Below are 114,845 nucleotides of genomic sequence, written 5' to 3' on the forward strand. Positions count from 1 at the left end.
CGCCCAGTTCGAGGCCGAGGATGCGGTCCAGCGGTTCGCCACGCGCTGACAGCATCAGCACCGGCAGGTCGGCGTGGTCGTTGCGCAGTTGCTTGAGCAGTTCCAGACCGCTGCCGTCGGGCAGCATCACGTCCAGCACTACCGCCGCCGGGGCGGTTTCGGCCAACGCCTTGCGGGCGCTCTGGCCGTCGTGGCAGGCGCGCACCTGGAAGCCTTCCTGGCTCAACCAGCTACTCAGGAGTTCGCACAACTCCTGGTCATCATCAATCAATAACAGCTCGCTCATGACTCACTCAATTTAGCCATTGCCGACGTTTTCGGCTTGCACCGCTGGCAAAGATACCGCAGAGCAGCGCCAATAGCGCTACTCCGGCGCCAGTGACGAACCACTGCTGTTGATCGGTCAGCAAACGCGGCAGCGGGCTGGCCTGGGCTTCCTTGAGTTGCAGCTTCAGACGCTGGTTCTCCTGGCGCAGCCGGGCGAGCTGGGCACTTTCGCGAGTGTTGTCGGCATTTTGCAGTTGTTTGTTCAGTTCTTCGCGCTGCTGTTCGCTGGCCTTGAGCCGCTGTTGCAGCTCGGTGATCTGACTGCCGGCGCTCAATGACAATGGTGTGGAGCTGCCGCCTTCGGTGGTTTCTTCACCATGGGCGGGGGCCATGATCGACAACATGAGCAACATCAGACACAACGGACCCTTGCGCATCGCGACACCTGTTTCCAAATGGATATTGGGCAGGTTGTCGGCAGGCAAACGAGAATAATGAGCGATTGTGGCGAGGGGATTTATCCCCGTTCGGCTGCGCAGCAGTCGTGAGTTATTGAACGCGGTGTGTCAGACATTCCGCGTTGGATGGGTTTGGGGCGGCTTCGCCACCCAGCGGGGATAAATCCCCTCGCCACATAAATCCCCTCGGCATTTCAACACCGGATTACGGCAGGACTTGCTTGAACGGCTTGACGATCACGTTGGCGTAGACGCCGGCGGCAATGTACGGATCGGCATCGGCCCAGGCCTGTGCGGCGCTCAGGGAGTCGAACTCGGCGACGATCAGGCTGCCGGTGAAACCCGCTGCGCCCGGATCATTGCTGTCGACGGCCGGGTGCGGGCCGGCCAGCACGATGCGGCCTTCGCCCTTGAGCGCTTGCAGGCGTTCCAGATGCGCCGGGCGCGCGGACAGGCGAGCTTCCAGCGAGTTGGCAACGTCGGTGGCAATGATGGCGTAGAGCATGTCAGTCCTCGGTTTTTGGCGTTGTGGTATCGGTGTCATGCAGATGGCGCGACAGGTAAACGCCCTGTGCGACCAGGAACAGCACGGTCATGCCCAGGCTGCCGAACACCTTGAAGTCGACCCAGATGCTCTGGAAAGTGAAGGCGACGAACAGGTTGGCCGCGCCGCAAAACAGGAAGAAGCCGATCCAGGCGATGTTCAGGCGGGTCCAGACCGGGTCTGGCAGGGTCAGCGCGTGGCCCATGATGCGTTTGATCAGCAGGCGGTCACCGATGAAGTGGCTACCGATGAACGCCGCAGCGAACAGCCAGTTGACCACCGGCGCTTTCCATTTCAGGAAGGTTTCGCTGTGGAAGGCCAGCGTCAGGCTGCCGAATACCAGGCAGGCGATCAGCGTCAGCCACTGGCTCTTTTCCAGCTTGCGCTGCTTGATGAACAGCGCGCCGTACACCACCAGGGAGCTGATGATCAGCATCGCCGTGGCGCTGTAGATACCGCCTACGGTCACTTGCTGGCCGGCAATGTCGACGACCCGTGGATCAAGTTTGTAAACGATGAAGAACAGCAGAAGCGGGATGAAATCGATGAATTGTTTCACAGTGAGAGCCAGAAGCTGGATGTGGCGGCATAATAACAAACATATGGGCGCGCGATAGCGCCAGCTGATTTGAGGTTACAACTCCCCGTGAATGTTGATTTGCACTGCCACAGCACGGCCTCCGACGGCGCCCTGGCGCCTGCGGTTCTGGTTGCGCGAGCGTTCGAAAACGGCGTGCGAGTCCTGGCGTTGACCGACCACGACACTCTTGAGGGGCTCGCCGAGGCGCGTACTGCCGCCACCGAGTTGGGCATGCAACTGGTCAACGGCGTCGAATTGTCCTGCACCTGGGGCGGGGCGACCATTCACGTATTGGGCTACGGTTTCGACGTCAACGCCGCGCCGTTGGTTGAAGCGATCGCCAAATTGCACGATGGCCGCTGGCTGCGGTCGGAAGAAATAAGCCGCAAGCTCGCACTCAAGGGGATGCCCGGTGCCCTCGACGGCGCCCGGCAGATCCAGCAGGAACTGGGCGACAGCGGCAACGCGCCGGCCCGGCCGCATTTCGCCGACTGGATGGTGCGTGAAGGTTATGTAAAGGATCGCGCCGAGGCATTTCGCAAATGGCTCGGCGCCGGCAAGCTCGGCGACGTCAAGCTGCACTGGCCGACCCTGGAAGACACCGTCGCCACCCTGCGCGCCGCCGGTGCCTGGGTCAGCCTGGCGCATCCATGGCACTACGATTTCACCCGTAGCAAGCGCCGAAAGCTGATTGCCGACTATATTCAAGCAGGCGGGCATGCTATCGAGGTGGTCAATGGCCATCAGCCCGCAGAACAGGTGGGCAGCCTGGCGATCCTTGCCCGTGAGTTCGGTCTGCTGGTCAGCGCCGGCAGTGACTTCCATGGCCCTGGCGGCTGGTCCGAGATCGGCCAGTACCGGGCGGTTCCCGAGGACCTTCCACCCCTGTGGTGTCGGTTCAAACATGACACAGATATTGCCGCCGTCTGAACAGGTAGAGAATGTGAGTCAATTTTTCCAGATACATCCGGAAAACCCGCAAGCGCGCCTGATCAAACAGGCGGTCGAGATCATCCGCAAGGGCGGGGTGGTGATTTATCCCACGGACTCGTCCTACGCCATCGGTTGCCAGATCGGCGACAAGACCGCCATCGAGCGTGTGCGACGTCTGCGTCAGCTCGATGAAAAGCACAACTTCGCGCTGATCTGCAGCGACCTGTCGCAGCTGGGCAACTACGCCAAGATCGACACCGGCACTTTCCGCATTCTCAAGGCGCACCTGCCGGGGCCTTACACCTTCATTCTCAACGCCACCCGCGAAGTGCCGCGCCTGTTGCTGCATCCGAAGAAGCGCACCATCGGCCTGCGCGTGCCAAGCCATCCGATCGCGCTGGCGCTGCTGGACGAACTCGGCGAGCCGCTGATGAGCGTGACGCTGATCATGCCCGGCGATGAAGACCCACTCAGCGATCCCTACGAAATGCGCCAGTTGCTTGAGCATCAGGTCGATCTGATCATCGACGGCGGTTTTGGCGGCATCAAGGCCTCAACGGTGATTGACCTGACCGGCGACGACCCGGAAGTGGTCCGCGTTGGTTGCGGCGATCCGACGCCGTTCATGGTCGAGGCCTGAATGTCCGCAGTGGAAACCGTGATCGATCCCCAGGCCGGCGCCCAGCAGGAACTGCCGTTCGCGATGGTCTATGGCCAGGCGGTCATGGAAATGCCGCTGGACCTGTACATCCCGCCGGATGCGCTGGAAGTCTTCCTTGAAGCCTTCGAAGGCCCGCTCGACCTGCTGCTGTACCTGATCCGCAAACAGAACATCAACATCCTCGACATCCCGGTGGCGGAAATCACCCGCCAGTACATGGGCTATGTCGAGTTGATGCAATCGGTACGTCTGGAACTGGCCGCCGAATATCTGGTGATGGCGGCGATGCTCGCCGAGATCAAATCGCGCATGCTTCTGCCGCGCGCCGAAACCGTCGAAGATGAAGAAGACGATCCACGCGCCGAACTGATCCGCCGCTTGCAGGAATACGAGCGCTTCAAGGCCGCTGCCGAAGGTATTGACGGTCTGAGTCGGGTCGGTCGCGATGTGATCGTGCCCAAGCTCGACGCCCCGGAAGCGCGGGCGCGCAAGCTGTTGCCCGACGTCGCGCTGGAAGAGATTCTGATGTGCATGGCCGAGGTGCTGCGCCGTGGCGACATGTTCGAAAGCCACCAGGTCAGCCGTGAAGCGCTGTCCACCCGCGAGCGCATGAGCGATGTGCTGGAACGACTCAAGGGCGGCGGTTTTGTGCCGTTTGTCGAGTTGTTCACCGCTGAAGAAGGTCGCCTGGGTGTGGTGGTGACTTTTATGGCGATCCTTGAACTGGTCAAGGAATCCTTGGTCGAGCTGGTGCAGAATGAGCCGTTCGCCGCGATCCACGTGCGAGCCCGAGCCGAATAACGAGTCCCTGTATGAACCTGACTGAACCCCGCGAGCTGGCGTCCCTGCTTGAAGCCTTTCTGTTGGCCTCGGGAAAGCCGCAATCCCTTGAGCGCCTGTATGAACTGTTTGAAGAAGGCGAGCGGCCGGAGCCGGCGGTCTTCAAGAAAGCCCTGACCCTGCTCGGCAAATCCTGCGAGGGCCGTGCCTTCGAGCTCAAGGAAGTCTCGTCGGGCTATCGCTTGCAGATCCGCGAGAAGTTCTCGCCGTGGGTCGGCCGACTCTGGGAAGAGCGCCAGCAGCGCTATTCCCGCGCCTTGCTGGAAACCATCGCGTTGATCGCCTATCGCCAGCCGATCACTCGTGGCGAAATCGAAGATGTGCGTGGCGTGGCGGTCAATAGCAACATCGTCAAGACCTTGCTCGAGCGTGAGTGGATTCGCGTCGTCGGTTACCGCGACGTGCCGGGCAAACCGGCGATGTTCGCCACGACCAAGGCGTTTCTCGATCACTTCAACCTGAAAAACCTCGAAGACCTGCCGCCGCTGGCCGAACTGCGCGAGATGGAAGCCGAACCGGTGCTCGACTTTGACGACGCGCCGGTGCCGCAGAGTCTGCAGGAACTGGCCGACGCCAGCGCCGAGCCGGAGGAGGAGAAGGAAGAAACCAGTTTCCATTCCCTGTTGCTGGAGCTGGACAGCATGGAAGAGGGGATCAAGACCGACTTCGACGACTTGCTGCGCGATGCGGCGGATGGAGAAGCGCCGGTGCCCGAGCCTGAGATCATCGCGCCGGTTGTTGAAGTTGAAGTTGAACTTGAAGCGGCGCCTGACGCCGAACCGGAAGAAGACATTCTCGGTGTCGCCGAAGCCCGCGAGAAACTCCTGGCCGCTGTCGCCGCCCTCGAACAGCCGGAACCGGAACTCAGCGAAGAAGAAGCCGAAGCCCGCGCACTGGCTGAGGCGATTGAAGCCGAACGGCGCGAGTTCCACGATTGATCCGGATCCTTGTGGGAACGGGCTTGCCCGCGATTGCGGTGGGTCAGATCCAATGATGTTGACTGACACTCCGCTATCGCGGGCAAGCCCGCTCCCACAGGGTTTGATGTGTTTCTGGAGAGGATGATGAGCTCAACCAAAGACCCCTGCATCAGCCTCTGCAAATTCTCCGAAGACATCTGCCTCGGTTGCGGTCGCAGCAAGCGCGAGATCAAGGCCTGGAAGAAGCTCGACAAGGACGACAAACGCACGGTGCTGGCCGAAGCCGCGCTGCGTCTGATCAAACTCGGTGGTGCCGGTCGGCGGAAAAAGAAATAACCGGCAATCGATCAGCTAGTCTCTGATGCGCGATGGCGCACATCCGCGTATGATTCGCGACCCTTCGCCGATCCCTTCGGCTTGGACCCAGTTTTCAATACTTCAGGCGCCGCCTGAACAGACCACACCGGGAGGTGCCCAGATGAGTGACATCAATCAGAAAGACGACCAGGAAATCGGCCCAGCAGGCGAAAAGCTGCAGAAAGTCCTCGCCCGTATCGGCGTCGGCTCGCGCCGTGACGTGGAATCCTGGATCAGCCAGGGCCGGATCAAGGTCAATGGCAAAGACGCCACCCTCGGCCTGCGCGTCGACATGCACGACGCCATTACCATCGATGGCAAGGTGATCAAACGCGAAGAGGCTGCCGAATCGGTGCGCCGCGTGATCATGTACAACAAGCCCGACGGCGAAATCTGCACCCGTGACGACCCGGAAGGCCGTCCGACCGTGTTCGACAAGCTGCCGCGTCCGAAAGAGGGCCGCTGGATCAACATCGGCCGTCTCGACATCAACACCACCGGTCTGCTGATGTTCACCACTGACGGTGAGCTGGCCAACCGTCTGATGCACCCGTCCTACGAGATGGACCGCGAGTACGCCGTGCGTGTACGCGGTGAAGTCGATGACGAGATGATCGAACGCCTCAAGGCCGGCGTGGTGCTGGAAGACGGCCCAGCGCGTTTCACCGACATTCAACAGGCGCCGGGCGGTGAAGGCTTCAACCACTGGTACCACTGCGTGGTCATGGAAGGGCGTAACCGTGAAGTGCGTCGTCTGTGGGAATCGCAGGGTCTGGTGGTCAGCCGTCTGAAGCGCGTGCGTTTCGGTCCGGTGTTCCTCAACTCCGACCTGCCGATGGGCCGCTGGCGCGAAATGAGCCAGTACGAAGTCGACGTGCTCAGCGCCGAAGTCGGCCTGACCCCGGTGGCAATGCCGCAGCTGAACGCCAAGAGCAAGGACAAGCTCGAACGCATGCAGCGCAAATCGTCGCGGCCAATGGCCAAGACCGAGCGCGTGCGTACTCTGCGTCCAGCCGCTGGCGCACCCACCGCACCGCGCCCGAGCCGTGAGCCGCAGATTGAAGGTGAGCGTCCAGGTCGCAAGCCGGTTGCCCGTGACGGCGAGCGCACACCGCGTCCGGCCAATGGTCGTACCGAGCGTGGCGAACGCGGCGCTCCTGCCGGTCGCGGTACGCCAGTGGCGGATCGTCCTGCCGACACCAGCAACAAGCGCCCGGCCAAACCGGCGCCGAAGCGTCCGGGGATCAAACTGGTCGACGGCGACAAGCCCTCCGGCAAGCGTCGCGGCGCACCGGCCGGTTCCGGTCAGCGCCCGGGTTTCGGTCGCAAAAAGCCGGAATAAGGCAGCTGTGAGTTACTAGCTGCAAGCTACAAGCTACAAGCTACAAGCTACAAGCTACAAGCTACAAGCTACAAGCTACAAGCTACAAGCTGAAGCAAAAACGCCAACCTCAGGGTTGGCGTTTTTTTTGTCTGGACGAAAGTCTGTGCTGACACCGATCGTTCCCACGCTCTGCGTGGGAATGCCTCAACGGACGCTCCGCGTTCGGCTTTGGAAGGGACGCGGAGCGTCCCGGGCTGCATTCCCACGCGGAGCGTGGGAACGATCATCTGCGGCTTACATAAATCCCCTGTGGGAGCGAGCCTGCTCGCGAAGGCGTCAGTCGCCTAAAACACAAACCGCCCATCAAACACCGGCTTGTCATCCAGTGCCAACACCCCGCCAGAAAAGATCAGATCCAGGTGATGACTGCCCTTGGCGCCACCGCCTAATCCAAGATGCAGCCCACAGTGTCGCTCCTCAAACCCGGCATTGCGCGCATACAGGTCCTTCACGCCTTCGTTGGTGCCAATCCCCAACTCCTCAATCCGTCGGTTTGAAGGGTTGGCATCCAGGTATTTGTTGAAATCATGCTCCAGCCCCGGCACGTCGGTGGCGATGCGGCTGATGGTCGAGTTCTCGATCCACAGCTCCAGCGGCGATTCCAGCACGCCGTACTTGCGCGCGAAGGGGATGGTGCTGAGGAAGGTACCCTTGAACTTCACGTGGCCATTGATGGCTTCGCTGTGGGTGGCGATTTCGCCCGGGGCGAGGTCGAAGTTGCCGACGCCGTTGATGTCGGTCCACTTTTTGATGCTGCTCATCGGTGTTTCGAACCATGAGCCGTGATCGTCCTTGAAACTCAGCGTGGTCGCCTGGGACATGCGCTGGATCAGGTGACTGTTGAGCCCGGCGATGCGTTGCGGGGTGATGCTGAAGGTGTCGTAGAAATAGTCGCCGTAATCCTTGAACAGCAGCGACTTCCTCCAGTTTTCCGCCATGACCGCTTGCAGCGCACGAACGAACTCCGGGCCGTCGGGGCGTGGGTTGGGCAGGGTGGAAGAGTCGTAGAAGAAAATGTACAGATCGCTGTCGGCAATTGCCTCGGACAGCGCTGCGGTACTTTCCAGGTCCAGACGCCGAGCGCTGAACTGAAAGCGCGGATGCTCGCCGGCCTGTTCGGCAATGGCGCCGGTCAGGGCTTCGTAGTCGGCGGTATGGCCGAGCATGACCTTCGCCGAGTGGAGGCCGGCGAGGGCTGGGTGATGTTCGAGGTAGTAAAGGAAATGCGAGATGGCGCGGGGCTTGTCCATGAATCCTCCCTGACTGACCGGGGAATGAAGCGGCAGGCACGACCGGCCGGACCGTGCCTGCCCGGGATGTCTTACAGAGGCCACATCGCCGTGCCGAACGGAACCACCGCGTCGGCTTGCATCATTTCCACAGCGGCCTCATGAGTTGGCGCTTCAAACCATTCGTCCAGTTGCAGTTCGGTATCCAAGTCTTTTTCCAGTGCTTGCATGGTCGATCTCCTAGAGAATTTCACGGTTTATGACTGACCGGTCGAGGTGGCCGGTGAGACGTGAAAAACCTAGTTGAGCGTTTTTGGGAATGCAAAAATTTATCCATTTAATTTTTAAATAGACTTTTTGTTCTGTTTTTCGCGATGAATTTTCTTATTTGAAAACAAAAAACTAGGTCGGCGAAATTGATAGCAAGCTAGCGACCGTCAATATGCAGACGTCCTACAGAAATTTCTGATTCGGAAAATATTCGTTACGCGTTGTAAAGAAAACCTGACGATATTGGCCCGCCAACGCGGTGATTTCCCGTCTCGCCCTCCGTTGTAAGGAAAAGCTTCCGTAAGCCGACGGAGCGTGCGCCACGCAGGGCTCTGGCGCGCTTGTTTCCAGCCTTCAGGCAGGGTGTGATGCGCCCCATGCCTGTCGTGCAGGCGAATAACAAGAAGGAGGCGCAATGTACGCCGCGACTGATTTCCACTTCTCCCCGTGGGACGGTTTTCTCCTCGTCCCCGTCGATGGCCTGCAAAGGCCTGACTCACATTTTGCAGCCGCTCGAGACTGTCGAGGCGGACACATGCAATCCCGGCAATCGACACGCTGATCAGGCGGGTCTGGCAGCAGGGGGTTAGCGGTGTACAATGCGCCGCGTTTTAACTGTGACCCTCTGCGTAATCGCAAAAATCTCGAGGCTATCCGCCTTGTTCACTCCGCCGCGCCACAAGCGTGCCGGGTTCGATTTCGTCACAGATAAAAACAAACAGGTGACGCATGACCGTTGTAAATGAGCTGAACTCCTGGTGCCTGCGCTGGGGTTTGATCGGGGCTGCCTGAAATCGCAACCTTGCAGCAACGTCTACTGAACATCATCAAACCTTGCGTGAGACCTTTTTCATGAGTGGACAACCCTCGCAATCAGGCGAGCTTAAACGCGGCCTGAAAAATCGCCATATTCAACTGATCGCCCTCGGTGGCGCGATCGGTACCGGATTGTTCCTCGGTTCTGCCGGGGTACTGAAATCCGCCGGCCCGTCGATGATCCTCGGCTACGCCATCTGCGGCTTCATCGCCTTCATGATCATGCGCCAGCTCGGCGAAATGATCGTCGAAGAGCCGGTGGCCGGCTCCTTCAGCCATTTCGCGCACAAATACTGGGGCGGTTTCGCCGGGTTCCTCTCGGGCTGGAACTGCTGGATTCTGTACATTCTGGTGGGCATGTCAGAGCTGACAGCGGTCGGCAAGTACATCCATTACTGGGCGCCGGACATCCCGACCTGGGTCTCCGCTGCTGCATTCTTCGTGCTGATCAACGCGATCAACCTGGCCAACGTCAAAGTCTTCGGTGAAGCCGAATTCTGGTTTGCGATCATCAAGGTTGTGGCCATCGTTGGCATGATCGCCTTGGGCAGCTACCTGCTGGTCAGCGGCCACGGCGGCCCGCAGGCGTCGGTGAGCAACCTGTGGTCCCACGGTGGTTTCTTCCCCAATGGGGTGAGCGGTCTGGTGATGGCCATGGCGATCATCATGTTCTCCTTCGGCGGTCTGGAAATGCTCGGTTTCACCGCCGCTGAAGCCGACAAACCGAAAACCGTGATTCCGAAAGCGATCAATCAGGTGATCTACCGCATCCTGATTTTCTACATTGGCGCACTGGTGATCCTGCTGTCGCTGACCCCGTGGGACAGCCTGCTGGAAACCCTCAATGCGTCGGGCGATTCCTACAGCGGCAGTCCGTTCGTGCAGGTGTTCTCGATGCTCGGCAGCAATACCGCCGCGCACATCCTCAACTTCGTCGTGCTGACCGCTGCGCTGTCGGTATACAACAGCGGCACCTACTGCAACAGCCGCATGCTGCTGGGCATGGCCGAGCAGGGCGATGCGCCGAAAGGTCTGGCGAAGATCGACAAGCGCGGCGTGCCGGTGCGTTCGATTCTGGCGTCGGCGGCAGTGACGCTGGTTGCCGTGCTGCTCAACTACCTGATCCCGCAGCACGCGCTGGAACTGCTGATGTCGCTGGTGGTTGCGACGCTGGTGATCAACTGGGCGATGATCAGCTACTCGCACTTCAAGTTCCGCCAGCACATGAACCAGACCAAACAGACGCCGCTGTTCAAGGCGCTGTGGTATCCATACGGCAACTTCGTCTGCCTGGCATTCGTGGTGTTCATCCTCGGCGTGATGCTACTGATCCCGGGGATTCAGATCTCGGTGTACGCGATTCCGGTGTGGGTGGTGTTCATGTGGGTCTGCTACCTGATCAAGAACAAGCGCAGTGCCCAGCAGGCGCTGCCAGTGATCGCCAAGTAACCGCTCAAGCAAAAACAGCAAACCCGGCCAAGTGCCGGGTTTGTTGTTTTGAAATGGGAAAATCTGGCATCACACCGAACCCTGTGGGAGCGAGCCTGCTCGCGAAAGCGGTCCATCAGAAACATCTGCATCGACTGACACACCGCCTTCGCGAGCAGGCTCGCTCCGACAGAGGTTGAGTGAATCAGGTTATCCTGCACGCTCTGATTACGGACGCTTTTCCATGCTGGTGATTTCCAACAACGTGCATCTGCCGGATGCCGAGATCGAATTGACCGCCATCCGCGCGCAAGGCGCCGGAGGGCAGAACGTCAACAAGGTCTCCAGCGCCATGCATTTGCGCTTCGACATTCCCAACTCGTCATTGCCGGAGTTCTACAAGGATCGCCTGCTGGCACTGCGCGACAGTCGTATCACCAGCGATGGCGTGCTGATCATCAAGGCGCAGCAATACCGAACCCAGGAAGCCAACCGCGCCGATGCGCTGGAGCGGCTGGTCGAGCTGATTCTCAGCGCCACCAAAGTGGAAAAGAAACGCCGCCCGACCAAGCCGACCCTTGGTTCGAAGAAGCGCCGGCTGGAGTCGAAAACCAAGCGCGGCAGCATCAAGGCCGGGCGCGGCAAGGTGGACTTCTAAACCTCGCGATACTTCGCCGTGTGCTTGTACAGATAGACACTCAAGCCAAGTCCGCTCAACGCCGCGAAGGCTGCGAACAGAAAGATCGAAGCAAAACCGAATCCTGCTGCGATCGCCCCGGCCAGCGGCCCGGTGATCCCCAGCGACAAATCAATGAACAGCGAATAGGCACCGACCGCCGCGCCACGGCTCGAGGCCGGCACCAGATTCACTGCTTCCACGCCCAGCGCCGGGAACACCAGCGAGAAGCCGAAACCGCTCAGCGCCGCACCGGCCAGTGCCCAATGCGCATCCGGAGCAATCCACAACAGCAACAGTCCCAACGTTTCCACCGACAGACAGGCAATCGCCACGCGGAAGCCGCCGAGGCGGTTGATCAGATTGCCGAACAGCAGCCGCGCGCCGATGAAGCTGGCGCCGAACAGGCTCAGGCACAGCACCGCGTTGTCCCAGTGCTGGGTCGCGTAATACAGGGTAATGAAGGTGGCGATGGTGCCAAAACCGATCGAGCCCAGCGCCAGTCCGCAGCCGTGAGGGAAGACTTTGCCCAGCACATGCATGAACGGCAGACGTTCGCCGGCGACGATCGGCGCAGCGGTTTTTGGCCATGCCAGCGCCAGACCGAGCAAAGCGAGGAGGATGATGCTCACGCCCATGCTCCACAGCCCCAACCTGCTTACCAGCCAGACACCGAACGGCGCGCCGATCGCCAGGGCCCCGTAACTGGCGATGCCGTTCCAGGAAATCACTTTCGCCGTATTCGCCGCGCCAACCCGACCAATGCCCCAGCCAATCGAACCGGAACCGACCAGGCTTTCCGCACTGCCCAACACCAGACGGCCGATCAACAGACTGATCAGGCTCAGCAGCGGCAGGTTCGGCGTCCACGCGGAAATCAGCATGAACACACCGCTCAAGCCGCAACCAGCGAGGCCGATCATCACTGCGCGTTTGCTGCCCTGGTTGTCGATGATCTTGCCGGCATACGGGCGGCTGAGCAGGGTGGCGAGGTATTGCACGCTGATCACCAGCCCGGCGATCACCGCACCGAAACCCAGGTCACTGTGGACGTAGCCCGGCAACACGGCGAGCGGGATGCCGATGTTCAGGTAACCGATGAAGGTGAAAAGGACGATGGAGACCACTTGCAGCGTGACCGCCAGCGGACGCTGGGGCTCGTATATAGACGACATGGGTAACGATCCACGGGAGCAGCAGATTAGATAGGCTGCTCATGATACCGGCGTGAACCGCAGAGGGGCGGGGAAAAGTAAAACTATTTGCCGGGCGGCGCTTTCAGGATTTCGCCGGGGCGACCAGTTGCGTGGTGACGAGGGCGGCGAGGGCGTTTTCTTCGCTGCCGAAACGCTCGAGCAGGGTGGCCTGTTTCTCGGGTGAGAGGCGATTCCAGATCTCGATCATCTTCTCGGTGGCGCCGATCAGCACGGCAGCTTGGCTTTGGGAGAATTCGTCGGTCATGGCGGGCTCGGGTTTCAGGCAGTGTGGAAAGCGCATGTTAGCGCTTTCCACACGGTCTGTACGGCGGGTCTTACTCTTCGCTGTCGGCTTTGCGGCTGTCAGCGGCTTCTTGCGGCTCGGGCTTTTCAGCACCGGCGTGTTGCGGGGTCGTCTGCTCAGGTACGTGCAGGCTTGGGAAGGGGAGATTGGGAATCTCGTGCATGGGTGCGCTCCTCGCTAAGTCTGTTGATAGATCAGGTGCTCCGCGCTTTACAAAGCCTGCGCAGGATACAGCAGGAAAAATGACAATCAGACTTTTAATTCAAATTAATGCGACAGATGGCCGCAGGGCGCGAGATCAACCGAAAACTAAATGTGGGAACGGGCCCTGTGGTGAGGGGATTTATCCCCGCTGGGCTGCGAAGCTGCCCCAGACCCTGCATTCGCGGAATGTCTGACACTCCGCGAGCAACGGTGTACGACTGCTGCGCAGCCGGGCGGGGATAAATCCCCTCGCCACAAGGGCCCGCTCCGACCGGGTTGTGTACTGCAAAAACTATTTGCAGGCGTCAGCGATGGCGTCTGCGAGCAATGCGAGGCGGGTGGCGTCGATCCCGGCAACGTTCGCCCGGCCCGAGCTGACCATGTACACGCTGTGCCGCTCGCGCAGGTGCTTTACCTGTTCCGGCGACAGGCCGGTGTAGGAGAACATCCCGCGTTGCACGCCAATGTGCGCGAAACGCTCGCGCAAACCGTGCGGCTCCAGCGCCTCGACCAGACCGCTGCGCAACTGCGCGATACGCAGACGCATGGCTTCCACTTCATCGGCCCAGCGCGCTTTCAGCTCTGGATCGGCGAGGATGGTCGCGACCACCGCCGCGCCATGATCCGGTGGCGTCGACCACAGATTGCGGGCGATGTTGGCCAGTTGGCTGCGGATGTCGATGAGCTTGTCGGCGCTGTTCGCACAGACGATCAGCGCACCGGTGCGGTCGCGGTACAGGCCGAAGTTCTTCGAGCAGGAACTGGTGACCAGCAGCTCTGGCAGTTGCGCCGCGAACAACCGGGTCGACCACGCGTCCTGTTCCAGTCCATCACCAAAACCCTGATAAGCAAAGTCGATCAGCGGCAGCAGATCGCGGCTGCGCACCACTTCAAGCACACGCTTCCAGTCGTCATGGCTCAGGTCGAAACCGGTCGGGTTGTGGCAGCACGCATGCAGCAGCACCACGTCGCCCTTCGGCACTTCCCTGAGCACGGCGAGCATCGCTTCGACGTCGAGGCGGTTGTCACTGCCGACGTACGGGTAGTGGCTGACCTTGACCTTGGCGGCGGCGAAAATGGTTTCGTGGATCGGCCAGGTCGGGTTGCTCAACCACACGCCTTTGCCCGGCAGGCATTGCGCGATGAAGTCGGCGGCCAGCCGCAAGGCACCGGTACCGCCTGGGGTCTGGGTGGCGCCGGCGCGTTGTTCGGTGATCAGTTGCGAGTCGGCACCGAGTACCAGCTCATTGATGACCTTGCCGAACAGCGGATTGCCGTGGCCACCGATGTAGGTCTTGGTGTCCTGGCTTTCGACCAGTCGCGCCTCGGCGATTTTTACCGCTTCCGGGATCGGCGTCAGGCCCTGGGCATCCTTGTAGACGCCAACGCCAAGGTCGAACTTGCGCGGATTGGCATCCTGCGCATAGGCCTCCATCAAACCGAGAATCGGGTCGCCGGGGACCCGGCCGATGGCGTCGAAGTGCATTACTTGCGTCCTTCTGCGGTCTTCGCCACTTCGTCAGTGCGCGCAGCCATGATGAAGTCGTTGCGGTGCAGGCCTTTGATCGAGTGGCTCCACCAGGTCACGGTGACTTTGCCCCACTCGGTCAGCAGGCCTGGGTGGTGGCCTTCGGCCTCGGAGATCTCGCCCACGGCGTTGGTGAAGGCCAGCGCATGCTTGAAGTTCTTGAACAGGAAAACTTTCTCCAACTGCATGATGCCGTCGCGTACTTCGATGTTCCAGTCAGGGATCTGCTTGATCAGGATCGGCAGTTCTTCGTCGCTGACTTGTGGCGCATCGGCGCGGCAGGCTTCGCAGTGGGCTTGGTTCAAAGTCGACATGGTGGATTCCTGAAAACGAGTGTGTTTTTTATTAAAGCGCGTGTGCCGCCAATGCCGTCACGCTAAAGCAAAGTGGCGGCCACGGACAGACGCAATTGTCAGCAAAAGTCGCGGTTCAGGCGGCTTTGGGTTTCGGCGGAAATTTCGGCGCGTGCAAGCCCAGCTGCATGCCCTGACGAACCATGGCCATGATGTCTTCATGGGCCACGTCGAACAGGCGCTTGAGATTGGGCAGGACGAAGTACAGCGGCTGCAGGATGTCGATGCGATACGGCGTGCGCATGGCTTCTAGCGGATCGAAAATCTGATGCTCGGGCTCGTCCGACAGGCAATAAACGGTTTCTTTCGGCGAGGACAGAATCCCGCCACCGTAGATGCGCTTGCCCTGCGGGGTGTCGACCAGACCGAATTCGATGGTCATCCAGTACAGCCGCGCCAGATACACGCGCTCTTCCTTGGTCGCTTGCAGGCCGAGCTTGCCGTAGGTGTGGGTGAATTCAGCGAAGTACGGGTTGGTCAGCAACGGGCAATGACCAAAGATCTCGTGAAAGATGTCCGGCTCTTGCAGGTAGTCGAGTTCTTCGCGGGTACGTATGAAGGTGGCGACGGGGAATTGCTTGCTGGCAAGCAACTCGAAAAAGGTCTGGAAAGGAATCAGCGCTGGCACCCGGGCAACTTGCCAGCCAGTGGTCTCGCCGAGGACTTTATTGATCTCGGCCAGTTGCGGGATGCGGTCGTGGGGCAGACCGAGTTTTTCGATACCGTCCAGGTATTCCTGGCACGCGCGACCTTCGATCACCTTCAATTGGCGAGTGATCAGCGTGTTCCACACCGCATGTTCTTCGGCGGGGTAGTCGATAAAACCTTGCGCATCGGGCTCGCGAGCCACGTAGTGCGTCTGCTTCATGCTGCTCTCCTGCTAGGAAATTCGTTTTTGTTATGTCCAGCGATGGCTAAAGGAATACCCCAGAGCGCGAAGCTGCGCAGCATGTTGAACGGTGAATGCGTAGGAAAATTCTGCTTGTTTCGTAAAGTTATCGTTACGCTTTGTCGGGTAATGCGCATTTACAGTGATTGGCGGGTTTGAAAAGGGCAGGGGCTGTCACATAATCTTGACAACTATCTGCGTGCCTCGACGAAAAACAGTTCGGCGCGCAACGCGTTTCCCTGTGGGAGCGAGCTTGCTCGCGAAAGCGGTGGGCTTGACACATCAATGCAGGATGTGCCGCCGCCTTCGCGAGCAAGCTCGCTCCCACACGGGCATTGGTCAATTTCCCAATCTTGTCGGGCCTTTTTCTATGCGCATCAAAGTCCACTGCCAGAACCGCATCGGCATCCTGCGCGACATTCTCAATCTGCTGGTGGCGTACGGGATCAACGTTGCCCGCGGTGAAGTTGGCGGTGAGCATGGCAATGCGATCTACCTGCACTGCCCGAATCTGATCAACATCCAGTTCCAGGCATTGCGCCCCAAGTTCGAGGCGATCGGCGGGGTGTTCGGGGTCAAGCGCGTCGGGCTGATGCCCAGTGAACGCCGGCACATGGAATTGAACGCACTGCTCGGCGCACTGGAGTTTCCGGTGCTGTCGATCGACATGGGCGGCTCGATCGTTGCGGCCAACCGCGCGGCGGCGCAGTTGCTCGGGGTGCGCGTCGATGAGGTGCCGGGGATTCCGCTGTCGCGCTACGCCGAGGATTTCGACCTGCCCGAACTGGTGCGCGCCAACAAATCGCGGATCAACGGCATGCGCGTCAAGGTCAAGGGCGACATCTTTCTCGCCGACATCGCGCCGCTGCAATCGGAGCACGATGACAGCGAGGCCATGGCCGGCGCCGTACTGACGCTGCACCGCGCCGACCGCGTCGGCGAGCGTATCTACAATGTGCGCAAGCAAGAGCTGCGCGGTTTCGACAGCATCTTCCAGAGCTCGAAAGTCATGGCCGCTGTGGTCCGCGAAGCGCGACGCATGGCGCCGCTGGATGCACCGCTATTAATAGAAGGCGAAACCGGCACCGGCAAGGAATTGCTGGCGCGCGCCTGCCACCTCGCCAGCCCGCGTGGACAGTCGCCGTTGATGGCACTCAACTGCGCCGGGTTGCCGGAGTCGATGGCCGAGACCGAACTGTTCGGCTACGGCCCCGGCGCTTTCGAAGGTGCTCGCGCTGAGGGCAAGCTTGGCCTGCTGGAGTTGACCGCTGGCGGCACGCTGTTTCTCGATGGCGTCGGCGAGATGAGCCCGCGCTTGCAGGTAAAATTGCTGCGCTTTCTTCAGGACGGTTGCTTCCGTCGCGTCGGCAGTGATGAAGAGGTGTATCTGGACGTGCGGGTGATCTGCGCGACCCAGGTGGACTTGTCCGAATTGTGCGCGCGAGGCGAGTTTCGCCAGGATCTCTATCACCGCTTGAACGTGCTGTCGCTGCACATCCCGCCGCTGCGCGAATGCCTCGACGGTCTGACGCCGCTGGTTGAACACTTTCTCGATCAGGCCAGTCGGCAGATCGGCTGCCCGCTGCCGAAACTGGCCCCGGCGGCGATGGATCGCCTCAGCCATTACCACTGGCCGGGCAACGTGCGGCAGCTGGAGAACGTACTGTTCCAGGCGGTTTCCCTGTGCGACGGCGGCACGGTCAAGGCCGAACATATTCGCCTGCCGGATTACGGCGTGCGTCAGCCGCTTGGCGATTTTTCCCTCGACGGAAGTCTGGACGAGATCGTCGGGCGCTTCGAGAAAGCGGTGCTGGAACGCTTGTATTCCGAGCATCCGAGCAGTCGGCAGTTGGGCAAGCGGCTGGGTGTTTCGCACACGACGATTGCCAACAAGTTGCGTGAGTATGAGGTTGGCAAAACCTCCGAAAGCTAAATAGAGCCTTTGTGGCGAGGGGATTTATCCCCGATGGGCGGCGAAGCCGCCCCGCTTTTCCTTCCCAGCGACCTCATTTGCAGGCTTGGCGACTGCTGCGCAGCCGAACGGGGATAAATCCCCTCGCCACAGGATCGCCATCCCCCCGCTGAACTGAGGATTGCCACCAACCGGCATGACACCGCCGGTTTTTCGTCTTCCACCCATTTCAAATTCCCCCTCCGATCCCCTCAAGTCCCCTGTTTACCGGGCCTTCGCCCGCCAATAAAAAGTTGGTCTGCAAATTGCTTATGGCTGAGCAGTACAGCGGTGGGCGGCAAACGTCCGGCATGCAGAGGAAACACAGTGGACAAGTACCTTTATGTGGCAATGACCGGCGCCAGCCAGAACGCACTGGCGCAGCGGGCGCATGCCAACAACCTGGCGAACATCTCCACCAACGGCTTCCAGCGCGACCTCGAGCAGGCGCGTTCGATGCCGGTGTTCGGTGACAGCTTTCCGGCGCGCGCGTTTGCCATGAGCGAACGTCCCGCCACCGACTTCACGCCGGGCTCACTGGTGCAGACCGGCCGTGAACTCGACGTCGCGGTATCCGGCAACGGTTTCATCGCCGTGCAAAACCCCGGCGGCGGCGAAAGCTACGTGCGTACCGGCAGTCTCAACATCGACGCCCTCGGCGTATTGCGCGCCGGCAACGGCATGCCGGTGATCGGTAATGGCGGCCCGATCGCCGTGCCGCCCGAGCAGCAGGTCGAAGTCGGCGAAGACGGCACCATCAGCATTCGCGCAATGGGCGAAGGCCCCCGCGTCATGGCCGAAGTCGACCGGATCAAACTGGTCAACCCGGACATCAAGAACATGAACAAAGGTCTCGACGGTTCGATTTACACCAAGGACGGTCAGCCGGCGCAAGCCGACGCCAACGTCAAACTGGTCTCGGGTTTCCTCGAGTCGAGCAACGTCAATGCCGTGGAAGAAATGACTTCGGTGCTGGCCCTGGCCAAGCAGTTCGAGTTGCACGTCAAGATGATGAACACCGCCAAAGACGACGACCAGGCCATGGCTCGGGTCTTGCAGATCAGCTAATTATCAGAACGTCGCGCCGTAAAACAGGCGCACGAGGAGAATCGAATGCTTCCGGCTCTATGGGTTGCCAAAACCGGTCTGTCCGCCCAGGACACCAACCTGACCACCATTTCCAACAACCTGGCGAACGTCTCGACCACGGGTTTCAAACGTGACCGTGCCGAGTTCCAGGACCTGCTCTATCAGATCAAGCGTCAGCCAGGCGCCCAGTCGACCCAGGACAGCGAACTGCCGTCGGGTCTGCAAGTGGGTACCGGTGTGCGCATTGTCGGCACCCAGAAAAACTTCACCGCCGGCAGCCTGCAAACCACCGAGCAGCCGCTGGACATGGCCATCGACGGTCGCGGTTTCTTCCAGATCCTGCAGCCGGACGGCACCACGTCCTACACCCGTGACGGTACTTTCCACCTCGACTCCAATGGCCAGATCGTCAACGCCAGCGGTTTCGCACTGGAGCCGGCGATCATCATCCCGAACGATGCGCAGACCTTCACCGTCGGCCGTGACGGCACCGTGTCGATCACCATCGCCGGCAACCCGGCCTCGCAAGTGATCGGCAACCTGCAGACCGCCGACTTCATCAACCCGGCCGGCCTGCAAGCCGTGGGCAACAACCTGTTCCTGGAAACCGCGGCTTCCGGCGCGCCACAGATCGGCACCCCGGGCCTGAACGGTTTCGGTACCACGCTGCAGAACACTCTGGAAACCTCGAACGTCAGCACCGTTGAAGAGATGGTCAACATGATCACCACTCAACGCGCCTACGAGATGAACTCCAAGGTGATCTCCACCGCCGACCAGATGCTCTCGTTCGTAACGCAGAATCTGTAATCCAGTCTTTGGGGCGGCCTGAGGTCGCCAGCAACACCGTGAGGTAGGGTCATGAAGCGCTTTGTATCTGTTCTGGCATTGAGTGGGGTCGTCTCGCTCGCGGGCTGCGTCGCCCCGACGCCCAAGCCCAATGACCCTTACTACGCCCCGGTGTTGCCGCGCACACCGTTGCCGGCGGCGGCCAACAATGGCTCGATCTATCAGGCCGGCTTCGAGCAGAACCTGTACAGCGACCGCAAGGCGTTCCGGGTCGGTGACATCATCACCATCACCCTGAACGAGCGCACGCAGGCAAGCAAGAACGCTAACTCGCAGATGGACAAGAACAGCGATAACTCGATCGGCCTGACTTCGTTGTTCGGCTCCAGCCTGACCACCAACAACCCGATTGGTGGTGGTGACCTGAGCCTCAACGCCGGCTACAGCGCCGACCGTTCGACCAAGGGTGACGCCAAGTCCGGGCAGAGCAACAGCCTGACCGGTTCGATCACCGTGACCGTCGCCGACGTGCTGCCCAACGGCATCATCGCCGTGCGTGGCGAGAAGTGGCTGACGCTCAACACCGGTGACGAACTGGTGCGCATCGCCGGCATGGTCCGCGCCGACGACATCGCGACCGACAACACCGTGTCGTCGACCCGTGTCGCCGATGCGCGCATCACCTACTCGGGTACCGGCGCGTTTGCCGATACGAGTCAGCCAGGCTGGTTCGACCGTTTCTTCCTCAGCCCGCTGTTCCCTTTCTAGGTGGCTACGTTGAATCTGAAAAGCCTTATGGTGGCCGCGTTGTTGATGTCTGCGGCGTTCACCGCACACGCCGAGCGGCTGAAAGACATCGCCAGCATTTCCGGCGTGCGCTCCAACCAGTTGATCGGTTACGGCCTGGTGGTCGGGCTTAACGGCACCGGTGACCAGACGACGCAGACCCCGTTCACCCTGCAGACCTTCAACAACATGCTCTCGCAGTTCGGCATCAAGGTGCCGCCGGGATCGGGCAACGTGCAGTTGAAGAACGTCGCGGCGGTGTCGGTGAGCGCCGATCTGCCAGCGTTTGCCAAACCGGGTCAGCAGGTCGACATCACCGTGTCCTCGATCGGTAACTCCAAGAGCCTGCGTGGCGGCACCTTGCTGCTGACGCCGCTCAAGGGTATCGACGGCAACGTCTATGCGATCGCTCAGGGCAATCTCGTGGTCGGCGGTTTCGACGCTGAAGGCCGCGATGGTTCGAAGATCACCGTCAACGTTCCGTCGGCCGGTCGTATACCGGGCGGTGCGTCGGTGGAACGTGCGGTGCCGAGCGGTTTCAACCAGGGCAACAGCCTGACGCTGAACCTCAACCGCTCCGACTTCACCACCGCCAAGCGCATCGTCGACAAGGTCAACGACATGCTCGGCCCTGGCGTCGCCCAAGCCATCGACGGCGGATCGGTGCGGGTCACTGCGCCACTGGATCCGAGCCAGCGCGTCGACTACCTGTCGATCCTGGAAAACCTTGAAATCGATCCGGGTCAGGCGGTGGCAAAAGTCATCATCAACTCGCGTACCGGCACCATCGTCATCGGCCAGAACGTGAAAGTGTCGCCAGCCGCCGTGACCCACGGCAGCCTGACGGTGACCATCACCGAAGACCCGATCGTCAGCCAGCCGGGCCCGCTGTCCAACGGCCAGACCGCCGTCGTACCGCGCTCGCGAGTGAATGCCGAACAGGAAGCCAAACCGATGTTCAAGTTCGGCCCGGGCACCACCCTCGACGAGATCGTCCGTGCGGTGAACCAGGTCGGCGCAGCACCGGGTGACCTGATGGCAATTCTCGAAGCTCTGAAGCAGGCCGGCGCATTGCAAGCCGACCTGATCGTGATCTGAGGCCGGCCACCATGGATATGCGCAAAAGCGGTCTGGTCAGCAGCAGCGATTCGGGTTCCTACTCCGACCTCAATCGTCTGAACCAGCTCAAGGTCGGCGACAAGAACAGCGACGAAAACATGCGCAAGGTGGCGCAGGAATTCGAGTCGCTGTTCCTCGGCGAAATGCTCAAGTCGATGCGCTCGGCCACCGAAGCGCTCGGCCAGGACAACCCGCTGAACACGCCGGCGGCCAAGCAGTATCAGGAAATGTACGACCAGCAACTGGCGGTTTCCATGTCGCGGGAGGGCGGTGGTATCGGCCTGGCCGACGTGCTGATCCGGCAGATGTCGAAGAACAAACCGATGGCGCCGGGCGAGGCTGCCGCCGCGTCCGCCGCCAAGCAGCAGGAAGCGCTGGCCAAGGCCGCCGCCGTGCCGACGCCGATTGCCGCCGGCACCGTCGCCACCGGTCCGCTGTCCCGCGTCAACGGCGAGCGTCCATTGTGGGCATCGCGTTCGGTGCATGCGCCGAACACCGATATTTCCCATCGCAACGACATGGCGCTGATCAACCAGCGGCGTCTGGCATTGCCGCCGAAACTGGCCGATCGCTTGCTCGCTGGTCTGGTGCCGTCGGCGCCGAGCGTGGCCACTGCCAGCACTGCGGCCGCAGCGACCAACGCCTTGCCGCAACGTGCTGCGACTACCGCCGTCACAGGCTCCGGCGCGTTGTACAACGGCGACTGGCTGGCCCGTGCCGAAGAGCAGAAAGCTGCCGGCGGGCAGATGCAGGTCTACGGCCGCGCCATGGCGCAGATTCCGCTGGCACCGGCGAAGAAGGCCTTCAGTTCCGCCGACGAGTTCGTCAACACCATGCTGCCGATGGCCAAGGAAGCTGCCGACCGCATCGGCGTCGATCCACGCTATCTGGTGGCGCAAGCGGCACTGGAAACCGGTTGGGGCAAATCGGTCATGCGCGCTCAGGATGGCAGCAGCAGCCACAACCTGTTCGGCATCAAGGCCAGCAGCAACTGGAAGGGCGATTCGGCGCGCGCGATCACCAGCGAGTTCCGCAATGGTGCGATGGTCAAGGAGACGGCCGAGTTCCGTTCCTACGCCTCGTACAAGGACAGCTTCCACGATCTGGTGACGTTGCTGCAGAGCAACAATCGCTATCAAGAAGTGCTGAAGTCGGCCGATAACCCAGAACAGTTTGTACGCGAGTTGCAGAAGGCCGGTTACGCCACCGACCCGAACTACGCGACGAAGATTTCGCAAATTGCCAAGCAGATGAACAGTTTTGAAAACTACGCTGCGGCGGGTGTCTCCACCACGCCTTTATAAGGCACCAGGTAATAAGGTCTGAACCATGAGTTTGCTCAATATCGGGATGTCGGGACTGTCGGCCAGCCAGTCCTCTCTGGCTACGACAGGCAACAACATTGCCAACGTCGACACCGCCGGTTATTCACGTCAGCAAACCGTGCAGGGCACCAAGTCCTCGCAGCAGTACGGCAGCGTTTTCATCGGCACGGGCACGACCCTGGCCGACGTGCGCCGGGTGTACAACTCGTACCTGGAATCGCAGCTGCACACCGCGACTTCGCTGGACAGCGAATCGGCCGCGTTCCTCAAACAGGCGACGCCGCTGGACGCCATGCTGTCGGACACCAACACCGGCCTGACCGGTGTGCTGCAGAAATTCTTCACATCGATGCAGGGCGTATCGACGTCGGCCACCGATGACACTTCGCGTCAGTCGGTGCTGACCGGCGCGCAGGCGCTGACCAGCCGTTTCAATACCCTGGCCAAGCAGCTCAACGATCAGAACACCACGATCAACGGCAGCCTCGGCGACATGACCGCCCAGGTGAACAAACTCGCCACGGCGATCGCCAATCTCAACCAGAAGATCGGCGAAATCTCCACCAGTGGCGGGGCGCCGAACGACTTGCTCGACAGCCGTAACGAAGCCGTGCGTCAGCTCTCCGAACTGACCGGTGCCCAGGTCGTCGAGCGCGGCACCAGCTTCGACATCTATGTCGGCAGCGGTCAGCCGCTGGTCATCGGCAACACCACCAACAGCCTGAGCATGGTTGCGAGCAAGACCGACCCGTCGCGCATGTCGATCCAGATGGATCGCGGTTCGAGCACCATCGACATCACTTCGGTGATCAGCGGCGGCGAAATCGGCGGTCTGCTGACCTATCGCAAGGAAGTCCTCGACCCATCGCTCAACGAGCTCGGTCGCGTCGCTCTGGTGATTGCCGATCAGATCAACAGCCAGCAAGCCCAGGGCATCGACAAGAACGGCGACTTCGGCGCGGCGATTTTCAACAACATCAACAGTGCCGCTCTGATCAGTCAGCGCAGCATTGCGAAGGACGGCAACAGCGCCGGTTCGGGCAACCTCGATGTGACCATCAAGGACACCGGCAAGCTGACCACCAGCGATTATCAGGTGACCTTCACCAGCGCCACCGATTACACCGTCAAACGTTCCGACGGCACCGATCTGGGCGCATTCAGCACCACGACCAATCCGCCGCCAGTGATCGACGGCTTCACCCTGGCCTTGAACGGCGGCGCGCTGAGCGCGGGTGACTCATTTAAAGTCACGCCGACCCGCAACGCGGCGGCGAGCATTCAGACGGTCCTGACCGATCCGAAGAAAATCGCTGCGGCCGGTCCGCTGACCGGCGTCGCCAGCGCCAATGGTCTGGGCACTTACACTCAGCCGACGCTCAGCGACAAGATCGACATCTACAACCCGACCGCCCAGGCTGACATGCAGGCGGCGCTGAAGAATTCAACGCCGGTCAAACTGGTCTTCGGCGCAGCCAGCGGTGGCAGCCAGTCGTACAACCTGGTCGACGCCAAGGGCGCGACCATTGGCACCGGTACCATCGTGCCCGGCCAGTCGAACACGCTGAACCTGAAAGTCGGCATCGTCGATGCCAGCGGCAACCCGGTGATGGACACTACGGTCACGCCGAACGTGCAGAAGACCTTCACCGTGCAGACCACCGTGGGCGGCACGCCGAAATCCGGCGAGACCTTCACCATGAACCTGACCGGCGCGGCGTCTTCGGACAACCGCAACGCCCAGGCACTGGTCGCATTGCAAACCAAACAGACCGTGGACACCGGTTCGGCGAGCAAGGGCATCAGCCTGACCGACGCCTACAACACCCTGGTGACCAACGTCGGTACCAAGACCGCCCAAGGCAAGTCCGACAGCGCCGCGACCACGGCGATTCTGGAGAACGCCAAGGGTGCCCGCGATTCGCTTTCCGGGGTCAACCTGGACGAAGAAACCGGCAACCTGGTCAAGTACCAGCAGTACTACACAGCGTCTTCGCAGATCATCAAAGCTGCGCAGGAAACTTTCGCCACGCTGATCAACAGCCTTTAAGGAGTCGTAATTCATGCGCATTTCCACCGCCCAGTATTACGGAACGCAAGCTTCGGATTATCAGCGTAACTTCAACAAGGCTGTCGCCACCGCCAGCGAGGCGAGCAGCCTGCAACGCATCAACACCGCCGCCGATGATCCGATCGGTGCCGGGCGCTTGCTGCAATTGGGCCAGCAGGCAGCGATGCTCGATCAGTACAAGACCAACGTCAACACCACCAAAAGTGCGTTGAACGTGCAGGAGTCCACGCTGGATTCGATCACCACGGCGTTGGCACGGGCCAAGGAGCTTGCGCTGGCCGCGAACAACGGCACGATCACCGACAAGGACCGCCAGGCTTACGCCTCGGAGATGGGCGAGATCCAGCAACAAGTGCTGGGCCTGATGAACGCCAAGGATGCCAACGGCAACTACCTGTTCTCCGGTTCGAAAACCGATACCGCGCCGTACTCGAAGAATTCTGACGGCACGTTCAGCTACAACGGCGACCAGACCACCATCGATCTGGGCATCGGCGACGGCATGACCGTGGGCACCAACACCACCGGTTGGGACGCGTTCCAGCAGACCATCAACACCGGCCGCACCAACACCAAGATGACTGCGCCAGCCGTCGATGACGGCCGTGTCGTGCTGTCCAACGGCACCGTCGGCACTGCCGCCACTTACGACGCCAAGTTCACTGCCGGGCAGCCGTATACCATCGATTTCGTCAGCAGCACCCAGCTGAAAATCACCGATGCGCTGGGCAACGATGTGACCGCCGAGGCCAGCCAGAATGGCCTGATCAGCAATAGCAGCGGCGCCAACCAGACTGTCAGCTTCCGTGGCGTCGACCTCAAGCTGAACGTCAACCTGAAGGCCGGCGATACCAATCCGGACGCCGTTATCGCAGGGCACAGTTTTCAGCTGTCGGCCTCGCCGGACTCGTTCACCACCACGCGTAATCCGGGTAACCCGTCGACCAGCGTGATCACCGGTTCGACCATCACCGATCAGGCAGCCTACACCGCAGCGTTCCCGCAGGGCGGCGCGGTGCTCAAGTTCACCAGCGCCACCGATTTCGATCTGTATGCCGCGCCAGTGACCGCCGACAGCAAGCCGGTTTCTTCGGGCACGGTAGCCGGCGGTAACGCCACCGCTGCCGGTGTGACCTTCGCGCTGGGCAACACGCCGGCTGCAGGCGACCAGTTCTCGATCCAGCCGAACAATCACCAGACCCAGAACGTGCTCGACACCCTGGGCCAGATGATCACCGCGCTGAATACGCCGGTTGACGGCGATCCGGTTGCCAAGCAGAAATTGCAGGGCGCGATGGAGGCGGGCCTCGGTAACATCGATGCCGCTTCCAACCAGATCGGCACGGCGGTGACCACCATCGGTGCGCGTGGTCAGGCGCTGGACATGCAGACCATCACCAACGACAGCCTGACCACGGCAAACAGCACCACCCAGGGTTCGATTCGTGATTCCGATCCGGCTGAAGTCATGACCCGCCTGACCCTGCAACAGACCATGCTGCAAGCCGCGCAACTGGCGTTCAGCAAGATCAGTCAGTTGGGTCTGTTCAACAAGATCTGATGATTGGCGGGTGCGTGAGCGCCCGCCAACGTTGTGCCTCTGTTAATGATTTTTTGCGGTATCAAGGGCTCGTTTTTGCGAGCGGGCTCGTACCGCCTGTGAGCCCGTCGTGAATTCACTTCCTCTCGTCAGCATTGCCATCCCTGCGTTCAATCCGCGCTTTTTCGAGCGCACGCTGAACAGTGCCGTCAGCCAGACTTACAGCAATCTCGACATCGTCGTGTGCGATGACAGTCGTGGTGACGAGATCAAGGACATCGTCAGCCTGGTGATGGAGCAAACCGGCGCCCAGGTGCGCTACGTTCGCAATCCACAGACGCTGGGGCTGGTGGGCAACCTCAAAGCCTGCCTCGAACAGGCGCGCGGCGAATTCATCAAATTCCTGTGTGACGATGACCTGCTCTATTCGGCCTGCATCGAACAGCAAGCCCATGAGTTACAGCGCGAAGAAGTCAGTCTGGTGATCGCTCAGCGGCTGCTGTGGGACGCCAACGACATCATTCTGCCGGCCCGTTTGGAAAACAGCTCGCTATCACCCGTGAGCGCCTTGCTCAAAGGCGACGATGTGCTGAGCATTTTCGAAAAATTCCCGGTCAACGTCCTCGGCGGCTTCAGCAGTGCGTTGTTCCGGCGTGCCGATGTCGCCGAACTGTTGCCCGCTCTGACTGAAGCAGGTGCATGCTTCGTCGCGACCCTGGATTTTGCCTTGTACGTGTGTCTGTTGCGGCGCGGCAACATGGTGACGTCGAACAATGTCCTGAGCGCCGAGCGACTTTACCCCGAGCGCCTGAGCGCGCAGCAACCGATGAAGGATGCTGCCGAGGTTGAGCGCGAGTGGCTTTCGCAAATGCTCAAAGTGCGCAGCGGCGAGTCGGCGCCCGCAAAGGGCTGGGTTCGCTACGTGCGACTGACGAGCGCCGACGAGTCGCCTCGCGTTTGGGAAGAACTGCCGCTGAGCCGTACCCTTGGCACCAAGCAAAGCCGCCAGGAGCTGGGTGTGGGTGTCGACAGCTTCAGTTTCGGCGAGCTCTATGCGCAGTGGCTGGCGTGTCGGGTGCTGACCGAGACGCAGCGCCAATGGTTGCCGGAAACGCTTGCTGGCTGGCCGCAGCAGCCGAGGATCGTGCCGATCGTCATCGATGCACAGGGTAGCCGCGACGGTCTCGAGCGCACCCTGCAAGCGCTCGCTGCACAGGACTACCCACCGGAGCTGGTACTGGTACTGTCCGTAGCCTGTACCGAAGCAGTGTTGCAGGATCGGGTGTTCCACATGCCGTTGCAGGATGACGGTCTGGAGCAGATCAATACGCTGTTGCCGCAACTCGAAGGCGCCGACTGGTTCTATCTGCTGCAACCGGGAGATCGCCCGGTGGCACCGGCATTGCTGGTGATGGCCGATCGCATCGCGCATTCGCGGTCGCTGACGTGTCTGTACAGTGATGAAGGCAGCGTGCGCGACGGCGAATCGGCGGAACCGGCGTTCAAACCGGACTTCAACCTCGACCTCATGCGCAGTTATCCATACGTCGGCCGAGCGCTGGCATTCCAGCGCGAACGCTTCCTCGCCCTAGGTGGATTTGCGCCAACGTTCGCCGAACTGGCGCCACACGACATGCTCTGGCGGATGGTCGAAAGCGATGGCCTGCAGGTTGTCGGTCATATCGCCGAGGTGTTGCTGGAGTCGAAATTCGACCTGTCGCAATGGCTCACCGAGCCTGGCGTGGTGGAGCAAAGTCCGCGAATTCTCGAGGCGCATCTGCAGCGCCTCGGCATTGCTCATGAAATCCGCCAGAACGGGCTGCTCAATCGTGTCGACTACCGTCACGCGCAACGCCCTCTGGTGTCGGTGATCATCGTCACTCAGGACCAGACTGCCGCCTTGCAGCGTTGTGTCGAAACGCTGCTGGAGAAAACCGCCTACACCGAGTACGAATTGCTCCTGGTCGACAACGGCAGCGAAAGCGCCGAAGCGCTGGCGTGGCTGGACGGCATGGCGCAGTTGGGCAGCGACCGGATTCGCGTGCTGCGGTATGCGCAAAAGGGCGATGCCGTCGCTGTGCACAACTTCGCCGCGCGCCAGGCGCGCGGTGAGTACGTGCTGATGCTTAACGCCTTTGCGGTAATCACCCAGGCCGACTGGCTCGATGAGCTGCTCAATCATGCACAGCGCCCTGAAGTCGGGGTGGTGGGCGCCAAGCTGTTCAACCCGGACGGTGGCGTGCTGCACGCCGGTCTCATCCTGGGGCTGAATGGGCCGGCGGGACTGCCGTTCTACGGCCAGCCGATGCAGTCGGACGGGTATATGCACCGACTGCAAGCTGTGCATGATCTGAGCGCGGTCGGTGGCGACTGCATGATGATTCGCAAATCGGTATTCGAAGCGGCCGGCGGTCTTGATGAGCAGGATTTCAAGCAAACGCTCAGTGTCGTGGATCTGTGCCTGCGCATTGGCCGCGACGGTTATCTGGTGGTGATGAACCCGCACGCCGTGCTGGCGGTGGGTACGCAGCCAGTTATCGCGGCGACGGAGCAAGAGCAAGCGCAGCACGCCGAGGAGAAGGACACCTTCTATCAACGCTGGCTGCCACTGGTTGCGCGCGACCCGGCCTATAACGTCAACCTGACGTTGCAGGGCGTTGGCGCCAGCAACTTCAGCCTTGAACCGGGCCTGCGTACTGGCTGGAGCGCGTTCTCCAAGGCGCAACTGCCGAACGTGCTCGCGGTTCCGATCAATGCTTCTGCCATCGGTCACTACCGCATGAGCCAGCCGATGATCGAGCTGGAAGCGGCCAACCGGGCGGAGGGACGGGTCTGCTACGGCTTACCGTCGATCATCGATATCGAGCGTCAGTCCCCCGATGTGATCGTCCTGCAAGGGCGCTATTCGGAGCATGCCATTGATGAAATTCCGCCGCTGAAGAAGTTCTTCAATGCCCGACGGATTTTCGAACTCGACGACTATGTCATCGACGTTCCCCATCGCAATGCACATATCCGCAACATGCCGGGCAAGTCGGACATGGAGCGTATGGTGCGCCGAGCGATCGGCCTGTGCGATCGCGTGGTCGTTTCAACCGCGCCGCTGGCCAACGCGCTGTCGGACATGCACCACGACATACGCGTGGTGCCGAACATGTTGGCTCAGGACTTGTGGGGACACCTGCGCAGCCAGCGTCGCACCTCGAAAAAGCCCCGTGTCGGCTGGGGGGGCGGCACCAGTCACCATGGCGATCTGGCAGTGATCGCCGACGTGGTGCGCGAACTGGCCAACGAAGTCGACTGGGTTTTCTTCGGCATGTGCCCGGATGATTTGCTGCCGTACATGCATGAGTTTCACGGAGTGATCCCGCTGGATGTCTATCCGGCAAAACTGGCCAGCCTGAACCTCGATCTGGCGCTGGCACCGCTGGAGTTCCACATCTTCAACGACTGCAAGAGTAATCTGCGGCTGCTCGAGTATGGCGCCTGCGGTTTTCCGGTGGTCTGCACCGATACCGAGGCCTATCGCGGCTACTTGCCGTGCACCCGGGTCAAGACCAACACGACCGATGAGTGGCTGCAAGCGATCCGCATGCATCTGGCTGACCCGGATGCCAGTTATCGCATGGGCGATGAACTGCGTGAGGTGGTGCTGCGAGACTATGTTCTGCGCGGCGATAACTTGCGCCATTGGGAGTATGGCTGGCTGGCGGATTGAATTGCCCGCAAGGCTTCATTGAAAGGCGATCTCTCGGGTCGCCTTTTTCACAGGTTCATTGATTTGTTTGAGTCGATCAGCGAGGGAATGCGCTCCGGACAGGCAACGCCCGCACTGACAGATCCGGTTTCAACAACCACGCAAGGAAGATGCAATGACAATTGTGAATGGAACGAGTGAAGCGGATGTCCTGCTGGGCACCGACAGCGATGACCAACTCTATGGATTGGAGGCGGATGATGTCCTGCTGGCAAGTACAGGATCGGATGAGCTTGATGGCGGCGACGGCTTCGACACCGCGAATTACTACGCAATAACCTCTGGAATCAACGTCGAACTGGCCGACGATACAAGTACCGTCGCCGGCCCCGACGGCAAGCTCGATACGCTGGTGTCCGTTGAGAAGATCGTCGGGACGTTTTCCAACGATACGTTCACCAGTTCGGTAGCCGGCGTGACGCTGGAAGGCAGCAGCGGTGACGATGTCTACATCGTCACCGCTGAAGACGTGACCATCGTCGAGGAAGACTGGGGCGGCTACGACGAACTGCGCACCAGCCTCAACAGCATCAAGATGGCCGGCTTCGTCGAGAAACTGACCTTCACGGGTACCGGTGATTTCAAGGCATACGGCAGTGACACCGACAACGAGATCATCGCTGGTGCCGGTAATGACTGGCTGTGGGGTGGTGATGGTGCAGATCATTTCGTCGGGGGGGACGGTTACGACACCGTCAGCTACAGCGACAGCCTTGAAGGGGTACGAGTCGAAGACTTCACCAACCATGACGGCCTGACCATCGCCTATGGCGATATTTTTACCGGTATCGAAGCGCTTCAGGGCTCGGGCTTCGATGATGTGATTTATCGTCATAATGACTCGATGAGCATCGATGGTGCGCACGGCTACGACACTGTGAGTTACCGCTACGCCTTCGACGTGGCCAATGTCGTGATCGGCAATGGCAGCAACCTTGCAGGTGACACGCTGCTCAATGTGGAAGAGGTTATCGGTTCCTCCGGCGCCGATCGTTTTGTCGTCAACGCCAGTGGTGTGAAGGTGGCTGGTGGTATCGGTGATGACGTTTATACGATCAACAGCACCGGCGTGACTGTCGAAGAAGACGACAGCTTCATGGGTGGTACCGATCATGTGTACACCAGCCTGTCCGAGTTGAGGCTGAGTGCGTTCGTTGAGCGGTTGACCTATACCGGCAGCAGCGATTTCACCGGTTACGGCAATGACGGGGACAACACGATCGTTTCCGGTGCCGGGAACGATGTGCTGCTGGGCGGGGCGGGGGCCGATAACTTTGAAGGTGGTGCGGGCCTCGACATCGTCAGCTATGACGACAGCGCTGAAGGCTTGAGCGCCTCGCTGAAATGGGGCGCGCAGAGCGGTATCGCCTTCCATGACGTCTACATCGACATCGAAGGCCTGCGCGGCAGCCAGTTCAGTGATGTTCTGGAAGGTGAGTGGGGCGACAACGTCCTTGAAGGCGGTGGTGGTGACGACCAGATTCAGGGTGGCGATGGCAACGATCACATCTACGGCGGTCTGGCGTCCGGTCTCGATGCAGCCGGGCAGTCCGATACCTTGTTCGGTGGCTCGGGCGATGACGTCATCATAGCTGCGCGCGATGGTCTGTTTACCTGGGTCAGTGGCGATGAAGGCAATGACAACATTACCCTCGGGCGAGGCGTGGCCTATGGTGGGCAGGGCAACGACGTGTTGATCTTCAACGGCGCCGGCCCGTCGGGCCTGGGCGGCAGCGGGTTTGGCGAGCAGGGCGATGATACCTATGTGGTGGACACGTCTGCCTTGGTGACCATCAAGGATGAAGGGCTGGATGCCAACGACACGCTGATTCTGAACACCATCGCTGACGCCAGTCAGTTGAGCGTGACCCGTGTGGGCGATGACGTTTATCTGCACAGTGCCAATGATGGTAGCAGTGGCGTGCCGGACAATGGTGTGCGGCTGGTGGACTGGTATGCGGGGTTTGCGACCATCGAGCATGTTCAGACGGCCGATGGTCAGATGTATGAGCTGCCGGTGGGTGCTGACGGGTTTGCGCTGTTCGGGTAGTTTTTGCGCATCGTTGAAGTAAGGGATGGGTCTTTGGATTCATCCCTTTTTTGTTTTTGGGCTTGGCGGCCCTTGGGCCGACCAGACTCTCGGGGTTTGGGTGAATATCCGTTTCTGCGGGTGTTGCTGTAAGAGCGAAACCGCCAGCGCCAGCACCCGCAATAACGGATAGGCCTCCAATCAAAGTCCTCAGCCCGTTCCCCACCACCTCCACTCTGAGCTGGCGCGTTTCCTGCAAGTCCCCCTCAAATCGCCATAAAACGAGCGCTTGCGGTCATTGCACTTGCGCCCGGAACGGCAAAAGGTGTCGCCGCAAGGCCCGCAACGCTCAACAAAGCCATGCGCAGCCCGGTGAAGAACAAGAGGGGAGACGATGAAGGCAGTAATTTTGGCGGGTGGCCTCGGCACGCGGATCAGTGAAGAGTCGCACCTCAAGCCCAAGCCGATGATCGAGATCGGCGGCAAGCCAATTCTCTGGCACATCATGAAGCAGTATTCCGCCCATGGAATCCACGACTTCGTCATCTGCCTGGGCTACAAGGGCTATGCGATCAAGGACTTCTTCGCCAACTACTTCCTGCACACCTCCGACGTCACCTTCAACATGCGCGAGAACCGCATGGAGGTGCACCAGAATTACAGCGAGCCGTGGAGCGTCACGCTGGTCGACACCGGCGAAGAAACCATGACCGGTGGCCGGCTCTTGCGCACTGCGCCTTATCTCAAGGACGAAAAAGCCTTTTGTTTTACCTACGGCGACGGCGTCTCGGATATCGATATCGGCGCTTTGATCCGTTTTCATGAAGCGCACGGCAAGCTCGCGACCGTTACTGCCGTGCAGCCTCCAGGCCGTTACGGTGCGTTGCAACGCACAGGCCACCAAGTTATGGGCTTCACCGAGAAGCCGCGAGGTGACGGCGGCTGGATCAATGGCGGCTTTTTCGTCCTGTCACCACAGGTGCTGCCTTACATCGCCGGCGATGCGACCAGCTGGGAAGCCGAGCCGTTGATGCAACTGGCTGAGTTGGAACAGCTGCATGCCTACGAACATTCCGGCTTCTGGCAGCCGATGGACACCCTGCGTGACAAGAACCATCTCGAAGCGCTGTGGCAGAGCGGGGAGGCCCCATGGAAGCAATGGGCCTGAGTGCGGAGTTCTGGCGTGGCAAACGCGTCCTGGTCACCGGACACACTGGATTCAAAGGCAGTTGGCTGACCCTGTGGCTGCAAAGCCTTGGTGCGCAAGTCAGCGGTTTTTCTCTGGATCCGTCGACCGAGCCGAGCCTGTTCGAACTGGCGCGCGTGCACGAAGGCATCAATGATCAACGCGGCGATCTGCGTGACCTCGGCGCCTTGCTGGAAATCATCGCCGAGACCGAGCCGGAAATAGTCCTGCATCTGGCGGCCCAGCCTCTGGTGCGCGAGGGCTATCGCGATCCACTCGGCACCTATTCAAGCAATGTCATGGGTACGCTGAACCTGCTCGAAGCGATTCGTCAGGTCGGCGGTGTGCGCGCCTGTGTGCTGGTCACCACCGACAAGGTCTACGCCAACAAGGAATGGCTGTGGCCGTACCGCGAAGACGAAGCCCTCGGTGGACACGATCCTTACAGCAGCAGCAAGGCCTGCTGCGAGTTGCTCGCGCAGTCGTATGCCGCGTCGTTCTTCCCGGCGGACAAACATGCCGAACACGGTCTGGCCCTGGCTACCGCACGCGCCGGCAATGTGCTGGGCGGTGGTGATTTTGCGCCAGAACGACTGATTCCCGATGTGCTGAAAGCCTGGACTGCCGACGAGCCAGTGACCCTGCGTTACCCGCAAGCGGTGCGCCCGTGGCAGCACGCGCTGGAGCCGCTGGCCGGTTATCTGCAATTGGCTGCTGCGCTCTACGAGTACGGCCCGGAATACGCCGGTGCGTGGAACTTTGGTCCCGGGGAGGCCGACATGTGCAGCGTCGGTGAGGTGGTCGAACTGCTCGCCAACCGTTGGCCGCAGGCCCGCGGTCTGCGTATCGAACCGAGTGAACTGCACGAAGCCGGTCTGCTGCGTCTGGACAGCAGTCGCGCGCGGCAGATGCTTGGATGGAAGCCGCGCTGGACGCTGGAACAATGCCTGACGCACACCCTTGGCTGGCATCTGGCGTGGCAACACGGCGATGACATGCGCGCCGTTACCTTGAACCAATTGAATCTGTACAGAGAGCGTTCATGAGCGATTACACCTTGCAGAAAACGCCATTGGAGGGCCTGTACCTCATTCAGCATAAAGTCTTCTGCGATGAGCGCGGGCGGTTCGCCCGGCTGTTCTGCCAGAGTCGTCTGACCGTCCAGGGACGTCCCTTTGCGATCCGCCAGATCAATCATTCGCGCACGGTCGGCCAAGGTAGCGTACGCGGTCTGCATTTTCAGAAAGCCGGTTATGCCGAATCCAAGCTGATCACTTGTGTGCGCGGCGCGGTCTGGGATGTGGCGGTCGATCTGCGGCCGCAATCGCCAACGTATTTGCAGTGGCATGCGCAAGAACTGCGCGCCGATGATGGCCTCAGCTTTTTGATTCCTGCCGGTTTTGCCCACGGCTTCCAGTCACTGACCGATGAATCGGAAGTGCTGTACCTCACCGATGCCGATTACGCACCGGAGCATGAAGCGGGTTTGTCGGCCCTTGATCCGGCACTGGCGATCTCATGGCCGCTGTCCGTCAAGAATCTGTCAGCCAAGGATTCCAGGCATCCGCTGCTCGACAAACACTTTCAGGGAGTCGAGCTTTGACGGCGAACACCTCCACTGTGCTGGTCACTGGCGCCACCGGCTTCGTCGGTCGCCACTTGGTCAGCGCTTTGCTTTCCAAAGGCTTCAAAGTGCGTGCGGTTGCGCGCACCCTCGACTCGGCTCGCAGTCTGCCGTGGTTCGCGCAGGTGGAATTTGTCGCCGCCGATCTGCATGCGCCAGACCTTGATGTCGAGCACTTGGTTGATGGCGTGGATGTCGTCGCTCATCTGGCCTGGAGCGGCTTGCCTAATTATCAGGCGCTGTTTCATTTCGAACGCAACCTGCCGGCCGATTATGCGTTCCTCAAGCGAGCAGTGACTGCGGGCGTGAGCCAGGTGCTGGTCACCGGGACTTGCTTTGAATACGGCTTGCAAAGCGGCCGGTTAGCCGAGTCGGTCTTGCCCCAGCCTTGCACGCCTTACGGTCTGGCCAAGCACACCTTGCGCCTGTTCCTTGAAGCATTGCAGCGCGAGCAGGCGTTCACCCTGCAATGGGCGCGGTTGTTTTACCTTTATGGCGAAGGGCAGAACAGCAACAGCCTGCTGGCCAGCCTCGACCGCGCCATCGATGGCGGTGAGGCGCAGTTCAATATGTCGATGGGCGACCAGCTGCGTGATTATCTGCAGATTACCGAGGCGGCCGCGCAATTGGCTTCGCTGATCGGCCGGCCTGATGTCGACGGCGTCACCAATTGCTGCAGCGGCCAGCCGATTTCCGTACGCGCGCTGGTTGAACAGCGTGTCCGCGAACGCCAGTCGACGATCATGTTGAATCTGGGCCATTACGGTTATTCCGCCCATGAGCCCATGGCGTTCTGGGGTGATGCTCAGCGAATCTCGCAACTGAAGGGGCAAGAACATGCTGCATGAGCTTTATCGCGCGACCGGACTGCCGGTATTGCAGAACCGCACGTTTGCCAGCGCCGAAGAGGCGCGGGCCTCAGGGGCGGCAGACATTGTTCTGGTACAGGACAGCCAAAGCGGATTGATCTTCAACCAGGCCTTCGATGCCGACAAGCTGAGCTATGACGCCGACTATCAGAACGAACAGGCGCACTCGGTGCAGTTTCAGGCGCACCTCAATGCCGTCGAAGCGATCCTCGCCCGGCACTTCAAGGGCCAGACCCTGATTGAGGTCGGCTGCGGCAAAGGTTATTTCCTTGAGATGCTGCGGGGTAAAGGTTACGCCATTACCGGGATCGACCCCTCGTATGAAGGTGACAATCCTGACGTGATCAAGGCACCGTTCACCCGCGAGCTGGGGTTGGCGGCGGATGCGATTGTGTTGCGCCATGTGTTGGAGCACATCAGCGATCCGTTGGCATTTCTCGCGCAAATGGCTGCAGCCAATCAGGGCGGGCAGATTTATATCGAAGTACCGTGCTTTGACTGGATCGTCGAGCACAATGCCTGGTTCGACGTGTTCTATGAGCACGTCAATTACTTCCGTCTCGCCGACTTGCGCGCAATGTTCGGCACCGTGCTCGAGGCCGGGCATCTGTTCGGTGGCCAATATCTGTACATCGTTGCCGATCTCTCGACGCTGCAACGGGCGCCGGTCGAGACGCCGTCGTTGCTGACGCTGTCGACCTCCTTTACCGCCAGTCTTGATCGCGCCGTGCAGATCATTCAATCCGCGCCGGCACAGGGCTCGGCCATCTGGGGCGCTTCGTCCAAGGGCGTGATTTATTCATTGGCCTTGCAGCGCGCCGGCGTGGCGGTAGATCGCGTCGTCGACATCAACCCGGCCAAGCAGGGCCGTTACCTGCCGCTCAGTGGCGTGCGGGTGTCCTCGCCGCAAGAGGCCATGGATGCGCTGCCTGCAGGCGCCCATCTGTTTGTGATGAATTCCAACTACCTCGAAGAAATCAAGCGGATGACTGGCGCACGCTACGTCTATCACGCCGTCGACAGCGCTTCGTTTCAGTGACCCTTGAGATTATTAAGATGACCGAAAACAACATCCACAAAGCCTTCGAAGCCGAATGCCAACAAGAGATCGCGCGCCAGGGTGATGACCAGAAAGTGGTAGCACTGGCCCGGGATTTCTTCAACGAATCGGCCCGCCATAAATACAGCTACCACTTCTCGTGGATGGGCCGTCCGATCATCCAGTTGCCGCAAGACATGATGGCCATGCAAGAGATCATCTGGCAGGTCAAACCGGACCTGGTGATCGAATGCGGCATCGCTCACGGCGGTTCGATCATCTATTACGCCTCGCTGTTGGAGCTGCAGGGCCACGGCGAAGTGCTGGGCATCGACCTCGACATTCGCCCGCACAACCGTGAGGCCATCGAAAGCCACCCGATGGCCAAGCGCATCCAGATGATCGAAGGTTCGAGTATCGACGAGGCGACCGCGCAGAAAGTCCGCGCGATTGCCGAGGGCAAGAAAGTGATTCTGGTCCTCGATTCCAACCATACCCACGACCACGTACTCGAGGAGCTGCGCTTGTATGCGCCGCTGGTTTCGGTGGGCAGCTACTGCGTGGTGATGGACACCGTGGTTGAAGACATGCCGGCGGACTTTTTTCCGGATCGCCCGTGGGGTCATGGCGATAACCCGAAAACCGCCGTGTGGAAATACCTGGAAGAGAACAAGGATTTCGAGATCGATCGGCAGATGCAGAACAAACTGCTGATCACCGTGGCGCCGGACGGTTATCTGCGCCGCGTTCGTTAATTCGCAACATTACCCAGCGTTGTTTCGGCGAGTCGCCGGTTGTGGAGAGAAGTTATGCAAGGCAAGTACAGTTCTGAACTGACGCTACCGCTCAACGAGTTGTTGACGGTGGTGCTGATTACTCACAACCGGCCGGCGTTCCTGCGCCGTGCGGTGAAGTATTACAGCAGCTTGCCCTGCCGAATCATGGTGCTGGATTCCACGCCGGAACGTCCGGAAGGCGATTTCTCCGCCGTCGATTATCATCATGTACCGCAATTCGCCTACTGGGGGATGCAGGCCAAACTGGCCTATGGCGTCGAGCAACTGAGCACGCCATACATGGTGCTGGCGGCGGATGACGATTTCATCGTGTTCGATTCGCTCTGCGAGTCTGTCGGCTTTCTTCAGGCCAATCGTGACTATGGCATGTGCCACGGCTATTGCCTGATGTACCTGGCGAAGGCCGATGGCGTGAACTACTACCGCCGCGACAAGAAGGTTCAGGAAGACTATTCGTCCGAGCGGGCGCAGGATCGCGTCATTGACTACATGAGTCAGTACATCCCGCCGTTCTACGCGGTGACCCGTACCGACCTGATGAAAACCTGGCACTCGTCATTGCCGCCGGGGACCAATTTCCAATGGCAGGAAATCGGGCACGTGTATTACCTGCTGGCGAGCGCCAAGGCACGGATCCTGCCGATTCCCTATGTGGTACGCGAGATCAACTACGGCGTTTCCGAACACAATACCGACGTGTATCACTCGCTGACCTATGTTGATGGCAAGTCGGTCGCCGAACGAGAGGCGTTTGCCGAATTCCTTGTCTCGCTGCCGACCGGTATCCAGAACCTCGATGCAGGGCAAGCCAAGGCATTTGTTCTGGAGAGCTTTGCGGCGATGGCCGAGAGTCTGGCCGTCCGCCGGGCGCTGACTGCCGAGTTGATTTTCGAGTCGACCTGGAATCAGCAATTGCGGCGGCCTGATCGGCGTTTCGGCCCACTGCAGTACGTTGAGATGCCGTTCTACAACCAGACGTTTTTCGATCTTCTGGAACAGTTTGAATTCATGATGCACGCCCTGCCGGCGGGTCGCCTTCAGTTGGAAGGGCTGGAAGGTGTATGGACGCGTCAGGCGCATCTGCTCCAGGCGCGTAATAACGATACGCCGGAGAGCGTGGTCGACCGGTTGTGGCAGGCGCATGATCTGAATGCGTTCAACCAGGTGGTTACCAAGCGTCTGGCCGCGCAGCTGCAAGTGCTCGGTGACGAGACGGCGGCGCAAGCCATGCATGAATGGGTCGCCCGCCTCGAGGCGCTGACGGTCGACGATCATCAGGTCACGTTCGACAAGATGCAATCGGGACGTTTGTTGAATTGGCTGGCTGCACGTGCGCCTGCCATCGAGCAGCTCGAGTCGATCAGCCAACACGTGGCTGCCGAAGGTGGTGGTCAGCAGTTCGGTATCTTCCTCCTTGATCTGGACAACGACATCGACAAGTTGCAGGTGTCGCTCGACAGCCTGGTCGAGGGGCACTGCAAAGCGTTCAGGATTGTCGTGTTCACCACTGGTGAAGCGCCGGCAGCGACCACTGCGCAGAACACCCTGCACTTTGTCCGTGTCACGCCCGGCAATCTCGTCGACAAACTCAACCAGAGCGCTCAGCAGTCGCCAAGCGACTGGTTGATGTTGGCTCAGGCCGGTGATGAGTTCACCGCTAGCGGCCTGTTGCGCGCCAGCCTTGAACTGATGGGGGCCGAGAGTGTGCGTGCGGTCGCCACCGATGAAATCCAGCGCAAGGAAAACGGCGCACTGGTCGACGTATTCCGCCCCGGTTTCAACCTGGATCTGCTGCAAAGCGTGCCGTCGCTGATGGCGCGGCATTGGTTGATCCGTCGCCAGGTGCTGCTTGACGCTGGCGGTTATCAGGCCGACTTCAGCAAGGCGCTGGAATTCGATCTGTTGCTGCGCATCATCGAACAGGGCGGACTTGACGGTCTCGCGCATCTCGACGAGCCGCTGCTGATCACCGAGCAGGCGCCTCTGGAAGAAAACGCCCACGAGCGTCAGGCGTTGCTGCGTCACTTGGGCAATCGCGGCTACAAGGCCAAAATCACTTCGGCGGCGCCGGGCACCTGGCAGATCGATTATCGCCACACTGAGCAGCCACTGGTTTCGATCATTGTGCCGGTCATCGATGATTTGCCGGCACTGCGCCGCTGCCTGGAGGGCGTGCTGCTCAAAACCCGTTACAGCCGCTACGAAGTGCTGCTGGCAGCCAACGGCAAGCAGTCGGCAGCGGTCAACGATTGGCTGGGAACGCTGCGCCACGCCAAGGTCAACGTGTTGCGTGCCGACCAGCCGCTGAGCGAAGTCGCCTTGTTCAACGCCGCCAGCGAACAGGCGCAAGGTGAATACCTGGTGCTGCTGGCCGCGGACAGCGAAGTGGTCAATCCGAACTGGATCGATTCGCTGCTCAACCATGCCCAGCGTCCTGAAGTCGGCATTGTCGGCGTCAAACTCGTCGATCGCGATGGCAAAGTCGCCAATGCCGGTCTGATTCTTGGTCTGAACGAAGGCGTGGGTTCGCCTTTCATCGGCGAGCAACACAAGGCCGAGGGCTACATGCAGCGGCTGGTTGTCGAGCAGAATTATTCGGCCGTCTCCAGGGTATGCCTGATGGTCGGCAAAGAGCTGTTCAATGCCCTTGGCGGCCTCGACGAAGCGACCTTCGCTGACGGCTATGCCGATGTCGATCTGTGCCTGAAGGCCGGCCAGGCCGGTTACCTCACCGTGTGGACGCCACTGGTGCAGGTGCTGCACACCGGCGAGCTGCCACAGGCGCCAGCGGCATTGGCGGCATTGCGTGAAAAATGGCCCGACGCCTTTGCCCAGGATCCGGCGTACAACGCCAACCTGGCCTTGAGTGGTAAAGGTTTCACTCTGGGCGAAAACGCCTCGATCAATTGGGCGCAGTTGCTCGCCTGAGCAGGCCGACAGGAATTACAACATGTTCAACGGACAATCGATTTTCATCTCCGGCGGCACCGGCTCGTTCGGGCGCAACTTCATCCGTCGCTTGCTGGAGCAATACCAGCCCAAGCGCGTGGTGGTGTTCTCCCGCGACGAGCTCAAGCAATACGAAATGCAGCAGACGTTCAATGCACCGTGCATGCGTTATTTCATCGGCGACGTGCGTGACGCCGAGCGCTTGCGTCAGGCGATGCGCGGCATCGATTACGTAGTGCATGCCGCCGCGTTGAAGCAGGTGCCGGCGGCGGAGTACAACCCGACCGAATGCATCCGCACCAACGTCAACGGCGCGGAAAACATCATCGCCGCTGCCATCGACAACGGTGTGAAAAAAGTCGTGGCGCTGTCCACCGACAAGGCGGTCAGCCCGATCAATCTGTACGGCGCGACCAAGCTGCTTTCGGACAAACTGTTCGTCGCCGCCAACAACATTGCCGGCGAGCAGCAGACCCGTTTCGCCGTGGTGCGCTACGGCAATGTCGCCGGTTCGCGCGGCTCGGTAGTGCCGTTCTTCAGCAAGCTGATCGCTGACGGCGCGCAAGAATTGCCGATCACCGACGAGCGCATGACGCGGTTCTGGATCACCCTCGACCACGGCGTGCAGTTCGTCCTCGATAGCTTCGCGCGCATGCACGGCGGTGAAGTGTTCGTGCCGAAGATCCCGTCGATCCGCATCGTCGATCTGGCGCGCGGCATGGCTGAACATCTGCCGCACAAGAACGTCGGCATTCGTCCCGGTGAGAAGCTGCACGAACTGATGGTGCCGCTGGACGATGCGCGCATGACCCTTGAGTTTGACGACCATTACACGATTCAGCCGTCGATTCGTTTTACCAGCGTCGACGTCGATTTCGCCGTCGATAAACTCGGTGAACGTGGCCGTGCCGTGGGCGAGGATTTCGAGTATCGCTCGGACACCAACCCGCATTTCCTTTCAGTGGGGCAGATCGCCGATCTGCACGCGAAGCTGTCGGTATGATTCCCTACGGTCGGCAGAGCCTCGATCAGGCAGACATCGATGCGGTGGTCGAGGTGTTGCAATCGGACTGGCTGACCCAGGGGCCGACCATCGAACGCTTCGAACAGGCCATGGCCGCGCGTTGCCAGGCCGATTTTTCCGTGGCGGTGTGCAATGCCACGGCGGCGCTGCACATTGCTTGTCTGGCCGCTGACCTGGGGCCGGGCGATCGCTTGTGGACCTCGCCGAATACGTTTCTGGCTTCGGCCAACTGCGGGCGCTATTGCGGCGCCGAGGTTGATTTCGTCGACATCGATCCGCTGACCTGGAACCTCGATGCGTTCGCGCTTGAAGCGAAGCTCGAACAGGCCGAGCGCGACGGCACGTTGCCCAAAGTACTCGTCGCCGTCGCGTTCTCCGGGCAGAGCTGCGATATGCGGCGCATCGCCGAACTGGCGGAGCGCTACCATTTCACCGTGATTGAAGACGCCTCGCACGCCGTGGGCGCGAGCTACGCCGGGCGCCCGGTCGGTTGTGGCGAATTTGCGGCAATGACGGTGTTCAGTTTTCACCCGGTGAAAATCATCACCAGCGCCGAAGGCGGCATGGTCCTGACCAATCGCCCGGTGCTGGCCGAACGTCTGCGACGCCTGCGCAGCCACGGCATGACCCGCGATCCCGAGCACATGACCGAGCCGAGCCACGGGGCGTGGTATTACCAGCAAGTCGAGCTGGGCTTCAATTACCGGATCACCGATCTGCAAGCGGCGCTGGGCCTGTCACAACTGGGCAAACTGGATGAGTTTGTCGCCCGGCGCCGGGAACTGGCGGCGCGCTATGATCGCTTGCTGGCGTATTTGCCGGTGACGTTGCCGAGCCCGCAGGAAGAGGCGGAGTCGGCCTGGCACTTGTATGTGATTCGCTTGCAGACCGAGCGCATCAGCCTCAGTCACCGCCAGGTCTTCGAAGGTTTGCGCGCCGCCGGTATTGGCGTGAATCTGCACTACATTCCCGTGCACTTGCAGCCTTACTACCAGGATATGGGGTTTGCCGAGGGCGATTTCCCCGAGGCTGAACGCTATTACGCTCAAGCCATCAGCTTGCCGCTGTACCCCTTGCTGAGCGATGAGCAGCAGGATCATGTAGTCGAGCAACTGCGGCGATTGACCGAACGATGACCGCTGCGGCGGTAGACGAGACTGTGTATGCGCGATCTGAGCGAGCAGGAAAGATTCTGGCAGGGTGAGTTCGGCAACCATTACGTTGAGCGCAATGTCGGCCAGGCGCTGGTGGCGGGCAATCTAGGGTTTTTCGCCAAAGCGCTGAGCCGGGCGGGTCGCGTCGACAGTCTGCTGGAGCTGGGTACCAACGCCGGCAACAATTTGCAGGCATTGCGTCAGTTATTGCCGCGTTGCGAACTGTTTGGTGTCGAGATCAACGAAAGCGCGTGCGCGCAGGCGCAGGCGCTGAACATCGCGCAAATCTGGCACGGCTCGTTGTTCGATTTTCCTGTCGAGCGCCGCTACGATCTGACCCTGAGCAAAGGCGTGCTGATCCATCTGGCTCCCGAGCTGTTGCCGCGCGCCTATGCGCAGCTGTACGAGCTGAGCCAGCGCTACATCCTGATCGCCGAGTACTACAATCCGGCACCGATGGAAATCGCTTACCGCGGTAACAGCGGCAAGCTGTTCAAGCGCGATTTTGCCGGGGAAATGCTTGATCGCTATGCCGATTTGCAACTGCTCGACTATGGCTTCGTCTATCACCGTGATCGGCAATTTCCGGCCGATGACATCACCTGGTTCCTGTTGGAAAAACGCCCTTGAGCAACGTTGCAATCATCCCCGCCCGTGGCGGCAGCAAGCGTATTCCGCGCAAGAATCTCTTGCCGTTCGACGGCGTGCCAATGATTGCCCGCTCGATCCGCACAGCGCTGGATTCAGGCTTGTTCGAGCAGGTCGTGGTCAGCACCGACGATGTCGAAATTGCCGACATCGCGAGGGCGCACGGTGCGCAGGTACCGTTCATGCGCCCGGCCGATCTGGCCGATGATTATACCGGCACTGCGGCGGTCATCGTGCACGCACTGCAGCAGCTGCCGTCCTTCGATTTCGCTTGCTGCATTTACGCCACTGCGCCGCTGTTGCAGGCACGTTATCTGCGTCAGGGTCTGGAGTTGCTGGAGCAGCATCCGCATCGATCATTTGCATTCTCGGTTTGCGATTTCGCGTTTCCGGTACAGCGTGCACTGACAGTCGACGGGGACGGCGCCTTGACGGCGTTGTATCCCGAGTTTCGCAATACTCGTTCGCAGGACTTGCCCGAGGCGTTTCAGGATGCCGGGCAGTTTTACTGGGGCCGCAGCGCGGCATGGTTGCGCGATGATGTGCTGTATTCGCCAGCCAGCCTGCCGGTGATTCTGCCGCGATATCTGGTCCAGGACATCGACACCCCCGAGGACTTGAAACGCGCCGAATACCTGTACGCCGCGCTCAAGGCCGGCGGAGAATTGCAATGAGAGTGCTGATCCGCGCCGACGCCTCGCCAACCATTGGCAGCGGCCACATCGCCCGTTGCCTGACGCTGGCGCGGGTGCTGCGCCGGCAGGGCAGTCATGTCGCATTTGCCTGTCGGCGTTTGCCGGGGCATCGACTGGAAGCCTTGAATGCCGAAGGCTTCGAGACCTTCGCGCTGCCCGAGCGCTATCGTGATGAAGACCCGCTGCAGGCTATCGAATCGATGTTGCCGTGGCAGTTCGATATTGATGCACTGGGCCTGCTGCTGGACGGGCAGGCACCGTTCGACTGGATCATCGTCGACCATTATGGCCTCGATCATCACTGGCAAACCGCTGCCCGGCGCTGGGCGCACCGAATCGCCGCCGTGGATGATCTGGCCACGCGGCGCTACAGCGTCGATCTGCTGCTCAATCAGAACCTCTCTGGCTTGAGTGAAAACTACGCGCCGCTGCTGCCGCCAGGCTGTCGCACCTTGCTCGGCCCGCGCTACGCCATGCTGCGCGAAGAATTCAACTGCGAGGCCATCGAGATCAAACCGAAGGCCCGCCGCGTGCTGGTGAATTTCGGCGGTTTCGACGCGGCGAGGCAGACCCATCACGCGATGCTGGCGCTGGCTGATTTCACTGAGTTGCAGGTGGATTTCGTCGCTGGCGCCGACAACCCGGCGTGGACGCAGATGCAAGCGTTGGCCGAGACGCGACCGAACTGGCGCCTGCACAGTTTCGTCAGCGATTTCCATCAGCGCATGACTGAGGCCGACCTGTTTATCGGCGCTGGCGGCGGCACCAGTTGGGAGCGCGCGGCGCTGGGTTTGCCGACCATCTGCATCGCCGTGGCGAACAATCAGCAGGCCAACGGCGAAGTCATGGCCGCAGCCGGTGCGCATGTGTTCATGGGCGCCCGCGAGCAGGTCAGCGTCGAGCAGTTGCGTGATGCGGTCGGATTCATCGTGAACAATCATTTTCTACGCCGCAGCCTCGCCGAGCGCTCGCGGCAACTGGTCGACGGTCGCGGTGCCGAGCGTGTGGCGGCAACGCTGGCCGGTGCGGTGCTCAAGTTGCGCCCGGCGACGCTGGACGATGCGCAGTTGCTGTTCGATGGACGCAATGCCGAAGCGGTACGGCGCTGGTCGCTGGAAATCGGCGTCATCGATTGGGCGCAGCATCTGAACTGGTTGACGGCGAGTCTGCGCAATCCGCAGCGGCTGCTGCTGATTGCCGAGGCGGATGACGGCCCGGTCGGGGTGCTGCGCTACGACTTGCGCGGGTTCGATGCCGAAGTGTCGATCTATCTGCTGGAGGGGCGTTTCGGCCTCGGTTGGGGCAGGGCAGTGCTCAGCCGTGGCGAAGCGTTTGTCGCTGCGCACTGGCCGCAGTTGACGCGCATTACTGCCCGGGTCATGCCCGCCAATCAGTCCTCATTGAAAGTCTTCCGCGACGCCGGGTTCACTCAAGAGACCTGCGCGTTCAGCCGTGTTCTGAAGGATCACCCGCATGTCTAGTTTCAAGATTGGCCAGCACACCATCGGTGCCGATGCGCCGCCGTTCATCATTGCCGAGATGAGTGGCAATCATAACCAGTCGTTGGAGGTGGCTCTGCAAATCGTCGAGGCGGCAGCCAAGGCCGGGGCGCATGCGTTGAAGCTGCAAACCTACACCGCCGAAACCATGACCCTGGATTTGGCTGAAGGCGAATTCTTCATCAAGGATCCGGGCAGTCTGTGGGCCGGCACGTCGCTCTACGATCTCTACGAAAAAGCCCATACGCCGTGGGAGTGGCATGCGCCGATTTTTGCTCGGGCCAAGGAGTTGGGCATGCTCGCGTTCTCGACGCCGTTCGATGACAGCGCGGTAGACTTTCTCGAAAGCCTTGAAGTGCCGGCGTACAAGATTGCCAGTTTTGAAAACACCGATCTGCCGTTGATCCGTCGAGTGGCAGCGACCGGCAAACCACTGATCATCTCCACCGGCATGGCGAGTATTGCTGAGCTGGATGAAACCGTGCGTGCCGCACGCGAGGCCGGGTGCAAGAGTCTGGTGTTGCTCAAGTGCACCAGCACCTATCCGGCCACGCCCCTCAACAGCAACGTGCGCACGATCCCGCATCTGCGTGAGTTGTTTGGATGCGAGGTGGGGCTGTCAGATCATTCGATGGGCGTTGGCGTGTCGGTGGCCGCAGTGGCGCTGGGCGCGACCGTGGTGGAGAAGCATTTCACCCTCGACCGTTCCGCCGGTGGCGTGGACGCGAGTTTCTCCCTGGAGCCTGCGGAGCTGGCCAGTCTGGTCGTCGAAACCGAGCGAGCCTGGCGGGCGATGGGGCATGTTCAGTACGGTCCGACCGAGGCCGAGCGCAAGTCGCTGGTCTATCGCCGGTCGCTGTATGTCACCGCTGACATGGTCGCTGGTGAAGCCTTTACCGGGGACAATCTGCGCGCCATTCGCCCCGGTCTCGGTCTGCCGCCCAAGCACACCGAAGCCGTCCTCGGACGCCGTGCGCGCACCGCGATCAAGCGCGGTACGCCGCTCGACTGGTCGTTGATCGAATAAGCCAATCTGCCATCGATTCGGCAAAATAGCGTGACCTGCGAGTCATAACGCGCATCTTCACTGTATTGTATTGACCGGGGAGATGGCGCCTGGCCCGTTTTGCGGTTCCAGTGATAGCCCTTTGCGCTTCCCGTGGCTGCCCGTTGTGGCGGCCGTTTTCTGTTTGTCGGCGCCCCTCGAATCCTTGCGAGCGGTGGTTTTGGGCTGTTTTTTATTGGGAAGCCGTAATGATTGGCATAAAAAGCATTGCGAGCTACGTTCCTGTAGCCGGCGTGGACAATTACGCACAAGGTGCAAAATTCGAAAAGGATGAAGAGTTCATCCTTGGCAAGATCGGTTCGGCGTTCCTGCCGCGCAAAGACGCTGAGCAGGAAACTTCCGACCTGTGCGTGGAAGCGGCCAATGCGCTGTTTGCCAGCAATCCTGAACTGAAACGTGAATCGATCGACGCGTTGATTGTCGTCACTCAGAACGGTGATGAAGAAGGCCTGCCGCACACAGCAGCAATCGTCCAGGACAAGCTCGGCCTGCCGACCAATGTCGCAGCGTTCGATATCTCATTGGGCTGCTCCGGTTACGTCTACGGCATCTACGCGATCAAGGGCTTCATGGAAGCCGCCGGCCTGAAGAACGGCCTGCTGATCACCGCTGACCCGTATTCGAAAATCGTTGACCCGGAAGACCGCAACACCACCATGCTGTTTGGCGATGCCGCCACCGCTACGTGGATGGGCGAAAACCCGACCTGGGCGCTGGGCAAGGCCAAGTTCGGCACCGACGGTTCCGGCGCACCGCACTTGAAAGTCAGCAACGGCGTGTTCTTCATGAACGGTCGTCAGGTGTTCAACTTCGCATTGCTGAAAGTGCCGGCGCACTTGCACGAGCTGCTCGACGATTCCAATCTCAAGGCCGATGACATCGACGCATTCTGCATTCACCAGGGCAGCGCGGCGATTGTCGACGCCGTGGCGCGACGCTTCGAAGGCGAACCGGAGAAGTTCATCAAGGACATGGTCGAAACCGGCAACACCGTGTCGTCGAGCATTCCATTGCTATTGGAAAAACACGTGGTTGATTCCGACTGGCAGCGCGTTGCGCTGAGCGGTTTTGGTGTCGGTCTGTCGTGGGGCTCGGCGATCATCTATCGTCCGTAAGCCCGAGCAAAAAGCACTGATACAAAAATAGCGTTCAAGGTTAACCTTGAACGCTATTTTTTTGCCCGAGAAGGAGCGCGAGGCGCCATGAGCGAGTTTTTCCAAGCCAATGCCGAGGTGTTGCAACGGCGCTGGCCGGCGCTGTTCGAGCGATTGATGGCTGAAGACAGCGCGTCCGTGCAGGCCGAACTCGTGCAAGGACTGGGCTCGACGCTGAGCGTCGATGGCATTCAGCTGACCAGTCGCCATGATCGTCTGCATGAGGCGCAGATCCAGGCGGCGAGCCTGCCGGAAAAACCGCAACTTCACGTTTATGGCACTGGCCTGGGCGACTTGCCAGGCGTGCTGCTCGAGCGCGTAGGCCTGGAAAAACTGTACGTACACATCCTCAATGGCGCGCTCTTTGCGCTGGTGCTGCAGTTGCTCGATCAGCGCCAGTGGCTGCAGGATTCTCGGGTCGCGCTGTTTTACGCCGGTGATCACCCGGACTTCTTCACGCCATTCTTTGCCTTGCCCGCCGAGATGCTGCTGGCCGATGACTTCAATGCAAAGGTCCGCGACCGGCTGATCAATGAAGTGCACCTGACATTCAACAATCGCGATTTCGATCCGCAGTCACCGGAAATCCAGCAACGCTTGCAGGAATGTCTGCCGGTGGTGCTTGGCGATGACGATGTCGCGCAGTTGTTCGGCAGTTGCGCTGGACGTGACATCTACGTGATCGCCACCGGACCGACGCTGGAGCAGCATTTCGAACGTCTGGCGGCGATCCGTCAGCTTGCTGAGCGGCCGTTGTTCATCTGCGTTGATACGGCCTATCGGCCATTGCGTGAGCACGGCATCGAGCCTGATCTGGTGGTGAGCATCGATCAGCGCATCGGCTTTCGGCATCTGCCGTGCGAGGCGTCCGAGAACATTGCGCTGGTGTACTTGCCGATGAGCGATCCGCAGGTATTGAAGGCATGGAAGGGCAAGCGTTATGGCGGCTATTCGGCCAGCCCGATCTACAGCGACCTGCGAGAACAGTATCCACGCGGTGAGCTGCACGTCGGCGGCAGCGTGATTCATCCGGCGGTGGATCTCGCGGTAAAAATGGGCGCGAGTCGAATCACTCTGTTTGGCGCCGACTTCGCCTTCCCGATGAACAAGACCCACGCCGGTTGGGACGACGGCGATCTGGGCCCGCCGCTGGCCCAGGCGCGGCACTGGGTGCGCGATGGCCACGGTCAGCGCGTCAGCACTCAGCTTAATTTTCGCGGCTATCTGTGTGTGCTGGAGCGTTATATCGCCGCGCATCCACAGGTCGAATTTCTCAACAGCAGCCGCGCCGGTGCATCGATTGCCGGGACCGCTTTCAATCCGGAGTTCGCGCAATGAGTGCGCTGAGTCAGTGTCAGGATCAGTGTCGTCAGTGCGCCGCGTTGTTTCGCCTTGGGCGTGACGTTGAGGCGGCACTGACGATGGTCGATGTATTCGAACAGGCCCAGCAATGTCTGGCGTCTGCCTCAGTGGATATCCAGCAGGCGTGGGCACAGGTGCTCACGCAAATGCTCGACTGTCAGGAGCGCCAGGACTGGTTGGGCCTGGCTGACTATATGGAATACGAACTGGTCGAATTGCTGGAAACTGTCAGGCGTTGAACCGCTGCGCAGCGCTGGCCCGCGGCTTTGGGTTGCAGGCGGTTTTATGACGTCATTTTTTCGCGCTGGATGTGCTGCTAAGTCTTTGTTTTCTCGGGGGTGGCGTGGTGATGGCAAAATTTTTTCAAAAAGCCCTCAAGCAACCTGCAATCCCGACGATAACTATTACGAAGGTTCTCTAGGCCATACCCGGCGGTTGCCAGGGCCGGAAGCCGCAGTACCCAACCAACGAGGAATTCGTCATGGCTTTAACAGTAAACACCAACACCACATCGTTGAACGTTCAGAAAAACCTGAACCGCGCTTCCGACGCTCTGTCCACTTCGATGCAGCGCCTGTCTTCCGGCCTGAAAATCAACAGCGCCAAAGACGACGCCGCTGGCCTGCAGATCTCCAACCGTATGTCCTCGCAGATCCGCGGTAACACCCAGGCCATCCAGAACGCCAACGACGGTATCTCCGTTGCCCAGACCGCTGAAGGCGCTCTGCAAGCTACTACCGACATCCTGCAGCGTATGCGTGAACTGGCTGTTAAAGCCCGTAACGGTACCAACGGCACTGCTGACCAGACCGCTACCAACGCTGAATTCGCTCAGATGTCCGACGAGATCACCCGTATCTCGGCTTCGACCAACCTGAACGGCAAAAACCTGCTGGACGGTTCGGCTGGCACTGTGACCCTGCAAGTGGGCGCAAACACCGGTTCGGCTAACCACATCGACCTGGTACTGAGCTCCAAGTTCGACGCCGTCAGCCTGTCGGTTGGCAGCGGCACCGTTGTACTGACTGGCGCCAGCCCTTCTGACGCTGCCGTCGCCATCGACAGCGCGATCACTGCAATCGACGCAGCTATCGCTAACATCGGTGCTACCCGCGCCAGCCTGGGTGCTTCGCAAAACCGTCTGACCAGCACCATCCAGAACCTGCAGAACATCACTGAAAACACCACCGCTGCTCAGGGTCGTGTACAGGACACCGACTTCGCCGCTGAAACTGCTAACCTGACCAAGCAGCAGACTCTGCAGCAAGCTTCGACCTCCGTACTGGCTCAAGCCAACCAACTGCCTTCCGCTGTACTGAAGCTGCTTCAGTAATTTCGGAATGAGTTTAAGCGGGGGAGTGCGCTTGTCGTGCTCTCTCGCTTTTTTACGTTAAGAGGTGATGGGCATGGACATGAGCGTAAAGCTTAACGTGTCTTATCCGGCTCCCAAGCCAGTGCCACCGGTTGCTGACAAACCGTCAGAGCTGCCTAAAGTCCAAAAGACTGAAGCGCCGGTCGCTGCCAAGGATCAGGATGCGGACGGCGCCAAGTTGAAACTGGCGGTGCAAGAGATAGAAAAGTTCGTCCAGTCGATCAAGCGTAATCTGGAGTTCTCGATCGACGAGCATTCCGGCAAGGTCATCGTCAAGGTGATTGCGAGCGAAACGGGTGAAGTCGTTCGACAGATTCCTTCCGCCGAAGCCCTCAAACTGGCCGACAGCCTCGCCAATGCAAGTCATGTATTGTTCGACGCCAAAGTCTGATAAATGGCATGAATAGTGTTTGTTCGTTCTCAGGACGCGTGTAACGGTCAAAAGAATGGCAGCAATCTGAAGGGAGATGCACATGGCAAGTCCAATTCTACCGGGTTCCGGACTGGGTTCCGGCCTGGACATCGGCGCGATCGTGACCGCGCTGGTCAACGCCGACAAGTCTGCCAAGCAGACGCAGATCGATACTGCGACCAAAACCAACAGCCTGAAGATTTCCGGTGTCGGTTCGCTGAAAAGCGCATTGGCGGCATACCAGAAAGCAATGGGTGATCTGAACAAGGCAACGAGCCCGGCGTTTGCCGGTTTTACTGCGACTTCGGACACGCCGACTGTTGTCGGTGCCACATCGGATAAAACCGCCGTACCGGGTACCTATAGCGTTGTTGTGAAAAATCTGGCCACCGGCTCGAAAGTCGCCAGTGCCGCCTTCGCCGGCGGGGCCGCCAGTGCCATTCCGAGTGGTACTCTGAAAATCAGTCAGAATGGCATTGATTACAATGTCGCGATTCCGGCCAATGCCACCTTGCAGTCCACGCGTGATGCGATCAACACCGCGCAGGCCAGCAACGGTATTTCGGCCAACATCGTGACCGACAGCACCGGTTCGTCGCGACTGGTGCTCAGCTCGAACAAGACGGGCGCCGGCATGGACCTGAAGGTCAGCGGGATCGCTGGTCTGGAGATCGATGGCACCCAGGAAATGGGCAGCAGCCCGGCGGCCGGTGCGTCCGGAGCCGTCGGTAAGCTGGCGATGGATGCCAGTCTGACCATCGACGGCCTGGCCGTTACCAGCAAGACCAATACCGTGACCGGTGCAATCAGCGGCATGACGCTTAACCTGACTGCTGCCAGTCCATTGGTCAATGGCGTCGCAACGCCAGCGACCGTTTCGGTTGCGACCAATACCGCCGGCATCCAGACATCGCTGCAATCGTTCATCGATTCCTATAACACCCTGAAGAAAACCATCGACACCTTGTCCAAGGCAACGCCGGATGCCGACGGCAATCTGACCGTTTCGGCGGCGTTTACCGGTGACGCTCTGCCGCGTTCGTTGATGGCGGACGTGCGTGCTCAGTTGACAGATCCGGGGGCGGGCGGAGCGGGGCAATTGTCCGTGCTCTCGCAGATGGGCGTATTGACCGATAGCAAAACCGGTTTGCTGACGCTCGATACGGCGGTGTTCAACAAGCGGATGGAAACTCCGGGCATGGCTGGCCAGGTTCAGCAGCTCTTCAGCGGCACCGATTCCAAGAATGGTCTGTTGGCGCGTATGACTGCAGCGGTTGATCCGTACGTCAAGACTGGTGGGCTGCTCGATCAGCGCAGTTCCAACCTGACTAATCTGACATCGAGCCTGCAAAAGCAGCAGGCGGCGCTGGATCTGCGTGTGGCTAACCTGACGACGACATTGACTGCCAAGTACAACGCCATGGACTTGCTGGTAGGCCAGATGAAGGCAACGGCGAGCAACATCACGTCGTTCTTCAGCTCGCTGAACGCTCAGCAGTCCGCGAAGTAACAGTCAGTAACGACAAAAACCCGGCTACGCTTTATCGGCGTGCGCCGGGTTTTTGTCTTTTGATCTAAAGTTTTCGGACCGGTTGGCGATACACTGGTTATACGAGTCAACGTGGCAATGAGGTAGAACATGAACCCGATGTTAGCCCTTCGGCAGTACCAGAAAGTCGGCGCCCATGCGCAGACGTCCGAAGCGAGCCCGCACCGTTTGGTGCAAATGTTGATGGAAGGTGGACTGGCCCGGATTGCGCAGGCCAAAGGCGCCATCGAACGCAAGGATATTCCCGGCAAGTGCACGGCGATCAGCAAGGCCATCGGCATTGTCAGTGGCCTGCGTGAAGGCCTCGATCTTGAGAACAACGCCGAGGCGCTGGCCGATCTGGATGGCCTGTACATCTACATGATGAAGCGCCTCGCCGAGGCCAACATCAGCAGTGATCCGCGTGTCCTCGATGAAGTGGCCGGTCTGCTGACAACGGTAAAAGAAGGCTGGGACGCCATCGCGCCCGTGCCGGCTCCGCAGTTCTGAAGGAGATCACCATGAGTCTTGTATTGCAGCGAATAGCCGATACCCGTGAAGCGTTGGTCGGAGCATTGGCCGAGCGAAACTGGGAAGCCATTGGTGAGTTGGATCTGGCTTGCCGTTCCTGCATGGAAGACGTCATGGCGGAAGCTTCGCTGGACGAAGTGGCACTGCGCGACAACCTTGAGGAGCTGCTATTCGTCTACAAAGAGCTTCTCGAGGTGGCAATGGGCGAGCGGCAGGCGATAGCCAACGAGATGTCGCAGATCACCCAAGCGCAAAAGGCTGCAAAGGTTTACCATCTGTTTGGTTGATTAACCGTCAGTTGAACCAGAGATGTGCGCCATAAATTTGACTGTGCACGGTTTTTTGACTTAACTAGTGGCTATTATCAGGTTTAGGGCGTCTACAGGCACATGGTGTCCTGCAAGCGTCTCGCTTGCCTTATTTTTCGGGCATTGAGTTGACTAGGGAAGTTGCTATTGCATGTGGCGTGAAACCAAAATTCTGCTGATCGATGACGATAGCGTCCGCCGCCGCGACCTGGCGGTGATTCTGAATTTTCTTGGCGAAGAAAATTTACCCTGCGGCAGCCATGACTGGCAGCAGGCAGTCGGCTCTTTGTCGTCTAGTCGTGAGGTCATTTGCGTACTGATCGGGACGGTCAATGCTCCTGGCGCGCTTTTGGGCTTGCTAAAGACACTCGCAACCTGGGATGAGTTCCTTCCGGTTTTGTTAATGGGCGATAATTCTTCCGTTGACCTGCCTGAAGACCAGCGTCGACGCGTCCTGTCGACCCTTGAAATGCCGCCCAGCTACAGCAAATTGCTCGATTCGCTGCACCGCGCCCAGGTCTATCGTGAAATGTACGACCAGGCCCGCGAGCGCGGCCGTCATCGCGAACCCAATCTTTTCCGCAGTCTTGTCGGCACCAGCCGCGCGATTCAGCACGTCCGGCAGATGATGCAGCAGGTGGCCGACACCGACGCCAGCGTACTGATCCTCGGCGAGTCCGGCACCGGCAAGGAGGTGGTCGCGCGCAACCTGCACTATCACTCCAAGCGCCGCGACGCGCCATTCGTGCCGGTCAACTGCGGGGCGATCCCTGCAGAGCTGCTCGAAAGCGAACTGTTCGGCCATGAGAAGGGCGCCTTCACTGGCGCGATCACCAGCCGTGCCGGGCGCTTTGAGCTGGCCAACGGCGGTACGCTGTTCCTTGACGAAATCGGCGACATGCCGCTGCCGATGCAGGTCAAGCTGCTGCGCGTATTGCAAGAGCGCACCTTTGAGCGCGTGGGCAGCAACAAGACGCAAAGCGTCGACGTGCGCATCATTGCCGCAACCCACAAGAATCTCGAAAGCATGATCGAGATCGGCTCGTTCCGCGAAGACCTCTACTATCGCCTGAACGTGTTCCCGATCGAGATGGCGCCGCTGCGTGAGCGCGTCGAAGACATCCCGCTGTTGATGAACGAACTGATCTCGCGCATGGAGCACGAGAAGCGCGGTTCGATCCGTTTCAACTCGGCAGCGATCATGTCGCTGTGCCGTCACGGCTGGCCGGGCAACGTCCGCGAGCTGGCCAACCTCGTCGAGCGCATGGCGATCATGCACCCGTACGGAGTGATCGGCGTGGTCGAGTTGCCGAAGAAATTCCGCTACGTCGACGACGAAGACGAGCAGATGGTCGACAGCCTGCGCAGTGATCTGGAAGAGCGCGTCGCGATCAACGGCCATACGCCTGACTTCAGCGCCAGTGCACTGCTGCCGCCGGAAGGCCTCGATCTCAAGGACTACCTCGGTGGCCTGGAGCAGGGCCTGATTCAGCAAGCCCTGGACGACGCCAATGGCATTGTTGCCCGCGCCGCTGAGCGTCTGCGCATCCGTCGCACGACCCTGGTCGAGAAGATGCGCAAGTACGGCATGAGCCGGGCCGGAGGAGATGAACAGGCGGATGATTGACGCCTGTTTTTCAAGCGCTTAATTTATAAGCGGTTTTTTTTAGGCACGGGTATTGCTATAGCCCTCGCAACGTTCCGTTTCACTGACGGTCAGCCAAGCGAGAGAGCCCAATGCCCCAAGCCGCCCAGATCTCTTCTGCCTCCAATATCGTGGGGCAACCCTCGTCCGTAGAGCAGGCAAGTCGTCAGGGACTTGAGCAGGCCTTCCAGCTGTTCAACCAGATGTCGAGTCAGCTGACTGACTCATACAGCCTGCTCGAAGCGCGAGTCACCGAACTCAAGGGTGAGCTGGCCGTGGTCAGCGCCCAACGCATGCAGGAGCTGGCGGAAAAAGAACGCCTGGCCAATCGCCTGCAAAACCTTCTCGACCTGTTGCCCGGCGGCGTAATCGTCATCGATGGACACGGACTGGTGCGCGAAGCCAACCCGGCCGCCATCGATCTGCTTGGCTCGCCACTCGAAGGCGAGCTATGGCGCCATGTGATTGCACGCTGCTTCGCTCCCCGTGAAGACGACGGTCATGAAATTTCCCTGAAAAATGGTCGACGCCTGTCGATTGCCACCCGCTCGCTGGACGCCGAGCCGGGGCAGTTGGTGCTGCTCAATGACTTGACTGAAACCCGTCATCTGCAAGATCAACTGGCACGACATGAGCGTTTGTCGTCGCTGGGGCGCATGGTTGCCTCGCTGGCCCACCAGATTCGCACGCCGCTGTCCGCCGCTTTGCTCTACGCCAGTCATTTGACTGAACAGCAATTGCCGGTGGAAACCCAGCAACGCTTTGCCGGTCGCCTGAAAGAGCGTCTGCACGAACTCGAACATCAGGTGCGCGACATGCTGGTGTTCGCTCGCGGTGAATTGCCGCTGACCGACCGCATTACGCCCCATGCCCTGATGCAATCGCTGCAGGCAGCGGCGTTGACCCATGTGCAGGATCTGCCAATTCGCTGGCAGTGCGACAGCCATGCCGGTGAGCTGCTGTGCAACCGCGATACGCTGGTCGGCGCGCTGCTGAATCTGATTGAAAACGCCATTCAGGCCAGCGCCGGCGAGGCGCGGCTGAAAGTGCATTGCTACACCAGAGGCAACACCCTGCGTCTGTGTGTCAGCGACAGCGGCAGCGGCATTGAGCCGACAGTTTTGGCGCGCCTCGGCGAGCCTTTTTTTACTACCAAAGTCACCGGCACCGGCCTGGGCCTGACCGTGGTCAAAGCGGTGGCCCGTGCGCATCAGGGAGAATTGACCCTGCGTTCGCGAGTCGGGCGCGGCACCTGCGCGCAGGTCAGTCTGCCGCTGTTTTCCGCTGCACAGGGAGTTGAATAAACGTCATGGGCATCAAGGTGTTGCTGGTCGAGGATGACCGTTCGTTGCGCGAAGCGCTGGCCGATACGCTGCTGCTCGCCGGCCACGACTATCACGCCGTCGGCAGCGCCGAAGAAGCGTTGACGGCCGTGGCGCAGCAAGCCTTCAGCCTGGTGGTCAGCGACGTCAATATGCCGGGCATGGACGGTCACCAATTGCTCGCGTTGCTGCGCGCACGCCAACCGCAATTGCCGGTGCTATTGATGACCGCCCACGGCGCGGTCGAGCGTGCGGTCGATGCAATGCGCCAGGGTGCGGCGGATTATCTGGTCAAGCCGTTCGAACCCAAAGCGCTGCTCGATCTGGTGGCGCGCCATGCCTTGGGCAGTATCGACGTGGGCGAAGCGGACGGTCCCGTCGCGGTTGAACCGGCCAGTGCGCAGTTGCTCGAGCTGGCGGCACGGGTCGCGCGCAGTGACTCGACTGTGTTGATCTCCGGCGAGTCCGGCACCGGTAAAGAAGTGCTGGCGCGCTACATTCACCAACAATCGCCGCGGGCCAGTCATCCGTTCATCGCGATCAACTGCGCGGCAATTCCTGACAACATGCTCGAAGCGACGCTGTTCGGTCATGAGAAAGGTTCGTTCACCGGCGCTATCGCCTCGCAGGCCGGCAAGTTCGAACAGGCGGACGGCGGCACCATTCTGCTCGATGAAATTTCCGAAATGCCCCTGGGCCTGCAAGCGAAGCTGCTGCGCGTGCTGCAAGAGCGTGAAGTGGAGCGAGTGGGCGCGCGCAAGCCAATCAGTCTGGATATTCGCGTGGTCGCCACGACCAACCGCGATCTGGCCGGCGAAGTGGCGGCGGGGCGCTTCCGTGAGGACCTGTTTTACCGCTTGTCGGTTTTCCCCCTGGCGTGGCGTCCACTTCGCGAGCGCACTGCCGATATCCTGCCGCTGGCGGAAAAGTTGTTGGCCAAACACGTCAATAAAATGAAGCACGCCGCAGCGAAGCTATCGCCCGAAGCGCAAGCCTGCCTGACCGCATATCCGTGGCCGGGCAATGTGCGTGAACTGGACAACGCCATTCAGCGCGCGCTGATCCTGCAGCAGGGCGGTTTGATTCAGCCGCAGGATTTTTGCCTGAGCGGTGCGGTGACATTTGCGCCGTTGCCGGTCGCGGCACCGGTGATCCGCGAGGTGGAAATCGAGGCGGATTCTTCCGGCGCCCTGGGCGATGACCTGCGCCGCCGGGAGTTTCAGATGATCATCGACACCCTGCGCGCCGAGCGTGGCCGGCGCAAGGAGGCTGCCGAAAAGCTCGGCATCAGCCCGCGCACTTTGCGCTACAAGCTCGCGCAAATGCGCGATGCCGGGATGGACGTCGAAGGCTATCTGTTCGCCACCTGATCGATGCTGCAAAACATTCCAGATGCTTTTCTCAGAAGGGTGCCCACTAGCTGGCACCCTTGTTGCTAATACCTGTGTACCCGCCGAGTGAGTGTCAAAAAATTGCGGGCCGCCCAAGAGAGTAGACCATGAGCCAAGGTATTGAATTTAATCGGTTGATGATGGACATGCAGGCCATGAAAGTGGATGCCATGTCTGCGCGTAAATCGACTGCCGCTGTCCCTGAAATCGCGGGCAGCAGCTTTTCCGACATGCTCGGTCAGGCGATCAATAAAGTCAGCGATACCCAGCAGGCGTCGACTCAACTGGCCAACGCGTTCGAGATCGGCAAGAGCGGTGTCGATCTGACCGACGTCATGATTGCGTCGCAAAAAGCCAGCGTGTCGTTCCAGGCTCTGACCCAGGTGCGCAACAAGCTGGTCCAGGCTTACCAAGACATCATGCAGATGCCGGTTTAAGGGCGAAATAAGTCATGGCAGAAGCAGTCGCTGATAACGTTCCGGCCAAGGCCACCCCGATCGACGGCAAACCGCCGCTGTTCGGCCTGTCCTTTCTGGAAAACCTTTCCCAGATGACCGTGCTGCGTCAGGTCGGCCTGTTGGTCGGTCTGGCTGCGAGCGTGGCGATTGGCTTTGCCGTGGTGCTGTGGTCGCAGCAGCCGGATTACCGTCCACTGTACGGCAGCCTTGCCGGCCTGGACGCCAAGCAGGTCATGGAAACCCTGGCCGCCGCTGACATCCCTTACAACGTAGAACCCAATTCCGGCGCCTTGCTGGTCAAGGCCGACGACCTGTCCCGTGCGCGGATGAAACTCGCTGCCGCTGGTGTCACTCCCAGCGACGGCAACATCGGTTTCGAAATCCTCGACAAGGAACAGGGTCTGGGCACCAGCCAGTTCATGGAAGCGACCCGTTATCGTCGCGGCCTCGAAGGCGAACTGGCGCGGACCATCTCCAGCCTGAACAACGTCAAGGGTGCCCGCGTGCACCTGGCGATTCCGAAGAGTTCGGTGTTCGTCCGTGACGAGCGCAAGCCAAGCGCTTCGGTACTGGTCGAGCTGTACAGCGGGCGTTCGCTGGAGCCGGGTCAGGTGGTGGCGATCATCAACCTGGTGGCGACTTCCGTGCCCGAGTTGAGCAAATCGCAGATCACCGTCGTCGATCAGAAGGGCAACCTGCTCTCCGATCAGGCGGAGAACTCGGAAATGACCATGGCCGGCAAGCAGTTCGATTACAGCCGCCGCATGGAAAGCATGCTCACCCAGCGCGTGCACAACATTCTGCAACCGGTACTGGGCAACGATCGCTACAAGGCTGAAGTTTCGGCCGACGTCGATTTCAGTGCCGTCGAATCGACTGCCGAGCAATTCAACCCGGACCAACCGGCGTTGCGCAGCGAGCAGTCGGTCAACGAACAACGCACCGCCAGCAATGGCCCGCAAGGTGTGCCGGGTGCCCTGAGCAACCAGCCGCCGGCGCCTGCCTCGGCGCCGCAGACCACCGGTGGCACCGCCGCACCGGCCGGGATGATCCAGCCGGGTCAGCCACTGGTTGACGCCAACGGACAGCAGATCATGGACCCGGCCACTGGCCAGCCAATGCTCGCGCCGTACCCGGCGGACAAGCGTCAACAATCGACCAAGAACTTCGAGCTCGACCGTTCGATCAGCCACACCAAGCAGCAGCAGGGCCGTCTCAATCGCCTGTCGGTGTCGGTGGTGGTCGACGATCAGGTCAAGGTCAACCCGGCCAACGGTGAAACCAGCCGTGCGCCGTGGAGCGCCGACGAATTGGCGCGCTTCACCCGTCTGGTGCAGGACGCGGTCGGTTTCGACGCCAGCCGTGGCGACAGCGTCAGCGTGATCAACATGCCGTTCTCCGCCGAACGCGGCGAAGTGATTGCCGATATTCCGTTCTACTCCCAGCCATGGTTCTGGGACATCGTCAAACAAGTGCTGGGTGTGCTGTTCATCCTCGTACTGGTGTTTGGTGTGCTGCGTCCGGTGCTCAACAACATCACCGGCGGTGGCAAAGGCAAGGAGCTGGCCGGTCTGGGCAGCGACGTGGAACTCGGTGGCATGGGCGGCCTGGACGGCGAACTGGCCAACGACCGCGTGAGCCTCGGTGGTCCGCAGAGCATTCTGTTGCCGAGCCCGAGCGAGGGTTATGACGCGCAGCTGAATGCAATCAAGAGTCTGGTAGCTGAAGACCCGGGTCGCGTGGCTCAGGTCGTAAAAGAGTGGATTAACGCAGATGAGTGATAACCGAGCCGCCGCCGTCAAACTGACCAAGGTCGACAAAGCCGCGATTCTGCTGCTGTCCCTGGGTTCGACCGATGCTGCGCAAGTGCTGCGCCACATGGGCCCAAAAGAGGTTCAGCGCGTCGGCGTGGCCATGGCGCAGATGGGCAACGTCCATCGCGAACAGGTCGAGCAGGTGATGAGCGAGTTCGTCGACATCGTCGGCGATCAGACCAGCCTCGGCGTCGGTTCCGACGACTATGTGCGCAAGATGCTCACCCAGGCCCTGGGCGAAGACAAGGCCAACGGCCTGATCGACCGCATCCTGCTCGGTGGCAACACCAGCGGCCTCGACAGCCTGAAATGGATGGAACCGCGCGCGGTCGCTGACGTGATCCGTTACGAACACCCGCAGATCCAGGCGATCGTGGTCGCGTACCTCGACCCGGATCAGGCCGGTGAAGTGCTCGGCAACTTCGACCACAAAGTGCGTCTGGACATCATCCTGCGCGTTTCATCGTTGAACACCGTGCAACCGGCCGCCTTGAAAGAACTCAACCAGATTCTCGAGAAACAGTTCTCCGGCAATTCGAACGCCTCGCGCACCACCCTGGGTGGCATCAAGCGTGCGGCCGACATCATGAACTTCCTCGACAGCTCGATCGAAGGCCAGCTCATGGACTCGATCCGCGAAGTCGACGAAGACCTGTCCGGTCAGATCGAAGACCTCATGTTCGTCTTCAACAACCTCGCCGACGTCGACGACCGTGGCATCCAGGCGCTGTTGCGCGAAGTGTCTTCCGATGTGCTGGTGCTGGCCCTCAAGGGTTCGGACGAAGGCGTCAAGGAAAAGATCTTCAAGAACATGTCCAAGCGTGCCGCCGAACTGTTGCGCGACGACCTCGAGGCCAAAGGCCCGGTGCGCGTCAGCGACGTCGAAACCGCGCAGAAGGAAATCCTCACCATTGCCCGTCGTATGGCCGAAGCCGGCGAGATCGTGCTCGGTGGCAAGGGCGGCGAGGAAATGATCTAAGCCCATGGATAAGCCTGACGAGTCTGTGACGGATCTGATCCGCGCCCGCGATGTTCGTGGTTTCGAATCCTGGGCGCTGCCCAGCTTCGACCCGCCGAAACCGGAACCCGAGCCGGAGCCGGAACCCGAGCCGCCGGAAATGGAAGAAGTGCCGCTGGAAGAAGTCCAGCCACTGACTCTGGAAGAACTCGAAAGCATCCGTCAGGAGGCTTACAACGAGGGCTTCGCCATCGGCGAAAAGGAAGGTTTTCACAGCACCACGCTGAAGGTGCGTCAGGAGGCTGAAACGGCGCTGGCGGCGAAAATCGCCAGCCTCGAGCTGTTGATGGCCAACCTGTTCGAACCGATCGCCGAGCAAGACACCCAGATTGAAAAGTCGCTGGTTGACCTCGTGCAACACATCACCAAGCAGGTGATCAAGCGCGAACTGGCCATCGATTCAACGCAGATCGAACACGTAATGCGCGATGCCCTCAAGCTATTGCCGCTGGGCGTGGAAAACGTGCGCCTGTACGTCAATCCGCAGGATTTCGCCCAGGTCAAAGCCCTGCGCGAACGCCACGAAGAAACCTGGCGCATCGTTGAAGACGAGTCGCTGTTGCCGGGCGGCTGCCGGGTTGAAACCGAACACAGCCGCATCGACGCCAGTGTCGAATCGCGGGTGACCCAGGTCATGGCCAAGCTGTTCGACCAGTTGCACGAGCAGGCCTTGCATCCGGCAGCGCCTGACTTGAGTCTGGACATTCCCGAAGACACCTCAGTGGCTGTCGACTCTGACGAGCCGCGCGCGGACGCCAGCGATGCGCCTTGAACGCACCAGCTTCGCCAAGCGCCTGAGCACCTACGCCGAGGCCACCGAGATTGCCGGCGCGCCGATCCTTGAAGGTCGGCTGCTGCGCATGGTCGGCCTGACCCTCGAAGCCGAAGGCTTGCGCGCCGCCATGGGCACCCGTTGCATGGTGATCAATGACGACAGCTACCACCCGTCCCAGGTGGAAGCGGAAGTCATGGGTTTTTCCGGCAGCAAAGTCTTTCTGATGCCGGTCGGCAGCGTCGCCGGCATCGCCCCGGGCGCCCGCGTGGTGCCCCTGGCCGATACCGGTCGTTTACCGATGGGCATGAGCATGCTCGGCCGTGTCCTCGACGGCGCCGGCCGTGCGCTGGACGGCAAGGGCGGCATGAAGGCCGAAGACTGGGTGCCGATGGATGGCCCGACAATCAACCCGCTCAACCGTGATCCGATCAGCGTACCGCTGGACGTCGGCATCCGTTGCATCAACGGTTTGCTGACGGTCGGCCGTGGCCAGCGTCTGGGTCTGTTCGCCGGTACCGGTGTCGGTAAATCGGTGCTGTTGGGCATGATGACCCGCTTCACCGAGGCCGACATCATCGTCGTCGGCCTGATCGGTGAGCGTGGTCGCGAAGTTAAAGAATTCATCGAACACATTCTCGGTGAAGAAGGCCTCAAACGTTCGGTAGTGGTCGCCTCGCCAGCGGACGACGCACCGCTGATGCGTATGCGCGCGGCGATGTATTGCACGCGCATCGCCGAGTATTTCCGCGACAAGGGCAAGAACGTTCTGCTGCTGATGGACTCGCTGACCCGTTTCGCCCAGGCCCAGCGGGAAATCGCTCTGGCCATCGGTGAGCCGCCAGCAACCAAGGGTTATCCGCCCTCGGTGTTCGCCAAACTGCCGAAACTGGTGGAGCGCGCCGGTAACGCGGAGAAGGGCGGTGGCTCGATCACAGCGTTCTACACCGTACTGTCCGAGGGCGATGACCAGCAGGATCCGATTGCCGACTCGGCGCGCGGTGTACTCGACGGCCACATCGTGCTGTCGCGGCGCCTGGCCGAGGAAGGCCACTATCCGGCGATCGACATCGAAGCCTCGATCAGCCGGGTGATGCCGGCGGTGGTTTCGCCGGATCACATGCAGCGCGCGCAGTACTTCAAGCAGTTGTGGTCGCGCTATCAGCAGAGCCGCGATCTGATCAGCGTCGGTGCCTACGTGGCCGGTGGCGATCGCGAGACCGATCTGGCGATTTCCCTGCAACCACAATTGGTCAGGTATCAGCGCCAAGGCCTCAACGACAAAATCAATCTGGGTGAGAGCCAGGCCTATCTGGAAACCCTGTTCGCCCCTGCGGCGGGCGGGTAACCGGCCATGGCCGTCAGCCGCGCCGCGCGCCTGGCACCGGTGGTGGACATGGCCGAAAAGGCCGAGAAAGCCGCCGTGCAGCGCCTCGCCTACTTTCAGGGCCAGGTCAAAGTTGCCGAAAGCAAACTGGCCGACCTCAATGCCTTTCGTCTGGATTACTCGCAGCAATGGATCGTGCGCGGCAGCACCGGCGTGACCGGGCAATGGCTGCTGGGCTTTCAGGGCTTTCTGGCGCAACTCGACACCGCCGTCGACCAGCAACGGCAGAGCCTGGTCTGGCATCAGAACAAACTCGACAAGGCGCGTGAGGAGTGGCAGCAGGCGTTTGCCCGCGTCGAGGGTTTGCGCAAACTGGTGCAGCGCTATCGCGACGAGGCGCAACGCCTTGAAGACAAGCGCGAGCAGAAGCTGCTGGATGAATTGTCCCAGCGCTTGCCACGGCGTGATGCCTTCTAAACCACACTGCCAAACCCTGTGGGAGCGAGCCTGCTCGCGAAAGCGCCGTGTCAGTCAACCCTGTAGTCAACTGACAGAATGCCTTCGCGAGCAGGCTCGCTCCCACACTTGTTCCACCGTTGCGCCTTGCCCCAACCCTATCCAGGTGCTACACCTTGTACAGGTTCGTCAATGACAAGGAAGCCAGTCAATGTCAGTCGTTACAGAAGTCTCTCCAGACCAGAAAAAGCTCACCATCGCCGTCAAAGGCCGGTTCGATTTCGGTCGCCATCAGGAATTTCGCGAGTCGTATGAACGGCTCCCACACAAACCCGAATCCATCGTGGTCGACCTCAAAGAGGCGACTTACCTCGACAGCTCCGCGCTGGGCATGCTGCTTTTGCTGCGTGATCACGCCGGTGGCGACGAGTCGGATATCCGTGTCGTCAACAGCAGCTCCGATGTGAAGAAAATCCTCGCGATTTCCAACTTCGACAAGCTCTTCGACATCAGTTGACGCCCATGCAGGCGCAAGAGCCGCTGACCATTCTTATCGCCGAAGACAGCGCCGCCGACCGGCTGCTGCTGTCGACCATTGTCCGCCGTCAGGGCCATCAGGTGCTGACGGCGGCCAATGGTGCCGAGGCGGTCGAAACGTTCAAAGAGCAGCAGCCCGATCTGGTGTTGATGGACGCGCTGATGCCGGTGATGGACGGCTTCGAAGCGGCGCGGCAGATCAAGGCACTGGCGGGTGAAGCGCTGGTGCCGATCATCTTCCTCACCTCGCTGACCGAGAGTGAAGCGCTGGCCCGGTGTCTGGAGGCTGGCGGCGACGATTTTCTGGCGAAGCCGTACAACCAAGTGATACTTGCCGCCAAAATCAAGGCGATGGATCGCTTGCGCCGCCTTCAGGCAACGGTCTTGCAACAGCGCGATCTGATCGCCAGACATCACGACTATCTGCTCAACGAACAACGCGTGGCCAAAGCGGTGTTCGACAAGGTCGCGCATTCCGGTTGCCTGAGTGCGCCGAATATCCGATACCTGCAATCGCCTTACGCGCTGTTCAATGGCGATCTGCTGCTCGCGGCGTACACGCCGGCCGGTGACATGCACGTCATGCTCGGCGATTTCACCGGGCATGGCTTGCCGGCGGCGGTAGGGGCGATGCCGCTGGCCGAAGTGTTTTATGGAATGACCGCCAAGGGCTATGGCCTGGCCGAAACCCTGCGCGAGATGAACGCCAAGCTCAAACGCATCCTGCCGGTGGACATGTTCTGCTGCGCTACGTTGCTCAGTCTGAGTTTCCAGAGCCGTTCGGTGGAGGTGTGGAACGGCGGCATGCCCGACGGTTACTTGCACCGCATGGCAAGTGGCGAACGCGTGCCGTTGCCGGCGCGGCATTTGCCCCTGGGGATTCTCAGCGCGCAAGCCTTCGATGACCGTACGGATGTGTATCCGATGGCCGTCGATGATCGGGTGTTTCTGTTATCGGACGGGGTGATCGATACCTGCGATGCCAATGACCAGTTGTTCGGCGTCGAGCGCTTGCAGCAGGTGTTTGCGGGGAACCGCGAGCCGGATCGGCTGTTCGAGGATATCGAACAGGCACTGCGCGATTTTCGCGGACAGGCCCGTGATGATGTGAGCATGGTCGAGGTCAGTCTGCTTGAGTCGGCACAGGCCCACGGCGCGGCGCCGGTGTATTCCGACAGCGGCCAGTCGTGCCCGCTGGACTGGTCGGCCAGTTTCGAGTTTCGCGGCGCCACGCTCAGGCGCTTCAATCCGCTGCCGTTCCTCTTGCAGTTGCTGCTTGAGGTGCATGGCCTGCGCGCGCAGAGCGGGGCGCTGTACAGCGTGCTCGCCGAGTTGTTTTCCAATGGCCTGGAGCATGGCGTGCTCGGGCTGGACTCCAGCCTTAAACGCGATGCGGCAGGTTTCGCCCGCTACTATGAAATGCGCGCGGCGCGGCTGGAGGCGCTGCAGGATGGTTATGTGCGCGTGCATTTGCAGGTGCAACCGCAAGGCGAGGGCGGGCGGCTGGTCATCCGCGTCGAGGACAGCGGCAAGGGCTTTGATGTGGCGCGGGTCATGGAGCGGCCCGTGGATAACGCCCGCTTGTCGGGACGCGGCATCGGGCTGGTCCGGCAACTGGGGCGCAACGCCAGTTGGTCGGACCAGGGTCGTAGTGCCAGCGTGGAGTTTTTCTGGGAGATTGAGGCATAATCCGCCCATTCTTGATCAAGGAGTGAGCAAGTGACAGACACACATGTAGATCGCGAAGTCCTCGATACTTTGCGCGAGGTGATGGAGGACGGCTATACGGAATTGCTGGAGACTTTTCTGGCAGATTCGCAAAGCCGCCTGCACGAGTTGCAGGACAGCACCAGCGCTAAAGCGCTATCCGATGTAGCCCATAGCTTCAAGGGCAGCGCGAGCAACATGGGCGCGGTTCGACTGGCCGAGTTGTGCCAGGACCTTGAGTCGAATGCCAAGGACAAAAGTCCGGAAGCGCTCGCTCAACTGGTGGCCGATATCCATTCCGAATTCGCCGAAGTACGCCCGGTGTACGAAAGCGAAAAGCACCACGCCCACATCCACTGAAGCTGCCGTACGGCGCTTTTCGCAAGTGTCAGGCCAAACTGGCCCGGCACTTGCAGTCATCTTGCTCAACTGTACCTACGATCCCAGTGCAGCGGAGACCGTGTCATGCCTGCGACCCCCAACATTCTTCTTCAGACCGCCGCTCAGGCCAAGGCGCAAGCCGCCTCTGCCAAATCGTCGGCAATGGCCGCAGACGCCGGGGACAACGCCTCCAGCTTCGCCAAAGTGTTCGCCGATCAGGCGCCGGCCAAGTCTGCCGTGAGTGCTGACAATTCAGTCAAGCCGGCACGCGACAAGGTCGCGGACAGCAGCGGCAAAAAGGATATCGGCGAAGATCAGTCTGCCGCGCCCGAGCCAGCAGTTGCCGATAGCGGCAAAGCGTTGCCTGCCGACAAAGCGGCGACGAGCGACGACGCGACTGCCACTGCCGATGACACCACTGAAACGGTACAAACCCCTGTGGCCGATGCCGCGCCTGTAGATCCGGCGCTTGATCCGGCCTTGGCGCAAGTCGTTCAGCCGTTGGTGGCAGCGCCTGTGGTGCAAGCACCAACAGTCACCACGCCAGCCCAGCCGGAAACCGAAACGCCTGCATTGGCGGTCGTGTCGGGCATGGTCAAAGATCCGGCGGCCACCGACAGCGAATTTGATCCAACAGCCGACCCGCTCGATTCGCTGCCGGCCGTGCGCATGGCGATGGAGCAGGGCGGGCATATTTCTGCCGCCAGCCAGGCGCAACCGAAAGCCACGCCTGCTCAAGCTCAGGCTGACGGCGAATTGACCGCCGCGCAGAACTTTGCCGCCGGCATGGCCAGCATGCTCGACGTGCAGGCCGACAAGGACAGCACCAGCCAGGGCGGCGAAAAAGCTTTCAGCGGGTTGATCGACGATGGTCTGAAGGACCTGAAATCCGCCACCAGCGACACCCGCGTCGACGACTTCGCCAACCGTCTGGCGGCACTCACCCAGGCCGCTACGCCGAAAACCGCCAATGCGCTGCCGGTAAATCAGCCGATCGCCATGCACCAGAGCGGCTGGACCGAAGAAGTGGTCAACCGCGTGATGTACCTGTCCAGCGTCAACCTGAAGGCCGCCGACATTCAGTTGCAGCCGGCGGAGCTGGGGCGTCTGGATATCCGCGTGAACATGGTTCCCGATCAGCAGACCCAGGTCACCTTCATGAGCGCGCATCCGAGCGTGCGTGAAGCGCTCGACAGCCAGATGCACCGCCTGCGCGACATGTTCAACCAGCAGGGCATGGGCCAGGTCGACGTCAACGTCGCCGACCAGAACCGTGGCTGGCAGGGGCAGCAAGGGCAGGAGCAGGCGCAGCAGGGGCAGAGTGGCCGGACCAGCGCTGCGGGTGGCCGCTTGGATTCGGCGGATGAGGAATTGGCACCGGCTACTGTCGCTGAAGTGGCGGCGCAGACTACCAGCGTCATCGGTACCAGCGCGGTCGACTATTACGCCTGAGCAAATCAAGAGCCCCTCACCCTAGCCCTCTCCCAGAGGGAGAGGGGACCGATTGGGGAATCTTGAAGAACTACGCCGACCTGAACGAGCATCGCTGAATCCGTTCGACATTCGGCGACCTGTTGATTCCCGCCCTGAACTTGCAATCACCTCGGTTGTGCAGGTCGATGTCCAGCCCCATTACATCTCGGTCGGCCCCCTCTCCCTCCGGGAGAGGGCTGGGGTGAGGGTGCTTTTGACTTTAGCGTCGTTCTCGACCTCCGACACTTCTGGCATAACACTTGCTCTTGCCTTGCCGTGCGACTGTGAAACCCCCGATTAGTGACGGATTATTGGCATGGCGAAGAGCGAAGCTGCAGCAGTAAAAGACCCCGCAACCAAAGGCAAACTCAAGCTGATCATCGTGATCGTGCTGGCGTTGCTGGTGGCCATTGGTGCATCCGTCGGGGCGACCTGGTTCTTCATGCACGGCGCGCAGAGCAAGCCTGCCGAGGCCGCTGAAGCAGCGCCGGTCGGCAAGCAGGCGGCGATTTTCGAGCCGATGGCGCCGGCCTTCGTTGCCAACTACAACCAGAACGGCCGTCAGCGCTACATGCAGGTGAGCATCACCATGCTGGCGCGTAATCAGGCCGATCTGGACGCGCTCAAAGTGCACATGCCGGTTATCCGCAACAACCTGGTGATGCTCTTCTCCGGTCAGGATTTCGCCACCCTGGCGACACCGGTCGGACAAGAGATGTTGCGCCAGAAGGCCACCGCCAGCGTCCAGGAAGTGGCGCAGAAAGAACTGGGCAAAGTGGTCATCGAACAGTTGCTTTTCACTAATTTCGTACTGCAGTAGGAACACGACATGGCCGTGCAGGATCTGCTGTCCCAGGATGAAATCGATGCGCTGCTGCATGGCGTCGATGATGGTCTGGTACAGACCGATAATGCTGCCGAACCCGGCAGTGTCAAAAGCTACGACCTGACCAGCCAGGATCGCATCGTCCGTGGACGCATGCCGACGCTGGAAATGATCAACGAGCGCTTTGCCCGCTACACCCGCATCAGCATGTTCAACATGCTGCGCCGCTCGGCGGACGTGGCTGTCGGTGGCGTGCAGGTGATGAAGTTCGGCGAATACGTGCACTCGCTGTACGTGCCGACCAGCCTCAACCTGGTCAAGATCAAACCGCTGCGCGGCACCGCGCTGTTCATCCTCGACGCCAAACTGGTGTTCAAGCTGGTGGACAACTTTTTCGGTGGTGACGGCCGTCACGCCAAGATCGAAGGGCGTGAGTTCACCCCGACCGAACTGCGCGTAGTGCGCATGGTGCTCGAGCAGGCTTTCGTCGATCTGAAGGAAGCCTGGCAGGCGATCATGGAAGTCAATTTCGAGTACATCAACTCGGAAGTGAACCCGGCCATGGCCAACATCGTCGGCCCGAGCGAAGCGATTGTGGTCTCCACCTTCCACATCGAACTCGATGGCGGTGGCGGCGATCTGCACGTGACCATGCCGTACTCGATGATCGAGCCGGTGCGCGAGATGCTCGACGCCGGTTTCCAGTCCGACCTCGACGATCAGGACGAGCGCTGGGTCAACGCCCTGCGCCAGGACGTGCTCGATGTCGACGTGCCGATCGGTGCCACCGTGGCCCGCCGCCAGTTGAAGCTGCGCGACATCCTGCACATGCAACCGGGCGATGTGATCCCGGTCGAGATGCCGGAAGACATGATCATGCGCGCCAACGGCGTGCCGGCCTTCAAGGTCAAGATGGGCTCGCACAAAGGCAACCTCGCGTTGCAGGTGATCGAGCCGATCGAGCGTCGCTGAGACGGCGCTTTTCACCCCCGTATTTAACCGAATTGTTGCCCGCCGAGGACACATGATGAACGACGATATGAACGCGCAGGACGACCAGGCTCTGGCCGATGAATGGGCTGCGGCCCTGGAAGAAACCGGTGATGCCGGCCAGGCTGACATCGATGCACTGCTGGCTGCCGACGCAGGCACTTCCAGCTCCAACCGTCTGCCGATGGAAGAGTTCGGCAGCGTGCCGAAGAACAACGATCCGGTGACCCTCGACGGTCCGAACCTGGACGTGATCCTCGACATCCCGGTGTCGATTTCCATGGAAGTCGGCAGCACCGACATCAACATCCGCAACCTGCTGCAACTCAACCAGGGTTCGGTGATCGAGCTTGATCGTCTGGCCGGTGAGCCGCTCGACGTGCTGGTCAACGGCACCCTGATCGCGCACGGCGAAGTAGTGGTGGTCAACGAGAAGTTCGGCATCCGCCTGACTGACGTGATCAGCCCAAGCGAACGCATCAAGAAGCTGCGCTGAGTGAAAAGGTTTCTCTGGGTGCTGCTGGCATGGCCGTTGGGCGTGCTGGCTGCCGAGCCGAGCGCAACCACCGCTGCCCCTGCCGCCACCGCGCCGATGGTCAACAGCGGCGTGGCCGGTCAGTTGACGCAACTGGTGTTCGGTTTGCTGCTGGTGCTGGGCTTGATCTTCTTCCTCGCCTGGCTGCTGCGCCGCGTGCAACAGGCGGGGCCGGCGGGCAAGGGCCAGGTGATCGAGTTGATCGGTTCCCGCGCGCTCGGCCCGCGTGACCGCTTGATGCTGGTGCAGGTCGGCAATGAGCAGATTCTGCTCGGCCTCAGCCCCGGCACCATCACCGCGCTGCACGTGCTCAAAGAGCCGGTCGAAGTCCCCACTGCCAGCGAAAAAGCGACGCCGGAATTTGCTCAGCATCTGCTGAAGATTCTTGGCAAGGACCAAAAGGATACGAAGTAATGGGTGCGCTCCGCATCGTCTTGACGCTGCTCCTGTTGCTGGCCGCGCCGCTGGCGTTCGCCGCCGATCCGTTGTCGATCCCGGCGATCACGCTGGGCACCAATGCCGACGGCGCGCAGGAATATTCGGTCAGTCTGCAGATCCTGCTGATCATGACCGCGCTGAGCTTTATTCCAGCGGCGGTCATCCTGATGACCAGCTTCACGCGGATCATCATCGTCTTCTCGATCCTGCGTCAGGCCCTCGGCCTGCAACAGACGCCGTCGAACCAGATCCTCACCGGCATGGCGCTGTTCCTGACGCTGTTCATCATGGCGCCGGTGTTCGACCGGGTGAACAACGACGCGCTGCAACCGTATCTGGCGGAAACCCTAACCGCCCAGCAGGCGGTGGAAAAGGCTCAGGTGCCGATCAAGGACTTCATGCTCGCGCAGACCCGCACCAGCGATCTGGAGCTGTTCATGCGCCTGTCCAAGCGCACCGACATCGCCAGCCCGGATCAGGCGCCGCTGACCATTCTGGTACCGGCGTTCGTGACCTCCGAGCTTAAAACCGCCTTCCAGATCGGCTTCATGATCTTCATTCCGTTCCTGATCATCGACCTCGTTGTCGCGAGCGTGCTGATGGCCATGGGTATGATGATGCTCTCGCCGCTGATTATCTCGCTGCCGTTCAAGATCATGCTGTTCGTGCTGGTCGATGGCTGGGCGCTGATCATCGGTACTCTGGCCAGCAGTTTTGGAGGTGTTTCGCCATGACGCCGGAAGTCGCGGTCGATATTTTTCGTGAAGCCCTGTGGCTGACCACCATGATGGTCGCCATCCTGGTGGTGCCGAGCCTTTTGGTCGGCCTGCTGGTGTCGATGTTCCAGGCCGCCACGCAGATCAACGAACAGACCCTGAGCTTCCTGCCGCGTTTGCTGGTGATGCTGGTGACCCTGATCATCGGCGGTCCGTGGATCGTGCAGACGTTCATGGAGTACATCATCCAGCTGTACAAAAACATTCCGATGGTCATCGGCTAAGCCATGCAGTCGCTGCTTCAGCTGACCGACACCCAGATCAGCACCTGGGTGGCGTCATTCATGTTGCCGCTGTTTCGCGTGGCGTCGATGCTGATGGTCATGCCGGTGTTCGGCACCACCCTGATTCCGCGGCGCGTGCGCCTGTATTTCGCCGTGGCGATCACCGTGGTCATCACCCCGGCGCTGCCGCCGATGCCGGCCGTCAGCCCGCTGGATCTCAGCGGCCTGCTGCTGATCGGCGAGCAGATTCTGGTCGGCGCCGTGCTCGGCTTTTCCCTGCAACTGTTCTTCCAGGCTTTCGCCGTCGCCGGGCAGATTGTCGCGGTGCAGATGGGTATGGGCTTCGCCTCGATGATCGACCCTACCAACGGCGTTTCGGTGGCGGTGATCGGGCAGTTCTTCACCATGCTGGTGACGTTGCTGTTCCTGTCGATGAACGGCCATCTGGTGGTGTTCGAAGTCCTCACTGAAAGTTTCACCACGCTGCCGGTCGGCGGCGGTCTGATGGTTGCGCATTACTGGGAACTGGCCGGCAAACTCGGCTGGGTACTCGGCGCCGCATTGCTGCTGGTGTTGCCGGCCGTCACCGCACTGTTGGTGGTCAATATCGCGTTCGGCGTGATGACCCGCGCCGCGCCGCAACTGAACATCTTCTCGATCGGTTTTCCGCTGACCCTGGTGCTCGGCCTGTTCATCGTCTGGGTCGGCCTTGCGGACATTCTCAACCAGTATCAACCGCTGGCCAGCGAGGCCTTGCAGTTGCTACGCGAACTGGCACGGGCGCGCTGAGTCATGGCAGAGAGCGAGAGCGGTCAGGACAAGACAGAAGACCCCACGGAGAAACGCAAAAAGGACTCCCGTGAGAAGGGTGAGATTGCCCGCTCCAAAGAGCTCAACACTCTGGCCGTGATGATGGCCGGTGCCTCTGCGCTGCTGATCTTCGGCGGCATGCTCGCGCAAGAAATGATGGACGTGATGCGCCTGAACTTCACCCTGTCCCGCGAAGTGGTGATGGACCAAGGCGCGATGGGCCGGTTCTTGCTGGAGTCGGGCCTGATCGCCTTGCTGGCGATTCAGCCGGTGATGATCACCCTGTTGCTCGCCGCCATCATCGGGCCGATTTCCCTGGGTGGCTGGCTGTTCGCCGCAAAGTCGCTGGCGCCCAAATTCAGCCGGATGAACCCGGCCGCCGGCCTCAAACGCATGTTCTCGTTCAAGGCTGTGGTCGAACTGCTCAAGGCCCTGGCGAAGTTTTTGATTACTCTGGGTGTGGCACTGTTGGTGCTGTCCGCCGACGTCGATGATCTTCTGCGCATCGCCCACGAACCACTGGACATGGCGATCATTCACAGCGTCCTGCTGGTGGGCTGGAGCACGCTGTGGCTGGCCTGCGGCCTGATCATCATCGCCGCTGTCGACGTACCGGTGCAGCTCTGGGAAGCGCACAAGAAACTGCTGATGACCAAGCAGGAAGTGCGCGACGAGCACAAGGACCAGGAAGGCCGCCCGGAGGTCAAACAACGCATCCGTCAGACTCAACGCGAAATGTCCCAGCGGCGCATGATGGCAGCGATTCCCGAAGCCGACGTGGTCATCACCAACCCGACCCACTACGCCGTCGCGCTCAAATACGACTCGGAAAAGGGCGGCGCCCCGGTGCTGCTGGCCAAGGGCAGCGACTTCATCGCCCTGAAAATCCGCGAAATCGCCGTGGCCAATAACGTCATGCTGCTTGAGTCGCCCGCGTTGGCGCGCTCGATCTATTACTCAACTGAGCTTGAGCAGGAAATTCCTGGCGGGCTGTATCTGGCAGTGGCGCAGGTATTGGCCTACGTCTACCAGATCCGCCAACACCAGGCGGGCAAGGGCAAGCGGCCGGATCCGTTGAAGGATGATTTGCCGATTCCGCCGGATTTGCGTCGGGATTCCTGACGTTGTTTGCAGCCGTTGGGTATTGAGCACCTGATCGTCTCATCGCGTACACAGCCGAAAACGAAGAACCCGCCGCCCCGATTTAACGGGGCAGCGGTTGTTTATGCCTGCACATATGCGGGTCGGCTCCTGCAGTGGTCATTGCGGCGGGGGGGGTATTGATCGTGCCTACGCTCTGCGTGGCAATGCCGTTGGTCTGGAAAGGCCTTGAACCTGTCAACTCTGACAGTAGACGGGGAGCTGTCCATAGCAGCGAAATAGTGGGCGGACATTTTCCGTACCCTGGAGAGCAAGATCATGGCAGAGCGTATTTACCGAAAGCTTGAGGGCATGGGGCTGAAATTTGTTTCAGGACGACTGGAGCAGAATACACAGGAGCGGACCATCGGTTACACCGTCACTTTCGAGATGAATCTGGACTTCACCCATTTCAAGCAGATGGCCAATCAATATATCCCGAACTATCTCGACAGCCGCGCCAACGCGATCAGGCCTGAGCTGGATGGTTTGGCTGGCCACAATTCCTACAACCTGTTGGGGGAGGGGGAAAATATCGGTGGCAATCAGGCGTTGTTCGCACTCTTCACCTCCCCCGAAAATTACAACGATCAATGGGCGACCGGTCCTAAACGGCGGGTGCGTTATGGCAAACCGCAGTTTGTGCAGGACGGGCAAAAGCTAAGCGTGACTGCACGCAGAGACTTCAGATCGCTGGATGACACTGCTCAGATCGAACTCGGGGAGTTGCCGGTCATTCAGTTTCATTGGGAGCTCAATCTACTGCAAAGTGATCTGGCGGCTCCGGGAGTCACTGCGCCAGTGACGAAGGTTGTGTTGATGTACATGAATGAGGACTTCGTTGAAGTCGAAGGTGAGCAGCTTTTTCGGGGAACACTCTACATTGACCGCAATCGGCTCGGCTTCGGCAATATTGCGCCCGATCAGATCCTGACCGCGCAATAACCTGCGTTAAAAAACGCCGTCCCGGTTGCGCGGTGCGGCGGTTTTTTATGCCTGAAACATGGCTTGGCTGTAAGGCTGCTTAGATCGACAATGGCAGCCACCGCCAAGGCGCACAATCCGACGGAGTAGTCGCTCAGCCAAGGTCTACTCTCAACGTGACTGTGAGTTCAGTGTCCTCCTTGAGTTCTTTCAGCCACTGCACCGGGGCCGCCACCGACAACCCATCCGGCGCATCGTTGGGCTCTCCTGACCTCACGTCAGTGCTGACCGGATTGCCATTCTTGTCGATGCCGCTACAGGTAACCCAGACTGGCTGCCCTGGTTTGAACGACGTCCATTGCTGCGCGAGGATCAGCGCACCTGCCGGTAGTTGTTGGACGTTCAATTCCTTGCTGACGTTGCCTGCGATGTTCGGCGTCGGCAAACGCGAGTCCTCATCGGCGATCTTGTTAACGTCAAACTCCACCACCGCAGATTCCCCGGCTGGCATTCCAGCGCGAATCAATTTCCACTGAAACTCAATCGACTTCCCACGCCATGCCGCCAGATAGGTGGCGCTCAATAAAATCTCTGCGACCCCTCCCTCGAAATCCACCAGCTCAAATGGCGGCGCACCCACCGGCGCATTCAACTGGACGAACTGAGCCTTATCGCCTTGCTGTGCTGTGAAATCTTTGATCTGCAGCCACACTCCGTTCGGATAAACCAAGACATCGATCGGGCTCACAGCGGGTGGCGCCAGGGTGGGCTGTGGCAGCAATGGCCGAGGTTTTAAGTGCACGTTGATAGTCAATGGCAGCGAAACAGCCGAGGCGTTAGTCAGATAATCGACCACGTAATAAGTGAACCGGAACGCGGGGGCATCACCCGCTTGTTCAAACACTGATCTGGGGATCGGGATATTGATACTGGCTGGAACGGGTGGGAGTGGCGAAGTGGTCTCAGGCATCAGTTGATGCCTGAAAAGGTAGCCTTCGCAGTCCACATGGATTCGGTCGTACCAATTAACTCTGTTATAGCTAACGGTCAAAAAAAACTTGTCCGCTTCGTCGGGACCGACACTGGTATGGCTGGCCTTGAGTGTCAGCACCGGCGGCGTGCCACCGGGCGGAAGGCTATGGTAGAGCAGCTTCAGTTCCGGGGTAGGCACCTCATCCTGGGAGATGCGCTTGATACCAAAGCGAACCTTGTTGAGAGGTGAATGAAAACGTCCGGCCGGAATAAATAACGATGTGTCTTCTGCTTCTTCTCCCTCTTTGATAGTCGTGTTAGCTACCAGCTCATCATTGAGATAAAGCCTGACCCCATCGCTTTTTTGCTGAGTGAGATAGGCAAGCATGATCATTTCGAATCCTGCCTCATCCTTTCCGTCTGCAATGGATACGCCGCCATGATAGTTCTCATTGGCGGGTTGCAAATCAATCATCTCAGGCGCATAGGGCGGGGACAGCCGGACGGTTTTAGGTTCACGCTTGCATTCCATGATGAATCTCCAAGCTACGTTGCGGGTTGGCTTGCAGATATGTAGTTCCAGAAAAGTCTTTTAGTCACCTGTCAAACCTGACAGGTAGGGGCGTGTTTCCGACGAGTGGCTATTTGAGCGGCAGTCCGATAATTACGCCGAAGCCAGGGGCGGGGGTGTGTAGCGCATGGAATCGTTCGGAAGATTGAACCGATCCCAGAGCATCGGTCGGTCAGACGAATTTTTGGATGCGTGGAGGGCTACCATTCGTCGGATTTAACTGCCTACCTGTAATTTCTGACAGTAGACAAATCTCCGGTTCGGGAGTGTAAATGCCTGTACCACACTCATGCTGAACAGGACGCTCTCCCATGGCTAATCAGACCTCGAGTTCCCCGGATACCTGTAACGCAGGTACTCCGGTGCTCTTTCCAAAGCGCACCTATACGATCACTTCAAAAAGGTATGGTGAGCCGACGTTCATCAATGGGCCCTATACCGCTGCGCCGGGTGGGCCGCTCAAGCATATTGCATTGCTCGTGACTTCCGGCAGCAATACGCCAGTTGTCGATGCTCATGTCAGTCTGACGATTCCGGACGGCTTCAAATACGCCAATGGTCTCAGTGGCAAGCGCGACTTTATCACCGACGATGACGGCATTCTTCGCGTCGGCGGCATCACAGGCGCGCCTGTGCCCGGTCCCTACACCTTGATCGCTTCCAGTGGTGATAAGACCGCCAAGGCAGATGTGACGGTTACTGGGTTGGCACAGATCGCTGATATCCCCCTCTAAGGTTCTCACAGAGCAATGGAGATCAGCCCGGACGGTACCCGATTGTATAAGCTATGGTCTCCAAACGTTTTCGGTGATTGATACGGCTACAAATGAAACTCTGGCGGATATCCCGCTCGGTTTTAACCCGGCTGAGATAGCTATCAGCACTGACGGTACCCGTGCTTATGTCGTCAGCTTTGATCGACCAACTGTCTCGGTGATTGATACGGCGACGCACCGGGTCTTGAGAAGTTTCGCCACTGTGACCGAGTCGAGAGGGGTTGCTGTCAGCCTGGACGGAACCCTGATTTATGTCGGCAATTATTCAAGCGACACGGTTTCCGTTATTGAAACCGCTACGGGGCGGACCCTGACGACGATCCCGACCGGCACGAACGCGGAAAAGGTGGTCCGCAGCCCGGATGGCAAATGGGTTTACGTTGGCAACCTGAGAGCCGAAACGGTTTCTGTAATCGACACAGCGACGAATCGAGTCGAGGCGAATATCGAGGTTGGAGACAGTCCGAACGGTATGGCCTTCAGCCCCGACGGCGCTTGGGTCTGTGTCGGCGTTATGGCGACATTGTCTCGGTGATCAATACGGCGACAAAGAAAGTAGAGAACACCATTGAAGTGGGAGAGTGGCCGAGCCACATCGTTTTTAAGCCGGATGGCAATGTCTTTTTCGTCACCAACCAGATCAGTCAAACGCTCTCAGTGATCGATACGGCGACGAGTGACGTCAGGAGTATTCCTTTGCAATTCAAACCTCATACGATCGTCGCCAGCTTGGATGGTAGCCGCCTTTATGTCGGCGCCGCTGATAGAGGTTTGATTTCAGTGATGAAAATTTAGTCTGGATCGTTCCCACGCGCGGCAAAGGCATGTATCCAGGAAGATTCAGCGCTCGGCTCTGGATGGGGCGCGGAGCGTCCCGGGCTGCATTCCCACGCGGGAGCGTGGGAACGATCATTGGGCCGACCTACTGCGGCAACTCCAGATTATCCAGCACCCGATTCACCGCCAATTCCCCGAGCATGAACAGTTGCGCGATGCCCATCAGCGTTCGGCGCTGGGATGGTTTCACCAGTCCGGCGAATTCCTGGGCGATGGTTTTGGCCGAGGCGAGGGTTTCGCAGGCGTTGGCCAGCAGGTCTTCGTTTTTTGTGTCGGCGGTGACGGCGTACATGGCGCGGGGGCTGAACGGCGGTGGGGTGGAGCCGGGCGGGCAGAGGTAGTGGTCGAGGGCGCGGTCGGCGGCTTGGTGGAGTTTTTTTGAATCGAGGGATTCGTAGGGGGAGGTGGGGTCGGATTCGGGTGGGTTGGGTGTTGGTTTGATCATGGTGAAGCTCCTTTGAAGTGGAGCCGCTACAACCTGTCGCTAAACAGGACGGGTGGCGGCTGTACGCGGGTTAGCGAACCGGTCAAAGGCACCCGGCAGACCCGAAGGTCTCCCGCATACAGCCACCATGACGAAATCGCGAACATACAGATCCGCAACGAAGCCTGGAACGCTGATGCACCTTTGACATGAGTTCGAGTCGCTAAACCCGATCGCTGATTCGTCAGCGACCGGACCACAATAGAACCCGGGCCCCAGGTGCACAAGCCGGCGGATTCTGGCTTGGCTGTAGGCAATGGCGCAAGGATTTGTAGCCTTGAGACCGTGTCTGCAGGTGTCTTTTAAACGGCTTCGTTTAAATCGAAAAAAATGCGCCGTATTCGAAGGCCTCTTCGCGTGCAGGCTCGCTCCCACAGGGGCCGTATTCCAAATGTCCGATTGGGAATGCATTCAAACTGTGGGAGCGAGCCTGCTCGCGAAGGGGCCAGCCCAATCAGCCGACAATCCCAAGTAAAACCGCTCTATTTCATTCCCCGGCAAAAGTTGGAAAGCTTCTTGCAATAGCCGCCCTGCGTCCGTTCGGGGCGTCAAAAGTTTGCTTTAAAGGAACGGGGAAAACCGGTGGATCGCACTCAGTTATTCAATACAGCACGCACCAACGTTGCCGACCTCAGTCGAGGCAATCTGGGCGTGCCGTTGCTGCTGCTGGTCATGCTGGCGATGATGATGTTGCCGGTACCGCCGTTCCTGCTCGACGTCTTCTTTACCTTCAACATCGCTCTGTCGATCGTCGTCCTGCTGGTCTGCGTGTATGCGCTGCGGCCGCTGGATTTCGCGGTGTTCCCGACCATTCTGCTGGTGGCGACGCTGCTGCGTCTGGCGTTGAACGTGGCCTCGACGCGGGTGGTGATGCTCCACGGTCAGGACGGCCACGCCGCCGCCGGTAAGGTGATTCAGGCCTTCGGTGAGGTGGTGATCGGCGGTAACTACGTGGTCGGTATCGTGGTCTTCGCGATCCTCATGATCATCAACTTCGTCGTGGTGACCAAGGGTGCCGGGCGGATTTCGGAGGTGAGCGCGCGTTTCACCCTCGATGCGATGCCTGGCAAACAAATGGCGATCGACGCCGACCTCAACGCCGGCCTGATCGACCAGAATCAAGCCAAGTCGCGCCGTCAGGAAGTCGCCCAGGAGGCGGAGTTCTACGGTTCGATGGACGGTGCCAGCAAGTTCGTCCGTGGTGACGCGATCGCCGGCCTGCTGATTCTGTTCATCAACCTTATCGGCGGCATGGCGGTTGGTATCTTCCAGCACGGCATGAGCTTCGGCGATGCGGGCAAGGTTTACGCCTTGCTGACCATCGGTGACGGTTTAGTGGCGCAATTGCCATCACTGTTGTTATCTACAGCAGCGGCGATCATGGTGACCCGTGCTTCCGGCTCGGAAGACATGGGCAAGCAGATCAACCGCCAGATGTTCGCCTCGCCGAAAGCGCTGGCCGTGGCCGCTGGTTTGATGGCGGTGATGGGCCTGGTGCCAGGCATGCCGCACTTCTCCTTCCTGAGCATGGCGGCGCTGGCTGCGGGCGGCGCATACCTGTTCTGGAAGAAGCAGAACGTCGCCAAGGTTGTGGCGCTGGAAGAGGTCAAGCGTCAGCAGGAACTGCTGCCGTCGCCAGCCCGGGCCATGGAAACCAAAGAGCTGGGCTGGGACGACGTCACACCGATCGACATGATCGGCCTCGAAGTCGGCTATCGCCTGATTCCGCTGGTGGACCGCAATCAGGGTGGACAATTGCTCGCGCGGATCAAGGGTGTGCGCAAGAAGCTCTCGCAGGATCTGGGCTTTTTGATGCCGACCGTGCACATCCGCGACAACCTCGATCTGGCGCCGAGCGCTTACCGCCTGACGCTGATGGGCGTGATCCTCGCCGAGGCCGAGATCTACCCGGATCGCGAACTGGCGATCAACCCGGGCCAGGTCTACGGTTCGCTCAACGGTATCAACGCCAAAGATCCGGCTTTTGGCCTGGAGGCGGTGTGGATCGAAATCAGCCAGCGTGCGCAGGCGCAATCGCTCGGCTACACCGTGGTCGATGCGAGCACCGTGGTCGCCACGCACTTGAACCAGATTCTGTACAAGCACTCCAGTGAGCTGATCGGCCACGAGGAAGTGCAGCAACTCATGCAATTGCTGGCCAAGAGCTCGCCGAAACTGGCGGAAGAGCTGGTGCCGGGCGTGGTTTCGCTGTCGCAGTTGCTCAAGGTCCTGCAAGCGCTGCTCGCCGAGCACGTGCCGGTGCGCGACATTCGCAGCATTGCCGAGGCGATCGCGAACAACGCTGCCAAGAGTCAAGATACCGCCGCGCTGGTCGCCGCTGTGCGGGTCGGCGTATCCCGTGCAATCGTCCAAAGCATTGTAGGCACTGAGTCCGAGCTGCCTGTAATCACATTGGAACCAAGGTTGGAACAGATATTGCTCAATAGTCTGCAGAAGGCAGGACAAGGCTCGGAAGAGGGCGTTCTGCTGGAGCCGAGCATGGCCGAGAAGCTGCAGCGTTCGTTGATCGAAGCGGCCCAGCGTCAGGAAATGCAAGGCCAACCGGTGATCCTGCTGGTGGCAGGCCCGATTCGCGCGATGCTCTCGCGCTTCGGCCGCCTCGCAGTGCCAGGCCTGCATGTGCTGGCCTACCAGGAAGTACCGGACAACAAGCAAGTGACCATCGTTGCGACAGTAGGGCCCAACGGCTGAGGTAGTGGTTTATGCAAGTTAAGCGTTTTTTCGCCGCCGATATGCGTCAGGCCATGAAGCTGGTTCGCGATGAGCTGGGCGCTGATGCCGCCATCATCGGCAACCGCCGCATTGCCGGCGGCGTCGAGTTGACGGCGGCTCTGGATTACAAACTGTCGGCGCTGGCGCCACGGGTTCCGAACATGGAACTCGAAGACGAGCTGCGCAAGACCCAGTCGCGCATCGTCACCGCCCAGGCCGAGCTGAGCCTGCGTGGCGAAGCCGACGGCAACACCAATCAGCAGTTGTTCGCCGGGCTGCCGTTGACCGCAGGCCTGCCGCTGACTGCTGCCGAACCGCTGAGCGAGCCGACCTACGCCGCACCGACGCGCCCGGCCGCAGCGCCTGCGCAGGCCTCGGCGGGTGTCGATCCGCGTGCGCTGGATTCGATGCGTTTTGAATTGAACAGCCTGCGCGAGCTGATGGAAGTGCAGCTCGGCACCCTGGCCTGGAATCAGTTGCAAGGCAGCCGTCCGGCCCAGGCCAATCTGTATCGCCGTCTGCAGCGCATCGGCCTGTCCGGCCCGCTGTCGCGCGATCTGCTGGCGATGATCACCGATATCGAAGAACCCCGTCAGGCCTGGCGCATGCTGCTCGCGCACCTGGCGCGGATGATTGCCGTACCGGAAGTCGAGCCGCTGGAAGAGGGCGGTGTGATTGCCATGGTCGGCCCCGCCGGCATGGGCAAGACCACCACGCTGGCCAAGCTCGCCGCGCGTTACGTGCTCAAGTACGGCGCGCAGAACGTCGCACTGGTGAGCATGGACAGCTTCCGCATCGGCGCGCAGGAACAATTGAAAACCCTCGGGCGCATTCTTAACGTGCCGGTAACGCACGTCGATCCGGGTCAGTCGCTGGTGCAGGCATTGGATCCACTGCTACGCAAGCGCGTGGTTTTGATCGATACTGCCGGCCTGCAAGCCAGTGATCCGGCGTTGCGCATGCAGCTTGAGAGCCTGGCCGGGCGTGGCATTCGCTCAAAAAATTATCTGGTCCTGGCAACCACCAGCCAGAAACAGGTTCTAACCGCCGCTTATCACAGTTACAAGCGTTGCGGGCTGGCCGGCTGCATCCTGACTAAACTGGATGAAACGGCCAGTCTCGGCGAAGTGTTGAGCCTGGCGATCAGTCATGAATTGCCGGTCGCGTATCTGACCGATGGCCCACGGATTCCGGATGATCTGCATCTGCCGCGCCGTCATCAACTGGTCAGCCGCGCCGTCAGCGTGCAAATGCAGGAAGAACCCAGCGAAGAAGCCATGGCTGACATGTTCGCTGATATCTATCACAGCCCGACCAAGCAGGTTGGCTGAGGTAATCATGAACAGTTTTTGTACCTACATCGATGGTCTGCCACGCATTGTTCCGATCAGGAACGCGCAGCCAGTAATGTGGCCTCCGTCTATGCAAGACAAGGTAAAGAAATAACATGGGCAGCATGCATCCCGTACAGGTGATCGCGGTGACCGGCGGCAAAGGTGGCGTCGGCAAGACTAACGTGTCAGTGAACTTGTCGCTGGCGCTGGCAGAGCTTGGCCGTCGGGTCATGCTGCTGGACGCCGACCTGGGCCTGGCGAACGTCGACGTTCTGCTGGGGCTGACACCCAAGCGCACACTGGCCGACGTCATCGAAGGCCGTTGCGAACTGCGCGACGTGCTGTTGCAGGGCCCGGGCGGGATTCGCATCGTGCCGGCGGCCTCCGGCACGCAGAGCATGGTGCACCTGAGCCCGGCGCAGCACGCCGGCCTGATCCAGGCGTTCAGCGACATCGGCGACAATCTCGACGTGCTGGTGATCGACACCGCTGCGGGTATTGGTGACTCGGTAGTCAGTTTCGTTCGTGCCGCCCAGGAAGTGTTGCTGGTGGTCTGCGACGAGCCGACTTCGATCACCGACGCTTACGCGCTGATCAAGTTGCTCAACCGCGACTACGGCATGAACCGCTTCCGCGTGCTGGCCAACATGGCGCAGAGCCCGCAGGAAGGGCGCAACCTGTTCGCCAAGTTGACCAAGGTCACGGATCGCTTCCTTGACGTCGCCCTACAATACGTCGGCGCCGTGCCGTACGACGAAAGCGTGCGCAAAGCGGTGCAGAAGCAGCGCGCCGTCTACGAAGCCTTTCCCCGTTCCAAGTGCGCGCTGGCCTTCAAGGCCATCGCCCAGAAGGTCGACACCTGGCCGCTGCCGGCCAACCCGCGCGGGCATCTGGAATTTTTCGTCGAGCGTCTCGTGCAGCAAACCGCAGGGCCTGTGATATGACCGCCAGTGGCATGAATCTTTACAAAAAGTCGGCGCGTGACGCGCAATACGAATTGATCGAGCGCTACGCGCCACTGGTCAAGCGCATTGCCTATCACTTGCTGGCGCGCCTGCCGGCCAGCGTGCAGGTCGAAGACCTGATCCAGGCCGGGATGATCGGTTTGCTGGAAGTCTCGACCAAATACGACGCCAGCAAAGGCGCCAGTTTCGAAACGTACGCGGGCATTCGAATCCGCGGCGCGATGCTCGATGAAGTGCGCAAAGGGGATTGGGCGCCACGCTCGGTTCACCGTAATACCAGGATGGTCAGCGACGCGATTCGCTCGATTGAAGCTAAAACCGGCCGTGACGCTAAAGATCACGAGGTTGCGGCCGAACTCCAATTGAGTCTCGACGATTACTACGGGATTCTGAATGACACCTTGGGCAGTCGCCTGTTCAGTTTCGACGACCTGTTGCAGGACGGCGAACACGAAGGGCTGCACGAGGATGGCGCGAGTGCTCATATGGAGCCGTCACGCGATCTGGAAGATGAACGCTTCCAGGCGGCGCTGGCGGACGCGATTGCCAATTTGCCGGAGCGTGAGCGACTGGTGTTGGCGCTGTACTACGACGAAGAGCTGAACCTCAAGGAAATCGGTGAAGTCCTTGGCGTCAGTGAATCGCGGGTCAGCCAGTTACACAGCCAGTGCGCGGCCCGTCTGCGGGGGCGTTTGGGGGAGTGGCGAGCGCGCTGAAGGCAGTGTGGGGACACTGCGAAACGAGGCTGGTGCGGTGATGAACGGCGCCGGTCTCGATCCGTTGTGCTCCAGACAAACTTCGAGTGCTATGCCGATTGATTGAAGTGGCGCGTCCAGGTGCTGGGCGCGTTTAAGACTGCTTGGAGGTCGAATTGAACAAAGACATGAAAATCCTCATCGTTGATGACTTCTCAACGATGCGGCGGATCATCAAGAACCTGCTGCGCGATCTTGGGTTCACCAACACCGTCGAGGCCGACGATGGCGTAACCGCCATTCCGGTGCTCAACAGCGGCAGCATCGACTTTCTGGTAACGGACTGGAACATGCCGGGCATGACCGGTATCGACCTGCTGCGTCACGTGCGCGCCGATGAAAAACTCAAGCACCTCCCGGTGTTGATGGTGACTGCTGAAGCCAAGCGCGAGCAGATCATCGAGGCCGCTCAGGCCGGTGTGAACGGTTACGTGGTCAAACCTTTCACGGCTCAAGCGTTGAAAGACAAAATCGAGAAGATTTTCGAACGCATCGGCTGATGAATGCGCGGGGGAGCTATGGAGCATAACGAATCATCACAGGGCGATTTCGAATCGACCCTGAAAAAACACGCGGTCGAACTGGTCGAGAGCCTTGAAAAAGGCAAGTTCGGCGACGCGGTGCAACTGATCCATGAGCTCAATCAGACCCGTGACCGCGGCCTGTATCAGGAAGTGGGCAAGCTCACACGTGAACTGCACAGTGCGATCGTCAATTTCCAGATTGATCCGCACATGCCGCAGGCCGAGGAAGTGTCGCAAATCACCGACGCCACCGAGCGCCTGGGCTATGTGGTCAAGCTGACGGAAGCCGCGGCCAACCGCACCATGGATCTGGTGGAAAGCGCCACGCCGGTGGTCAACAGTCTCGCTGATGAAGCGCAGACGTTGAGTGCTGATTGGGGTCGCTTCATGCGTCGCGAGGTCGGGGCTGAAGAGTTCCGTGAACTGGCGCGCCGGGTCGACGGTTTTCTGTCACGCAGCAGCACGGACAACCGTGCGGTGTCGAGCAACCTCAACGACATCCTGCTGGCTCAGGATTACCAGGACCTCACAGGTCAAGTGATCAAGCGTGTGACCCAACTGGTCACCGAAGTCGAAAGCAATCTGCTCAAACTCGTGCTCATGGCCAGTCAGGTCGACCGCTTTGCGGGCATCGAACATGACCGCGCCGCAATGCTTGCTGAAAAAGATCCACAAAAACATCTCTCGCAGGGTGAAGGTCCGCAGATTCATGCCGATAAACGAGAAGACGTTGTGTCCGGTCAGGACGATGTGGACGATTTGTTATCCAGCCTTGGATTCTAGAGTTTCGGAATTCGGGTTTTTTGGGTTTTTAGACCTGTAGGAGCACCCCATTAATGAGCTTCGGCGCCGATGAAGAGATCCTTCAGGATTTCCTGGTTGAGGCCGGCGAGATTCTTGAGCAACTGTCCGAACAACTGGTCGAGCTGGAAAGCCGCCCGGATGATGCAGATCTGCTCAATGCAATTTTTCGCGGTTTCCACACTGTAAAAGGGGGCGCCGGCTTCCTTCAGCTCAATGAGCTGGTGGAGTGCTGTCACATCGCCGAAAACGTGTTCGACATCCTGCGCAAGGGTGAGCGTCGCGTTGATGCAGAACTGATGGACGTGGTGCTCGAAGCACTGGACGCGGTGAACAGCATGTTCAGCGAAGTCCGTGAACGTGCACCGATCACCGCTGCGACGCCGGAACTGCTGGCCGCGCTGGCGCGTCTGGCCGAGCCGCAATCGGCGGATGAAGCCGTGGCCGCACCGGTAGAAGTGGTGGAAGAGCCGGTGGCCGAAAGCGCATCGGACGACATTACCGATAACGAATTCGAACAACTGCTGGACTCGCTGAATGCCGTCAAGGCTCAGGCCGAGGCCCCGGCTGCTGCTGTTGCTCCGGCGCAGGTTGCCGACACGGCCGCCAGCGATGAAATCACCGACGCGGAGTTTGAATCGCTGCTCGATCAGCTGCACGGCAAAGGCCAGTTCGCTGTCGATGCGGTCGCTCCGGCGCCAGCAGCAGCGGCTCCGGCCGCGCCTGCTGCAGGCGACAGTTCGGACATCACCGACGACGAATTCGAAGCCTTGCTCGATCAGTTGCACGGCAAGGGCAACTTCGCCGTTGACGCGCTGGAATCGGCCATTGCTTCGGCGCCGGCAGCCCCTGCTGCACCGGCAGCCGCTGCGGCCGGCAGCGACCTGATCAGCGATCACGAATTCGAATCGCTGCTCGACGAATTGCACGGCAAAGGCAAGTTTGACGCCAGCGCTGCGACTGCTGGCTCTGCCTCGAGCGTCGCCACGCCAGCGGCGAAAGCTCCGGCTGCTGCTGCGCCGAAACCTGCGGCCAAGCCTGAGCCGAAAGCCGAGGCGCCGAAACCGGCCGCCGCTGCTGCACCGGCTGCGGCTCGCGCTCCTGCGACACCGCCCGCGGAAAAACCGGCCAGCGAAGCGGAAACCACCGTACGCGTCGACACCGCGCGGCTCGACGAGATCATGAACATGGTCGGCGAGCTGGTGCTGGTGCGTAACCGTCTGGTGCGCCTGGGCCTCAACAGCGGCGACGAAGCCATGTCCAAGGCCGTGTCGAACCTCGACGTGGTCACCGCTGACCTGCAGACCGCCGTGATGAAGACGCGGATGCAGCCGATCAAGAAGGTCTTCGGGCGCTTCCCGCGTCTGGTTCGCGACCTCGCACGCCAACTGAAGAAAGAGATCAACCTGGAACTGGTGGGTGAAGAAACCGACCTCGACAAAAACCTTGTCGAGGCCCTGGCCGACCCGCTGGTCCACTTGGTGCGCAACGCTGTCGACCACGGCATCGAGTCGCCGGAAGAGCGCGAAGCATCGGGCAAGGCCCGTGGCGGTCGCGTGGTGCTGGCGGCCGAGCAGGAAGGCGACCATATCCTGCTGTCGATCTCCGACGACGGCAAAGGCATGGACCCGAACGTGCTGCGCGCCATTGCGGTAAAACGCGGCGTGATGGACAAGGACGCGGCCGATCGCCTGAGCGATACCGAGTGCTACAACCTGATTTTCGCCCCGGGTTTCTCGACCAAGACCGAGATCTCCGACGTGTCCGGCCGTGGTGTCGGCATGGACGTGGTGAAGACCAAGATTTCCCAGCTCAACGGTTCGATCAACATCTATTCGACCAAGGGCCAGGGTTCGAAGATCGTCATCAAGGTGCCGCTGACCCTGGCGATCATGCCGACGCTGATGGTCATGCTCGGCAATCAGGCGTTCGCGTTCCCGCTGGTCAACGTCAACGAAATCTTCCACCTCGACCTGTCGACCACCAACGTCGTCGACGGTCAGGAAGTGGTGATCGTGCGCGACAAGGCGCTGCCATTGTTCTACCTCAAGCGCTGGCTGGTCAGCTCCGCCGCTCACGAAGAGCAGCGCGAAGGCCATGTGGTGATTCTTTCGGTGGGCACACAGCGGATCGGCTTCGTCGTCGATCAGCTGGTCGGCCAGGAAGAAGTGGTCATCAAGCCATTGGGCAAAATGCTCCAGGGAACTCCGGGCATGTCCGGCGCCACCATCACCGGTGACGGCCGCATTGCGCTGATTCTCGATGTTCCAAGCATGCTCAAGCGTTACGCCACAAAGCGTATTTGAATCCGGGGCGGCGGCGCGATGACGCGCCGCTGCACCTAATGGAGTGTTTATGGCAGTCAAAGTCCTGGTGGTGGACGATTCGGGTTTTTTCCGCCGCCGCGTCTCGGAAATTCTTTCGGCGGATCCGAGCATCCAGGTGGTCGGTACGGCCACCAACGGTAAAGATGCGATCGATCAGGCCATGGCCCTCAAGCCTGACGTGATCACCATGGACTACGAGATGCCAATGATGGACGGCATCACGGCAGTGCGGCACATCATGCAGCGCTGCCCGACCCCGGTGTTGATGTTCTCCTCGCTGACCCACGAAGGCGCGCGGGTAACCCTCGATGCGCTGGACGCCGGCGCGGTGGATTTCCTGCCGAAGAATTTCGAAGACATCTCGCGCAATCCCGAGAAGGTCAAGCAGCTGCTGTGCGAGAAAGTCCACAGCATTTCGCGCAGCAACCGTCGTTTCAGTGCCTACAGCGCGCCGGCTCCCGCCGCTGCGCCAGCGCCGACGCCTGCTCCGGCAGCGTCGAGCTACGGCAGCCCTGTCCCGGCACGTCCGGCGCCTGCGCCAGCGCCTGCTCGCGCATCCGCTGCCAGTGCTTCGTCGTCGGCGCCGAAACGCAAAGCCTACAAACTGGTTGCCATCGGCACTTCGACGGGCGGCCCGGTCGCACTGCAACGCGTGCTTACGCAGTTGCCGGCGAACTTCCCGGCGCCGATCGTGCTGATCCAGCACATGCCGGCGGCGTTCACCAAAGCGTTTGCCGAGCGCCTCGACAAGCTCTGCCGCATCAGCGTCAAGGAAGCCGAGGATGGCGACATCCTGCGTCCGGGCCTGGCGCTGCTGGCACCGGGTGGCAAGCAGATGATGATCGACGGCCGTGGCGCGGTGAAGATTCTGCCGGGTGACGAACGTTTGAATTACAAGCCGTGCGTGGACATCACGTTCGGTTCGGCGGCGAAATCCTACGGCGACAAAGTTCTGGCAGTGGTGTTGACCGGCATGGGCGCCGACGGCCGCGAAGGCGCGCGTCTGCTCAAGCAGGGCGGCAGTTCGGTGTGGGCGCAGGACGAAGCAAGCTGCGTGATCTACGGCATGCCGATGGCCATCGTCAAAGCCGATCTTGCTGACGCGGTGTACGGTCTTGACGACATCGGCAAGCACATCGTCGAGGCGTGTATCTGATGGATGTTCTCAGCCTTATCGGCCTCATCATGGCGTTCGTCGCCATCATCGGCGGCAACTACCTTGAAGGCGGCCACCTCGGCGCGCTGGCCAACGGCCCGGCGGCGTTGATCGTACTGGGCGGCACGGTCGGTGCCGCGCTGCTGCAATCACCGATGAGCGCGTTCAAGCGCGCCATGCAGATTCTCGGCTGGATCTTCTTTCCGCCGCGTGTCGACCTGGCCGGCGGCATCGACCGCGTGGTCAATTGGAGCCTGACGGCGCGCAAGGAGGGCCTGCTCGGCCTCGAAGGCGTGGCCGACGCCGAACCTGACAGCTACTCGCGCAAGGGTCTGCAACTGCTGGTCGACGGCGCCGAGCCGGAAGCCATTCGCAGCATTCTCGAAGTGGATTTCTACACCCAGGAATCCCGCGATATCGAAGCGGCCAAGGTCTTTGAAAGCATGGGCGGCTACGCGCCGACCATCGGCATCATCGGTGCGGTGATGGGCCTGATTCACGTGATGGGCAACCTTGCTGATCCGTCGCAACTGGGTAACGGCATTGCCGTGGCGTTCGTCGCGACCATCTATGGCGTAGCCAGTGCCAACCTGATCCTCTTGCCGGTCGCGGCCAAGCTCAAGTCCATCGCGTTGCGGCAGTCGCGTTATCGCGAAATGTTGCTGGAAGGAATTCTGTCGATCGCCGAAGGTGAAAACCCTCGTTCCATTGAGTTGAAGCTGCAAGGCTTCATGGACTAAGGGAATACCTCATGGCTCGTCGTCGCCACCAGGAAGAACACGTCAATCACGAGCGCTGGCTCGTGTCCTACGCGGATTTCATCACTTTGCTGTTCGCGTTTTTCGTGGTGATGTACTCGATCTCGTCGATCAACGAAGGCAAGTACAAGGTCATTTCCGAAGCGCTGATCGGCGTATTTACCGACTCCGATCGCTCGCTCAAACCGATTCCGATCGGCGACGAACGACCGAAAACCGTGACCCCGGCCAAGCCGCTGGTCAAGGATGCCGAGCAGGTCGACGCCGGTATTTCCGGGGCCAGCGATCCGCTGAAAAGCATCGCCGATGACATCAGTGCCGCCTTCGGTGACTTGATCAGCTCCAACCAGATGACCGTGCGCGGTAACGAGTTGTGGGTCGAGATCGAGCTCAATTCCAGCCTGTTGTTTGGCAGCGGCGACGCCATGCCGAGCGACATCGCGTTCAACATCATCGACAAGGTCGCGGCGATCCTCAAACCGTTCGACAACCCGATCCACGTTGAAGGTTTCACCGACGACCAACCGATCCGCACCGCGCAGTACCCGACCAACTGGGAACTGTCCTCGGCGCGTTCGGCGAGCATCGTGCGCATGCTCGCCATGCAGGGTGTAGACCCTGGGCGACTGGCGTCGGTGGGCTACGGCGAATTCCAGCCAGTGGCCAACAACGCCACGGTCGAAGGCCGGGCGAAGAACCGTCGCGTGGTGCTGGTAGTGTCGCGCAATCTCGATGTGCGCCGCAGCCTCACCGGTACCGGAACCGCCAATGCGCAACCGGATGCGGCGTTGAAGCGCGCTGGCACACAAACTGCACCGACCCCGGTCAAGACGCCGGGACGCGAGAGTGCCGTCAATTCTCCGTCGCCCGCATTAACACGCTGAAGCATGTCTCGGCCAGCCAATCTGGCCGGGAGGAACGAACTGAATGAGAGTCTGGGCAGTCGCCAATCAAAAGGGTGGTGTCGGTAAAACCACATCCTCCATCGCTCTAGCCGGATTGCTGGCCGAGGCGGGCAAGCGCGTGGTTGTGGTCGATCTCGATCCGCACGGCTCGATGACCAGCTATTTCGGCTACGACCCCGACAGCCTGGAACACAGCAACTACGACCTGTTTCTGCACAAGGGCAGCGTGCCGCAAGGCCTGCCGGGGCAGTTGCTGCTGTCGACCAGCGACGAACGCATTTCCCTGCTGCCATCAAGCACCGCACTGGCCACCCTTGAGCGACAGTCACCGGGGCAGAGTGGCCTGGGCCTGGTGATCGCCAAGAGTCTGGCGCAACTGTGGCAGGACTTCGATTACGCGATCATCGACAGCCCGCCGTTGCTCGGTGTGCTGATGGTCAACGCTCTCGCGGCGAGCCAGCAACTGGTGATCCCGGTACAGACCGAGCACCTCGCCGTGAAAGGTCTGGAGCGCATGGTCAACACCCTGGCGATGATCAATCGCTCGCGCAAACAGCCGCTGCCGTTCAGCATCGTGCCGACGTTGTTCGACCGCCGCACGCAGGCGTCGATGGGCACCTTGCGCGTGCTGCGTGACAAATTCCCCGACGATATCTGGCACGGCTACATCCCGGTCGATACTCGTCTGCGCGACGCCAGCCGGGCGGGCGTCACGCCTTCGCAATTCGACGGCAAGAGTCGTGGCGTGCTGGCCTACCGCGCGTTGCTCAAGCACCTGCTCGCGCAGCAACTTGTTCCGCAGGTGGCCTGAGATGATTTCGATCCGCTTGCCCGAACCCTGTGGGAGCGAGCCTGCTCGCGAAGCAGACAACGCGGTTTCCCTGTCAGGCGCTGATCACCGATGAACCGCCCAGTGAAACTCACGTCACGTCCGCAACAGGCCTTGCAGTCCTATCTGGAAGACCTGCTGCTCGACTTGCCCGAGGACTTGCCTGCGCCGGTCGAAGTACTGCCGCCAGTCGTCGAACAGGCGCAGCCTGAAGTGGTGGAAAGCACCGAGGCCATGGACGAGTTCCAGGCCGCGGTGCTGGAAGAGCAGGCCCGTGACGCGCAGAAATCCGTCGCTCCGATTGCCGCGCCTGCTGCTGCCCCCGTGGCCAAAGCACCGGTGGTGCTGATCGACGAACCGCGCGCGCCACTGTCGACACTGGCGCCGCTGCTGCAAACACAATTATTGACCGTGCCGGAACCCGAACCGGAGCCAGAACCCGCGCCGCAGATTGCTGAGCCGCAGGTGCTGGTCCCGCCGTTGGTGGAAGTGCACCTGCCGCCGAACAACCCGCCGCCACCGGTCGAGCCCGATGGCCGTCCGGCCTGGGCTGCCGAAGCCTTCGAATGCTTGCTGTTCGATGTTGCCGGGCTGACCCTGGCGGTGCCGCTGGTGTGCCTTGGCTCGATCTATTCGCTGGCCGGCCACGAGCTGACGCCGCTGTTTGGCCAGCCGGAATGGTTCCTCGGGATTCTGCCGAGCCAGGCCGGCAATCTGAAAGTCTTGGACACCGCGCGCTGGGTCATGCCGGATCGCTACCGCGATGACTTCCGGCAGGGCCTGCAATACGTGATTTCGGTACAAGGTTACGAGTGGGGGCTGGCGGTGCATCAGGTCAGCCGCTCGTTGCGTCTGGACCCGAATGAAATCAAATGGAGAAGTCACCGGGGTCAGCGGCCATGGCTCGCCGGCACCGTGATCGAGCACATGTGTGCATTGCTTGACGTATCCGCACTGGCCGAGTTGATCGCCAGCGGCGGGGCAAAGCACTTGAGTGGCAACAAGCCGCTACATAAACCGACATAGCAGCCGACATAACAATCAGGCGATGGCATTTTCCAGTGCCACCACACAGAACACACACCGCCCGGGGCGGTTTTTTCGAGGGGTCAGGGTATGAGTAGTCAGGCGTCGAATGCAAAAGGTTCTGAAGATCCGATCCTGCAATGGGTGACCTTCAAACTGGATAACGAAACCTACGGCATCAACGTGATGCGCGTGCAGGAAGTGCTGCGCTACACCGAGATCGCGCCGGTGCCGGGTGCACCGAGCTACGTGCTGGGCATCATCAACCTGCGCGGTAACGTGGTCACCGTGATCGACACCCGTCAGCGCTTCGGCCTGCACAGCGGCGAGATCAGCGACAACACCCGTATCGTCATCATCGAAGCCGACAAGCAAGTCGTCGGGATCATGGTCGACAGCGTCGCCGAAGTGGTTTACCTGCGTCAGTCGGAAATCGAAACCGCACCGAACGTCGGTAACGAAGAATCGGCCAAGTTCATCCAGGGCGTGTGCAACAAGAACAACGAGCTGCTGATTCTGGTCGAGCTGGACAAGATGATGAGCGAAGAAGAATGGTCGGAACTGGAGAGCATCTGATTTGATTCTCGAGGTTGCGGTAATTGTTCTGTTCCTGTTCTGGGCCGGCACGCTGGCGATGTTCGTCTCGTACATCAAGGCGCAGCGAGTGATCGCTGCGCAGCAGGCCCAGGGTGATGCGCTGCGTGATCAGCGCATCAAGGACCTGGCCAAACGCGTCGACGACTACCAGAACGGCAACGTGCGCATGGGCGAGGCCCTGCACGAGTTGCGCGCGGTGGTAAGCCCGTTGCCGGACAAGATCGTTGCACTGGAACAACGCGACCCGTCGAGCCTGTCATTCGCCCAGGCGGCGAAACTGGTGGGCATGGGCGCGAGTGTCGATGAACTGACTCAGTCGTGCGGGTTGACCCAGGCTGAGGCGGAGTTGATGCGCAAGCTTCATAAAAACAGCTAGGAGCTTCGAGCTTCGAGCAAGATCAAAAGATCGCAGCCTTCGGCAGCTCCTGCATAGTTATCATGTAGGAGATGCCGAAGCCTGCGATCTTTTTATTTTGTGCGCGAAGGACCGTTTGTCGGGACTGTCAGATCTGACAGTAGATAACAACCTTCGATGCTCAACATACTCAAGATGAAATCTCATCAGGGTGTGAGTATGAAACTCTTACTGTTCTTGACTTTAGTTTTTTCCGCTGCTGTTAATGCCATGTCTGGTTCGGCGTTAGTGGCAGACTTGAATACAAAATATCAAAACAATGTTGCGCAGTGTTCAAATGGCACTCCTGCCTACTATTGTTCTGGTGTTCTTTTGCGGGCGGTAGACTACAGCGCATTTTTCAAATTCTGGGATTATGGTTCGCAGGCCGAAAAACTTGGATCCGTTGCATTCACTTATATCCGCTCGGATGTTGGCAGTACTGCACTTAATGGGAACAGAAAAAGCGGTTTTATCTTGAAAGATCAGACTTCAGCATTGGCGGTGGGTAAGGCTGTAAGTCTGCGTTGTATTTTCCCTTTCCCGACCGAATCACTCAATGAACGGGCAGATCACGGTTGTGGGTTCGCACCGAAAGTGGCGCAAGGGGATCCTGATCTTGCCAATTGTGCAAAGTTATGGGGCTCTCCCACTACGGCTGCGGCATGGTTGAAAAATTTCAAGGAACATGATTCTTTGCCAAAGAACCAATGTTCGTTAAGTACGGTTGTCGCTGCGCAATTCAAGGCTAGTCTGGAAGCTCACAAACTCGTGGATGCAGCGTGGACGGCCAAACCCACTGAGGTTCTGGTTGAAACCTGGGATGAAAGCAAGCCTGAGAAACTTCCAATCGAGGCCTTGTTTTACGAGGCTTCTGTGCCGGGTAAATTGGCGGACGCACAGAAATTCCAACGGGAATACTACTTGGAAACGTCGTTGTATGTGCCAGTCGTGAGACTAAATCTGGCGGCACCGGATGCCAATATATTCAGCTACTCCGTTTCTGATCAGGTATTTGGTCAAGCGGCAGCCGAACGCCTCAACACTAAATATGCCAACGTGACAAACAACTGTGAAGGGCGGGCTGCTTATTATTGTAGTGGTGTGATTATCAGGGTCACCGGAACCAGCCCTAAATACCACGCATGGGATCCGAGTCCAAACTCAATAAAAATGGGGGGAGTTTCGTTTTCCTTTTTGCGAAAGGATTTGGGCATCGAAATTTTGGTATGGAGCGAAATTCAAGGATTTATTTTCAAGGATTTTGACACGGCCGAGAGATTGGGAAGTTATCCGACACCTTTGTTATGTTCTTATCCCTCGGATGCCAATACATCCAGTCGACCAACCGAAAGAGGGTGTGGGCCGAATACGTTCTACCCACAAACCAGCCGTTCATGTCCCGAAGTGGGTGTGACGACATTGGCGCAATGGCAAGTTCATTATCGTTCGGTAGGTGGATCGGGTTATTTCTCTCAGCGAAACAGAAATCAATGTGGGTTTACAGCTGATAAGGATCAGTTTGCATTAAGTCTACAAGCTCGGAATAACTTCGAGCGGCCTGTGGAAGAACGCCCGTACCATAACGAGGTCATGTTGAAAACTTGGCCGGAGGGCATACCCAAGCAATTACCTATTGCTGCTTTTTTTTACCTGTATAAACAAACTCGTGCAGTGGGGGTGGAGGGGGCGAAATACGCGCAGCAAGATTATTTTAATGTGACAGGCGATTTGTTACCGGTCATACGAGTGACCCTGGTCGATGGCGCACCGACCGCATTCAGTTTTCATGAAAACGAGCAGTCGGAGATTTGGGAGTAGGCTTTCGTAATGCTTGATGGTTTTCTAGTTTTTTCGGGTGATGACACCTCTTCGCATCTCTGTTGTATTCTCGAGGGTGAAAGAAATGAAATGTCTATTATTTTTGCTCGCGTTATTTGTCGCGAAAGCCAGTGCCATGTCTGGTCCTGCGTTAGTGGCGGATCTAAATGCAAAATATCAAAGCGATGTCAAGCAGTGTTCAAATGGAACGCCTGCGTATTATTGTTCCGGTGTTCTTTTGCGTGCGGTGGACTACAGCACATTCTTCAAGTTTTGGGATTATGGTTCGCAGGCGACAAAGCTTGGCTCCGTTGCCTTCACATATATTCGTTCGGATGTGGGTAGTACTGCACTTAACGGAAACAGAAAAAGTGGTTTCATCCTGAAAGACCAGACTTCATCGATAGCCGCCGGTAAGGTATTGAACCTGCGTTGCATATTTCCTTTCCCGACCGAATCACTCAACGAGCGGGCAGATCACGGTTGTGGGTTCGCACCGAAAGTGGCGCAAGCGGATCCTGATCTTGCCAATTGTGCAAAGTTATGGGGCTCTCCCACTACGGCTGCGGCATGGTTGAAAAATTTCAAGGAACATGATTCTTTGCCAAAGAACCAATGTTCGTTAAGTACGGTTGTCGCTGCGCAATTCAAGGCTAGTCTGGAAGCACACAAACTCATGGATGCAGCGTGGACGGCCAAGCCCACTGAGGTCCTGGTTGAAACCTGGGATGAAAGCAAACCTGAGAAACTTCCAGTCGAGGCCGTGTTTTACGAGGCGTCGGCGCCGGACAAACTGGCTGACGCGCAAAAATTTCAACGCGAGTATTATCTTGAGACGTCTTTGTACGTCCCTATTGTGAAAATCAATATGGCAGCAGCCAACAAGCAGATATTCAGTTTTGATGCCAAAGATCAACGATTTGGTCAGTTGGTCGCTGAAAGGCTGAATAGCCGATACAACAATATTTCAAACAACTGTAGCGGAAAGCCTGCGTATTATTGCAGTGGTGTGATAGTGCGTACCACTGGGGCCAAGCCGTCTTACCATTCCTGGAACCCTAGCCCTACGGCAATCAACAAAAAAGGGGTTCCTTTCTCGTATTTGCGGAAAGATTTAGGCATTACAACACTGGCGTGGGGAGATCTTCACGGTTTTATTTTCAAGGATTTCGCGACTGCGGAGCGCTTGGGTACCTATCCGATTAATCTACTCTGCTCATTTCCAACCGACGGGGGTAGTTGGAATCGTGCAGAGACGGGCGGTTGTGGTGCATATAACACTTACCCAACCAATAGCCGCTCGTGCCCCGAGGAAGAGGTAGACACCCTCGCTAAATGGATTACTCATTATCGGTCAGTTCCTGGATCAAGTTACTGGTCGGAGAAAAATAAGCATCAGTGTGGTTTTATTTCAAGTGTCGCGCAGTTTGCGTTAAGTCTTACGGTGAGAGCCAGTCTTGAAACTGAGAGCGAGCGTGTGCATCACAATGAAGTGGTTCTTTCGCTGTGGCCGCAGGATATTCCAAAGCAGTTACCACTGGCCGCGTTTTTCTATCTTCAACATCAGAGCGATGGTGCTGGTGTGATCGGCGCGAAATATATTCAGCAGGATTATCTCAATATGACCGGTGATGTATTGCCTGTTATCAGGGTAGATCTCGCACCCGGGGCTGCTACTGTTTTCAGTTTTCACGAGAGCGATCAGGCAGCGACGGTGAAGCGACGTTAATTGCGCTCGACGCGATTGAGGTTAAAAAGGCATAAAATTTGAGTTGTCTGCACTTTATGCCTTTTTTTTTTGGTGGGTGTTCAAAGCATAACGCGCAACACACGAGAAAACATGAGGTTATCATTAGAGCCGGAGCGGTGAAGGCTGTAGTTTATCGATACGATTTTTCCTGCGTTCTCTGTTATCCAGTTTGCTGGAATGCTAAAAGCCATCGACGAACTATTTTGAATCGGCTGACTCTCGGTATCCCGGACCACCACGCCATGCCACCTTACTCTTACGGTGTAACCGGAAGCCATGTTCAAGAACTTGACTGTTACATTCTTCCTGTCAGCAGACAGTCGCGGCTCACTGAGATCAAATATTTGTGGGTCGATACTCAATGATAGTGCTTTGGAAATAAGCAGCGGCGCGTCAAGGCTCAAGCGGACGCTGTAGTTGGCTGTGACAAGGCTGCCAATGGAATCGATAACTTCCAATCGAGGTATTCTAAAGTTAAGCTTCCCGGGGATGCTTACGGTCAGTGTTTCGGTGTCATATTTATAGCGGCCATTTGTCCAGCGTACCCTCACGGTTTGCCCGCCGAGCATGCCGACGTAGTGTGGCACCTGCACATTGACATGTGTGCTGTTATAAACGTCGTTGAAGTTCAGTCGTTTACCGTCAGCACCGTAGGCCTCCAGAACTTTGGGGGCAGTAAGGTCCAATGCATTGAGTTCAGTACTCATCTCTTTAACTCCTTTTGGGGACATCAAGTGCGCGGCGGGTTGCCTGCACTGCTTACAGCTCTACTCTCAATACCTGAGAGAACTGGCTTTGCTCATCGATACCGATCTGATTCACGCTGTAGTTGATCAATACGGTTTTTCCTTTGTTTTCTGATACCCAGTCCGCGGGGATTGAAAACTCTGCAGTGACCCCTGTTTTCATATCCTGCCATTGCGTCCGGCGGGTGATGATTCCGCTGAAACGGACGCGTGCCTGATATCCGTTGGCCATTGCCGGATATCGCACCGTCACTGTGGTTTGGTCGGGGGTAAGCCTTGGAGGGGGCAGCACGAACGCCTGAGCGTCTACCGCCAGGCTAAGCGGATCAGATCGGTGCAATGGACCGTTCGGGTAGGTACGTACCGTGAAACTGACGGGAACGGTACTGCCTATGGAATCCACAACTTCCATGCGTGGAACGTTCAGGTTCATTGCGCCAACGGCTGTCACCGCTGTGATTGCACTGTCGTAGACATGCCGCGCGGACGCGTAACGGACACGAATGGTCTGCCCAATCGCCATTCCTACATATTGTTCAATCTGAACCGTGATGTGCCTGGCAGTGTAGATATCGGACATTTTCAGGCGATCACCTTGTGCGCCATAGGCTTCCAGGACTTTGGCGGGCTTCAAGATGATTGTGGTTTTGACTGTGAAGGATTTAGCTTCGGACTCGGGCGATGCACTTCCACGAGCCACGCGCAAGGTGACATTGACCGCGCTTTGGTCGCTTTCGTTGGCCCAAGCCAACGGTATAGGGAACTCTAGTGTTCCGTTTCCTGAATAGGTCTTGGGCGTAGTCTCGCGCTCTATTCGCCCCTGCCAATGAACGCGGACGCTGTCGTCGGCCAATAGACCGGCACCTGAGGCAACAACCTGAATGCTGGAAAGGTAAGCAGGATCCAGTACACCTCCTTGTTCGCCTTTAACCGTCGGTGCAGGTATGCGATTCACGTTTACGCTGACTTCAGTGGGAATGGCCCAAGGGGCAAAGGCATGTGGACGGTTGCCACAGCGATCAATCACCTGGAAGGTAATTGAGTGCTTACCATCCCCCGCACGCTTGATCAGCTTCTCATCGAACAAGATTGAAATCGGATGGTTTTTCGGGTCACTTATTTGCTCAGGAGTGACGGGATAAAACATCACCTGTTCTTCATTGCCCCATCGCGCCATTATGCGGTCGAATGGCGTGATGTTCGGATAAGGTTCGATAAGCATGACAATGCCGTTTTTTGCCATTGCGGCATCGACACCCTTCCCGATATCGGGAATGAAGCTATACAACAGGCGGGGATGACCTTGTGGTTCGGGTTTATCGAGCACATCACCCGGAAGTGTTCGCTTGATCAGAATGTTGAGCTTGAACGAGTCGGCTTCGTTGTGGCTGGAAGTGATAACACGATAAAAAACCGGAAACGCCCTTCCATCCAGTATCTGGCCCGCCGGTACACGGAAAAAAACGGGGGCTGTAAGTTTTTCGGAGGTGTCGAGGATTTCCGTCAGTACGGGAGTTACGTCGTCGCCCCAGAAGAGCTGGCACCTTTGGCCTATTGCGTTATTGAACCACGGATCAACGCTGACGAGCAGATCGGCATTAAGGGGGGCGGCGCCAATGCCGCCGTGGTAACCCTCATTACCACCAATCGGTGAAATCCATGCGGGAATATCTGGTGCTCCTAGGGCCAGCGTATTGCTGTCCGTGGAGTTCTCATCGGTCTCGGGGGGCAAGGTCATCGGAGTGCTCCTGTCAGGGCAGCGCCGAGAATTATTCCATCGGGGCTGTCACTTCATCAGGCGACAACCGCGACTTTTCGCGCAACTGTCAGATCTGACAGTTGCGATGAACGGTATAACTGGGTGGGGCTTCGAGTTAGAGCCGGGGCGATCGCGTCGCTAGAAGATTCAAGCGGCAAGCAAGATCAAAAGATCGCGGCCTTCGGCAGCTCCTGCATCGGGATTCGCGTTTTCCTGTAGGAGCTGCCGAAGGCTGCGATCTTTTGCTTTTGGGTTTCAATAATCATCCCCACGGGCGGTGATGTCCTTCTCGACCATTGGCACGTTCGGGTCTTGTCCCTCGGGGAATTTACCCTTCAGGTTCCAGGCAAACGCGATGATCTCGGCGATGGTGCGATAGAGCTCTTCGGGGATGCTGTCGCCCAGTTCCATCCGCGCCAGCAGGCGCACCAGTTCAGGGTTCTCGTAGATCGGCACTTCGTAATCGCGGGCGATGCGCAGGATCTCTTCGGCCAGTTCCTCGTCGCCCTTGGCAGTGAGGGTCGGGGCGTGGTTGCCGTCGTATTTGAGGGCGATGGCCTGGCGTGGGGCAGTGGAATCGTTCATGCGGTTTCGTCGACCCAGCGGTGTTCGAGGCGGGTTTGGTTGCCTTGTGGGGGAGTGCCGTGGTGGCAGTCGAGGTCGCCGACGTTGAGCCCGGAATCGAGCAGGCGCTGGCGCAAGGCAAACAGATTGTTTTCGATCAGGTCAGCGGTGTACGGACGCTCGGCCCACAGCTGACTGGACAGGCTGCCGGCGATCAGTTGCGCCTGAATCTGCATCGGCCCGAGCGGTTCCAGATCGAAGGCCAGATCGACGCGCCACAGTTGCTGTTTGGCTTCGCGCTCATCGCGGCGCTCGTGGGGCTGCGGCTCGCGCTCCGGCGCTTCTTCACGCTGAAACTTGACCTGCAACGGCACGATGTCTTGCAGGTTGCGCATGGGGATTTCCAGCTGCCAAGTGCTGAGCAGGCGGCCATCGTCGGTGACGCCGGTCTGTTCCAGGCTCGACAACTGATGGCTTTGCAGGCGCGACACCGCTGCGGCGGCGAGGCGCAGCAGTTGTTCGAGATCACCTTCGCCTTCGAGTTTTGCCAGCAGTCGTTCGGGCAATGGGAAACTGCTCGGTACCGGTTTGGCGCTGACCTGGCCGAGGGTGCCGAGGGCGTTCCGGACGAAACTCGGCAGTGCCTGCGCCAGGGTATTGGCGGCGATGATCGCATTGAAATTGGTGTTGCTTGGCAGGCCCGGGGTCAGTTGCGCGATCAGCTTGAGCAGGTCGGCTTTCATGTCCGGGGCGAGCGTGGGATTTTGTCCACCGAGCAATTTCGCTTCGAGGAACGCGCCGCTATTGGCCAAGGCAAGCGCCACGCCTTTGGCGGTGCTCATTTGCTGCACGTCCGGCAGGCTGGCGAGCAGCTTTTCGACCACCGCGCGCAGATCGGCCGAGGTCTGGTCAGTGGTAGGCGGCAGATTTTGCAACATCTTCAGCAGACCATCGAGCGAGCCTTGGCGGCTTTGCTGACCGAGCAATTGCTGACTCACCGCCAGTTGTTCCTGACGGCTGCTCAGTGGCACGAATTTGAGGGTCTGCGCATCCTGCACTTGCGCCGACAACAGGGTGCCGATGCGCAGCGGCTGCGGGCTGTCGACGGTCAAGGTGCTGCCGCTCAATGCGGTGTTGAGCAGGGTGACCATCGAGCGAAATACCGCCGCTTGCCCCGGCGTCTGCGGCAGGGCTTGCGAGGTCACGACTTTGCCTTGCAGCAAGGTGCCGGCGGGCAACTGCGCGGTATCGATGCGGGTGAGGGTGGCGACGCTGCTGGCAATCGCTTGTTGCACGGTGATCGCCAGATTGCCGGCCGATGGCTGAGTGATCGCCAGGTTGGTGCCCTGTGGCAACGGCAGGTTGCTGCTGGCCTGCACGGTGGTCTGGCGACCGCTGTCGAGGGTCACTTTGAGCAGCAATTCAAAGGTCTGATCAGCCTGCTTGAGCGACAACACCTCGGCCTTGGCGCTTTGCCCCGCGCCGATCAAGCCCTCGACCGGCGTCAGCAGCTTGAGCAGTTCACCCGTCTGCGGGCGAGCGCTCGCCGGCACGGTGGGCGGCAGCGGGAGGATGTTCATTTCGCCTGTCATACGCGGACACAACCTGAGGAAATTGCGCTCTTGAGAGTAAGGCACGGCATGTATAATGCCGCGCGTCGTGCGCTTCGTTCAAAAAACCTGGCAATTGTTTGATCCAGCTCGCCAGATCGAGCGATCAAAGCATCTATGCTGCATCTCTTTAACGGCCGCTCCAGAGCCGACTTGAACCGTATAAGGCCCGTGATCCCTTGACCAGTCCTGTCCTGCAAACCGTTGCCCTGGCGTGTGAACGCGATCTGCGGCTGCTTTTCGAAAACCTCGAATTGCGCTTGGCCAGTGGCGACATGGTGCAGATCAGCGGCCCCAACGGCAGCGGCAAGACCAGTCTTTTACGTCTGCTCGCCGGTTTGATGCAACCCACCGATGGCCAGGTGCTGCTCAACGGTCAGCCGCTGACCGAGCAACGCAGCGAACTGGCGCGAAACCTGTTGTGGATCGGCCACGCCGCCGGGATCAAGGATCTGCTCACTCCCGAAGAAAATCTGTCGTGGCTGTGCGCACTGCATCACCCCGCCGAACGCGAGGCGATCTGGCAGGCGCTGGCAGCGGTAGGATTGCGCGGTTTCGAAGACGTTCCCTGCCACAGTCTTTCCGCCGGCCAACAGCGCCGCGTGGCGCTGGCGCGGTTGTATCTGGACAGCCCGCCGTTGTGGATTCTCGACGAACCGTTCACCGCGCTGGACAAGCAGGGTGTCGCTCAGTTGGAAGAGCATCTGGCCGGCCACTGCGAACGCGGCGGTCTGGTGGTGCTGACCACCCACCACACCCTGAGCCGCATGCCGGCCGGTTATCGCGACATCGATCTGGGGAAATGGGCGGTATGAGTGTCTTCGGCCTGCTGCTTGCCCGCGAATCGCGATTGCTGTTCCGCCGCCCGGCGGAGCTGGCCAATCCGCTGATTTTCTTTGCCATCGTCATTGCCCTTTTCCCGCTGGCCGTCGGCCCGGAAACTCAAGTCTTGCAAAACCTGTCCCCGGGGTTAGTCTGGGTGGCGGCGTTGTTGTCGGTCCTGCTTTCGCTGGACGGATTGTTTCGCAGTGACTTCGAAGATGGCTCGCTGGAACAGTGGGTCCTTTCGTCGCACCCGCTGCCGCTTCTGGTCCTGGCCAAGGTGCTGGCACACTGGCTGTTCTCCGGTCTGGCACTGGTGCTGCTGTCGCCGTTGCTGGCGTTGATGCTCGGGTTGCCGGCCGCGTGTCTGCCGGTGCTGCTGCTGTCGTTGCTGCTGGGCACGCCAGTGTTGAGCCTGCTCGGTGCAGTCGGCGCGGCGCTGACGGTCGGTCTGAAGCGCGGCGGCCTGTTGCTGGCGCTGCTGATTCTGCCGTTGTACATCCCGGTGTTGATCCTTGGCAGCGGCGCGTTGCAAGCGGCGCTGCAAGGCATGCCGGCGACCGGATACCTGTTGTGGATGGCCAGCCTCACAGCGTTGGCGATCACCCTGACACCCTTTGCAATAGCCGCTGGCCTGAAGATCAGCGTCGGCGAATAATAATGAGGCCTGGTCAAAAATTGACCACTTCTTCCAGAAGAAAGGCATGACCCTCTGCCAGCTCGCGATGATGAGCGGCAACCGTGATGGAAACAGTATGAACTGGACCTGGTTTCACAAGCTCGGCTCGCCCAAGTGGTTCTACGGCATCAGCGGCAAGTTCCTGCCTTGGTTGAGCATTGCAGCGTTGCTGCTGATCGGCGTTGGCGTGGTCTGGGGCCTGGCCTTCGCGCCGCCGGATTACCAGCAAGGCAACAGCTTTCGCATCATCTATATCCACGTACCTGCAGCGATGCTCGCCCAGTCGATCTACGTGATGCTCGCGGTGTGCGGTGTGGTCGGGCTGGTGTGGAAGATGAAACTGGCCGATGTCGCCCTGCAATGCGCCGCACCGATCGGTGCGTGGATGACCGCCGTGGCGCTGGTCACCGGGGCGATCTGGGGCAAGCCGACCTGGGGCTCGTGGTGGGTGTGGGACGCGCGCCTGACCTCGATGCTGATTCTGCTGTTCCTGTATTTCGGCGTGATCGCGCTGGGCAATGCCATCAGCAACCGCGACAGCGCCGCCAAGGCCTGCGCGGTGCTGGCGATTGTTGGCGTGATCAACATTCCGATCATCAAATACTCGGTGGAGTGGTGGAACACCCTGCACCAGGGCGCGACGTTCACCCTCACGGAAAAGCCGGCGATGCCGGCGGAAATGTGGCTGCCGCTGCTGCTGACGGTGCTGGGTTTCTACTGCTTCTTCGGCGCCGTGCTGTTGCTGCGCATGCGTCTTGAAGTGCTCAAGCGCGAGGCCCGCGCCAGTTGGGTGAAGACTGAAGTGCAGCAGAGTCTGGAGGCGGTGCGATGAGTTTTGCTTCATTCGGCGATTTTCTCGCCATGGGCCATCACGGCCTGTATGTCTGGTCGGCCTACGGCATCTGTCTGGCGGTGCTGGCCCTCAACGTGGTGGCGCCGATTGCGGCGCGCAAGCGTTATCTGCAACAAGAGGCGCGTCGTCTGCGCCGGGAGAACGGCAAGTGAATGCGCTGCGCAAAAAACGTCTGATCATCATTCTGGCGATTCTGGTCGGAGTGGGCGCTGCTGTAGGCCTGGCCCTGAGCGCGTTGCAGGAAAACATCAATCTGTTTTACACGCCGACGCAAATCGCCAACGGCGAAGCGCCGCAGGACACGCGCATTCGCGCCGGTGGCATGGTCGAGGCCGGTTCGTTGCAACGGTCAAAGGATTCGCTGGACGTCAAATTCGTCGTCACCGACTTCAACAAATCCGTGACCATCGCCTATCGCGGCATCCTCCCGGATCTGTTCCGTGAAGGGCAGGGCATTGTCGCCCTCGGCAAGCTCAACGCTGATGGCGTGGTGGTCGCCGATGAAGTGCTGGCCAAGCACGACGAGAAGTACATGCCGCCGGAAGTGACCAAAGCGCTGAAAGACAGCGGTCAATCCGCACCGACGCCTGTGAAGGAGGGTTGATCGATGGCCGCCGCACTGTTTATTCCTGAGCTGGGCCACCTGGCGATGATCCTCGCCCTGTGTTTTGCACTGGTCCAAGCGCTGGTGCCGATGCTCGGCGCGTGGCGCGGTGACCGCTTGTGGATGAGCCTGGCGCAACCGGCGGCGTGGGGCCAGTTTGCCTTTCTGCTGTTTGCCTTTGGCTGCCTGACCTACGCGTTCATGACCGACGATTTCTCGGTCGGCTACGTGGCGATGAACTCCAACAGCGCGCTGCCGTGGTACTACAAATTCAGCGCGGTGTGGGGCGCCCACGAAGGTTCGCTGCTGCTGTGGGCGTTGATCCTCGGCGGCTGGACCTTCGCCGTGTCGGTGTTCTCCCGGCAGTTGCCGCAAGTCATGCTCGCTCGGGTACTGGCGGTGATGGGCATGATCAGCACCGGTTTCCTGCTGTTCCTGATTCTCACATCGAACCCGTTCTCGCGGATCCTGCCGCAAATTCCCGCCGACGGTCGCGACCTCAACCCGTTGCTGCAAGACGTCGGCCTGATCGTGCATCCGCCGATGCTGTACATGGGTTACGTCGGTTTCTCGGTAGCGTTCGCGTTCGCTATCGCCGCGCTGCTCGGCGGGCGTCTCGATGCGGCGTGGGCGCGCTGGTCGCGGCCGTGGACCATCGTCGCCTGGGCCTTCCTCGGTATCGGCATCACCCTCGGGTCGTGGTGGGCGTATTACGAACTCGGCTGGGGCGGCTGGTGGTTCTGGGACCCGGTGGAAAACGCCTCGTTCATGCCGTGGCTGGTCGGCACCGCGCTGATTCACTCGCTGGCGGTCACCGAAAAGCGTGGCGTGTTCAAGAGCTGGACGGTGTTGCTGGCGATCGCCGCGTTCTCGTTGAGCCTGCTCGGCACCTTCCTCGTACGCTCGGGCGTGCTGACTTCGGTGCATGCCTTCGCTTCGGATCCCGAGCGCGGTGTTTTCATCCTGATTTTCCTGTTGTTTGTGGTCGGCGGTTCGCTGACGCTGTTTGCGCTGCGTGCGCCGGTGGTGAAAAGTCAGGTTGGCTTCAATCTGTGGTCGCGTGAGACTTTGCTGCTGGGCAACAACCTGGTGCTGGTCGTCGCTGCATCGATGATCCTCCTTGGCACCTTGTATCCGCTGATTCTTGATGCCATCAGCGGCGCCAAGCTGTCGGTCGGCCCGCCATACTTCAATGCGCTGTTCATTCCGTTGATGGCGTTGCTGATGCTGGTCATGGCGATCGGTGTGATCGTGCGCTGGAAGGACACGCCGGTGAAATGGCTGGTGAGCATGCTCACTCCGGTCTTGCTCGGCAGCGTCGCATTGGCCGTGGTGGCCGGCGTGGCCTATGGCGATTTCAACTGGGCAGTGATCGCGACGTTCCTGCTGGCGGCGTGGGTATTGCTCGCTGGCGTGCGCGATCTGTTCGACAAGACTCGGCACAAAGGCCTGATCAAAGGTTTGCCGACGCTGACCCGCAGTTATTGGGGCATGCAGATCGCCCACCTCGGCATCGCCGTGTGCGCGCTGGGCGTGGTGTTGTCGAGCCAGAACAGTGCCGAGCGCGACCTGCGTCTGGCACCGGGCGAGTCGATGGATCTGGCCGGTTATCAGTTCGTCTTCGAAGGCGCCAAGCATTTCGAAGGGCCGAATTTCACCTCGGACAAAGGCACCATCCGCGTCATTCGTGACGGCAAGGAAATCAGCGTGCTGCACCCGGAAAAACGTCTGTACACCGTGCAGAACTCGGTGATGACCGAAGCCGGCATCGATGCCGGTTTCACCCGCGATCTTTACGTCGCCCTCGGCGAGCCGCTGGATAACGGCGCCTGGGCCGTGCGCGTACACGTCAAACCGTTCGTGCGCTGGATCTGGTTCGGCGGCTTGCTCACCGGATTGGGTGGTTTGCTGGCGGCGCTGGATCGGCGTTATCGGGTCAAGGTGAAAAGCAAAGTGCGCGAAGCGCTGGGCATGACGGGAGCGGCGGCATGAGGCGTTGGTTGATGTTGTTACCGCTGGCGATTTTTCTGCTGGTGGCGGTGTTTCTTTATCGCGGGCTGTATCTGGACCCGGCGGAGCTGCCGTCGGCAATGATCAACAAGCCGTTCCCGGAGTTTTCCCTGCCAAGTGTGCAGGGTGACAAGACGCTGACCAAGGCCGACATTCTCGGCAAACCGGCGCTGGTCAATGTCTGGGGCACCTGGTGCATCTCCTGCCGCGTCGAGCATCCGGTGCTGAACAAACTCGCCGAGCGCGGCGTGGTGATCTATGGCATCAACTACAAGGACACCAATGCCGACGCCTTGAAGTGGCTGGCCGAGTTTCACAATCCGTATGCACTGGATATTCGTGATGACGAGGGTTCGCTGGGCTTGAATTTAGGTGTCTACGGCGCGCCGGAAACCTTCTTCATCGACGCCAAAGGCATCATCCGCGACAAGTTCGTCGGGGTGATCGACGAGCAGGTCTGGCGCGAAAAACTCGCGGCCAAGTATCAGGCGCTGGTCGATGAGGCCAAGCCATGAAACGTTTTCTCGCAGCAGTGGTGTTGGGCTTGAGCCTGGCCGGTGTCGCCCACGCGGCCATCGACACCTACGAATTTGCCAAAGAGGGCGACCGCGAGCGTTTCCGCGAACTGACCAAGGAACTGCGCTGCCCCAAATGCCAGAACCAGGACATCGCCGACTCCAACGCACCGATTGCCGCCGACCTGCGCAAAGAGATTTTCCGCATGCTCGGCGAGGGCAAGGACAATCAGCAGATCATCGACTTCATGGTCGATCGCTACGGTGATTTCGTCCGCTACAAACCGGCGCTCAATGCCAAGACCGCGCTGCTGTGGTTCGGCCCGGCCGGGCTGCTGCTCGGTGGTTTCGTGGTGATCGCGCTGATCGTGCGCAGGCGTCGCGGGCAGCGTGCCGAAACGCCGTCATCGCTGTCTGCCGAAGAACGTCAGCGTCTCGACCAACTGTTGGATAAAAACCAAGAATGATTGATTTCTGGCTCGCCGCAGGGCTGTTGCTTCTGGTCGCCCTGAGTTTTCTGCTGATCCCGGTGCTGCGCGAACGCCGCGCCCAGCGGGAAGAAGATCGCACCGCGTTGAACGTCGCGCTGTACCAGGAACGGGTGGCCGAGCTGCAAGCGCAGCAGGCCGAGGGCGTGCTCGACGCCGCGCAACTGGACAGCGGCCGCGCGGAAGCTGCGCGTGAACTGCTCGCCGACACCGAAGGCGCCGCCACGCCGCGTGTCTCGCGCCTGGGTAAACCGTTGCCGCTGCTGGCCGCTGTGCTGGTACCGGTGCTGGGCCTCGGTCTGTACCTGCATTTCGGCGCCGCCGACAAGGTCGAACTGACCCGCGAATTCGCTCAGGCACCGCAGTCGATGGAAGAGATGACCCAGCGTCTGGAACGTGCGGTCGCCGCACAACCGGATTCCGCTGAAGGTCTGTATTTCCTCGGCCGTACCTACATGGCTCAGGACCGCCCGGCAGACGCGGCGAAGATGTTCGAACGCGCCGCCAACCTCGCTGGTCGCCAGCCGGAGCTGCTCGGCCAATGGGCGCAGGCGCAGTATTTTGCTGACGGTAAAAAGTGGTCGGAGCAGATTCAGAAACTGACCGATGAAGCGCTGAAGGCTGATCCGAAAGAAGTCACCAGCCTCGGCCTGCTCGGCATCGCTGCGTTCGAAGGTGAGCGTTATCAGGAGGCCATCGACTACTGGAATCGCCTGCTCGCGCAACTGCCGCCGGATGACAACTCTCGCGCTGCGCTGCAAGGCGGCATCGAGCGTGCCGCCGAACGCCTGAAAGCCAGCGGTGGCAAGGTTGCCGAGGCTCCGGTGCCGAAAGCTGCATTGCTGAAAGTCAGCGTTGATCTGGCCAGCGACCTCAAGAGCAAGGTGCAACCGGGCGACAGCGTGTTCATCTTCGCCCGCGCCACTTCTGGCCCACCGGCGCCGCTGGCGGCCAAACGTCTGACCGTGGCTGACCTGCCGGTGACCGTCGAACTGGGCGATGCCGATGCAATGATGCCGCAGTTGAAACTGTCCAACTTCCCTGAAGTCCAACTGGTTGCGCGCATCTCACGGGCCGGTCAACCGACCTCCGGTGAGTGGATCGGTCGCAGCGGCCCAGTGGCCAGCAGCACTACCGCGCCACAAAAACTGACTATCGACAGCCCGGACAAGTAACCGGACCCAACAGGAAAGCACCGCCATGCACACCATCGCCCGCATCACAGTCCTCTCACTGGCCCTGGGCTTGAGTGCATGTGCGGTACAACGCCCGGAACCGACCACCAGCCTGCCGCCGATCCCGCCGTCTCAGCCAAGCCCAACCCCGTCGACCTCGCCGACCCCCGGCAAAAGCATCCCGGCCAAACCCGCCAAGCCCGTGCCCCGCACCTCGGCCAGCTTTGCCCCACCACCGGGCGGCAACAGCCACTGGGATCAGAAACTCGGCGTCTACGTCCTCGACGACCAGACCAACACCTTCTACCGCCAGCGCACCTACTACCGCTGGAACAACGGCTGGAGCCGCTCGATCAGCCCCAACGGCCCGTGGGAAGACACCAACATCCACGGCGTCCCGCCGGGGTTGGGGAAGAAGTTCGGGCAGTAAGAAAAACGGCGATCCTGGGATCGCCGTTTTTTTTACCGTTTGAATCACACCTTGTAAAACTACCAGCCATCACCCCGTCCCATTCTGTGCTTGAGTAAAGATAACTCTAGAGATACTTTTGATGGGCCAGGCCAAGGAGGCGGTTGGTGCAGAGCAGGCTATTGATGAACGAGCTGGAGGAGGCGGACTGGACGCTGGATCGGGTTGCGGGCAGTCATCACATCTTCACTCATCGTTACAACCCGAACACGATTGCCGTCCCGCATCCGAAAAAGGATTTACCGCTGGCGACAGTCAAAAGCATTCGGCGGCGCGCGGGGTTATTCAGCCCGCCAACCCGACATGAAGGAGATCCGTAATGCAATATCCCATCTGCATCGAGTGGGGTGACGAGAACACTGCCATCGGCATTCAGATCCCCGATATTCCCGGCGCGGTCACGGCCGGGGACAGCTTTGAAGAGGCCTACAACGCGGCCGTGGAAGTGGCTCACCTCATGCTGCAGGAGATCGCGGCGGCCGGTCAGGCGATTCCGATGCCGACCTCGGCAGCGGCGCATCGCAATCGTCCGGATTTTGCCAAGATGGGCTGGGGCATGCTGGAGCTGGATATCTCGCCGTACCTGGGCAAGACCGAAAAGGTCAACGTTACGCTGCCCGGCTATGTCATTCAGCGTATTGATCGCTATGTACGCGAGCACAACGTCAAAAGCCGCTCCTCGTTTCTGGCGGATGCGGCGATGGAGAAACTGGTTCGGTATTGAGGGTTTGCGCAATTGTGGGAGCGAGCCTGCTCGCGAAGGCGTCAGGTCAGGCACTGATCTGTGGCTGACACACCGCCTTCGCGAGCAGGCTCGCTCCCACTATGACATCGCGTCAGGACGCGACTTTTCGCTGCGCCAGCGCAGCGTTTTGCGATGCACTCAAAAACCGCAGCAACGCCAACAGCGGAAACACGCTGCCGACAATCACGATCCACAACCAGCCGCCATGCTCGTACACCGCACTGGCCACCGAGGAGCCGAAGGCGCCGCCGATGAAGATGCTGGTCATGTACAGCGCGTTCAAACGACCCCGACTTTTCGCGTCCAGCGAGTACACCGCGCGTTGCCCCAGGACCATGTTCATCTGCACGCAGAAGTCCAGCACCACGCCGGTCACGGCCAGGCCGATGACGCTGTAGGCCGGGTGGATGAAGGCGGGCAGGAAACTCAGGCTGGCGAAGAGCATGGCCAGCAGCGAGGCGATGCGTGTGTGGCCGGCATCAGCGAGGCGGCCGCTGATTGGCGCCGCGATGGCACCGATCGCGCCGACAAGGGCGAAGATCGCGATCTCGCTTTGCGACAGGCCATGGTTGCGTGCCAGCTCCAGCGGCACGGCGGTCCAGAACAGGCTGAACGTGGCAAACATGCAACCCTGGTAAAACGCCCGCTGACGCAGCACCGGTTGCTGGCGCAGCAGTGTCCACAGCGAACCGATCAACTGGCCATAAGTAGCGCTGTGATCCGGCTGGCGCTTGGGCACGGTCAGCGCCAGCACCACGCTGATAGTCGCCATCAACGCAGCGGCGATCATGAACATGGCGCGCCAGCCGAGGTGATCGGCGACCACACTCGACACCGGTCGCGCCAACAGAATGCCCAGCAGCAAACCGCCCATGATCCCGCCCACCACGCGACCACGGGACTCTTCCGGCGCCAGATGCGCGGCCAGCGGAATCAGGATCTGCACCGACACCGAGCTGAAGCCGACCAGCAAAGAGATCATCAGAAATACGTTCGGTTGCTCGGTAAACGCTGCGCCAAGCAGACTGGCAATCGCCACGACCGTGGTGATGATCATCAGCCGCCGGTTCTCCAGCAGATCCCCCAATGGCACCAGAAAGAACAGGCCCAACGCATAGCCGATCTGCGTCAGCGAGACGATGAAACTGGCCATGGTGTCGGAGAGGCCGATGTCCGGCGCGATCAGGCCGATGATCGGCTGTGCGTAGTAGATGTTGGCAACGATGGCGCCGCAGCAGAACGCGAACAGCAGGACCATGCCTCGGGTCATTGCGTGAGGAGTGGTGGTCATAGGGAATCTCGGGTCGGGCACAGGAAAGGGCTGAGGCTAATGGACAACGTGGACTGGCAGAAGACGTTTTCGGATGATAACTGTTATTACGCCGTGTAATGACCGGTATTGCCACGCAACAAAAAGGCGACCTCGGTGGGTCGCCTTTTGATTTTTTCAGATCAAGCCTCACTGCCCGCTATAAATCTGATCAAACACGCCACCATCATTGAAGTGGGTTTTCTGCACCGTGCGCCAGTCTCCAAAGGTCTTCTCCACCGAAAGGAAATCGACTTTCGGGAAACGGTCGGTGTACTTCGCCAGCACCGCCGGGTCACGCGGGCGCAGGTAGTTGGCCGCCGCAATTTCCTGTCCTTCCGGCGACCACAGGTACTTCAGATACTCATCAGCCGCAGCGCGCGAGCCTTTCTTGTCGACGACTTTATCGACCACCGAAACCGGTGGCTCGGCTTCTGCGGAGACGCTTGGGTAGATCACTTCGAACTGATCGCGACCGAACTCGCGAGCGATCATTTCCGCTTCGTTTTCAAAGGTCACCAGCACGTCGCCGATCTGGTTGGTCATGAACGTGGTGGTGGCGGCGCGGCCACCGGTGTCGAGTACCGGCGCCTGCTTGAACAGCTTGCCGACGAAGTCCTTGGCCTTGTTCTCGTCGCCGCCGTTTTTCAGCACATAGCCCCAGGCTGACAGGTAGGTGTAGCGGCCATTACCGGAAGTTTTCGGGTTCGGCACGATCACCTGTACGCCGTCCTTGAGCAGATCCGGCCAGTCTTTCAAGGCCTTCGGGTTGCCCTTGCGGACGATGAACACCGTCGCCGAGGTAAACGGCGCGCTGTTGTTCGGCAGGCGCGTGACCCAATTGTCCGGGACCAGTTTGCCGTTGTCGGCGAGGGCGTTGATGTCGGTGGCCATGTTCATGGTAATGACGTCAGCCGGCAGGCCGTCGATCACCGAACGCGCCTGCTTGCTCGAGCCGCCGAAGGACATCTGCACGGTGATGTTTTCGTTGTGCTCGGCTTGCCAGTGCTTCTGGAACGCAGTGTTGTAGTCCTTGTAGAAATCGCGCATCACGTCGTAGGAAACGTTGAGCAGCGTCGGTGCTGCCTGGGCAATGTTGGCCAAGGCCAGGCCGGCGGCGAGAAGTGAGGCGCCAAAGAGTTTTTTCACTGCGCATTCCTTGTTCTGTGGGGTGTCGTGTCAAAAATGAGGCGATTTGCCAGCGACTATAGCGGGCCTCGCATAGTCGCTTAAAGATTAAAAAGCTCTGTGCTTATTCCACTTTCTTGAACAGCTGACTGCCGCAGCGCGAACAGAACGCTGCGCTCTGCTCGTGGGACTTTTTCTGGCAGCTCGGGCAGTCATGTTGCAGCTGTTCGCCGCGCATGGCGTTGGCCAGCTCAGCGGTGAAAATCCCTGTGGGCACGGCGATGATCGAATAACCGGTGATCATCACCAGCGAGGAAATCACCTGGCCCAGCGGCGTCTTCGGCACGATGTCGCCGAAGCCCACAGTGGTCAAGGTCACGATCGCCCAATAGATGCCCTTGGGAATACTGGTGAAACCATGTTCCGGGCCTTCGATCACGTACATCAGCGTGCCGAACACTGTCACCAGCGTGCACACGCTGACCAGAAACACGACGATTTTCTGCTTGCTGCCACGCAGCGCCGACATCAGATAGTTGGCTTGCTTGAGATACGGGCTGAGCTTGAGCACGCGGAAAATCCGCAGCATCCGAATGATGCGGATAATCAGCAGATACTGCGCATCGCTGTAATACAGCGCGAGGATGCCCGGCACGATCGCCAGCAGATCCACCAGGCCATAAAAGCTGAAGGCATAGCGCAGCGGCTTGGGTGAGCAGTACAGACGCAGGATGTATTCGCCGAGGAAGATCGCCGTGAAGCCCCACTCGATATAGGCCAGAACGTCGGCGTAATTACGGTGAATGCTGTCGATACTGTCGAGCATCACGATCACCAGGCTGGCGAGGATGATCACCAGCAGGATGCCGTCGAAGCGACGCCCGGCCGGGGTGTCGCTCTGGAAAATCATGACGTAAAGCCGTTCGCGCCAGTTGTTGCTGCTGTCCATGGATAACGCCTGAATCGAAGATCAGCGCAGCCTAGGGTGATTCTCCTCGTGAGCGCAAGACTCATGCGCAAGCGACGCTTTGCCAAGCATTTGAATGCCGGCACGAATCAACCAGCAGGCGAGGATGAACGGCGCGGTCAGCGTGGCCAGCCCGAGGGCGGCAAACAGCGGCGTCACCAGCAGGGCCAGGACAATGGCGAGCAGCGGCAGCCACGGATTTTGTCGCTGAGCGCTGAAGGCGAGGGCGGCGAGTACAGCGTTGTAGCCACCGAGCCCGAGCAGTGCGGCGGACGTTTCGTGGTGCAGCAGGCTGGAACCGAGCCCGATCGCCGACGCCAGCAGCGCCCAGCAGAACGCACGGCGATCGGCAATCAGCAGACCGCTGGCAATCAACGCCCCGGCCAAAGGATGGTCTAGGAACATCACCTGGCCGAATCCGCGCAGTTCAGCGGCCAGCACATTTGTCGTGTTCAGGTCGACCGGTGCCACCGGCGCGGACGGTTCGGCGAACATCAGCAGCACCCAGCTGAGCGCCACGAACGGCGAGGTATACGCCGGTATGGCGCGACTGCGGTACACGTGTTTGAGCCATTGCTGAGTGAGCATCGCGCTCAAGCCGCCCGCTGCAAGAATCAACGGCGGCAGCAGTGGCGACCAAGGGAAATACAGGCTCAGCAGCAGGCCGAGCAGCACGCCGTTGTAGCTGAACAGCCCGGCCTGGCGATCGGCCTTGGCGTAGTTGCGCCGCTGCGCGGTGAGCAAACCAGCAACGCCACCAAGCAGCGCCCCGGCGAACAGCACCGGCGCGGTCAGCAGAATCGCCAACAGACACAGCAGGCCGCACAGCGGATGACGCTGAAAGAAAATCTGACTGAAACCGTTGAGCAAAGCCTCGGCCCAGTCGGGGCAGTGGGTGTTGAAGTGATTGGCAGGCATGGCAGTTCTGAAAGTCAGGGAAACCGAGGCGCCTGCTTCGCGAGCAAGCTCGCTCCCACATGGATCTGCGTCCAGTCATTGAGTTTGTGGTGCACACAAATCAACTGTGGGAGCGAGCCTGCTCGCGAAGAGGCCGGTACAGGCGCTAAATCAACGTTTCGATCCGCAGCGAATTGGTCGACCCCGGCTGCCCGAACGGCACGCCAGCGGTGATCAGCAGCGTGTCGCCACGCTCGGCCATGCCTTGCGCCTGAGCAATCTCCAGTGCGGTCGAGCAGACTTCGTCGACCTGACGCAGGCGATCGTTGACCACCGAATGAATGCCCCACGCCACGCTCAAGCGCCGCGCCGTTTGCAGGTTCGGCGTCAGATTGAGGATCGGTGCTTTCGGCCGTTCCCGCGATGCGCGCAACGTCGAGGCGCCGGACTCGCTGTAATTGACCAGCACCGCGACCGGCAGCACGTTGCTGATCCGGCGGATCGCACAGCTGATCGCATCGGAAACCGTCGCCTCGGCTTTCGGTCGACTGACGTCGAGCTGGGTCTGATAGTCCGGGCCGTTCTCAACCTGACGGATGATCTTGCTCATCATCTGCACGGCTTCCAGCGGGTACTCACCGGACGCGGTCTCCGCCGAGAGCATCACGGCATCGGCGCCCTCGGCCACGGCGTTGGCGACGTCGGTGACTTCGGCG

General features: G+C 59.9%; 115 protein-coding genes (2 of these 115 running past the window's edge). 92 read left to right on the forward strand and 23 right to left on the reverse strand.

Translation table 11 applies throughout. The features are described 5' to 3' along the window. From HU724_RS08085 to HU724_RS08100, 4 genes are all read right to left on the reverse strand, one after another. Window positions 1-286: the 5' portion of a response regulator transcription factor gene (locus tag HU724_RS08085; protein ID WP_016771129.1), read on the reverse strand. It extends 392 nt beyond the left edge of the window; 286 of the gene's 678 nt are visible here — the first part of the coding sequence; it begins with the start codon at window positions 284-286; its stop codon lies beyond the left edge, outside the window. 7 nt (window positions 287-293) lie between these two features. Then, on the reverse strand, window positions 294-704 hold the full coding sequence (locus tag HU724_RS08090; protein WP_186566043.1) for an SH3 domain-containing protein: 411 nt from the start codon (window positions 702-704) through the stop codon (window positions 294-296). A 226-nt stretch (window positions 705-930) separates the two neighbouring features. Then, window positions 931-1,230, reverse strand: coding sequence for a YciI family protein (locus HU724_RS08095; RefSeq protein ID WP_016771127.1), 300 nt, complete (start codon window positions 1,228-1,230; stop codon window positions 931-933). Between the two features lies 1 nt (window position 1,231). Then, entirely contained in the window at window positions 1,232-1,828 is a 597-nt protein-coding gene (locus tag HU724_RS08100) for a septation protein A (protein WP_016771126.1), read from the reverse strand. An 87-nt stretch (window positions 1,829-1,915) separates the two neighbouring features. Here HU724_RS08100 and HU724_RS08105 point away from each other — a divergent pair, with 87 nt between their 5' ends. The 6 genes from HU724_RS08105 (at window position 1,916) to rluB (ending at window position 6,902) form a co-directional block, all read left to right on the forward strand. Then, a complete protein-coding gene (locus tag HU724_RS08105; RefSeq protein ID WP_130901634.1) occupies window positions 1,916-2,779 on the forward strand; it encodes a PHP domain-containing protein in 864 nt (287 codons plus the stop codon). Window positions 2,780-2,792: 13 nt separating this feature from the next. Next, window positions 2,793-3,422, forward strand: a complete 630-nt coding sequence (locus HU724_RS08110; protein WP_186566041.1) for an L-threonylcarbamoyladenylate synthase — start codon at window positions 2,793-2,795, stop codon at window positions 3,420-3,422. After that, a complete protein-coding gene (locus HU724_RS08115) occupies window positions 3,423-4,244 on the forward strand; it encodes a segregation and condensation protein A (protein ID WP_496197726.1) in 822 nt (273 codons plus the stop codon). Window positions 4,245-4,255: 11 nt separating this feature from the next. After that, window positions 4,256-5,221, forward strand: a complete 966-nt coding sequence (gene scpB / locus HU724_RS08120) for an SMC-Scp complex subunit ScpB (protein WP_186566039.1) — start codon at window positions 4,256-4,258, stop codon at window positions 5,219-5,221. A 126-nt stretch (window positions 5,222-5,347) separates the two neighbouring features. Further along, complete coding sequence (locus tag HU724_RS08125) at window positions 5,348-5,539, forward strand: DUF1289 domain-containing protein (RefSeq protein ID WP_073472829.1); 192 nt, start codon at window positions 5,348-5,350, stop codon at window positions 5,537-5,539. A 142-nt stretch (window positions 5,540-5,681) separates the two neighbouring features. Further along, window positions 5,682-6,902 (forward strand): 23S rRNA pseudouridine(2605) synthase RluB, encoded by a 1,221-nt coding sequence (gene rluB / locus HU724_RS08130; RefSeq protein ID WP_186566037.1) that lies wholly within the window; start codon window positions 5,682-5,684, stop codon window positions 6,900-6,902. 326 nt (window positions 6,903-7,228) lie between these two features. Here rluB and HU724_RS08135 read toward each other — a convergent pair whose 3' ends face one another. After that, window positions 7,229-8,194 (reverse strand): M29 family metallopeptidase, encoded by a 966-nt coding sequence (locus HU724_RS08135; RefSeq protein WP_186566035.1) that lies wholly within the window; start codon window positions 8,192-8,194, stop codon window positions 7,229-7,231. 71 nt (window positions 8,195-8,265) lie between these two features. Then, a complete protein-coding gene (locus tag HU724_RS08140) occupies window positions 8,266-8,403 on the reverse strand; it encodes a hypothetical protein (protein ID WP_003222780.1) in 138 nt (45 codons plus the stop codon). Between the two features lie 892 nt (window positions 8,404-9,295). Here HU724_RS08140 and HU724_RS08145 point away from each other — a divergent pair. Together HU724_RS08145 and arfB are read left to right on the forward strand one after the other, a co-directional pair. Then, the gene (locus HU724_RS08145) at window positions 9,296-10,708 is read left to right on the forward strand and encodes an amino acid permease (protein ID WP_056783743.1); all 1,413 of its coding nucleotides are present in this window, start codon (window positions 9,296-9,298) and stop codon (window positions 10,706-10,708) included. 223 nt (window positions 10,709-10,931) lie between these two features. Further along, window positions 10,932-11,345, forward strand: coding sequence for an alternative ribosome rescue aminoacyl-tRNA hydrolase ArfB (gene arfB, locus HU724_RS08150; protein ID WP_186566033.1), 414 nt, complete (start codon window positions 10,932-10,934; stop codon window positions 11,343-11,345). Here arfB and HU724_RS08155 read toward each other — a convergent pair. From HU724_RS08155 to phhA, 6 genes are all read right to left on the reverse strand, one after another. Continuing rightward, window positions 11,342-12,529 (reverse strand): MFS transporter, encoded by a 1,188-nt coding sequence (locus tag HU724_RS08155; protein WP_186566076.1) that lies wholly within the window; start codon window positions 12,527-12,529, stop codon window positions 11,342-11,344. The genes arfB and HU724_RS08155 overlap by 4 nt on opposite strands. Before the next feature lie 112 nt (window positions 12,530-12,641). Continuing rightward, window positions 12,642-12,824: a hypothetical protein gene (locus tag HU724_RS08160; RefSeq protein ID WP_186566074.1), complete on the reverse strand. Its 183-nt coding sequence runs from the start codon at window positions 12,822-12,824 to the stop codon at window positions 12,642-12,644. 70 nt (window positions 12,825-12,894) lie between these two features. Then, window positions 12,895-13,026: a hypothetical protein gene (locus tag HU724_RS27730; RefSeq protein WP_016771117.1), complete on the reverse strand. Its 132-nt coding sequence runs from the start codon at window positions 13,024-13,026 to the stop codon at window positions 12,895-12,897. Window positions 13,027-13,359: 333 nt separating this feature from the next. Beyond that, on the reverse strand, window positions 13,360-14,553 hold the full coding sequence (locus HU724_RS08165; RefSeq protein WP_133340602.1) for an amino acid aminotransferase: 1,194 nt from the start codon (window positions 14,551-14,553) through the stop codon (window positions 13,360-13,362). Then, window positions 14,553-14,909 (reverse strand): 4a-hydroxytetrahydrobiopterin dehydratase, encoded by a 357-nt coding sequence (locus HU724_RS08170; protein ID WP_016771115.1) that lies wholly within the window; start codon window positions 14,907-14,909, stop codon window positions 14,553-14,555. Before HU724_RS08170 ends, HU724_RS08165 begins: the two co-directional genes overlap by 1 nt. Before the next feature lie 115 nt (window positions 14,910-15,024). Next, entirely contained in the window at window positions 15,025-15,816 is a 792-nt protein-coding gene (gene phhA, locus HU724_RS08175) for a phenylalanine 4-monooxygenase (protein ID WP_186566031.1), read from the reverse strand. A gap of 391 nt (window positions 15,817-16,207) precedes the next feature. On the opposite strand from phhA, the gene HU724_RS08180 reads away from it, so the two are divergent. The 53 genes from HU724_RS08180 to HU724_RS08440 all read left to right on the forward strand — a co-directional run bounded on the left by HU724_RS08180 (window position 16,208) and on the right by HU724_RS08440 (window position 74,495). After that, window positions 16,208-17,770 carry a sigma-54-dependent phenylalanine hydroxylase transcriptional regulator PhhR gene (locus HU724_RS08180; RefSeq protein ID WP_016771113.1) on the forward strand — a complete coding sequence of 521 codons (1,563 nt, stop codon included), beginning with the start codon at window positions 16,208-16,210 and terminating at the stop codon, window positions 17,768-17,770. A 345-nt stretch (window positions 17,771-18,115) separates the two neighbouring features. Further along, complete coding sequence (locus tag HU724_RS08185) at window positions 18,116-18,856, forward strand: flagellar basal body rod protein FlgF (protein ID WP_042607504.1); 741 nt, start codon at window positions 18,116-18,118, stop codon at window positions 18,854-18,856. Window positions 18,857-18,901: 45 nt separating this feature from the next. Then, window positions 18,902-19,687: a flagellar basal-body rod protein FlgG gene (gene flgG / locus HU724_RS08190; protein WP_016771111.1), complete on the forward strand. Its 786-nt coding sequence runs from the start codon at window positions 18,902-18,904 to the stop codon at window positions 19,685-19,687. Window positions 19,688-19,738: 51 nt separating this feature from the next. Continuing rightward, on the forward strand, window positions 19,739-20,434 hold the full coding sequence (gene flgH / locus HU724_RS08195; protein ID WP_016771110.1) for a flagellar basal body L-ring protein FlgH: 696 nt from the start codon (window positions 19,739-19,741) through the stop codon (window positions 20,432-20,434). Window positions 20,435-20,461: 27 nt separating this feature from the next. Beyond that, a complete protein-coding gene (locus HU724_RS08200) occupies window positions 20,462-21,550 on the forward strand; it encodes a flagellar basal body P-ring protein FlgI (RefSeq protein WP_024012083.1) in 1,089 nt (362 codons plus the stop codon). A gap of 11 nt (window positions 21,551-21,561) precedes the next feature. Further along, entirely contained in the window at window positions 21,562-22,875 is a 1,314-nt protein-coding gene (gene flgJ / locus HU724_RS08205) for a flagellar assembly peptidoglycan hydrolase FlgJ (RefSeq protein WP_186566029.1), read from the forward strand. Window positions 22,876-22,900: 25 nt separating this feature from the next. Further along, complete coding sequence (gene flgK / locus HU724_RS08210) at window positions 22,901-24,946, forward strand: flagellar hook-associated protein FlgK (RefSeq protein WP_122611662.1); 2,046 nt, start codon at window positions 22,901-22,903, stop codon at window positions 24,944-24,946. A 13-nt stretch (window positions 24,947-24,959) separates the two neighbouring features. Next, window positions 24,960-26,528: a flagellar hook-associated protein 3 gene (locus tag HU724_RS08215; RefSeq protein ID WP_076566553.1), complete on the forward strand. Its 1,569-nt coding sequence runs from the start codon at window positions 24,960-24,962 to the stop codon at window positions 26,526-26,528. A gap of 109 nt (window positions 26,529-26,637) precedes the next feature. Beyond that, complete coding sequence (locus HU724_RS08220; RefSeq protein ID WP_186566027.1) at window positions 26,638-30,225, forward strand: glycosyltransferase; 3,588 nt, start codon at window positions 26,638-26,640, stop codon at window positions 30,223-30,225. A gap of 154 nt (window positions 30,226-30,379) precedes the next feature. After that, complete coding sequence (locus tag HU724_RS08225) at window positions 30,380-32,314, forward strand: calcium-binding protein (RefSeq protein ID WP_186566025.1); 1,935 nt, start codon at window positions 30,380-30,382, stop codon at window positions 32,312-32,314. 373 nt (window positions 32,315-32,687) lie between these two features. Further along, window positions 32,688-33,461 carry a glucose-1-phosphate cytidylyltransferase gene (gene rfbF / locus HU724_RS08230; protein ID WP_039761130.1) on the forward strand — a complete coding sequence of 258 codons (774 nt, stop codon included), beginning with the start codon at window positions 32,688-32,690 and terminating at the stop codon, window positions 33,459-33,461. Next, window positions 33,443-34,525 (forward strand): CDP-glucose 4,6-dehydratase, encoded by a 1,083-nt coding sequence (gene rfbG / locus HU724_RS08235; protein WP_133340588.1) that lies wholly within the window; start codon window positions 33,443-33,445, stop codon window positions 34,523-34,525. Before rfbF ends, rfbG begins: the two co-directional genes overlap by 19 nt. Then, complete coding sequence (gene rfbC / locus HU724_RS08240) at window positions 34,522-35,082, forward strand: dTDP-4-dehydrorhamnose 3,5-epimerase (protein WP_186566023.1); 561 nt, start codon at window positions 34,522-34,524, stop codon at window positions 35,080-35,082. The genes rfbG and rfbC overlap by 4 nt, the downstream gene beginning before the upstream one ends. After that, complete coding sequence (locus HU724_RS08245) at window positions 35,079-35,951, forward strand: NAD-dependent epimerase/dehydratase family protein (protein ID WP_225927673.1); 873 nt, start codon at window positions 35,079-35,081, stop codon at window positions 35,949-35,951. The genes rfbC and HU724_RS08245 overlap by 4 nt, the downstream gene beginning before the upstream one ends. Then, the gene (locus tag HU724_RS08250) at window positions 35,941-37,011 is read left to right on the forward strand and encodes a class I SAM-dependent methyltransferase (RefSeq protein ID WP_186566019.1); all 1,071 of its coding nucleotides are present in this window, start codon (window positions 35,941-35,943) and stop codon (window positions 37,009-37,011) included. Before HU724_RS08245 ends, HU724_RS08250 begins: the two co-directional genes overlap by 11 nt. A 17-nt stretch (window positions 37,012-37,028) precedes the next feature. After that, window positions 37,029-37,766 carry a cephalosporin hydroxylase family protein gene (locus HU724_RS08255; RefSeq protein WP_039761138.1) on the forward strand — a complete coding sequence of 246 codons (738 nt, stop codon included), beginning with the start codon at window positions 37,029-37,031 and terminating at the stop codon, window positions 37,764-37,766. Window positions 37,767-37,820: 54 nt separating this feature from the next. Next, window positions 37,821-40,736, forward strand: coding sequence for a glycosyltransferase family 2 protein (locus HU724_RS08260; protein ID WP_186566017.1), 2,916 nt, complete (start codon window positions 37,821-37,823; stop codon window positions 40,734-40,736). Between the two features lie 22 nt (window positions 40,737-40,758). Next, a complete protein-coding gene (pseB, locus tag HU724_RS08265; RefSeq protein ID WP_186566014.1) occupies window positions 40,759-41,760 on the forward strand; it encodes a UDP-N-acetylglucosamine 4,6-dehydratase (inverting) in 1,002 nt (333 codons plus the stop codon). Continuing rightward, complete coding sequence (gene pseC, locus HU724_RS08270) at window positions 41,757-42,917, forward strand: UDP-4-amino-4,6-dideoxy-N-acetyl-beta-L-altrosamine transaminase (protein WP_186566012.1); 1,161 nt, start codon at window positions 41,757-41,759, stop codon at window positions 42,915-42,917. The genes pseB and pseC overlap by 4 nt, the downstream gene beginning before the upstream one ends. Before the next feature lie 27 nt (window positions 42,918-42,944). Further along, window positions 42,945-43,565: a pseudaminic acid biosynthesis-associated methylase gene (locus HU724_RS08275; RefSeq protein ID WP_186566010.1), complete on the forward strand. Its 621-nt coding sequence runs from the start codon at window positions 42,945-42,947 to the stop codon at window positions 43,563-43,565. Further along, on the forward strand, window positions 43,562-44,257 hold the full coding sequence (pseF, locus tag HU724_RS08280; protein WP_186566008.1) for a pseudaminic acid cytidylyltransferase: 696 nt from the start codon (window positions 43,562-43,564) through the stop codon (window positions 44,255-44,257). Before HU724_RS08275 ends, pseF begins: the two co-directional genes overlap by 4 nt. Further along, on the forward strand, window positions 44,254-45,759 hold the full coding sequence (pseG, locus tag HU724_RS08285; RefSeq protein ID WP_186566006.1) for a UDP-2,4-diacetamido-2,4,6-trideoxy-beta-L-altropyranose hydrolase: 1,506 nt from the start codon (window positions 44,254-44,256) through the stop codon (window positions 45,757-45,759). The genes pseF and pseG overlap by 4 nt, the downstream gene beginning before the upstream one ends. Continuing rightward, window positions 45,752-46,804, forward strand: coding sequence for a pseudaminic acid synthase (gene pseI, locus HU724_RS08290; protein ID WP_186566004.1), 1,053 nt, complete (start codon window positions 45,752-45,754; stop codon window positions 46,802-46,804). Before pseG ends, pseI begins: the two co-directional genes overlap by 8 nt. 227 nt (window positions 46,805-47,031) lie before the next feature. After that, window positions 47,032-47,958, forward strand: a complete 927-nt coding sequence (locus tag HU724_RS08295) for a ketoacyl-ACP synthase III (RefSeq protein ID WP_122611584.1) — start codon at window positions 47,032-47,034, stop codon at window positions 47,956-47,958. A gap of 87 nt (window positions 47,959-48,045) precedes the next feature. After that, complete coding sequence (locus HU724_RS08300) at window positions 48,046-49,335, forward strand: motility associated factor glycosyltransferase family protein (RefSeq protein WP_186566002.1); 1,290 nt, start codon at window positions 48,046-48,048, stop codon at window positions 49,333-49,335. Continuing rightward, a complete protein-coding gene (locus HU724_RS08305; RefSeq protein ID WP_186566000.1) occupies window positions 49,332-49,598 on the forward strand; it encodes a DUF8042 domain-containing protein in 267 nt (88 codons plus the stop codon). The genes HU724_RS08300 and HU724_RS08305 overlap by 4 nt, the downstream gene beginning before the upstream one ends. A gap of 242 nt (window positions 49,599-49,840) precedes the next feature. Further along, window positions 49,841-50,692 carry a flagellin domain-containing protein gene (locus tag HU724_RS08310; RefSeq protein ID WP_073472782.1) on the forward strand — a complete coding sequence of 284 codons (852 nt, stop codon included), beginning with the start codon at window positions 49,841-49,843 and terminating at the stop codon, window positions 50,690-50,692. A 73-nt stretch (window positions 50,693-50,765) separates the two neighbouring features. After that, on the forward strand, window positions 50,766-51,122 hold the full coding sequence (locus HU724_RS08315; protein ID WP_024012099.1) for a flagellar protein FlaG: 357 nt from the start codon (window positions 50,766-50,768) through the stop codon (window positions 51,120-51,122). Between the two features lie 82 nt (window positions 51,123-51,204). Next, on the forward strand, window positions 51,205-52,653 hold the full coding sequence (gene fliD / locus HU724_RS08320) for a flagellar filament capping protein FliD (protein WP_122611581.1): 1,449 nt from the start codon (window positions 51,205-51,207) through the stop codon (window positions 52,651-52,653). Between the two features lie 129 nt (window positions 52,654-52,782). Next, on the forward strand, window positions 52,783-53,181 hold the full coding sequence (fliS, locus tag HU724_RS08325) for a flagellar export chaperone FliS (RefSeq protein ID WP_041479013.1): 399 nt from the start codon (window positions 52,783-52,785) through the stop codon (window positions 53,179-53,181). An 11-nt stretch (window positions 53,182-53,192) separates the two neighbouring features. Next, entirely contained in the window at window positions 53,193-53,489 is a 297-nt protein-coding gene (fliT, locus tag HU724_RS08330; protein ID WP_016771085.1) for a flagellar protein FliT, read from the forward strand. A gap of 172 nt (window positions 53,490-53,661) precedes the next feature. After that, window positions 53,662-55,137: a sigma-54 dependent transcriptional regulator gene (locus tag HU724_RS08335; RefSeq protein WP_016771084.1), complete on the forward strand. Its 1,476-nt coding sequence runs from the start codon at window positions 53,662-53,664 to the stop codon at window positions 55,135-55,137. Between the two features lie 110 nt (window positions 55,138-55,247). Continuing rightward, window positions 55,248-56,459, forward strand: coding sequence for a sensor histidine kinase (locus tag HU724_RS08340; RefSeq protein ID WP_186565998.1), 1,212 nt, complete (start codon window positions 55,248-55,250; stop codon window positions 56,457-56,459). Between the two features lie 5 nt (window positions 56,460-56,464). Continuing rightward, window positions 56,465-57,847, forward strand: coding sequence for a sigma-54-dependent transcriptional regulator (locus tag HU724_RS08345; RefSeq protein ID WP_186565996.1), 1,383 nt, complete (start codon window positions 56,465-56,467; stop codon window positions 57,845-57,847). A 128-nt stretch (window positions 57,848-57,975) separates the two neighbouring features. Next, window positions 57,976-58,305, forward strand: coding sequence for a flagellar hook-basal body complex protein FliE (gene fliE, locus HU724_RS08350; protein WP_016771081.1), 330 nt, complete (start codon window positions 57,976-57,978; stop codon window positions 58,303-58,305). A 14-nt stretch (window positions 58,306-58,319) separates the two neighbouring features. Next, a complete protein-coding gene (fliF, locus tag HU724_RS08355) occupies window positions 58,320-60,107 on the forward strand; it encodes a flagellar basal-body MS-ring/collar protein FliF (protein ID WP_133340562.1) in 1,788 nt (595 codons plus the stop codon). After that, on the forward strand, window positions 60,100-61,119 hold the full coding sequence (gene fliG / locus HU724_RS08360; protein WP_039761172.1) for a flagellar motor switch protein FliG: 1,020 nt from the start codon (window positions 60,100-60,102) through the stop codon (window positions 61,117-61,119). Before fliF ends, fliG begins: the two co-directional genes overlap by 8 nt. Window positions 61,120-61,123: 4 nt before the next feature. Beyond that, on the forward strand, window positions 61,124-61,930 hold the full coding sequence (gene fliH / locus HU724_RS08365) for a flagellar assembly protein FliH (protein WP_186565994.1): 807 nt from the start codon (window positions 61,124-61,126) through the stop codon (window positions 61,928-61,930). Beyond that, the gene (gene fliI, locus HU724_RS08370) at window positions 61,920-63,278 is read left to right on the forward strand and encodes a flagellar protein export ATPase FliI (protein ID WP_016771077.1); all 1,359 of its coding nucleotides are present in this window, start codon (window positions 61,920-61,922) and stop codon (window positions 63,276-63,278) included. The genes fliH and fliI overlap by 11 nt, the downstream gene beginning before the upstream one ends. A 6-nt stretch (window positions 63,279-63,284) precedes the next feature. Continuing rightward, window positions 63,285-63,734: a flagellar export protein FliJ gene (gene fliJ, locus HU724_RS08375; RefSeq protein WP_016771076.1), complete on the forward strand. Its 450-nt coding sequence runs from the start codon at window positions 63,285-63,287 to the stop codon at window positions 63,732-63,734. A gap of 190 nt (window positions 63,735-63,924) precedes the next feature. Further along, a complete protein-coding gene (locus HU724_RS08380; protein WP_016771075.1) occupies window positions 63,925-64,230 on the forward strand; it encodes an STAS domain-containing protein in 306 nt (101 codons plus the stop codon). A gap of 5 nt (window positions 64,231-64,235) precedes the next feature. Further along, complete coding sequence (locus HU724_RS08385) at window positions 64,236-65,939, forward strand: ATP-binding SpoIIE family protein phosphatase (RefSeq protein WP_186565992.1); 1,704 nt, start codon at window positions 64,236-64,238, stop codon at window positions 65,937-65,939. A gap of 30 nt (window positions 65,940-65,969) precedes the next feature. Next, a complete protein-coding gene (locus tag HU724_RS08390) occupies window positions 65,970-66,317 on the forward strand; it encodes an Hpt domain-containing protein (RefSeq protein WP_130901802.1) in 348 nt (115 codons plus the stop codon). Between the two features lie 105 nt (window positions 66,318-66,422). Then, window positions 66,423-67,790: a flagellar hook-length control protein FliK gene (locus HU724_RS08395; RefSeq protein ID WP_186565989.1), complete on the forward strand. Its 1,368-nt coding sequence runs from the start codon at window positions 66,423-66,425 to the stop codon at window positions 67,788-67,790. Window positions 67,791-68,127: 337 nt separating this feature from the next. Continuing rightward, the gene (gene fliL / locus HU724_RS08400; RefSeq protein ID WP_016771071.1) at window positions 68,128-68,631 is read left to right on the forward strand and encodes a flagellar basal body-associated protein FliL; all 504 of its coding nucleotides are present in this window, start codon (window positions 68,128-68,130) and stop codon (window positions 68,629-68,631) included. A gap of 9 nt (window positions 68,632-68,640) precedes the next feature. Next, window positions 68,641-69,609, forward strand: a complete 969-nt coding sequence (gene fliM, locus HU724_RS08405) for a flagellar motor switch protein FliM (RefSeq protein WP_003222890.1) — start codon at window positions 68,641-68,643, stop codon at window positions 69,607-69,609. A gap of 55 nt (window positions 69,610-69,664) precedes the next feature. Beyond that, window positions 69,665-70,123 carry a flagellar motor switch protein FliN gene (fliN, locus tag HU724_RS08410; RefSeq protein WP_016771070.1) on the forward strand — a complete coding sequence of 153 codons (459 nt, stop codon included), beginning with the start codon at window positions 69,665-69,667 and terminating at the stop codon, window positions 70,121-70,123. Beyond that, entirely contained in the window at window positions 70,124-70,576 is a 453-nt protein-coding gene (fliO, locus tag HU724_RS08415; RefSeq protein ID WP_150742468.1) for a flagellar biosynthetic protein FliO, read from the forward strand. It begins immediately after the preceding gene. Next, on the forward strand, window positions 70,576-71,334 hold the full coding sequence (gene fliP, locus HU724_RS08420) for a flagellar type III secretion system pore protein FliP (RefSeq protein WP_071171446.1): 759 nt from the start codon (window positions 70,576-70,578) through the stop codon (window positions 71,332-71,334). Before fliO ends, fliP begins: the two co-directional genes overlap by 1 nt. Continuing rightward, window positions 71,331-71,600 carry a flagellar biosynthesis protein FliQ gene (gene fliQ / locus HU724_RS08425; RefSeq protein WP_016771067.1) on the forward strand — a complete coding sequence of 90 codons (270 nt, stop codon included), beginning with the start codon at window positions 71,331-71,333 and terminating at the stop codon, window positions 71,598-71,600. Before fliP ends, fliQ begins: the two co-directional genes overlap by 4 nt. A 3-nt stretch (window positions 71,601-71,603) precedes the next feature. Then, the gene (gene fliR / locus HU724_RS08430; RefSeq protein WP_073472764.1) at window positions 71,604-72,389 is read left to right on the forward strand and encodes a flagellar biosynthetic protein FliR; all 786 of its coding nucleotides are present in this window, start codon (window positions 71,604-71,606) and stop codon (window positions 72,387-72,389) included. A gap of 3 nt (window positions 72,390-72,392) precedes the next feature. Next, a complete protein-coding gene (gene flhB, locus HU724_RS08435; RefSeq protein WP_076566597.1) occupies window positions 72,393-73,532 on the forward strand; it encodes a flagellar biosynthesis protein FlhB in 1,140 nt (379 codons plus the stop codon). A 297-nt stretch (window positions 73,533-73,829) separates the two neighbouring features. Further along, window positions 73,830-74,495: a hypothetical protein gene (locus tag HU724_RS08440; RefSeq protein ID WP_186565988.1), complete on the forward strand. Its 666-nt coding sequence runs from the start codon at window positions 73,830-73,832 to the stop codon at window positions 74,493-74,495. 133 nt (window positions 74,496-74,628) lie between these two features. Here HU724_RS08440 and HU724_RS08445 read toward each other — a convergent pair whose 3' ends face one another. After that, window positions 74,629-75,978, reverse strand: a complete 1,350-nt coding sequence (locus tag HU724_RS08445; RefSeq protein WP_186565986.1) for a hypothetical protein — start codon at window positions 75,976-75,978, stop codon at window positions 74,629-74,631. Between the two features lie 350 nt (window positions 75,979-76,328). Between HU724_RS08445 and HU724_RS08450 the strand changes: the two genes are divergently transcribed. From HU724_RS08450 to HU724_RS27735, 3 genes are all read left to right on the forward strand, one after another. Further along, window positions 76,329-76,751 (forward strand): hypothetical protein, encoded by a 423-nt coding sequence (locus HU724_RS08450; protein ID WP_186565984.1) that lies wholly within the window; start codon window positions 76,329-76,331, stop codon window positions 76,749-76,751. A 73-nt stretch (window positions 76,752-76,824) separates the two neighbouring features. Continuing rightward, window positions 76,825-77,328: a cytochrome D1 domain-containing protein gene (locus tag HU724_RS08455; RefSeq protein WP_186565982.1), complete on the forward strand. Its 504-nt coding sequence runs from the start codon at window positions 76,825-76,827 to the stop codon at window positions 77,326-77,328. Next, window positions 77,325-77,588, forward strand: a complete 264-nt coding sequence (locus HU724_RS27735; RefSeq protein WP_186565981.1) for a YncE family protein — start codon at window positions 77,325-77,327, stop codon at window positions 77,586-77,588. Before HU724_RS08455 ends, HU724_RS27735 begins: the two co-directional genes overlap by 4 nt. A 127-nt stretch (window positions 77,589-77,715) precedes the next feature. Here the strand turns inward: HU724_RS27735 and HU724_RS08465 are convergent, their stop codons facing one another. Next, window positions 77,716-78,075, reverse strand: a complete 360-nt coding sequence (locus HU724_RS08465) for a DUF6124 family protein (RefSeq protein ID WP_186565979.1) — start codon at window positions 78,073-78,075, stop codon at window positions 77,716-77,718. A 621-nt stretch (window positions 78,076-78,696) separates the two neighbouring features. On the opposite strand from HU724_RS08465, the gene flhA reads away from it, so the two are divergent. The 16 genes from flhA (at window position 78,697) to HU724_RS08545 (ending at window position 96,768) form a co-directional block, all read left to right on the forward strand. Next, entirely contained in the window at window positions 78,697-80,826 is a 2,130-nt protein-coding gene (flhA, locus tag HU724_RS08470; RefSeq protein WP_016771062.1) for a flagellar biosynthesis protein FlhA, read from the forward strand. Window positions 80,827-80,837: 11 nt separating this feature from the next. Continuing rightward, entirely contained in the window at window positions 80,838-82,178 is a 1,341-nt protein-coding gene (gene flhF, locus HU724_RS08475) for a flagellar biosynthesis GTPase FlhF (protein ID WP_024012117.1), read from the forward strand. A 116-nt stretch (window positions 82,179-82,294) separates the two neighbouring features. Next, entirely contained in the window at window positions 82,295-83,125 is an 831-nt protein-coding gene (fleN, locus tag HU724_RS08480) for a flagellar synthesis regulator FleN (protein WP_016771060.1), read from the forward strand. After that, a complete protein-coding gene (gene fliA, locus HU724_RS08485) occupies window positions 83,122-83,862 on the forward strand; it encodes an RNA polymerase sigma factor FliA (protein ID WP_016771059.1) in 741 nt (246 codons plus the stop codon). The genes fleN and fliA overlap by 4 nt, the downstream gene beginning before the upstream one ends. 167 nt (window positions 83,863-84,029) lie before the next feature. Continuing rightward, entirely contained in the window at window positions 84,030-84,401 is a 372-nt protein-coding gene (locus HU724_RS08490; protein ID WP_161986607.1) for a chemotaxis response regulator CheY, read from the forward strand. Window positions 84,402-84,419: 18 nt separating this feature from the next. After that, window positions 84,420-85,208, forward strand: coding sequence for a protein phosphatase CheZ (locus HU724_RS08495; RefSeq protein WP_016771058.1), 789 nt, complete (start codon window positions 84,420-84,422; stop codon window positions 85,206-85,208). Between the two features lie 53 nt (window positions 85,209-85,261). Beyond that, a complete protein-coding gene (locus HU724_RS08500; protein WP_186565977.1) occupies window positions 85,262-87,532 on the forward strand; it encodes a chemotaxis protein CheA in 2,271 nt (756 codons plus the stop codon). 49 nt (window positions 87,533-87,581) lie between these two features. Further along, complete coding sequence (locus HU724_RS08505) at window positions 87,582-88,709, forward strand: protein-glutamate methylesterase/protein-glutamine glutaminase (RefSeq protein ID WP_186565975.1); 1,128 nt, start codon at window positions 87,582-87,584, stop codon at window positions 88,707-88,709. Then, complete coding sequence (locus HU724_RS08510) at window positions 88,709-89,449, forward strand: flagellar motor protein (RefSeq protein WP_016771055.1); 741 nt, start codon at window positions 88,709-88,711, stop codon at window positions 89,447-89,449. The genes HU724_RS08505 and HU724_RS08510 overlap by 1 nt, the downstream gene beginning before the upstream one ends. 11 nt (window positions 89,450-89,460) lie before the next feature. Next, a complete protein-coding gene (gene motD, locus HU724_RS08515) occupies window positions 89,461-90,351 on the forward strand; it encodes a flagellar motor protein MotD (RefSeq protein WP_186565973.1) in 891 nt (296 codons plus the stop codon). Between the two features lie 43 nt (window positions 90,352-90,394). Beyond that, window positions 90,395-91,183: a ParA family protein gene (locus HU724_RS08520; RefSeq protein WP_024012121.1), complete on the forward strand. Its 789-nt coding sequence runs from the start codon at window positions 90,395-90,397 to the stop codon at window positions 91,181-91,183. A 90-nt stretch (window positions 91,184-91,273) separates the two neighbouring features. After that, the gene (locus HU724_RS08525) at window positions 91,274-92,227 is read left to right on the forward strand and encodes a CheW domain-containing protein (RefSeq protein ID WP_186565971.1); all 954 of its coding nucleotides are present in this window, start codon (window positions 91,274-91,276) and stop codon (window positions 92,225-92,227) included. A 90-nt stretch (window positions 92,228-92,317) separates the two neighbouring features. Then, window positions 92,318-92,803 (forward strand): chemotaxis protein CheW, encoded by a 486-nt coding sequence (locus HU724_RS08530; protein ID WP_016771050.1) that lies wholly within the window; start codon window positions 92,318-92,320, stop codon window positions 92,801-92,803. 1 nt (window position 92,804) lies between these two features. After that, window positions 92,805-93,200 (forward strand): DUF2802 domain-containing protein, encoded by a 396-nt coding sequence (locus HU724_RS08535; RefSeq protein ID WP_130911972.1) that lies wholly within the window; start codon window positions 92,805-92,807, stop codon window positions 93,198-93,200. A gap of 198 nt (window positions 93,201-93,398) precedes the next feature. Next, window positions 93,399-95,039: a hypothetical protein gene (locus tag HU724_RS08540; protein WP_186565969.1), complete on the forward strand. Its 1,641-nt coding sequence runs from the start codon at window positions 93,399-93,401 to the stop codon at window positions 95,037-95,039. 85 nt (window positions 95,040-95,124) lie between these two features. After that, window positions 95,125-96,768 carry a hypothetical protein gene (locus HU724_RS08545; protein ID WP_186565967.1) on the forward strand — a complete coding sequence of 548 codons (1,644 nt, stop codon included), beginning with the start codon at window positions 95,125-95,127 and terminating at the stop codon, window positions 96,766-96,768. 80 nt (window positions 96,769-96,848) lie between these two features. Here the strand turns inward: HU724_RS08545 and HU724_RS08550 are convergent, their stop codons facing one another. The 4 genes from HU724_RS08550 to fliK form a co-directional block, all read right to left on the reverse strand. Further along, window positions 96,849-97,496 (reverse strand): hypothetical protein, encoded by a 648-nt coding sequence (locus tag HU724_RS08550; RefSeq protein WP_186565965.1) that lies wholly within the window; start codon window positions 97,494-97,496, stop codon window positions 96,849-96,851. 52 nt (window positions 97,497-97,548) lie between these two features. Continuing rightward, a complete protein-coding gene (locus tag HU724_RS08555; RefSeq protein WP_186565963.1) occupies window positions 97,549-99,273 on the reverse strand; it encodes a hypothetical protein in 1,725 nt (574 codons plus the stop codon). Window positions 99,274-99,549: 276 nt separating this feature from the next. Beyond that, window positions 99,550-99,879 (reverse strand): EscU/YscU/HrcU family type III secretion system export apparatus switch protein, encoded by a 330-nt coding sequence (locus HU724_RS08560; protein WP_137216003.1) that lies wholly within the window; start codon window positions 99,877-99,879, stop codon window positions 99,550-99,552. Continuing rightward, window positions 99,876-101,450, reverse strand: coding sequence for a flagellar hook-length control protein FliK (gene fliK / locus HU724_RS08565; RefSeq protein ID WP_186565961.1), 1,575 nt, complete (start codon window positions 101,448-101,450; stop codon window positions 99,876-99,878). The genes HU724_RS08560 and fliK overlap by 4 nt, the downstream gene beginning before the upstream one ends. A 197-nt stretch (window positions 101,451-101,647) precedes the next feature. Here fliK and ccmA point away from each other — a divergent pair, with 197 nt between their 5' ends. The 12 genes from ccmA (at window position 101,648) to HU724_RS08625 (ending at window position 109,807) form a co-directional block, all read left to right on the forward strand. Further along, window positions 101,648-102,283, forward strand: coding sequence for a cytochrome c biogenesis heme-transporting ATPase CcmA (gene ccmA, locus HU724_RS08570; protein ID WP_073472746.1), 636 nt, complete (start codon window positions 101,648-101,650; stop codon window positions 102,281-102,283). Then, entirely contained in the window at window positions 102,280-102,948 is a 669-nt protein-coding gene (gene ccmB / locus HU724_RS08575; protein ID WP_039763615.1) for a heme exporter protein CcmB, read from the forward strand. Before ccmA ends, ccmB begins: the two co-directional genes overlap by 4 nt. A 97-nt stretch (window positions 102,949-103,045) precedes the next feature. Further along, entirely contained in the window at window positions 103,046-103,801 is a 756-nt protein-coding gene (locus tag HU724_RS08580) for a heme ABC transporter permease (RefSeq protein ID WP_122611635.1), read from the forward strand. Then, complete coding sequence (ccmD, locus tag HU724_RS08585; protein ID WP_016771045.1) at window positions 103,798-103,974, forward strand: heme exporter protein CcmD; 177 nt, start codon at window positions 103,798-103,800, stop codon at window positions 103,972-103,974. The genes HU724_RS08580 and ccmD overlap by 4 nt, the downstream gene beginning before the upstream one ends. After that, complete coding sequence (ccmE, locus tag HU724_RS08590; protein WP_016771044.1) at window positions 103,971-104,426, forward strand: cytochrome c maturation protein CcmE; 456 nt, start codon at window positions 103,971-103,973, stop codon at window positions 104,424-104,426. The genes ccmD and ccmE overlap by 4 nt, the downstream gene beginning before the upstream one ends. Window positions 104,427-104,429: 3 nt before the next feature. Beyond that, the gene (locus tag HU724_RS08595; RefSeq protein WP_186565959.1) at window positions 104,430-106,418 is read left to right on the forward strand and encodes a heme lyase CcmF/NrfE family subunit; all 1,989 of its coding nucleotides are present in this window, start codon (window positions 104,430-104,432) and stop codon (window positions 106,416-106,418) included. Further along, the gene (locus HU724_RS08600; RefSeq protein WP_016771042.1) at window positions 106,415-106,951 is read left to right on the forward strand and encodes a DsbE family thiol:disulfide interchange protein; all 537 of its coding nucleotides are present in this window, start codon (window positions 106,415-106,417) and stop codon (window positions 106,949-106,951) included. The genes HU724_RS08595 and HU724_RS08600 overlap by 4 nt, the downstream gene beginning before the upstream one ends. After that, window positions 106,948-107,418 carry a cytochrome c-type biogenesis protein gene (locus HU724_RS08605; RefSeq protein WP_016771041.1) on the forward strand — a complete coding sequence of 157 codons (471 nt, stop codon included), beginning with the start codon at window positions 106,948-106,950 and terminating at the stop codon, window positions 107,416-107,418. Before HU724_RS08600 ends, HU724_RS08605 begins: the two co-directional genes overlap by 4 nt. Then, window positions 107,415-108,614 (forward strand): c-type cytochrome biogenesis protein CcmI, encoded by a 1,200-nt coding sequence (gene ccmI, locus HU724_RS08610; protein WP_186565956.1) that lies wholly within the window; start codon window positions 107,415-107,417, stop codon window positions 108,612-108,614. The genes HU724_RS08605 and ccmI overlap by 4 nt, the downstream gene beginning before the upstream one ends. A 25-nt stretch (window positions 108,615-108,639) precedes the next feature. Then, window positions 108,640-109,044 carry a hypothetical protein gene (locus tag HU724_RS08615; RefSeq protein ID WP_186565954.1) on the forward strand — a complete coding sequence of 135 codons (405 nt, stop codon included), beginning with the start codon at window positions 108,640-108,642 and terminating at the stop codon, window positions 109,042-109,044. 146 nt (window positions 109,045-109,190) lie between these two features. Then, entirely contained in the window at window positions 109,191-109,403 is a 213-nt protein-coding gene (locus HU724_RS08620; protein WP_186565952.1) for a type II toxin-antitoxin system HicA family toxin, read from the forward strand. Beyond that, window positions 109,403-109,807: a type II toxin-antitoxin system HicB family antitoxin gene (locus HU724_RS08625; RefSeq protein WP_186565950.1), complete on the forward strand. Its 405-nt coding sequence runs from the start codon at window positions 109,403-109,405 to the stop codon at window positions 109,805-109,807. Before HU724_RS08620 ends, HU724_RS08625 begins: the two co-directional genes overlap by 1 nt. Before the next feature lie 112 nt (window positions 109,808-109,919). On the opposite strand, the gene HU724_RS08630 is transcribed toward HU724_RS08625, so the two are convergent. The 5 genes from HU724_RS08630 to pyk all read right to left on the reverse strand — a co-directional run. Continuing rightward, window positions 109,920-111,119, reverse strand: a complete 1,200-nt coding sequence (locus HU724_RS08630; protein WP_186565948.1) for an MFS transporter — start codon at window positions 111,117-111,119, stop codon at window positions 109,920-109,922. A 168-nt stretch (window positions 111,120-111,287) separates the two neighbouring features. After that, window positions 111,288-112,286, reverse strand: a complete 999-nt coding sequence (locus HU724_RS08635; protein WP_016771033.1) for a sulfate ABC transporter substrate-binding protein — start codon at window positions 112,284-112,286, stop codon at window positions 111,288-111,290. 103 nt (window positions 112,287-112,389) lie between these two features. Further along, a complete protein-coding gene (locus tag HU724_RS08640) occupies window positions 112,390-113,214 on the reverse strand; it encodes an ion transporter (RefSeq protein ID WP_186565946.1) in 825 nt (274 codons plus the stop codon). A gap of 21 nt (window positions 113,215-113,235) precedes the next feature. Continuing rightward, complete coding sequence (locus HU724_RS08645; RefSeq protein WP_186565944.1) at window positions 113,236-114,150, reverse strand: urea transporter; 915 nt, start codon at window positions 114,148-114,150, stop codon at window positions 113,236-113,238. Between the two features lie 145 nt (window positions 114,151-114,295). Next, window positions 114,296-114,845, reverse strand: the 3' portion of a protein-coding gene (gene pyk / locus HU724_RS08650) for a pyruvate kinase (RefSeq protein WP_133340666.1). It continues 866 nt past the right edge of the window; the window shows 550 of its 1,416 coding nt (coding positions 867-1,416); its start codon lies beyond the right edge, outside the window — the gene reads right to left on this strand; it ends in the stop codon at window positions 114,296-114,298.

This window comes from Pseudomonas iranensis, assembly GCF_014268585.2.
GTDB classification, from domain to species: Bacteria; Pseudomonadota; Gammaproteobacteria; order Pseudomonadales; family Pseudomonadaceae; genus Aquipseudomonas; species Aquipseudomonas iranensis.

Coding starts and splice junctions, on each gene's coding strand:
- HU724_RS08090 (WP_186566043.1), bottom strand. CDS start 704: ATGCGCAAGGGTCCGTTGTGTCTGATGTTGCTCATGTTGTCGATCATG.
- HU724_RS08095 (WP_016771127.1), bottom strand. CDS start 1,230: ATGCTCTACGCCATCATTGCCACCGACGTTGCCAACTCGCTGGAAGCT.
- HU724_RS08115 (WP_496197726.1), top strand. CDS start 3,423: ATGTCCGCAGTGGAAACCGTGATCGATCCCCAGGCCGGCGCCCAGCAG.
- scpB (WP_186566039.1), top strand. CDS start 4,256: ATGAACCTGACTGAACCCCGCGAGCTGGCGTCCCTGCTTGAAGCCTTT.
- HU724_RS08125 (WP_073472829.1), top strand. CDS start 5,348: ATGAGCTCAACCAAAGACCCCTGCATCAGCCTCTGCAAATTCTCCGAA.
- rluB (WP_186566037.1), top strand. CDS start 5,682: ATGAGTGACATCAATCAGAAAGACGACCAGGAAATCGGCCCAGCAGGC.
- HU724_RS08135 (WP_186566035.1), bottom strand. CDS start 8,194: ATGGACAAGCCCCGCGCCATCTCGCATTTCCTTTACTACCTCGAACAT.
- HU724_RS08140 (WP_003222780.1), bottom strand. CDS start 8,403: ATGCAAGCACTGGAAAAAGACTTGGATACCGAACTGCAACTGGACGAA.
- HU724_RS08145 (WP_056783743.1), top strand. CDS start 9,296: ATGAGTGGACAACCCTCGCAATCAGGCGAGCTTAAACGCGGCCTGAAA.
- arfB (WP_186566033.1), top strand. CDS start 10,932: ATGCTGGTGATTTCCAACAACGTGCATCTGCCGGATGCCGAGATCGAA.
- HU724_RS08160 (WP_186566074.1), bottom strand. CDS start 12,824: ATGACCGACGAATTCTCCCAAAGCCAAGCTGCCGTGCTGATCGGCGCC.
- HU724_RS27730 (WP_016771117.1), bottom strand. CDS start 13,026: ATGCACGAGATTCCCAATCTCCCCTTCCCAAGCCTGCACGTACCTGAG.
- HU724_RS08165 (WP_133340602.1), bottom strand. CDS start 14,553: ATGCACTTCGACGCCATCGGCCGGGTCCCCGGCGACCCGATTCTCGGT.
- HU724_RS08170 (WP_016771115.1), bottom strand. CDS start 14,909: ATGTCGACTTTGAACCAAGCCCACTGCGAAGCCTGCCGCGCCGATGCG.
- phhA (WP_186566031.1), bottom strand. CDS start 15,816: ATGAAGCAGACGCACTACGTGGCTCGCGAGCCCGATGCGCAAGGTTTT.
- HU724_RS08180 (WP_016771113.1), top strand. CDS start 16,208: ATGCGCATCAAAGTCCACTGCCAGAACCGCATCGGCATCCTGCGCGAC.
- flgG (WP_016771111.1), top strand. CDS start 18,902: ATGCTTCCGGCTCTATGGGTTGCCAAAACCGGTCTGTCCGCCCAGGAC.
- flgH (WP_016771110.1), top strand. CDS start 19,739: ATGAAGCGCTTTGTATCTGTTCTGGCATTGAGTGGGGTCGTCTCGCTC.
- HU724_RS08200 (WP_024012083.1), top strand. CDS start 20,462: ATGGTGGCCGCGTTGTTGATGTCTGCGGCGTTCACCGCACACGCCGAG.
- flgJ (WP_186566029.1), top strand. CDS start 21,562: ATGGATATGCGCAAAAGCGGTCTGGTCAGCAGCAGCGATTCGGGTTCC.
- flgK (WP_122611662.1), top strand. CDS start 22,901: ATGAGTTTGCTCAATATCGGGATGTCGGGACTGTCGGCCAGCCAGTCC.
- HU724_RS08215 (WP_076566553.1), top strand. CDS start 24,960: ATGCGCATTTCCACCGCCCAGTATTACGGAACGCAAGCTTCGGATTAT.
- HU724_RS08225 (WP_186566025.1), top strand. CDS start 30,380: ATGACAATTGTGAATGGAACGAGTGAAGCGGATGTCCTGCTGGGCACC.
- rfbF (WP_039761130.1), top strand. CDS start 32,688: ATGAAGGCAGTAATTTTGGCGGGTGGCCTCGGCACGCGGATCAGTGAA.
- rfbG (WP_133340588.1), top strand. CDS start 33,443: ATGGAAGCAATGGGCCTGAGTGCGGAGTTCTGGCGTGGCAAACGCGTC.
- rfbC (WP_186566023.1), top strand. CDS start 34,522: ATGAGCGATTACACCTTGCAGAAAACGCCATTGGAGGGCCTGTACCTC.
- HU724_RS08250 (WP_186566019.1), top strand. CDS start 35,941: ATGCTGCATGAGCTTTATCGCGCGACCGGACTGCCGGTATTGCAGAAC.
- HU724_RS08255 (WP_039761138.1), top strand. CDS start 37,029: ATGACCGAAAACAACATCCACAAAGCCTTCGAAGCCGAATGCCAACAA.
- HU724_RS08260 (WP_186566017.1), top strand. CDS start 37,821: ATGCAAGGCAAGTACAGTTCTGAACTGACGCTACCGCTCAACGAGTTG.
- pseB (WP_186566014.1), top strand. CDS start 40,759: ATGTTCAACGGACAATCGATTTTCATCTCCGGCGGCACCGGCTCGTTC.
- pseC (WP_186566012.1), top strand. CDS start 41,757: ATGATTCCCTACGGTCGGCAGAGCCTCGATCAGGCAGACATCGATGCG.
- HU724_RS08275 (WP_186566010.1), top strand. CDS start 42,945: ATGCGCGATCTGAGCGAGCAGGAAAGATTCTGGCAGGGTGAGTTCGGC.
- pseG (WP_186566006.1), top strand. CDS start 44,254: ATGAGAGTGCTGATCCGCGCCGACGCCTCGCCAACCATTGGCAGCGGC.
- pseI (WP_186566004.1), top strand. CDS start 45,752: ATGTCTAGTTTCAAGATTGGCCAGCACACCATCGGTGCCGATGCGCCG.
- HU724_RS08295 (WP_122611584.1), top strand. CDS start 47,032: ATGATTGGCATAAAAAGCATTGCGAGCTACGTTCCTGTAGCCGGCGTG.
- HU724_RS08300 (WP_186566002.1), top strand. CDS start 48,046: ATGAGCGAGTTTTTCCAAGCCAATGCCGAGGTGTTGCAACGGCGCTGG.
- HU724_RS08305 (WP_186566000.1), top strand. CDS start 49,332: ATGAGTGCGCTGAGTCAGTGTCAGGATCAGTGTCGTCAGTGCGCCGCG.
- HU724_RS08310 (WP_073472782.1), top strand. CDS start 49,841: ATGGCTTTAACAGTAAACACCAACACCACATCGTTGAACGTTCAGAAA.
- HU724_RS08315 (WP_024012099.1), top strand. CDS start 50,766: ATGGACATGAGCGTAAAGCTTAACGTGTCTTATCCGGCTCCCAAGCCA.
- fliD (WP_122611581.1), top strand. CDS start 51,205: ATGGCAAGTCCAATTCTACCGGGTTCCGGACTGGGTTCCGGCCTGGAC.
- fliS (WP_041479013.1), top strand. CDS start 52,783: ATGAACCCGATGTTAGCCCTTCGGCAGTACCAGAAAGTCGGCGCCCAT.
- fliT (WP_016771085.1), top strand. CDS start 53,193: ATGAGTCTTGTATTGCAGCGAATAGCCGATACCCGTGAAGCGTTGGTC.
- HU724_RS08335 (WP_016771084.1), top strand. CDS start 53,662: ATGTGGCGTGAAACCAAAATTCTGCTGATCGATGACGATAGCGTCCGC.
- HU724_RS08340 (WP_186565998.1), top strand. CDS start 55,248: ATGCCCCAAGCCGCCCAGATCTCTTCTGCCTCCAATATCGTGGGGCAA.
- HU724_RS08345 (WP_186565996.1), top strand. CDS start 56,465: ATGGGCATCAAGGTGTTGCTGGTCGAGGATGACCGTTCGTTGCGCGAA.
- fliE (WP_016771081.1), top strand. CDS start 57,976: ATGAGCCAAGGTATTGAATTTAATCGGTTGATGATGGACATGCAGGCC.
- fliF (WP_133340562.1), top strand. CDS start 58,320: ATGGCAGAAGCAGTCGCTGATAACGTTCCGGCCAAGGCCACCCCGATC.
- fliG (WP_039761172.1), top strand. CDS start 60,100: ATGAGTGATAACCGAGCCGCCGCCGTCAAACTGACCAAGGTCGACAAA.
- fliH (WP_186565994.1), top strand. CDS start 61,124: ATGGATAAGCCTGACGAGTCTGTGACGGATCTGATCCGCGCCCGCGAT.
- fliI (WP_016771077.1), top strand. CDS start 61,920: ATGCGCCTTGAACGCACCAGCTTCGCCAAGCGCCTGAGCACCTACGCC.
- fliJ (WP_016771076.1), top strand. CDS start 63,285: ATGGCCGTCAGCCGCGCCGCGCGCCTGGCACCGGTGGTGGACATGGCC.
- HU724_RS08380 (WP_016771075.1), top strand. CDS start 63,925: ATGTCAGTCGTTACAGAAGTCTCTCCAGACCAGAAAAAGCTCACCATC.
- HU724_RS08385 (WP_186565992.1), top strand. CDS start 64,236: ATGCAGGCGCAAGAGCCGCTGACCATTCTTATCGCCGAAGACAGCGCC.
- HU724_RS08395 (WP_186565989.1), top strand. CDS start 66,423: ATGCCTGCGACCCCCAACATTCTTCTTCAGACCGCCGCTCAGGCCAAG.
- fliL (WP_016771071.1), top strand. CDS start 68,128: ATGGCGAAGAGCGAAGCTGCAGCAGTAAAAGACCCCGCAACCAAAGGC.
- fliM (WP_003222890.1), top strand. CDS start 68,641: ATGGCCGTGCAGGATCTGCTGTCCCAGGATGAAATCGATGCGCTGCTG.
- fliN (WP_016771070.1), top strand. CDS start 69,665: ATGAACGACGATATGAACGCGCAGGACGACCAGGCTCTGGCCGATGAA.
- fliP (WP_071171446.1), top strand. CDS start 70,576: ATGGGTGCGCTCCGCATCGTCTTGACGCTGCTCCTGTTGCTGGCCGCG.
- fliQ (WP_016771067.1), top strand. CDS start 71,331: ATGACGCCGGAAGTCGCGGTCGATATTTTTCGTGAAGCCCTGTGGCTG.
- fliR (WP_073472764.1), top strand. CDS start 71,604: ATGCAGTCGCTGCTTCAGCTGACCGACACCCAGATCAGCACCTGGGTG.
- flhB (WP_076566597.1), top strand. CDS start 72,393: ATGGCAGAGAGCGAGAGCGGTCAGGACAAGACAGAAGACCCCACGGAG.
- HU724_RS08440 (WP_186565988.1), top strand. CDS start 73,830: ATGGCAGAGCGTATTTACCGAAAGCTTGAGGGCATGGGGCTGAAATTT.
- HU724_RS08445 (WP_186565986.1), bottom strand. CDS start 75,978: ATGGAATGCAAGCGTGAACCTAAAACCGTCCGGCTGTCCCCGCCCTAT.
- HU724_RS08450 (WP_186565984.1), top strand. CDS start 76,329: ATGGCTAATCAGACCTCGAGTTCCCCGGATACCTGTAACGCAGGTACT.
- HU724_RS08465 (WP_186565979.1), bottom strand. CDS start 78,075: ATGATCAAACCAACACCCAACCCACCCGAATCCGACCCCACCTCCCCC.
- flhF (WP_024012117.1), top strand. CDS start 80,838: ATGCAAGTTAAGCGTTTTTTCGCCGCCGATATGCGTCAGGCCATGAAG.
- fleN (WP_016771060.1), top strand. CDS start 82,295: ATGGGCAGCATGCATCCCGTACAGGTGATCGCGGTGACCGGCGGCAAA.
- fliA (WP_016771059.1), top strand. CDS start 83,122: ATGACCGCCAGTGGCATGAATCTTTACAAAAAGTCGGCGCGTGACGCG.
- HU724_RS08490 (WP_161986607.1), top strand. CDS start 84,030: ATGAAAATCCTCATCGTTGATGACTTCTCAACGATGCGGCGGATCATC.
- HU724_RS08495 (WP_016771058.1), top strand. CDS start 84,420: ATGGAGCATAACGAATCATCACAGGGCGATTTCGAATCGACCCTGAAA.
- HU724_RS08500 (WP_186565977.1), top strand. CDS start 85,262: ATGAGCTTCGGCGCCGATGAAGAGATCCTTCAGGATTTCCTGGTTGAG.
- HU724_RS08505 (WP_186565975.1), top strand. CDS start 87,582: ATGGCAGTCAAAGTCCTGGTGGTGGACGATTCGGGTTTTTTCCGCCGC.
- HU724_RS08510 (WP_016771055.1), top strand. CDS start 88,709: ATGGATGTTCTCAGCCTTATCGGCCTCATCATGGCGTTCGTCGCCATC.
- motD (WP_186565973.1), top strand. CDS start 89,461: ATGGCTCGTCGTCGCCACCAGGAAGAACACGTCAATCACGAGCGCTGG.
- HU724_RS08520 (WP_024012121.1), top strand. CDS start 90,395: ATGAGAGTCTGGGCAGTCGCCAATCAAAAGGGTGGTGTCGGTAAAACC.
- HU724_RS08525 (WP_186565971.1), top strand. CDS start 91,274: ATGAACCGCCCAGTGAAACTCACGTCACGTCCGCAACAGGCCTTGCAG.
- HU724_RS08530 (WP_016771050.1), top strand. CDS start 92,318: ATGAGTAGTCAGGCGTCGAATGCAAAAGGTTCTGAAGATCCGATCCTG.
- HU724_RS08540 (WP_186565969.1), top strand. CDS start 93,399: ATGAAACTCTTACTGTTCTTGACTTTAGTTTTTTCCGCTGCTGTTAAT.
- HU724_RS08545 (WP_186565967.1), top strand. CDS start 95,125: ATGAAATGTCTATTATTTTTGCTCGCGTTATTTGTCGCGAAAGCCAGT.
- HU724_RS08550 (WP_186565965.1), bottom strand. CDS start 97,496: ATGAGTACTGAACTCAATGCATTGGACCTTACTGCCCCCAAAGTTCTG.
- HU724_RS08555 (WP_186565963.1), bottom strand. CDS start 99,273: ATGACCTTGCCCCCCGAGACCGATGAGAACTCCACGGACAGCAATACG.
- HU724_RS08560 (WP_137216003.1), bottom strand. CDS start 99,879: ATGAACGATTCCACTGCCCCACGCCAGGCCATCGCCCTCAAATACGAC.
- fliK (WP_186565961.1), bottom strand. CDS start 101,450: ATGACAGGCGAAATGAACATCCTCCCGCTGCCGCCCACCGTGCCGGCG.
- ccmB (WP_039763615.1), top strand. CDS start 102,280: ATGAGTGTCTTCGGCCTGCTGCTTGCCCGCGAATCGCGATTGCTGTTC.
- HU724_RS08580 (WP_122611635.1), top strand. CDS start 103,046: ATGAACTGGACCTGGTTTCACAAGCTCGGCTCGCCCAAGTGGTTCTAC.
- ccmD (WP_016771045.1), top strand. CDS start 103,798: ATGAGTTTTGCTTCATTCGGCGATTTTCTCGCCATGGGCCATCACGGC.
- HU724_RS08595 (WP_186565959.1), top strand. CDS start 104,430: ATGGCCGCCGCACTGTTTATTCCTGAGCTGGGCCACCTGGCGATGATC.
- HU724_RS08600 (WP_016771042.1), top strand. CDS start 106,415: ATGAGGCGTTGGTTGATGTTGTTACCGCTGGCGATTTTTCTGCTGGTG.
- HU724_RS08605 (WP_016771041.1), top strand. CDS start 106,948: ATGAAACGTTTTCTCGCAGCAGTGGTGTTGGGCTTGAGCCTGGCCGGT.
- ccmI (WP_186565956.1), top strand. CDS start 107,415: ATGATTGATTTCTGGCTCGCCGCAGGGCTGTTGCTTCTGGTCGCCCTG.
- HU724_RS08615 (WP_186565954.1), top strand. CDS start 108,640: ATGCACACCATCGCCCGCATCACAGTCCTCTCACTGGCCCTGGGCTTG.
- HU724_RS08625 (WP_186565950.1), top strand. CDS start 109,403: ATGCAATATCCCATCTGCATCGAGTGGGGTGACGAGAACACTGCCATC.
- HU724_RS08630 (WP_186565948.1), bottom strand. CDS start 111,119: ATGACCACCACTCCTCACGCAATGACCCGAGGCATGGTCCTGCTGTTC.
- HU724_RS08640 (WP_186565946.1), bottom strand. CDS start 113,214: ATGGACAGCAGCAACAACTGGCGCGAACGGCTTTACGTCATGATTTTC.
- HU724_RS08645 (WP_186565944.1), bottom strand. CDS start 114,150: ATGCCTGCCAATCACTTCAACACCCACTGCCCCGACTGGGCCGAGGCT.